Source organism: Streptomyces sp. NPDC001450, from assembly GCF_053597295.1.
In genome coordinates this window covers 1-105,886 of sequence record NZ_JBSFHY010000039.1, presented here as the reverse complement: position 1 = coordinate 105,886, position 105,886 = coordinate 1, and the positions used below count along the sequence as shown (strand labels likewise).

The following is a 105,886-nucleotide window of genomic DNA, read 5'->3' as shown; positions in this document are numbered from 1 at the left end:
CGCGCCGCACTCTACCGTACCACACTGCCCGACCCCGGCACCGACGACGAAGCGGGCGGGACGGCTCCGGCCGGTCCCGGGTGGCGCCGGACGCGTCCGGCGCCACCCGGTGTCCGGTCAGGTAGTACGCGTACCAGGCCCTTACCGTGCGCAGATAGGCCTCCGAGTGGTTGTAGCCGAGGATCGCCCGGTCCAGGTCGGCGGGGTCCGAGAGATCCCGGCCGCCGGCGCACAGATAGTGGCCGGCGGCGAGCGCCGCGTCGTAGACGTTGTCCGGGTCCGCGTGCCCGTCCCCGTTGCCGTCCGCGCCCCAGCGGGCCCAGGTCGACGGGATGAACTGCAGCGGGCCGACCGCGCGGTCGTACACCGCGTCCCCGTCGTAGGCCCCGGCGTCGGTGTCCGGGACGACGGCGAAGGCACCGCCGGTCAGCCGGGGCCCGAGGATCGGCGTCACGGTCGTGCCGTCCGAGGCCACCCGGCCGCCCCGCGCCTGCCCGGACTCCACCTGACCGATCGCGGCCAGCAGCTGCCAGCGCAGCCGGCAGCCGGGCGCGGTGCGGGCCAGCTCCGCCTCGGCGCGCCGGTACGCGGCGAACACGGTCGAGGGCAGGGCGCCGCCCGGCCCTCCCTGGGCCGAGGCTGCCTCACGGGGCCGCAGCGGGGGCAGATCGGTGCGGTAGGGGGTGTCACCGGACACGCTGGGGCCGTGCTCGGCGGGTGCCGGCTTCCGCGCGGGCTCCGCGGCCTGCGCCGACACCGCCCCCGGCGCCTGGGACGCGGTGAGAGCGGCCATCGCCGCCGCCGCGACCGCCGTACCCCTGGCGCCTCTGAACACGCCCGACCCGAATGTGCGCACTTCGTGGTCCCCTCCCTGTGTGGCTTCCGTCCCCTGCTCTACGCGGACGGGCGGCCCGTCCGTCGCGGGAAGCCGCGGCAGGTCGCAGGAAGCCGGACCTTCTGGGGAGCCCGGGTCGGCACGCATGTCCGTTAAGGTCTCCCCAAGCGGCCGGGGCGGTCCGACCCCCGTGGCCGCGGACCTGGCGGAACGCACGGGTCGGAGCAGATGCCATGGGGGCACAGTGCGACTGAAAGTGGAGTTCACGACCGAGCCCTTCGACCTGGACGAGGCACCCGCGCACGCGCTGGCGGCCCGCGAGGTGATCGAGGCGGCGGAGCTTGACGCGGTGGACGTCGGTCCGTTCGGCAACACGGCGGAGGGCGGCGCCGACGCGGTGCTGACCGCTGTGGACGCGCTGCTGCGCAAGACCCTGGAAGCCGGTGCCACCCGGATCTCGCTGCAGGTCAACGTGATCGGAGCGGGCGAATGACCGGCAACGGGGACGAGCCCTTCATCACGGCCGTGAAGCCGCTGGTCGACGCCATGGGCGGGGAGATGCTCCCGCCCGACGAGGCCGGCCCCGAGGACGTCGTCCTCGCCTGGCAGGGCGTCGACGTCGTCGCCGTACGCCTGCCCCAGCTCGCCGACTCCCTCGACCACATCCTCGCCGCCATGGAGCGCAAGCAGGGCAGGCCTTTGGCCGACCTGGACCGCAAGTCCAAGCAGGAGGTCGTGCGGATACTTGAGGCGCGGGGCGCCTTCGCCGTGCGGCACGGCGTGGAGACCGTGGCGAGTGCGCTGGGCGTCAGCCGCTTCACGGTTTACAACTACCTCAACCGGGAGAAGGGCGCCTGACGACCCCCAGGTGCCTCTCGGGCTTGTTACGCGGAATTTTCAACAAAGTGTTGACGTCGTGTTTCGGAGGGCGTTAGCTGTTCGCAGCCCGATCAGCACGAAGGCCGTTTCCGGCCACGGAGGCTCCCGTGACTACGTCTTCCACGCCCCCGGGCCTGGCCCGGTTCAACGTCCTGGAGGAGCACGCGGCCCTCGCCGCCCTCCACGAGGCGTGCGCCTCCACCGAGTGGGGCCGGCGGCTGCTCGCCGCCCGCCCGTACGCCACCGCCGACGACCTCTGCGCCGCCAGTGACGCCGCCATGACCGAGCTGAGCACCGCCGACCTGGAAGAGGCGATGGCCGGCCACCCGCCGATCGGCCGCCCCAAGCCCGGCGACCCGGCCTCCGCGCGGGAGCAACGCGGCATGGCCGGAGCGTCCGAGGAGCTCAAGACGGAGATGCTCGAACTGAACCTGGCCTACCAGGAGAAGTTCGGCCATGTCTTCCTGATCTGCGCCACCGGTCGTACCGGCGAGCAGATGCGGGACGCGGTCAAGGAGCGGATCGGCAACTCGCCGGAGCAGGAGCGGGAGATCGTCCGCACCGAGCTGGGCAAGATCAACCGCATCCGACTGGCCCGACTCGTCGAAGAGGACGCCTGAGACCATGAGCACCAGCACCACCGCCTCCGTGTCCACGCACATCCTGGACACCTCCGTCGGCCGCCCCGCCGAGGGCGTCGCCGTCCAGCTCGCCGCCCGCGCCGGGCAGCGCGCCCATTACGGGCACGGCGGGGACTGGCAGGCGCTCGGCGGCTCCGTGACCGACGCCGACGGCCGGTGCAAGGACCTTCCGGACCTGCCGGAAGGCACGACACACGTACGGCTCGACTTCGCGGTCGAGGCGTATTTCGAGAAGAAGCAAGCCGATGCGCAGCAGGACGCCCCCGCGAATCGGGACAGCGGTGCCGTGTTCTTCCCCGAGGTGGCGATCACTTTCGCCGTGAACCCCGGGGAGCACTACCACGTACCGCTGCTGCTCAACCCGTTCGGCTACTCCGTTTACCGAGGGAGCTAGCTAAATGACTGTCAATTCCCGCCCTGCCCGCCCTGTGATCCTGGGACAGAACCAGTACGGCAAGGCCGAGAACCGAGTCGTGAAGATCACGCGGGACGGCGCCACCCACCACATCAAGGACCTCAACGTCTCCGTGGCGCTGAGCGGCGACATGGACGAGGTCCACTACTCCGGCTCCAACGCCAACGTCCTGCCGACCGACACCACCAAGAACACGGTGTACGCGTTCGCCAAGGAGCACGGCATAGAGTCCGCCGAGCAGTTCGGCATCCACCTCGCCCGGCACTTCGTCACCTCGCAGGAGCCGATCAAGATCGCGCGGATCCGCATCGAGGAGTACGCCTGGGAGCGGATCGAGACCTCCGACGCCAACTCCAAGTTCATCGGCGCGGACGAGGTCAAGCACTCCTTCGTCCGCAAGGGCCAGGAGACCCGCGTCACCCAGATCACCTACGACGGTGAGAAGTGGGAGGTCATCTCCGGCCTGAAGGACCTGGTCGTGATGAACTCGACCAACTCCGAGTTCTGGGGCTACGTCAAGGACAAGTACACGACCCTGCAGGAGGCGTACGACCGCATCCTGGCCACCCAGGTCTCCGGCCGCTGGCGGTTCAACTGGACCGACGACGAGCAGAAGATGCCCAACTGGGACAAGTCCTACGAGCAGGTCAGGAAGCACATGCTCCAGGCCTTCGCCGAGACGTACTCCCTGTCCCTGCAGCAGACGCTGTACCAGATGGGCGCGCGCATCATCAACAACCGCAGCGAGATCGACGAGGTCCGCTTCTCCCTGCCGAACAAGCACCACTTCCTCGTCGACCTCGAGCCCTTCGGGCTCAAGAACGACAACGAGGTCTACTTCGCCGCCGACCGGCCCTACGGCCTGATCGAGGCCACCATCCTCCGGGACGGCTGCGAGCCGAAGATCCCGGTGGATCTCACCAACCTCTGATCTCCGCACTTTCGGCACCCGTGGCCGGGGTGACGCACCTGCTCAGGTCCCCGGCCACGGCACTCAAACTCCCTAGGGTCCTGCCGTGCCCTCCCACTTCAGTCCACTGAGCGAAAAGGACGAATCATGGCAGCAGCCCAGCGCATCGTCATCGAGAACTGTTCGATCGCGACCGTCGACGCCACCGACACCGAGTACGCCTCCGGGTACGTGGTCATCGCCGGCAACCGCATCGAGGCGGTCGGCGCGGGCAAGGCCCCCGAGGGCCTGGAGAACGTCGTACGCCGTATCGATGCCACCGGGCATCTCGTGACCCCCGGCCTGATCAACACCCACCACCACTTCTACCAGTGGATCACCCGGGGCCTGGCCACGGATCACAACCTCTTCAACTGGCTGGTCGCGCTCTACCCCACCTGGGCGCGCATCGACGAGCCGATGGCGTACGCGGCGGCCCAGGGCTCGCTCGCGATGATGGCCCGCGGCGGCGTCACCACCGCCATGGACCACCACTACGTCTACCCGCAGGGCTCCGGCGACCTGTCCGGCGCGATCATCCGCGCCGCACGCGAGATGGGCGTCCGCTTCACCCTGGCCCGCGGCTCCATGGACCGCAGCGAGAAGGACGGCGGCCTGCCCCCGGACTTCGCCGTCGAGACCCTCGAGGGCGCCCTCACCGCGACCGAGGCGACCGTCAAGGAGCACCACGACGCCTCCTTCGACGCGATGACCCAGGTGGCCGTGGCCCCCTGCTCGCCGTTCTCCGTCTCCACCGAACTCCTGCGTGAAGGTGCCGAGCTGGCCCGCCGCCTCGGCGTGCGCCTGCACACCCACGGCTCGGAGACGGTCGAGGAGGAGAAGTTCTGCCACGAGCTGTTCGGCATGGGCCCGACCGACTACTTCGAGTCCACCGGCTGGCTCGGCGAGGACGTGTGGATGGCGCACTGCGTCCACATGAACGACTCCGACATCGCCGCCTTCGCCCGGACCAGGACCGGTGTGGCACACTGCCCGTCCTCCAACGCCCGCCTCGGAGCCGGCATCGCCCGGGTCCCCGACATGCTGAAGGCGGGCGTCCCGGTAGGCCTCGGCGTCGACGGCACCGCCTCCAACGAGTCCGGTGAACTCCACACCGAACTGCGCAACGCCCTGCTGATCAACCGCCTCGGCAGCCACCGCGAGGCCGCGCTCAACGCCCGCCAGGCGCTGCGCCTCGGCACCTACGGCGGCGCCGAGGTGCTCGGCCGCGCGGCCGAGACCGGCTCGCTGGAGGCCGGCAAGCTGGCCGACCTGGTGCTGTGGAAGCTGGACACCCTCGCCCACGCCTCCATCGCCGACCCGGTGACCGCGCTGGTCTTCGGAGCGGCGGCCCCGGTCACCGCCTCCTTCGTGAACGGACGTCAGATCGTCGCGGACGGCCGCCTGCTGACCGCCGACGAGGACGCCATCGCCCGCTCCACGCGGGACGAGGCCCAGCGCCTGGCGCGGATCGCCGCCCAGAGCTGAGCCACCGCCGGACTCCGGCCGGGAGGGACGGCTCCCGGTCGGCAGCCGTGGACCCGAGCGGGGTCCATGGCGGCCGTCTCCGGGGCGCGCGTGTTCACGCGCGCCCCGGAACGGTCACCGTCCCCAGGCCCCCGAAGGGCCTCCGGTCCCGCACGACCGCGCACCACCTCCCTGAAACCCACGTCAGAGCCGACGTGTCTAACCGACCGGAGGAGCCGCCGTGTCCGCTCAGATCGTTGACCCCGTCGACGAGACCCACCCAGTCGACGAGAAACTTCCCGCACTCAAGATGGCGACGAGCGGCCTGCAGCACGTGGCCGCCATGTACGCCGGAGTCGTCGCCCCGCCCCTGATCGTCGGCGCGGCCGTAGGCCTGACCGGCACCGAACTCACCTTCCTCACCGGCGCCTGCCTGTTCACCGCGGGCCTCGCCACCTTCCTGCAGACCCTCGGCATATGGAAGATCGGCGCCCGGCTGCCCTTCGTCAACGGCGTCACCTTCGCCGGGGTGGCCCCCATGACGGCGATCGTCGCCTCCGCGCACGACAAGTCAGACGCGCTGCCGGTCATCTTCGGCGCCGTGATCGTCGCAGGCCTCCTCGGCTTTCTGGCGGCCCCCTTCTTCAGCAAGGCGGTCCGCTTCTTCCCGCCGGTCGTCACCGGTACGGTCATCACCCTGATCGGCGTCTCCCTCCTGCCGGTCGCCTTCAACTGGGCCCAGGGCCCCAACCCCGCCGCGCACGACTACGGTTCGGCCACCAACCTCACCCTGGCCGGCATCACCCTCCTGATCGTCCTGTCCCTGCGCCGCTTCACCCGCGGCTTCGTGAAGCAGATCGCGGTCCTGCTGGGCCTGATCGCCGGCACGCTGGTGGCGATACCTTTCGGGGTCACGGACTTCGGCCCGGTGGCGGACGCGGACGTGATCGGCTTCCCGACCCCGTTCCACTTCGGCGCACCGCAGTTCCAGGTCGCCGCGATCCTGTCGATGTGCGTGGTGATGGTGGTCTCGATGACCGAGTCCACGGCCGACATGCTCGCGCTCGGCGAGATCGTCGAACGCCCGGCGGACGAGCGGACCATCGCGGCGGGCCTGCGCGCCGACACCCTCGGCTCAGCCCTCAGCCCCCTCTTCAACGGCTTCATGTGCAGCGCCTTCGCGCAGAACATCGGGCTGGTCGCCATGACCCGCATCCGCAGCCGCTTCGTCGTCGCCGTCGGCGGCGGCTTCCTGGTCCTGATGGGCCTGTGCCCCATGGCCGCCTCGCTGATCGCGGTCGTCCCGCGTCCCGTCCTCGGCGGAGCCGGCGTCGTCCTCTTCGGCTCGGTGGCGGCCAGCGGCATCCAGACCCTGGTCCGGGCCGGCCTGGAGAAGGACAACAACGTCCTGATCGTCGCGGTGTCCCTGGCCGTGGGACTGATCCCCATCACCGCACCGAACTTCTACCACGCCTTCCCGGAGACGGCGAGGATCGTCCTCGACTCGGGCATCTCGACGGGCTGCGTGGCGGCGGTCCTGCTGAACCTGGTCTTCAACCACCTGGGCAAGGGCCGTGAGGCGGAGGACGTGACCCACCCGATGGAATCCGGGGAGGAACTCGCCCCGGCGCACTGACCCGGCACACTGATGGCACGGGGTACGGCGGATGCCGTACCCCCCGCCGCCGTTTGGGGCAGGCTTGGCCGCATGAACGAGTCCGGCCGTGTCGAGGCCTTCAGCGACGGTGTGTTCGCCATCGCCATCACCCTGCTCATCCTGGAGATCAAGGTCCCCGAGGTCGGCGAACACGGCGGCCTCTGGCACGCGTTGGGCGCCCAATGGCCTTCCTACGCCGCCTACGTGGTCAGCTTCCTGGTCATCGGCATCATGTGGATCAATCACCACCAGGTGTTCAGCTACGTCGCCCGCGTCGACCGCACGCTGATGTTCCTCAACCTGCTGGTGCTGATGGTGGTCGCCGCGGTCCCGTGGCCGACGGCGATGCTCGCGGAGTACCTGCGCGAGGACAAGGCCTCACACGTGGCCGCCGCCGTCTACAGCCTGGTGATGGTGGCGATGGCCCTCACCTTCCAGGCCCTGTGGTGGCACCTCACCCGCACCGGCCACCTCTTCGACTCCCGCGTGGACGTCCCCGCGGCCAGAGCCACGCGCGCCCGCTTCGCCCTGGGCTCCCTGGCCTACCCGATAACGGTGGGCCTGGCCTTCGTCTCGGCCCCCCTCACCCTCGCCGCCCACGGCCTGATCGCCCTCTACTACGGCTTCAACCAGGTCCCGGTGCCTACGCGGCAGGACCCGGCCACGCCATGAGGCTGGCGAGCAGTTCGGCCTGTTCGACGCCGTCGTCGAGGGCGTGGTGCGTGTGCCGGCGGCGGGACAGCAGATGCCTCGGCATCGTGCCCTTGGCCACCGCCCGCAACGGCAGCCCCGCCTTGGTCGCGTACAGCGTCTTCATGTCCAGGCAGCCCGAGTGGCCGAAGGGGCTCTCGCCGGTGAAGCGGATCAGGTACCAGTACAGGAACGTCCAGTCGTACGACGCCGGATACCCGCACATCACCGGCTGCGCGCCCGCGCTCACCTCGCGGACCCAGGCGCTGAACTCGGCGAGGACCACGCCCGGTTCCGCGGCCTCGGTCTGCAGTCGTGCCCGGTCCAGGCCGCTGACCGCCAGTGCTTCGGGGACGAACTCGTCGGAGATGGGCCGGAGTTCGCGGTAGAAGGTCTGCTGCTCGGGGTCGGCCGCGCGGAAGCCGTCGGCGTCCTGGGTGCCGGCGACGGCCGCGCCCAGGCTGAGCATCGAGTACGGCCCCGGGATCGGGCCGTCGGCCTCGATGTCGACGGAGATGTAGCGGCTGGGCTTGACGCGTCGTGCGGGCATGGGAACGGAGCATGGCAGGTGGGTGCCGTGTTGTGCATCCGGATTCAGGCGCGGGGCCCGCGCGGCACGGCTTCACGCGCATGGTGATGGTCTCGAGGTGGCTGCGGTGGCCATGTAACTAGCCTCTCTCTTGGATTTCGGCGGTTGGACATCCAGTCGAGCATCCAGGAACTAACCTGTAAAGAATTCTTTGAAGGTTAGGTTGCGCGGCGCTTCAGGTCGACGCCGGGCTCGAAGCCGCCTCACCACTCGTGATCGCGGAATCGCGGCGGCACCGACACAGAACTAGGCTCGGTCCGAGCGCACACATCACGGCGCCATGAGGGACTGCCCCGGCCGGCCACCCCCGCAGGAGGTCCGCAATGGCGACGCTGCTGTCCGTCAACGTGGGGACGCCCAAGGACGTGTCCTGGCAGGGAAGGACCGTCCACACCGGAGCCTGGAAGGCCCCCGTCCAGGGCTCTCGTATGGTCCGGCGGCTGAACGTCGAGGGAGACGGCCAGGGAGATCTGGCCGGGCACGGCGGCGAGATCCGCGCCGTCCTCGTCTACCAGCTGCAGTCCTACCAGTACTGGCAGAGGCAGCTCGGTCGCGACGACCTGACCTTCGGGATCTTCGGGGAGAACTTCACCGTCGACGGCCTGCCCGACGACGAAGTGTGCATCGGCGACCGGTACCGCATCGGCGAAGCCGAGTTCGAAGTCACCCAGCCGCGTGTCACCTGCTACCGCGTCGGCATGCGCCTGGGCGAACCCACCATGGCCGCCCTGCTGGTCGCCCACCACCGCCCCGGCTTCTACCTGCGCGTGATCACCGAGGGACACGTCCAAGCCGGCGACGAGATCACCCTCACCCGCAGGGGCCCGGAAGAACTCAGTGTCGCCGACACCGACGCGCTGCTCTATCTGCCCGACCGTGACCCGGCAAAGCTGCGCAGAGCACTCAACATCCCCGCCCTCAGCCCCGGATGGCAGCAGTCCTTCCGCGAACTCGCCGCCACCCAGCAGCCCGAGCAGGAACCGGGATGGCCGGGCTTCAAGACCATGCGCGTCGCCCGCATCGTCCCCGAGACCCCCACCATCTCCTCGATCTACCTCGACACCACCGACGGCACACCCCTACCCGAGGCCCGTCCGGGCCAGTACCTCTCCATCCGCCTCGCAGTCGGCGATGCCGCCCCCGCGGTGCGCAGTTACTCCCTGTCCTCCGCACCCACGGCCGATACCTACCGCATCAGTGTCAAGCACGAGCCCCACGGGCAGGTCAGCGGCTACATCCACGGCACGCTCCGGCCCGGCGAGCTGGTGGACATCGCCAGCCCACGCGGGACGTTCGTACTCGAAGAAGGCACCCGCCCGGTCGTCCTCGTCTCCGCAGGGATCGGCGCCACTCCGGTACTCGCCATGCTCCATCAGCTCGCCGCCACCCGGGACCCACGCTCTGTCTGGTGGATCCACACCGCCCACGACCGCGCTCACCACGCCTTCGCGGGCGAGAGCCACGGACTCCTGGCGCAGCTACCCGACGGCCACGAGCACATCTACTACACCGCCGAAGCCCCACTTCCGGGCGAGGCCCACATCGCCCAGGGCCGCCCGAGTGCCCTCTCGCTGGCGGCGCTGGGCATCCCCGCCGACGCGGACGCCTACCTCTGCGGACCGGCCGCCTTCATGGACGACCTCGGCGGCTTCCTGCGCGAGCACGGTCTGCGCCCCGAGCAGATCCATACGGAACAGTTCAGCGCCCTCCCCGCCGTCAACCCCGGCATGACGCCCACGGCCGCCGTCCGACCGCACCAACCACCCGGCCCCCCGGGCACCGGTCCGCTCGTCACCTTCGCCCGCAGTGGGATCACCACCCCCTGGTCGCCGGCCCGTGCCGCGCTCCTCGATCTCGCCGAAGCCTGCGACATCCCCACCCGCTGGTCCTGCCGCACCGGTGTCTGCCACACCTGTATCACCCACCTCGTGGCAGGCGAGGTCGCCTACACCACCCCGCCCCTCGAACTCCCCGAACCCGGCACCGTCCTGGTCTGCTGCAGCGAACCGACTTCCGAAGTCGTCCTCGACCTCTGACCGACCGGCAACGGCACGGCCGGCCGGTGTCCGGCCCGGCATCCGGATTCAGCCGTGCAGCCCCGCCTGGCACGGGGACGTCGCGGGCAGCCGACCCGCGAAGTACGAGCGGGGTGGGACGCCCATCAGGGCGCGGAAGTCGGACGTCATGTGGGACTGGTCGTAGTAGCCGGTGGTGGCGGCCAGTTCGGACCAGGGGGCGGTCGTGGCGCGGTCGATGACCGTGCGGACGCGGTTGATGCGGGCGTAGTGCTTGGGGGAGACGCCGACACCATCGGTGAAGAGGTTGCGCAACTGGCGTTCGCTCACGGCCAGTTCGCGGGCCACGTCGCGGACCTGTGCGGGTGCCCGGTCCGTTCCGGCCGACAGCGCGTCGACCCCTGCCCGCAGGAGGGCCGTTCGGGCGGGGTCCGTTGCGGCGGACAGCAGCTCGGGCAGCGCCTCGGCGAGGTGCGGCACCGCCTCCCGCGGATCCAGCCACCGCACCTCGCGCGCGAGCCGGCGTGCCGCCCGGCCCGGCAGCCTGTCCAGCGGTACGACCCGGCCGGCCAGCTCGGCCGCCGGGACACCCAGCAGCGGACGGGCCGTGCCGGGTGCGAGGCGCAGCTCCACACACGAGACATGGGCCTTGCCCTCGTAGTACCCGGCGCGCACTCGGGGTCCGACGGCCAGGACGTCGCGGTGGCCGTCCGGACCCACACGGAGCACCACTTTGGTGACCGCGTCGGGAAGGTGGACGAAGGCCTCGGCGGGCGGGTCGGCGACGGACACGGTCCGCACCCCCGTGATCCAGGGGCGCAGGGCCTCGGGCGTGGTCAGGGCCTGCTCGGCGGTGGCGTTCGGCACCCCTCCACCGTACGGGCGCCGCACCGCCCTGCGGGCGGGCCAACCGTGCCGGAATTTCCAAGAGACGGGCAGCCCGTTCACCCCACCGTGGACCACATGATTCTGGTGACGGGTGCCACGGGCACCATCGGAAGTGACGTGGTACGGCAGCTCGCGGCGCGCGGCGAGAAGGTGCGTGCCCTGACCCGCGACCCGGCGAAGGCCCGGGTGCCCGCCGGGGTGGAGGTGGTGCGCGGGGACTCCCTCGACCCCGGCTCCCTGGACGGCGCGATGGCGGGGGTGACGGCCGCGTTCCTCCTCCGTCCCCCGGGGCCGGAGGAGGGACACGATCTGGCGCTGGTCGCGGCCGCGCGGGCGGCGGGCGTACGCAGGCTGGTGAAGCTCTCCGCCATCGGAACCGGCGATCCCGAGGTCGGCCCGGCAGGTCTGTGGCACGTGGCGGGAGAGCGGGCGGTGCGGGAGAGCGGAACCGAGTGGACGGTCCTGCGGCCCTCGTCGTTCGCCTCCAACACGCTCAGCTGGGTCCAGGCGATCGGGCGGGGCGACCCGGTGCCGAACATGACCGGCGACGGGAAGTCGGGTGTGATCGACCCGCGGGACGTGGCCGAGGGGGCGGTGCGGGCGCTGGTCGACCACCGGCACGCGGGGCGGACCTACACGCTGACCGGGCCCGAGGCGATCAGCGTTGCCGGCCAGGCAGCCGTGCTCGCCTCCGTGCTCGGCCGCCCGGTCACCACCCGGGACCTCTCGCCGGAGGAGACACGCGAACATCTGCTGACCGCCTGGGGTTTCGGCGAGGCGCAGGCGGACGGCGTCCTGACCGGCACCGCCTTCGTCCGCGGCGGGGGCAACGCGGTCGTCACCGGGGATGTGCCGCAGATGCTGGGCAGGCCGGCCAGGACGTACCGGGAGTGGGTGGAGGACCACAGCGGGGCGTTCAGCGGGGAGTGACGGGGGAGTCGGCGCTCGGGCGCAGCACCGCGGCCGCCAGCGCCAGCGCCGCCACCGCGAATCCCGTCGCCACGCGGAACGCCAGCCGGTATCCCTCCGCCGTGGCCGGGATCAGGTCCGCGCCCTGGTCGAGCAGGGAGTCGGTGCGGCTCGCGGCCAGCGTGGTCAGGGCCGCCAGGCCCAGCGAACCCCCCACCACCTGCGTGGTGTTGAACAGCCCGGACGCCAGTCCCGCGTCCTCCTCCCGGGCCCCGGACATCGCCAGCCCGGTCAGCGCGGGCATCGCCGCCGCGAACCCGGCGGACAGCAACAGCAGAGGCGGCAGTACGTCGACGGGGTACGAACCGTCGGCGGGGGCGCGGCCGAGCAGGGCCGTCCCGGTGGTGATCAGCACCAGCCCGGTCAGCAGCACCCGGTAGCCGCCGAAGCGGGCCACGGTCCGTGCCGACAGGCCCAGCATCAGCAGACCGATGGCGATCGGGGCCGGAAGGAAGGCGGTCCCGGTCGCCAACTCGCCGTAGCCGAGCACGCGTTGCAGATACAGCGCCCCGATGAACTGGAAGCCGTACATGGTGCCGATCATCAGCACCTGGACCACGTTCGCGCCGGTCAGCAGCCGGGAGCGGAACAGGCGCAGGCGCAGGAGGGGGCGGGTCGCCCGGGCCTGGCGGAGGGTGAACGCCGTGAACAGGGCGAGTGCCAGGACCGTCAGGAGCAGGGTGACGGTCAGGGAGCGGGTTCCGGCGCCGACGATGACGTACACCGTGAGCATCAGCGCACCCGTGACCAGAGCGGCCCCCGGATAGTCGGCGCCCCTGCCGAGTCCGGCACCGCGCTCGGGGGTGAGGACGCGCACCGCCGCCAGCCAGGCGGCCGCGCCGATCGGCAGGTTGATCAGGAAGATCCAGTGCCAGTTCAGCGTCTGGGTGAGGGCGCCGCCGAGGAAGGTGCCGAGCGCCCCGCCCGCCGCCCCGACCGCGCTGAACACCGCGATGGCACGTGCCTGTTCCCGCGGCTCGGGGAAGAGGGCGACGAGCATGCCGAGGACCACGGCCGAGGCCATCGCCCCGCCGACGCCCTGCAGCGCCCGGGCCGCGATCAGCACGCCCTGCCCGGTCGCCGTCCCGCACAGCACCGAGGCCGCGGTGAACACGGCGAGCCCCGAGGTGAACATCCGCTTGCGGCCGACCAGGTCACCCATTCGGCCCACCAGCAGGAGAAGCCCACCGAAGGCGATCAGGTACGCGTTGACGACCCAGGCGAGGCCCGGACCGCTGAAACCCAGGTCGTTCTGGATGGCGGGCATCGCCACGGTGACGATGTTGCCGTCCAGGACCGTCATCAGCGTGCCCGCGCACAGGACTGCGAGGGACGTCCAGCGGGAGTACGTTCGTGAAGGTGCCACCGTTGCCGGTGACGGGCTGTTCTCGATCGCGGCTGACATGGCTCCCCGTTCTTCATGCGCACCTTGGTGCACGACTTGTAACGGGGTACATCGTGGGTGACCATGAAGGCGGGCGTAAGGAGGCAGTCCGATGTCCCAGAGGAACACTGGTGTTACCGTCCAGGCAGTGAACGCGCAGGCGTGTCCCGTCCGCGAAGTTCTTGACAGGGTGGCCGGCAAGTGGAGCGTGCAGATCCTCGTCGCAGCCGCCCAGGGGCCCATCCGTTTCACGGAGTTGGAGCGCGGTATCGAGGGCATCAGCCGCCGCATGCTCACGCTGACCCTGCGCAACCTGGAGCGGGACGGCCTGGTGACCCGTACCGTGCATCCGACGGTGCCGCCGAAGGTGGAGTACGAACTCACCCCAGTCGCACTTGAGTTGCACGAGACGCTGCAGCGGCTGACCGCCTGGGCCGAGCACAACAGGGTGTACATCGCCGAGGCGCGGGCGGCCTACGACGCCGAGCACCAGCCGGAGTTGCTCGACGCGTAGGCCCTGGGCGGCTAGAGGCCGAAGAGACTGAGGTCCGCGGCCAGCTCCTTGAACACCTCGTCGGGGTCGGCGATCAGCCTGCGCTCCTTAAGGTTCAGCAGGCCGCCCACCGCGACGATCTCGGCCGCCACCGTGCCGTCGGTCTTGCGTATCTCCTGCCGGATCCGGAAGGTCTTGCCGCCGCTCCACTCGAACTCGCAGGTCACGTCGACCTCGTCACCGGCGAGCAGCTCGCGTTTGTAGCGGATCGTCGTCTCCAGCGCCACCGGGCCGACACCCCGGCCGACAAGCCCCGCCTGGGTGATCCCGGCGGCCTGGAGCAGCGACCAGCGGGCGTGCTCCGCGTAGTTGATGTACACCGCCTGGTTGAGGTGCCCCTGCACGTCGGTCTCGTAGCCGCGGACGGTCACACGGACGGAAAACGGTTCGGTCACTGCTTGCCCTTCTCGCGTTCGAATCTCCGGTCGACCGATCTTGGCACGCCGCTCACGCCCGGCGCGGTGAGGCCAGCAGATAGCGCACCCGGGTGCGCGGCTCGGTGTACTCGCCGGCCTGCCAGCCCGCCCGCTCCAGCGTGACGGCACACGCCCGCAGCAACTCCTCGTCCGGCGCGTACACGGCGACCGCTTCCGGCTGCGGGGTCGCGCGCACCCGGTAGCCCTCCCCGTCCGGCCCCGCCGGCCGGTGCCCGGCCGCCTCCAGGGCGAGCGCGGCGGCCCGCACCAGATGCGTCCGCTCCCAGCCGCAGGGGCGGTCCGTCGCACCGCCCGGGTTGGTCATCCGGCGCAGCTCCAGCAGCCCCTGCCAGGCGCTGTGCACCTCCCGCAGCCGTGCCGCACCGGACGCGGGCACCTCCTCCTCACCGCCGACGCGCGCCGCGAAGACACCCGCGGACGGTGCGGGCTCTTCCGGGGCGGCCTCGGGCACCGCCTCGCGTATGCGGTGGCCCGCGGGGGTGAGGAAGTGATCGTGCGGCGGGCGCGGATGCCGGAAGGCGAGCCCCCGCTTGACCAGCGCGGCCAGCTGCGCCTCCGTCCCGCGCAGCCGCCCGGTGACCGCGTCGGCACCCTCGATCACCCGCCGCTGCGCAGCGGTCGGCGGTCGCGTCACGGCGTCCTCCCTCCGCCCCGTCAGCGTCCTGGAACCGCCAGGTGAACGGCCCATTCGAAGCGTACGACCGGGGTCTGACAACGGGGTCTGGCACCGGGCTGGGGTCGTCGAGGTCCGTGGGGCTGGGGCGGTGTGCGTGGCTGGGGCCGGCGATGGGCCGGCGCCGGGTGGGTCGGTGTGTGCGGATGGGCCGGGGCTGTCGGAGTCTGCTGGGCGGATCGGTGCGTACGGCCGGGAGTGACGACGGCCGGAGCCCAGGCGCGTCACTTTGGGGTGGGGCACGACCGGGAGCGACGACGGGCGGGGCCGGCCTCGGCCCTCCGGGTGGATCAGTCGTGCGGCCGCACGTTCCACCCCGCCACCACCGGACGCCCGTGCTCCGTGCCGAGGCGGCACAGTGAGCCCGTGGCCAGTTGGAAGAGGGCCCCGTGCTGGGGGCGCAGGCCGAGGCGGCGGGCGGTGAGGACGCGTAGGAAATGGCCGTGGGCGACCAGGACGACGGCCCCGTCGGTGTCGGCGAGCGCGGCGTCCACCTTGACCAGCATCCGGTCGGCGCGCTCCCCGACCTGCTCCGGACTCTCCCCGGGATGCTCGGGCGGGCCCGGCGCGACGCCGTCCGTGAACAGGGACCAGTGGGGCCGGGTGCGCTGGATCTCGACGGTGGTGGTGCCCTCGTACCCGCCGTAGTCCCATTCGTGCAGGTCGGCGTCGACCCGGGCGTCGTGGATCCCGAGCAGTGCGGCGGTCTCCCGGGCCCGCCGCAGGGGGCTGACGAAGGTGACGCCGATGCGCTGCGAGCGGATCAGCGGCACCAGCTCGCGCGCCTCCTCCCGCCCGTGCTCGGTGAGGGGTACGTCGGTCCAGCCGGTGTGCCGTCCGGATCGCGACCACTCGGTCTCACCGTGCCGGACGAGAAAGAGGTCACCCACGTCAGCGCCCTTCCCGCTCGCTTGCCAGCACCGTGTCACACGGTCATGGCGCCCCGCAGGACGGACTGGGCCAGACGGGCCGCCGCGCTCTGCTCCCCGCCTACGCGCGATGCGGCGGAGCCATGGACAGGGTCTCGCCGCAGGCGTCGATCACGGTGGTCTTCCGGTGCCGGTCCAGGACCGGGACGACGGCGCGGTCGGAGTCGTGCGGGGCCCAGACCACCGCCTCGCTCTGCCGCACGCACCAGTCGCCGGCACCCTTCGTACCGCGGGGTGTGTAGTGCAGGTCGACGGTGACCGTCGCCTTCGCGGTGAGCGGGAAGGAGGCGGGGTGCCCGGGTCCTGTGCCGTCGATGCTCTCGGCCTTCCCGTTGTGGATCTCGATGCCCGGGTAGCCGTTGAAAACACAGGTGTCCGGGCCCTTGTTGACGGCGGTCAGCCGCGCGTCGGCCCGGCTGCCGCCCTGCTCCTTGCCGAGCAGGACCAGCGTCCACTTCAGGGACGCGGTCCGGCAGTTGCCCGGTTTCGTGTTGTCGTGCGCTTCGGTGGTGGTGCCGCAGGCCGTCAGGGCCAGTCCGGCCATGAGGACGGCCAGGCCGCCGGTCAGACGAGTCGTGGCTCGCATGGTTCCCCCTGAACCTTGGGAGGGTGAGTGGTCAAGTGCCGGGGTAGACCAGCGTGTTCTCCGTGCCGAGAGCCTTGGCGCCGGTGTCGGCGTACAGGGTCGTCTCGCCGTCGGACCAGCGGACGATCAGGTCGTCACTGGTGCGGTTGGCGGTGTAGTCGCCCGCCGTCATGACCAGGTCGTGCTTCCACAGGGCGTTCGGGCCGCGCAGGCGCGATTCGGTGCCCAGTTTTGCGGGCGAGGTGCCCACATAGGTGTCGAGTTCGCCGTCCGCCCAGCGGACGAGGACGTCCCAGGTGGCCTTGCCGCTGAAGTTTCCGCTGGTGAGCAGAGTGGCGTTCTTCCAGGTGCCGTTCGGCGCCAGCAGGCGCTTCTCGGCGCCGAAGCCGCCGGCGCCGACGGAGGTGTAGAGGGTCAGTTCGCCGTCGGTCCAGCGGACCAGCAGGTCGCCTGCGCGGGTGCCGCGGTGGAACCGCCCGGCCGAGATCTGGGCGGCGTTCTTCCAGACCGAGCCGGGCTTCGCCATCCGGACCTCCCGGCCCAGGCCCGAGGCGCTGACGTCCGGGTATAGGGTGACCTCCCCGTCGGACCAGCGCACCAGCAGGTCGGACAGATCCCCACCGGTGAAGTCCCCGCCGGTGATCGTCCGGGCGTGTGTCCAGGTGGAGTTGGCCGGCCGCAGCCGCTTCTCGGGCCGGAACCCGCCTTTGCCGTCACCGGGATACAGCGTGGTCTCGCCGTCGGACCGGACCACGACCAGGTCACTGCGGTGATCGCCCGTGTAGTCACCGGAGGCGGACAACTTGGCGTGCTGCCACTGGCGCGCTCCGCCCGGAAGTCTGGCCTCGATCCCCTTGTACGGCGGCAGGTCGGACGGCGGGTCCTGCCCCGCGACGGCGTAGGCGAGGAGGTTGGCGGCGTCGGCGCCGAACGCCGGGGCGTAGCTGATGTAGTCGACGTTCGCGTCGTTGCCGCCGCCGTTGTAGCCACCGAGGTTGCCGATGACATGCCCGGTGGTGGCGCCGTCCTTGTAGTCGGTGATCCACGGGCTGCCGGAGACACCGCCGTAGTAGCCGCCGCAGGTCATGGACATCTGCCGGTACCCGGGGAGTTGCTTCGTCGGCACGGTGCACTTGAGGGCGCGTCCGGCGCCGTTGTGCGCGTGCGACGGGTACCCGACCACCGTGACGCCCCGGTGCGTGTAGCCGGACGCCCGGGTGAAGGTCAGCCCGCCGCCCACGGCGTCCTGGAGCTGCTTGCCCTGCTGGTTCGCCGAGACCCGGGCGAACGCGGTGTCCAGGTCGGACCAGGGCTTCTTGGTGGTCGTCGAGCCGTGGTCGGGGACATAGCGCGGGTCGATGAAGATGTGCTGGATGTGGAAGATGCCGTAGGGCTGCCGGTCGGGGCCCGCTCCCTTGACGAACTTCGGGACGAAGATGTAGTCGCTCTTCATGCTCAGCCCGCAGTGGGCCGCGGTGAGCACGATGTTCTTCGAGGCGGTGGCGATCACGCTGCCGGTGCAGTGCCAGGCGGTGCCGCTCGGCCCGTCGGAGCCGAAGAACGTTCCCACGAGACGGGTCCCGCCGAACGGGGTGCCCGTGGGCCGGGCTGCCGCCGCCGCACCCGGCCTGCCGGACACGGACGGCGCCGACCGGACCTCGTCCAGCGGCCGGGCGCCCGCCATGCGCCGCGCGGTCCAGAACCGGGCGGCTTCCTGGGCTTCCTTTCCTGCTTCCGCCTTCACGGGCGGGGTCGGAGACGGCGAGGGTGATGCGGCCCGTGCGGCCGGAGCCGCGAGTGCGAGTATCGCCGCGGACAGGACGGTGACGACCGTCCTGCCTCTTCGGTATGACAACAAGTACGTTCCCCCTGGTTCACGAAAGCCGGACCAGGGGGACGAGTGGTCGCCGGTGCGACGCTGGTCAGGCGCACGCACGCGGACGGCTTCGCCGCGAACTCCGGTGGATCCCCCCGGTCGTGCCGCCGCCGGATGACGACGGGAACCAGGTGATCTTCCCATACATCAGTGCGAAGCCCTCCGTTGGTGCAAAGCCCCCCCCGTCGGCGCAAAGCCCTCTGTCAGCGCAAAGCCCCCTGTCGGTGATCACATACGGTGTTCACCGACAGGAGGCAGCGGCCCGGGATCGCTGCCGCTCACCGTCTCTGTTCCGCATACTCCTTGAACTGCTCCAGATCGCTGCGCACGAGCCGTTCGATCGCGGTCGCCTGAGCGAAGCCCCTCGGCCCGCCGAACGTGGCCCGGACGGTGTCGGGGTCGTACTCCAGCCGGGCCTGGACCCGGGTGTGGCCCTGGTCGATCGGCTGCAGGGAGAAGGAACCTCTCAGCTCCGGGGCGCCCGTGGTGCGCCACTCCATCACGCGTTCCCCCTCACGGTCGGAGAGCTCGGCGTCGAGCTCCCGGGTCCCGCCGCCCGCCTCGACGTTCAGATGAGTGCGGCCTCCTCCCTCCGTATGGGCGCCGCGCACGCCGGCCACGAATCGGGCGTAGTCCTCCACCTGGTGGAGGCTGTCCCAGGCCCTGTCGATCGTCACCCCGACATCGACGTGTTCTTCCAGGGTGCTCATGGCTCACCTCCAGGGTCGGATCATGCCCCCGTCCTTCTGCTTCCAGTGTGCGCCCGCCCGGGACCGCACATCGTCACTGTCGGTAGCCGCCGAGGAACCGTCCGATGCGCCCGATCGCCGCCTCCAGGTCGTCCGCGTGGGGGAGGGTCAGGATGCGGAAGTGATCGGGGCTCGGCCAGTTGAAGCCGGTGCCCTGGACCACCTGGATCTTCTCCCGCAGCAGCAGGTCCAGGACGAACCTCTCGTCGTCGTGGATCTTGTGGACCTTCGGATCCAGGCGCGGGAAGGCGTACAGCGCACCCTTCGGCTTCACGCAGGACACGCCCGGGATCTCGTTGAGCTTCTCCCAGGCCACGTTCCGCTGCTCGTACAACCGGCCGCCCGGAGCGGCGAGTTCGTGGATGGACTGGCGGCCGCCGAGTGCGGCCTGGATGGCGTACTGGGCGGGCGCGTTGGCGCACAGGCGCATGGAGGCCAGCATGGTCAGGCCCTCCAGGTAGTCCTTCGCGTGCTGCCTGGGGCCCGTCACCACCAGCCAGCCGGAGCGGAAGCCCGCCACCCGGTAGGTCTTCGACAGGCCGCAGAAGGTGAGGACGACCAGGTCGGGGGCGAGGGTCGCGGCCGAGTGGTGGACGGCGTCGTCGTAGAGGATCTGGTCGTAGATCTCGTCGGCGAAGACCATCAGGCCGTGCCGGCGGGCCAGGTCGAGGATGCCCTCCACGACCTCCTTCGGGTACACCGCTCCCGTCGGGTTGTTCGGGTTGATGATGACCACGGCCTTGGTGCGGTCGGTGATCTTCGACGCAATGTCGGCCAGGTCCGGGTTCCAGTCGGCCTGCTCGTCGCACAGGTAGTGGACCGCCTTGCCGCCGGCCAGGGTCGTCACCGCCGTCCAGAGCGGGAAGTCCGGGGCGGGGATGAGGATCTCGTCGCCGTCCTCGACCAGCGCCTGTACGGCCATGGACACCAGCTCCGAGACGCCGTTGCCGAGGAAGACGTCGTCGACGCCGACCTCCAGGCCCAGTGTCTGGTAGCGCTGGGCGACCGCCCGGCGGGCGGAGAGGATGCCACGTGAGTCCGTGTAGCCGTGCGCCTGCGGCAGCATCCGGATCATGTCCTGGAGGATCTCCTCCGGCGCCTCGAACCCGAACAGCGCGGGGTTGCCGGTGTTCAGGCGCAGCACGCTGTGGCCCGCCTCCTCCAGTGCGTTGGCGTGCTCTATCACCGGGCCGCGGATCTCGTAACAGACCTCGCTGAGCTTGTTCGACTGCCGGAACTCCATGTGCCCCTCCGGAAACTCGTGTTGCTTGGTTTTACCAAGTAGGAGCTTGGAAAGTCCAACAACCCGTCTAGACTGCGTCGCATGTCTCCTCGCCGAAGCTACGACCAGTACTGCTCCGCAGCCCGCGCGCTCGACCTCGTCGGCGACCGCTGGACCCTGCTGATCGTCCGGGAACTGCTCGCCGGCCCTCGCCGCTACACGGACCTGCACGCGGACCTGCCCGGCGTGAGCACGGACGTACTCGCCTCACGGCTGAAGGACATGGAACGCGACGGACTCACGAGCCGGCGGCGGCTGCCTCCGCCGGGTGCGGCGTACGTGTACGAACTCACCCCGAGAGGACGTGAGCTGCTGCCCGTGATCCAGGCCCTGGGGGATTGGGGGCAGGCCGAACTGGGGGAGCGGCGGCCGACGGACGCCGTGCGCGCGCACTGGTTCGCGCTGCCGCTGCTACGCCGGCTGGAGGGGGAAGGGACCGTGGAAGTGCGGCTGGAGGAAGGGGAGTTCCATCTGTTCGTCGGCGCCGAGAGCGGGCCGGTGTACGGCGACGGGCCCGCGCCCGGTGAGGCCGACGCGCGGCTGGTGATCGACGTGGCGGCCTGCGAGGCTTTCGCTCGCGGGGAGCTGACCCTGGTCGACGCCGTCCGGGCCGGCCGGGTCACCGTGACCGGTGACGGCACGTTCGCCAAGGCGCTGCGCGAGGCGTGAGAACGGGCCGTCGCCCCGGGCCCCGACTTCTCAGCCGACCGGGGCGGATGGGCGGGAAAGCAGAAGGCCCGCCGACAGGCGGGCCTTCACCTACTTCGCCTCAGACGCTCGGCGGCACCCGGGACGGCCGTCCCGAGCCGCGCGTGAGCGCGTATCCGCCGATGCCCGCGAGCGCGGCGAGCAGACCGCCTACCGCGGTCCACACCCAGCGGTCGGACCACCAGCCGGAGGACCAGCCGTCGTCGGGCTCGAGGCTCGACAGCACCGCCGTCTTCGAGTCGTCCTCCTTCGCCTGGGACTTGACGGCCACACCCGGCACCAGCGGCTCGGCCAGCGAGCCGTCCACGGCCGCCGCGCCGCCGATGTCCTTGGAGCCGACGCGCACCTTGGCGCTCACCGGCTGACCCAGGTCGGAGACCCCGAGGTTCACCACGGTCAGCCGGACGTAGTACGTGCCCGGCAGCGGGTCGTTGGCCCACGGCTCCGACCAGGCGCGCACCGTGCGCAGTACACAGGCCAGCCCGACCGAGGACGCCCCCTGCTCGGCGGTGCGGGTCGCCGCACCGTACTGGCAGGACTGGCGCCGCCGCAGACCGTCGTACACGTCGATCTGCCAGGTCTGCGCCCCGTGCGTCTCGGGCAGCTTCACGCTCGCCTTGACCGTCGGGCGCTGCCCGGCGTCCGCGGGGAACGACCAGTACAGGTAGTCGCCCGTGGAACCGGACGCGGTGGCCTGCTGCCCCTGCTCGATCTCGGTCGCCGTACGGAAGGACGTGCCCGCCCGGGTGGGCGCCTTGCCGTCGTCCGTGGCGCTCGGCGACGGGGAGGAGTCGGCGGCCGCAGGGCCTGCGGCCAGCCCGAGCGCCAGCAGCGCTGCGCCCAGTACTCGCGTGATACGCATCAGTTCGTCCTCCAGACCGCGACCCGCCAGCGCGACAGCCAGCCCCACAGCAGACCGGCGAGGAAGCCGGCCAGCACCAGCGCGCCCAGCAGCCACCAGCCGCGCCCGAGACCGAAGGAGGCCACGTCGCTCGCCTTGCTCGGACCGTCCACGACGTCGACGGTCAGTTCCAGGGGCAGACCCGGGGAGGTCTTGACGCCCGCGGCGGCCGAGAAGGAGTTGGTGACCTGGAGACACACGGTCTCGGCGGCGGCGGTGTCGTCGTCGCTCTCCGGCCTCGGGTAGCGCAGACCGGTCGAGATCACGTCCGTACGGCCGGTGCCCGCGGCCTCACCGCGCACGATCTCCCGGTCGTGTACGGTCACGGCCCGCAGCAGCACCCCATAGTCCGGGTCGACGGCCCGGTCGTCCGCCACGCTCACCGAGGCGCGCAGCTCCTGGCCGGGATTGACGTCCACCTTGTACCAGCGCTGCTGACCGAACTCCTCACGGTCCGTGTACAGCCCGGACTTGAGCGACGGCGCCTTCGCGCACTCGGTCGCGCCCTCGGTCGCCACCGGCGTCACCACCGGATCGGCGGCCCGGTCGACCAACTGCCCGACCCGGTCGCTGAGTTCTTCCTTGTGCCGCACATCGGTGTACGTTCCGCCGGTCGCGTCCGCGATGCAGCTGAGCTGGTCGCGAGTCTTGGCGTCCGGCACCAGGCCGAGGGTGTCGATGGTCAGCCCGATGCCCTTGGCGGCGATCTCGCGGGCCACCTCGCACGGGTCGAGCGGCTGGCAGGTGTCCTCGCCGTCGCTGATCAGGACGATACGGCGGGTGCCGTCACCGCCGTCGAGGTCGGCGGCCGCCTTCTGCAGCGCGGGACCGATCGGCGTCCACCCGGTCGGCGTCAGCGTGGCCACCGCGGTCTTCGCCTCGGTCCGGTTCAGCGGGCCGACCGGGTAGAGCTGCTCGGTGTCCTTGCAGCCCGTTATGCGGTCGTTGCCACGGTAGTTCGCGCCCAGCGTGCGGATGCCGAGCTGGACCTCCTCCGGCGTCGCGTCGAGCACCTCGTTGAACGCCTGCTTCGCGGCGGCCATCCGGGAGCCGCCGTCGATGTCCCGCGCCCGCATGGAACCGCTGACGTCCAGTACGAGTTCGACCTTCGGAGCGGCCTGTTCCGTCTCGTCGGCCACAGCCGTGGACGGGACCGCGAGTCCGGCCGTCAGGGCGGCGAGCAGAGCGCAGACGCCCGCCGCCAGCCGTTGTCTTCTGATCATCGGCGGATCTTATTGATCAGAGGTGCCGGGCTCCAAAACGAGCGGGTTCGGCAGCGAGGTCCACTGGTCGCCCGGGGTGTCCGGGGACAGCCGCATCAGCGTCAACGCCTTCGTGGGCAGCGGGCCTTCGCGCAGAGCCGTCAGATCCGAGGTGCGGGGCAGGTCCGGCAGCGCGGCCGCCAGGGCCGCGCCCAGGGCGGGCCCCGAGCCGGCCGTGCCGGCGAGCGCGCCCGCCACCAGCGAGCCGAACAGCTTGCGACGCAGGGTCGTCACGTCGTCCGTGATCAGCCGGCCCGTCAGCGGCGGCGGGGCGATGCCGTGACCGGCCAGACGGGCCGGGCTGATGCGGATGTCGGCGAGGTCGCGGTAGACGAGACGGAGCGGCGAGTTGTCTGCGGCGATGACCACCAGCAGATTCTGCCCGTGGGCCTCCAGCGCCACCCCGAGGTCCAGCAGGCGCAGACCGGCCGTGAGGGCCAGGCGGGCGAACTCGGCCAGCCACGCCGGGGAGTCCGGGAGGCCGGTGGTGGGCAGCGACGCCACCGGCAGCACCCGCTCGCCCGGGCCCGCGTACACCTGCGGCGACTCCCGCAGCAGCGCGGCCAGATCGGGCGAGTGGGCCGTCGCAGCGCCCAGGGTGCGGGTCACGTGCAGCAGCCCGTCCGTGCGCGCGGCCAGATCCGTGGCGAAGGCCGACAGGGCCGCGGACGCCCCGACGGAGTACGTGGAGATGTCCCGTACCGAGGATGTCAGCCGGGCGCTCAGCGCGGTCTTCACATGCGGGCCGCCGGGCAGGGCGAGCGTGCGCAGGGACATCAGCGGATGCGCGGGACGCCATGGGTCGTACGACCGCTTGAGCACATGGGCCGCCTGCCACGGATGCACCGGCAGCAACAGGCGCTCCGAGTCCCGCAGTTCCTCCGGCCAGTCCCCGGACACCAGGCACTCGGCCGCCGGTACGGAGACCGTGCCGAGACCGACCACCGGCCGGTGCTCCGGACCGTACGCCAGCTGATCCGCCACCGAGAAACCCGGCCGGGAACGGCAGTTGGGATGGAACGGATGCCCGTCCACCACCCGCTGCTCCCACTCCCAGTCCCGCTCGGGCCACGCCTCCGGATGATCCGCACCGGCCCGGGACAGAGCCAACGAGGCCACACTGTGCCCGAGCTCCACCGCGAACCCCGCCGCGTGCGGCACCGCGAGATCGCTCATCAGGCGCGCCGGATCGTCGTAGCGCTCCCGGTCCAGCCTGACGGCGGTGACGTACCCGCCGGTCGCGTACGGGTCCGCGTGCGGGCCGTGCAGGGTCCGGCCGTCGGCCAGCCGCAGAGCGAGGCTGTGCGCCCCCCGGACCCGGCCCGTGACCCATGGCAGCGGCTCATGGGCGAGCCCCCGCCACAGCCGCGTCAGCACCGCCGCCCGGGCACCCGGCAGCTCGGCCCTGTACCGGGGCAGCAGGCCGGGCCGGACGACGGCCAGCTCCTCGGCGACGTCGGCCTCGGCGGTGGGGGAGTGGTCCACGGGGACTCCTCGGGTACGGGCAGCTCGGGGCACGATTGTCAGGGACGGCATTCATACTGATCGCTCGGGCCCCGGACGAAGGAACGGCCTCACGGACACCAGCCGTCCAGGTGTCCGGCGCCGGCGCCGGTGCGCCGGCACAAGCGACCTTCGAACGCCCGCGCCCTGGGGTGATTTGTGTGATTGGCCGGACGTCGGGCTCGCCGGTCTGGTAGTCAGAGGCCGGGGGCGCGGCCGTTGCCCCGGGCACAGGCCGCAGGCCAGGGCGGACCGTGCGACGAGTGGCGGGACCTTTCAGGGGGAGCAGTGTGGCGTGAGCCGGTCGAGGACTTAGTGGTCGTTGTCCCGGGGATCACGGGCAGCCGTCTGGCGGTGGACGGCAAGGAGGTGTGGGGCCCCTCTCCGGGAGCGCTCCGACGCGGGATCACCACGTTCCTCGGCTCCGTCAAGGCCCTTCGGCTCCCGACGGACATCGGCGACGGGCACCCCGGCGACGGGGTCGTCCCCACCGGGCTCGCCCCTTCCGTGCACGCGATTCCCGGCGTACGGCCGCTCGTCGATGGCTACGGCGACCTGCTCGGCTGGCTGGAACGCACCTTCACCCTGCGCCGCGCGCTCCCCGGCGACCGGCCGGACGCACCCGTGAACCTGGTCGAGTTCGCCTACGACTGGCGTCTGTCCTGCCGCTACAACGCGCGCCTGCTGGCAGATCGGGTCGACGAGGTGCTCGGGCGCTGGCGGGCCTCCGCCCCGCACCGGGCGGAGGCGAAGGTGCGTCTCGTCTGCCACTCCATGGGCGGGCTGGTGGGCCGCTACTGGGCGGAGTGCCTGGGCGGCGCGGAGGTCACCCGACAGCTCATCACCCTGGGCACCCCGCACCGCGGTTCGATCGGGGCGCTGGAGTCCCTGGTCAACGGGCATCGGATCGGCCTGGGCCCGCTGGCCGCGGACCTGACCGCCTTCAGCCGCAGCCTGCCCTCCCTCCACCAGCTCACACCGGCCTACGCCTGCATCGAGAGCCCCGAGGGCCTGCGCTACCCCCGGGAACTGACCACCGCACTCGAAGGGATCGACCGGAATCTGCTCACGGACGCGTGCTGCTTCCACGAGGAGATCCGGACCGCCGCCCTCGACCGCGTACGGCGGGGCGGCTCGGACCGGCTCTGCCTGCCGGTGGTCGGCGTTCGCCAGCCCACCCCCACCACGGCCGCCGTGGAGGACGGCCGGCTGCGGCTGATCGAGACCATCGAGGGCAAGGACGAGGGTGGCGACGGAAGGGTGCCGCGATTCGCCGCCTACCCCGCCGAACTCGCCCGCGACGACAACGCGACCGTCCGCTCCTCCTTCGCCAACCACGGTGCGATCAAAGGCCACGCCGGGGTCCGCGAAGACCTGTACGACTGGCTCGCCCCAGCCCCGGCCGTCTACCGGGGATCGCTGCCCGCCCACCCGCTCAGCGTCCGTGTCCCCGAATACCTGGCCGCGGGCGAGCCCCTGCGCGTGGAGGCCGCGGCCGCCACCGCCCGGGAGGGAGCGGACGCGCTCGCCGTCCGGGCCACCGTCACCGCCGAAGACGGCTCGGTTGTTGCGACCCGCACTCTGCGCAACCTCAACGGCGGCCGGTACGAAGGCTCGTTCGGCGGTCTCGGCCCGGGCGCGTACGCGGTCTCCCTGCACGCTTCACTCGACGACGCGGGCACCGCGGTGACCGCGCTGACCCTGATCCTCGAAGGCGACGTATGACCGACCGGACCGCGGCGCCGGAGCACCTTTCCGGTACCGACACGCAGGACCCCGCCCACCGCGGTGCGGACGTCGAGGGCACGTTCCTGGCGGTCGTCTTCGACACCTACCAGGACCCGGCCTTCCGCCCGCTCCCCGGCGCGGTCGAACAGGTCGACGAACTCGCCGCCACCATGGCCCGGTTCGGCTACCGCGGGACCATCCTGAAGAACCTGGGACAGGGCGGCCTGGTCGACGCACTCAACCAGTGGTCCGACACCTGGTCGGAACACGGCGGCAACGGCCCGGCCGTCGTCGCCTGGTCCGGGCACGCCGAGATCGACAACGTACGGGACCTTCAGCTCGTCACCCACGCCACCCGCAAGGGCCTCGGCAACCGGGACAGGTTCTACTCCCCGGAGAACCTCGCCGGCCAGGCTCTGGCGAGCCGCGCCGACCAGATCCTGATCCTCCTCGACACCTGCCACTCCGGCGCCGGCGCCCTCCCCGCCCTCGACCACGCACTCAGCGCCTGGGAGAACCGCAGCCTGCCCGAACCCCGCACGGCCTGGATCGGTGTGCTCGCAGCCTGCCAGGCCCACGAGAAGGCCGCCGGGGCCCGTGGGCTGCTTCTGGAAACGGTGCTACGGCTGCTGCAGGACGGCCCGTACCGTTCCACCGGCACCCCCCGGTCCCGTGCCCGCCACTACGAGGGCGCCGACACCCATGGCCAGGAGCGGCGGGGCCAGTACCGCCACGAGTGGAGCGTGCGCAACGAAGGCATAACCGGGGAGACACTCGCGCTCGCTGTCCTGGAGGACTGGCCCGACAGTGGCCAGATCCCCGTACGCGCCTCCGCCGGCCGTCCCGCCCCGATCTTCCGCAACCCCCTGTGGCGCCCCGAATCCGTCGAGCACGAGGCTCTCGTCGAACACCTCGTGCTCGCCGCCAGGGGCATCGACCCGACCGAGGAGGGCTGGTTCTTCACCGGCCGTAGACGCGCACTGCGGGAGATCACCGACTGGCTCGGCACCGGTGCGGCGGGGATGCTGCTGCTGACCGGGAGCGCCGGGGTCGGAAAGTCCGCTGTCGCGGGCCGCATCGCCGCCCTCTCCGACCCGGCCGAGCGCGCCGCCCTGAAGGCGCACGCCCCTCTCACGCAGGACGACCCGGATCCCGGCGAGCGCAGTGTGGACGCGGCCGTCCACCTGCGTGGCATGGGCGTACAGGATCTCGCCCACGCCCTGGCCTACCGACTGGGCCTGCCAGAGCCGAAGACCCCCGCCGACCTGATCGCCCAACTCGAACGCTCGGACACCCCTCCCGGGCGGTGCCACGTTCTGGTCCTCGACGGCCTCGACGAGGCGTCCCCGGGCCAGGCCGCTCCGATCGCCGAGCAACTGCTCGTCCCCCTCAGCCGCCTGTGCGCCGTACTGCTCGCCTCCCGCGACCGTCCCTTCCAACCCCACCAGGAACCGGGCGAGACCCTGGAGGCCGCCCTCACCCGCACCGTCGGCGCCGCGGTCCGCGTCCTCGACCTCGACCAGGACCACGACACGACCGGCGACATCGCCGACTACGTCCGCCGCCGCCTCCGGGCCGACGGCATCGCGGAGCGGACGGCCGACGACATCGCGCCCGTCCTGGCCGAACGGGCCGGCACCGCCGGCGGCGGGTTCCTCTTCGCCCGCATCGTCGCCTCCCGCCTCGCCCGTACCCTCGCCGACCATCCCGACCGGTCCTGGCGGGACCAGGTCCCCGCCGGCATCACCGAGGCACTCGCCCGCGACCTCGCCACCGCCCACACCAGGGTCCGCGACGGCCATGAACTCCCCCACGCCGCCACCGACCTGCTCACCGCCCTCGCCTGGGCCGCCGGCAACGGCATGCCCGCCCACGGCGTCTGGCAGACCGCAGCGCAGGCTGTCGGCAACCGCGACACCCCGTATGGGCCCGAGGACATCGACTGGCTCCTCCAGCACTACGGCCGCTACATCGTCGAGGACAGCGACGGACACCAGGCCGTCTACCGCCTCTATCACCGCGAACTCATCACCTACCTGCGTGGCGCGACAAGCGCCGGGCACGCCGACCCGGCCGCCCTTGCGATCGTGCGCGCCCTCGTCACGCTCAGCCTTGGCCAGACCGCGAACGGTGCCAGTCCGGAACAGGCCAACCCCTATCTGCGACGGCACCTGCCCGATCACGCCCTTGCCGCGGGCGGGCCCGGCGTCACCGCGTTGCGGACGCTGGCCGAGGCCAACCGCGATGCCTATCTCCCGGACCTGGCCGTGATGCTGAACAATCTGGGCGTTCGGCTGGCGGGGGTGGGGCGGCGTCAGGAGGCGCTGGCTCCGGCCGAGGAGGCCGTCGGCATCTATCGTGTGCTGGCCGAGGCCGACCGTGATGCCTATCTCCCTGATCTGGCCGGCGTGCTGAACAATCTGGGCGTTCGGCTGGCGGAGGTGGGGCGGCGTCAGGAGGCGCTGGCTCCGGCCGAGGAGGCCGTCGGCATCTATCGTGTGCTGGCCGAGGCCGACCGCGATGCCTATCTCCCTGATCTGGCCGGCGTGCTGAACAATCTGGGCGTTCGGCTGGGTGAGGTGGGGCGGCGTCAGGAGGCGCTGGCTCCGGCCGAGGAGGCCGCCGGTATCTATGGCGTGCTGGCCGAGGCCAATCCTGATGCCTATCTCCCCAACCTGGCCAGCGCGCTGAACAACCTCGCCATCCGGCTGTCGGAGGTGGGGCGGCGTCAGGAGGCGCTGGCCCCGGCCGAAGAATCCGTCCGACTGCGTCGCATGCTGGCCGAGGCCATTCCCCATGCCTATCTCCCTGATCTGGCCAGCGCGCTGAACACCCTCGCCATCCGGCTGGGTGAGGTGGGGCGGCGTCAGGAGGCGCTGGCTCCGGCCGAGGAGGCCGTCGGTATCTATCGCGTGCTGGCCGAGGCCATTCCCGATGCCTATCTCCCCAACCTGGCCAGCGCGCTGAACACCCTCGCCATCCGGCTGGGTGAGGTGGGGCGGCGTCAGGAGGCGCTGGCCCCCGCCGAGGAATGCGTCCGACTGCGTCGTGTGCTGGCCGAGGCCAATCCCGATGCCTATCTCCCCAACCTGGCCATCGCGCTGAACAACCTCGCCAACGGGCTGGCGGAGGTGGGGCGGCGTCAGGAGGCGCTGGCCCTGGCCGAAGAGTCCGTCCGACTGCGTCGTGTGCTGGCCGAGGCCATTCCCGATGCCTATCTCCCCAACCTGGCCAGCGCGCTGAACACCCTCGCCAACCGGCTGGCGGACGTGGGGCGGCGTCAGGAGGCGCTGGCCCCCGCCGAGGAATGCGTCCGACTGCGTCGTGTGCTGGCCGAGGCCAATTCCGATGCCTATCTCCCTGATCTGGCCGGCGCGCTGAACAACCTGGCCGTCCGGCTGGGTGAGGTGGGGCGGCGCCGGGAGGCTCTGGCCGCGGGCGAGGAAGCCGCCGGCATCTATCGCCTGCTCGCCGAGGCCAATTCGGATGCCTATCTCCCCAACCTGGCGATGGTGCTGAACAACCTCGCCAACGGGCTGTCGGAGATGGGGCGGCGTCAGGAGGCGCTGGCCCCCGCCGAGGAGGCCGCCGGTATCTATCGCGTGCTGGCCGAGGCCAATTCGGATGCCTATCTCCCCAACCTGGCGATGGTGCTGAACAACCTCGCCAACGGGCTGGGTGAGGTGGGGCGGCGTCAGGAGGCCTTGGCCGCGGGCGAGGAGGCCGCCGGTATCTATCGCGTGCTGGCCGAGGCCATTCCCGATGCCTATCTCCCTGATGTGGCCAGCGCGCTGAACAACCTGGCCGTCCGGCTGGGTGAGGTGGGGCGGCGTCAGGAGGCCTTGGCCGCGGGCGAGGAGGCCGCCGGTATCTATCGCGTGCTGGCCGAGGCCAATTCGGATGCCTATCTCCCCAACCTGGCGATGGTGCTGAACAACCTCGCCATCCGGCTGTCGGAGATGGGGCGGCATCGGGAGGCTCTGGCCCCGGCCGAGGAGGCCGCCGGTATCTATCGCGTGCTGGCCGAGGCCAATTCGGATGCCTATCTCCCCAACCTGGCCATCGCGCTGAACACCCTCGCCAACCGATTGTCGGGGGTGGGACGCCACCAGGAAGCCCTTCAGCACTACGAGGAGATCATCGCCGAGTGGCCCGGTCCGCCGCAGGCCGCAGCCGAACTCGCCTACCACCGCGCCCTGTTCCTCCTGAGGAACGGCGAGACGGGCGACAGTGTCGAGGCGTTGTGCGGCCTCCTCACCCCGGCCGGCCCCACGGGCGGCGAGACCGTCTTCCGAATCCACCAGAGTCTGCGGGAGGCCGCTGAATCCGATTCCGAAGTGCGTGAAGCGGTCACCCGGCTGTGCGCGGACCAGAGTGCCGCCTCTGAGGCGCCGTCCTGGCTGGAGCTCACGGACACAGCCCTTCAGCTCACCGCAGACTGGGTCAACACGAGTACCTGGGTTGAGTCACGAGACTTCGTCACCACCCACCCTGCCCTGCTCGACGCCGCCTCCCGTGCCGCCCTGCGGGAGTGGTCGCTGCTGGGCGGACCCGCTGACTTCCACATCGACATGCTGGAACAGCTGCTGTCCGGCGTTCCGGTGGACACGGTGTACCGGCCGCTCGTGTTGCCGGAGATCCTGACCGCCTGGATTCGGACGAGCACCGACGACGAGGGCTGGGCAGCCTCAGCGACGTACCTGGCCGAGCACGCGGCCGACCTGCTCGCCCCCGACGCGGACGCGGCGCTGGCCGCGATGGGCGAGAGCCCTGGGGGCGCGGACCGGGTGGTCGCCGTCCATCGGGCCATCGCGGCGATGGCCGTAGCCGACGGCATCGATGCCGCCTACAGGCTGCTGGAAGACCGACAAGCCCTGCACACCCGTGTCCAGAAGGCCTTGGAGGCCGCGGACGGACCGGCGCTCGGCTGGCTCGCGCTGATCGAGGACGGCGTGTACGACGATCCATGGGCGGCCGCGGTGCACCGGCTGGCAGCCCAGGCCCTCGACGACGCCCCCGTGACCGGTGATTCCGACAGCGACAGCGACAACGCCGGCAGCCGGCCAGGCGCCCCGGTCGCAGCGGTCCACGCGGCTACGCAGGCGGCCGAACGCGAACCGGCGCTGCTCCTGAGCGTTGTCGCACGGGAGAAGCCACCCGCCGAGGACGAACGCAACCGGGCGGTGGCCGAACTCGCGGCCCTGATGTCCGCCCGCCCCAGCCGGGCCGCCGCGCTCGGCGAACTCCTCCAGGCGGTCCTCGCCGCACCGGTTCAGGTGCCCGGGGAATGACCGGACCACAGCCGACGGGCGTCCTCATGCTGTCCGCGATCGCCGGCCGACTCGGCGGCCCGGACACCGGTGAGGAGCAGCGGCAGGTCGACCGGGTCATCCGGGAAGCCCGCTACCGGGACGGGCTGGCCCTGCGCACCGCCCAGGCAGTGCAGGGCGAGGACATCCTCGGCCACCTGCTGGAACACGAGCCGACGGTGCTGCACTTCTCCGGGCACGCGAGCGACACCGGCCTGCGCGTCCTGACCCCGGATGGCGGTGACGCGCCCCTGGTCACCCGAGGACTGGCGGACCTCCTGGCCGCCGCCGGCAAGCAGGTGCGGCTCGTGGTGCTCAACGCCTGCGGCACCGACCTCATCGCCCAGGACTTGGCTCAGGTCACGGGTTGCGCGATCGGCTACCCCGCGAAGGTGAGCGACCAGACGGCCATCACCTTCGCGACCCAGTTCTACCGCTGCGTAGGCGCCGGCATGGCCGTGGGCCCCGCCTACGAGGCCGCACGGGCGGTGATCCGGATGTACGGGGCCGACGAGAACGAACTCCCCGTCCTCCGCCACAGTGACGCGGTGAACCAGGACGCCCTTCACCTCCTGCACCCCGTCTTCCTCCCACCCCCACCCGCACAGGGGCGAGTCCCCGACCCCACCGCCTTCCTCGCGCGCGGCACCGGGACCAAGCGCTACACCGTCCTGGTCACCGGCACGACGGACTCCGAAACAGATCTGCGCGCCGAACTCGCCGGCAGAAACATGAACGTCCAGTGGATTCAGCTCGAGGAAACCACCGAGCGCGGATAAGCGCACGATCCTGCCTGGTCGTCCGGCGGCTTCTTCCCACCCTCTGGGTCATCGCCGGCGCGCTGTCCGAACTGGTGCCCCGATGGTGGGGGAGTGGTACGCGGGGGCTCCTCGGGTGCGGGCAACTCGGGGCACGATTGTCAGGGACGGCATTCATACTGATCGCTCGGGCCCAGGACGAAGAACGAATGGATCGCGTGGACCTCAAGCCTCCCGCCGACACCGTCGGACACCGCGCCGACGCATACGCGGCCGGCCCCCTGCTCAACTGCCTGCTGCGAGAGGTCGCCGAGCCGCAGTCGGCCCCCGGGCCACGGCCGGTCTTCCGGTTGCCCGGCACCGGCCGGCTGCTGCGGGTGCGGCCCGGGCGGCGGCCCGCCGATCCCGAGGTGCACGCCGCCGGGGACTGGCACCGGCTCGGCCACTCCGAGCTGGTCAAACTGGTCGCCGAGGAGCTGCGCCGGCACACCGGGCTGTCCAACGGCGACCTGCCCACCGAGATGATCGACAGCCGGGACGCGGTCGCCGCCCTGCTCACCGCCCGCGCCGGGGCGACGGCGCCCGAGGACCCGTACCTGCGCTCCGAGCAGTCCCTGATCACCGGCCACCCCTACCACCCGGCGTCCAAGGCCCGCGGCGGCGGCCCGGTGGCGGCCTGGCTGCCGTACGCCCCCGAGGCCCACGCTCAGTTCCCGCTGGTGCTGCTCGGCGTCCGCGAGGACCAGGTGGCCGAGCAGGGCGACACCCGTGCCCTGGACGCCCTCGGCACGGCCCCGCCCGGCTACCGGCTGCTGCCCGCCCACCCCTGGCAGCTCGATCTCGTCGCCCGCGACCTCGCCCCGGCCTTCGCCGACGGCCGCCTGGTCCGGCTCGGCACCACCGCCTTCGACGCCTGGCCCACGGCGGCGATCCGTACGGTGTACGAGCCCCGGCGCGACCTGTTCCTGAAGTTCAGCCTGGACGTGCGCATCACCAACGACATCCGTCGGCTGTGGCGCCACGACCTGCTGAAACTGCGCCGCACCGACTCGGCCGCCACCGCCGCCTTCACCGCCATGGGCCCGCCCGCGGCCTGGCTGAGCGACCGCGGCTACCGCACCGCCGCCTTCGCCTTCGAGGAGCTGGCCGTGCTGGTGCGGGACGGGCTGCGCGGCCACCTCCTGCCGGGTGCCACGCCCCTGCTCGCGGCCGGGCTCGCGGAGGGCTTCGAGGGCAGCCCCCTGGCCGCCACGGCCGATCCGGGCGCCTGGTGGGAGGCGTACCTGCGGCAGGTCGTCCCGCCCGCCCTCACCGCGTTCGACGTCCACGGGGTCGTCCTCGAGGCGCACCTGCAGAACACCCTCGTAGCCGTGGACGCCACGGGCACGCCCGTGCAGGCGCTGTTCCGGGACGCCGAGGGCGCCAAGATCCTGCCGGACGTCCCCCGGGCCGCCGGCTGGGAACGGCTCGTCTACTGCCTGGTCGTCAACCACCTCAGCGAGATCGCAGCCGCCCTCGCCGAACACCACCCCGGCCTCGACCCCTGGCCCGTCGCCCGCCGCGAACTCGCCCGCCACGACCTGCCCGAGATCCCGGCCCTGCTCACTTCACCGACCCTGCCAGGCAAGACCAACCTGCTGCTGCGCTGGACGGCCGCGGACGGCGCGGACGCCCGCTATCTGCCACTGCCGAACCCCCTGGCCACCGGTTGACCTGCTTTACCCTGGCCGGTGTGCTGCACGATGTGACTGCCGTTCGATATGTGACCCCCCTGAGGTCCGGCGGCTCCGTGCCCGCAGTCGTCGAGGCCGACGACCTCGGCACGTACGTCGTGAAGTTCACCGGTTCGGCGCAGGGCCACAAGGCGCTGGTCGCCGAGGTGATCGTCGGTGAACTCGCCCGCGCGCTCGGCCTGCGCTTCCCCGAACTGGTCCTCGTCCACTTCGACCCGGCCATCGCCGCTGACGAGCCGCACCAGGAGGTGCGAGAGCTGCACGGCGCCAGCGCGGGCGTCAATCTGGGGATGGACTACCTGCCGGGGGCGAGGGACTTCACCCCGGAGATCGCGAAGATCTTCCCCGTGGACCCTGTGGAGGCCGGCCGGATCGTCTGGCTCGACGCGCTGACCGTCAACGTGGACCGTACGATCCACAGCTCCAACCTCATGGTCTGGCCGACGTTCGGCACCGCGCCCCCGCGCCTGTGGCTCATCGACCACGGCGCCGCCCTCGTCTTCCATCACCGTTGGGACACCACGATCCCGGGCAAGAAGTACGACTTCCGCCACCACGCCCTCGGGCACTACGGCCCCGACGTCCGGGCCGCCGACGCCGAACTGGCCCCGCGTGTGACCGAGGAGCTGCTGCGGGCCGTCGTCGCCGAGGTGCCGGACCCCTGGCTGGCCGAGGACGCCGGGTTCGCCACGCCCGACGACGTCCGCGCCGCCTATGTCGACCACCTCCTCGCGCGTGTACGGCTGTCCCGGGAGTGGCTGCCCACCGACTTCCCGAGCCACGAGGAACTCGCGGCCGAGGAGGCCGCCCGTGTGGCGAAGACCCAGCAGGGCCGCCCGGCCTGGCTCAAGCGGGTCCCCGACCTGCACGGCAAGCCGGCGGCGGAACAGGATTGGTCGGCGCATCTCGGATGACCCACCGCGTCCAGATCGAGTACTGCACCCAGTGCCGCTGGCTGCCCCGTGCGGCCTGGCTGGCGCAGGAGCTGCTCACCACCTTCGAGACCGAGCTGACCGAGCTGTCGCTCAAGCCCGGCACCGGGGGCGTCTTCGTGGTCCGGGTGAACGACGAGGTCGTCTGGGACCGCCTCGAACAGGGCTTCCCGGAGCCCACGGCGGTCAAGCGCCTGGTCCGCGACCGCGTGGCCCCGGGGAAGCCGCTGGGCCACTCGGACAGGGCCGCCGAGTGATACCGGCCCGGCCGGCGTCCGACTTCACGCCTGTGCCGCAGGGACGGCTCGCGGAGGTACGTCACTCCTGCGAAGCCCCACCGATCAAGGCGTCGGCGTGGTCGCCCGACTGCTCCCTCCTCGCGCTGTTCTCCTGGAACGAGTTGCACGTCGCACGGCTGCCGGACGGCGACCCGGCCTGGCGGGTCGTCAGGGCGGACGACGAACTCCGCGGCACCACACAGTGGTTCGCCTGGGCCCCGGACGGCCGACGAGCCGCGGAGGCGTCCGGCCGTACCCTGCGGATCAGGGCCGCCGAGGACGGCACCGTCCTGGACGAGTGGGACACCGGGGTGGAAGCCGGCGGTGTCTTCTGGTCACCCGACGGAGAGCTGGTGGCCGTGACGGTGTCCGACGCCGGCCGGGGGAGCGAGCGCGGCGATCACCGTGTGGCGGGTCGCCGACCACACGATGCTGCGCCGCCTGCGTGCCCCCTGGGGTGCCGAGGAGATCGCCTGGCGCGCCGACAGCACCTGCTTCGCCTGGCGGTCGCGGTTCAGCGGCGTGTGGATCGGTGATCACGGCTCGTGGCGTCCCCGGCCGCTGCCAGGCGGCTTGCTGCGCAGCGTTTCGTCGGAAGCCGGGCGGGTGGCCGCCACCGTGCAGGGAGGCGATGCCGTCTACGTGACGGAGCCCGGCACCGGCGCCGGCCTGCGGAAGGCCGTCACGGCCCGCGATCCGAAGCCGGTGCTGCTCGTCTGGCGGCCGGGAGTGGACCGGCTGGCGGTCTCCTTCGCCGGCGGCCGGGTGGAGATCGTGGACCCCGCCTCAGGCCGCTGTGCCGCCGTGATGTCCACGGCGTTCGACATGGTGGACCGCGTCCTGTGGTCCCCGGACGGTTCGCTCCTCGCCACGGTCTGCCACGACTTCGTGACGGCCACCTACCGCGTCGAGGTCTGGGATCCCCTGACCGGGAGCCGTATCGCCCGGACCGAGGACATCGAGCGCGGGACCGGGGCGCTGGCCTGGAGCCCCGACGGCCGTCATCTGTTGACCGCCGAGAAAGAGGGCCCCTGGTGGTCCGGGACGCCTCCACCGGCCGTCGGCTGCTCGACATCCCCGTGGGCGAGGAGGTCACCGCCCGCGCGGCCTGCTGGTCGCCCGACGGACAGCGACTCGCCTTCCTCGACGGGGAATCGGCGGTACGGATCTGCGGTGCCGACGACGGCACGCCCCTGGTGCGCTCCGCTGCCACCTACGGGAACGCCGCCGCACTCCTGTGGTCCCCCGACGGACGCCTGCTCGCGACCGCGGGGGACGGGTGGGCCGCCTTCTGGCTGCCGGAGACGGGAGCGTGCCAGGCCGTGTCCCGGCTGGAGTGCCGGGTGCCGCTGGACGCGCGCTGGTCCGGCGACGGCCGCTCGTTCGCCGTCATCGGCGAGGATCACCGCCGCTACACCTGGTCGCTGCCCGACAGCAGGGACGCCCGGCAGTGCGAAGCGCTCCTGGAGCGGTCGGCGGACCAGCTGCGCGAGCTGACTGCCGAGGAGCGCCGACGGTACGGGCTGTCCACGTGAACGCCCCCGGCGCCACCCGGCGCCGGGGGCGTGGGCGGGGTCAGCCGCGCAGCTGCTCGTACGCCGGCAGGGTGAGGAAGTCGGCGTAGTCGGCGTCGAGCGACACCTGGAGCAGCAGGTCGTGGGCCTCCTGCCAGTGGCCGGCCGCGAAGGCCTCCTCACCGATCTCCTTGCGGATGGAGTCGAGTTCCTCGGCGGCGACCTTGCGAGCCAGCTCCGGGGTGGCCCTGTCGCCGTTCTCGAACTCGACGCCCGCGTTGATCCACTGCCAGATCTGGGAGCGGGAGATCTCGGCGGTGGCCGCGTCCTCCATCAGGTTGAAGATGGCGACCGCGCCGAGCCCGCGCAGCCAGGCCTCGATGTAACGGATGCCGACCTGGACGGCGTTGACGAGACCGTGGTAGGTCGGCTTCGCGTCCAGCGAGTCGATCGCGATGAGGTCGGCCGCCTCGACGTGGACGTCCTCGCGCAGTCGGTCCTTCTGGTTCGGCCGGTCGCCGAGGACCCGGTCGAAGGACTCCATGGCGATCGGCACCAGGTCCGGGTGGGCGACCCAGGAGCCGTCGAAGCCGTCGTTCGCCTCGCGGTCCTTGTCGGCGCGGACCTTCTCGAAGGCGACCTTGTTGACCTCGGCGTCCTTGCGGGAGGGGATGAAGGCCGCCATGCCGCCGATGGCGTGCGCGCCGCGCTTGTGGCAGGTGCGGACGAGGAGTTCGGTGTACGCCCGCATGAACGGTGCGGTCATCGTCACGGCGTTGCGGTCCGGCAGGACGAACTTCGGCCCGCCGTCGCGGAAGTTCTTCACGATGGAGAACAGGTAGTCCCAGCGGCCGGCGTTCAGCCCGGAGGCGTGGTCGCGCAGTTCGTAGAGGATCTCCTCCATCTCGTACGCCGCCGTGATCGTCTCGATCAGGACGGTGGCCCGGATGGTGCCCTGCGGGATGCCGAGGTAGTCCTGCGCGAAGACGAACACCTCGTTCCACAGGCGGGCCTCGAGGTGCGACTCGGTCTTGGGCAGGTAGAAGTACGGGCCCTTGCCGAGGTCCAGCAGGCGCTGGGCGTTGTGGAAGAAGTACAGGCCGAAGTCGACGAAGGCGCCGGGGACCGGCTTGCCGTCGGCGTCGACGAGGTGGCGCTCGTTCAGGTGCCAGCCGCGCGGGCGCATGACGACGGTCGCCAGCTCCTCGTTCGGGCGCAGGGCGTACGACTTGCCGGTCCGCTCGTCCGTGAAGTCGATGTCACGGGTGTAGGCGTCGCTCAGGTTGACCTGGCCGAGGACCACGTTCTCCCAGGTGGGCGCGGAGGCGTCCTCGAAGTCGGCGAGCCAGATCTTCGCGCCCGAGTTGAGCGCGTTGATGGTCATCTTCCGGTCGGTGGGGCCGGTGATCTCGACGCGCCGGTCGTTCAGCGCGGCCGGGGCCGGGGCGACCTTCCAGGAGTCGTCCGCGCGGACGGCGGCCGTCTCCGGGAGGAAGTCGAGCGTGGCGGTGCGGGCGATCTCGGCGCGGCGCTCGGCACGGCGGGCGAGGAGTTCGTCACGGCGCGGGGTGAACCGCTGGTGCAGCTCCGCCACGAAGGCGAGCGCCGCGTCGGTGAGGACCTCCTCCTGCCGGGGCAGGGGCTCGGCGTCGACGATGGCCAGCGGGGACGGCGCTGGTGCGGACATGAGCTGTCACTTCCTTCAGCGGTGGCACCGGGTGCCAAGTGGCACGAATAGGACAGTGAGCGCCCACTGTGCGGTCGGACGCTTCTGAGCAGTGGATAGTAGTTTCCTCATCGTGGAACTTCAATGGTTTGTTGATGTCGAGATTCTCTGAGTCGAGGCAAGGTGGCGCTCGGTGCCACCCCGTTCACTCAAGGTGGCTCAGGTCGGCCTCCGTGTCGATGTCGTACGGCTCGGCCACGTCCGCGCACTCCACGAGACGGACCGCCGAGGTGTGTTCCTTCAGGTAGGCGCGCGCACCGCGGTCGCCGGTGGCGCTCGCCGTGATACCCGCCCAGTGGGCCGCGCCGAAGAGCACCGGATGCCCGCGTACTCCGTCGTAGGCAGCCGAGACCAGCGAGGTGTCGCCCTCGTACGCGCCGAGTACCCGGGCCACCGCGTCCGGTCCGATCCCCGGCTGGTCGACCAGGCTCACCAGGGCCGCGCGCACGCCCGTACCGGCGAGCGAGCCGAGCCCGGCGCGCAGGGAGGAGCCCATGCCCTCGGCCCAGTCGGGGTTGTCGACCAGTACGCAGCCGCTCAGCTCGGCCCGCTCACGGACGTCGTCCGCCCGTGCGCCGAGGACGACGTGGATCCGGTCGCATCCGGCCGCGCGCAGCACCCCGACCGCGTGTTCGACCAGGGGGCGCCCCCGGTGCTCCAGCAGCGCCTTGGGCCGCCCGCCGAGCCGTCTGCCGCCGCCGGCCGCGAGCAGCAGCCCGGCGATCTCCGCACGATGGTCCCGCTTGTCCGTCATGCGTCCTGCATACCTGACGCGGGCCGCGGCAGCCGGTTTCCTTGGGCTGAATTTCGGTCCGTGCTGTGGCGCCGCGGGACGGCGTGGCGTTTACTGACCCGCGCACGACGGCGTACCAGGGGGGAGGGCTGCGTTGCGGAGCTTGGGACAGAGGCCAGTGACCGGCAGCGACGAGGATCCGAGAGTGGCGGAACTGCGGACCGCGGTGTCCCGGCTGCGCCGCGAACTCGCCGCGCTCCCGTCCGAGTTCCCCGACCGGGGCATAGCCGAGGACGAGCTGGCCACCCTGGCCGCGATGGCCGTCGACGGCATGCCGGAGATCCCGCGCCTGCGCAGGTCCCTGTTACTGATCGCGGGCGCGATCGGCTCGGTCAGCGCTCTGGCGCGGGGGTTGTCGGGGGTGCGGGACGCGGTGGACCTGTTCGGGGAGTCGCCGCGCGACCGGCAGGGCGGCTGAACCGGCCCGCCGTCAAGCCTCGTCGACAACTTCCGCGAAGGACTGCCGCAGCCTCCTTTGGCCCGCCACGCTGTCGATACGCCGCGTCGGTGGTCATACGAAAACGGGGGGCCGGCCATGGCGCGGGGCTGTGTCGGTATGCGGCTCGGCCGCGTGGGCGCGACGAGCCGCAACGCAGCCGAGCCCCGCGACGATCCGCAGCCCTCTCTCTCAGGCGCCCCTCAGGCGCCCGAACTCGCCAGCGCCTGAGAAAGCTCCTCGGCAATTCCCTGCAGCACCGGCACGATGTTCTCCGTCGCCGCCTCCGTCACCCGCCCCGCAGGCCCGGAGATGGAGATCGCAGCCGCCGTGGGGGAGTCCGGCACGGACACCGCGAGGCACCGAACCCCGATCTCCTGCTCGTTGTCGTCCACGGCGTACCCCAGCCGCCGCACGTCCTCCAGTGCGGCCAGGAACCCGTCCGGCGTGGTGATGGTCTTCTCCGTGGCGGCCGGCATCCCCGTACGGGAGAGAAGCGCGCGCACCTCGTCGTCCGGAACGTTCGCCAGCAGCGCCTTGCCCACACCCGTCGAGTGCGGAAGGACCCGTCGCCCCACCTCGGTGAACATCCGCATCGAGTGCTTCGACGGCACCTGCGCCACGTACACGATCTCGTCGCCGTCGAGCAGCGCCATGTTCGCCGTCTCGCCGGTCTCCTCGACCAGCCTGGCGAGGTACGGCCGCGCCCAGGTGCCGAGCAGCCGGGACGCGGACTCGCCGAGCCGGATCAGCCGCGGGCCGAGCGCGTACCGCCGGTTCGGCTGCTGGCGTACGTAGCCGCAGGCCACCAGCGTGCGCATCAGGCGGTGGATGGTGGGCAGCGGCAGTCCGCTGGTCGCGGAGAGCTCGCTGAGGCCGACCTCGCCGCCCGCGTCCGCCATCCGCTCGAGCAGATCGAAGGCACGCTCCAGGGACTGGACCCCGCCGCTGGCGGAGGACTTCGCGGAGTCGGTGGTGCTGGCGCTGGACGTCGGCACGGCGCGTTCCTTTCGGGACTGGCGGGAAGGGCAGAAGCCTACCCGGCAGTCGGTTGACTCCCTGCTTGTACGTAGCTACCTTCTGCTTGCTGAAATTCTAATTCCGCTTTGTGGAAACGTCCAGAGTGGGCGCTCGTGGGGTGGTGTCCAGAAGTGTGCCTCTTGACGGCGGGGTGGCGGGAGTGAAGACTCCTTCAACAGAACGTTGAATTCCGTTACGTGGGTGTAAATCCCGTTTCCTGGAAGTAAAACGGCGGCAGAGAGAGGGGCTCGGGTGTCCGACGCTGAACTGGTGCTGCGCTCGACGCGTGTCATCACTCCGGAAGGGACGCGGGCCGCCACGGTCACCGTGTCCGCAGGCAAGATCACGGCCGTACTGCCGTACGACGCCGCGGTCCCGGACACGGCACACCTGGAGGACTTCGGCGACCACGTCCTGCTGCCCGGCCTGGTCGACACCCACGTGCACGTCAACGACCCGGGCCGCACCGAGTGGGAGGGCTTCTGGACCGCCACGCGCGCGGCGGCGGCCGGCGGCATCACCACGCTCGTCGACATGCCCCTCAACTCCCTCCCGCCGACGACCACGGTCGAGAACCTGCGGGTGAAGCAGAAGGTGGCCGTCGACAAGGCGCACATCGACGTCGGCTTCTGGGGCGGCGCCCTGCCCGACAACGTCAAGGACCTGCGCCCGCTGCACGACGCCGGGGTCTTCGGCTTCAAGGCGTTCCTGTCTCCCTCGGGCGTGGACGAGTTCCCGCACCTCGACCAGGAGCAGCTCGCCCAGTCCCTGGCGGAGATCGCCGGCTTCGACGGCCTGCTGATCGTGCACGCGGAGGACCCGCACCACCTCGCCGCCGCCCCGCAGCAGGGCGGCCCCAAGTACGCCGACTTCCTCGCTTCCCGGCCGCGCGACGCCGAGGACACGGCCATCGCGAACCTCGTCGCGCAGGCCAGGCGGCTCAACGCCCGCGTACACATCCTGCACCTGTCCTCCAGCGACGCGCTGCCGCTGATCGCCGCCGCCCGGGCGGAGGGCGTCCGGGTCACGGTCGAGACCTGCCCGCACTACCTGACGCTCACGGCCGAGGAAGTCCCCGACGGCGCCAGCGAGTTCAAGTGCTGCCCGCCCATCCGCGAGTCCGCCAACCAGGACCTGCTCTGGCAGGCACTGGCCGACGGCACCATCGACTGCGTCGTCACCGACCACTCGCCCTCGACGGCCGACCTGAAGACCGACGACTTCGCCACCGCCTGGGGCGGCATCTCCGGCCTCCAGCTGAGCCTGTCGGCCGTGTGGACCGAGGCCCGGGGGCGCGGCCACGGCCTGGAGGACGTGGTCCGCTGGATGTCCACGCGGACGGCCGCCCTGGTCGGCCTGCACGACAAGGGCGCCATCGAGGCCGGCCGCGACGCCGACTTCGCCGTCCTCGCCCCCGACGAGACCTTCACCGTCGACCCGGCCGGCCTCCAGCATCGCAACCGGGTCACCGCGTACGCCGGAAAGACCCTGTACGGCGTCGTGAAGTCCACCTGGCTGCGCGGCGAGCGCATCGTCGCGGACGGCGAGTTCACCGAGCCGAAGGGCCGACTTCTCTCCCGCCCCCAGTGAGCCATCCTCCGCACCCGCATCCCGCCGACTCCCGAAAGGAACCCCTGATCACCGTGACGGCGCAGCAACCATCGAGTTGGGCCAGCTTCACCGGCGACGCGAACCCCTACGGAGGAGGCGACCCGTACGCGGACTACCGCACCGCCGACTTCCCCTTCACCCAGTACGCCAACCTCGCCGACCGGCAGCTCGGCGCCGGAGTCATCGCCGCCAACGACGAGTTCTTCGCCCAGCGGGAGAACCTGCTGCTGCCCGAGGCCGCCGAGTTCGACCCCGAGCACTTCGGCCACAAGGGCAAGATCATGGACGGCTGGGAGACCCGCCGCCGGCGCGGCGCCTGCGCCGAACACCCCTGGCCCACGGCCGAGGACCACGACTGGGCGCTGGTCCGCCTCGGCGCGCCGGGTGTCGTGCGCGGCATCGTCGTCGACACGGCCCACTTCCGCGGCAACTACCCGCAGGCGGTGTCGGTCGAAGGCGCCTCGGTGCCGGGCTCCCCGTCGCCCGAGGACCTGCTGTCCGACGACGTGAAGTGGACGACGCTGGTCCCGCGCACGGCGGTGGGCGGCCACGCGGCGAACGGCTTCGCGGTCTCCGTCGAACAGCGCTTCACCCACCTGCGCGTCAACCAGCACCCCGACGGCGGCATCGCGCGCCTGCGCGTGTACGGCGAGGTCGTACCCGACCCCGAGTGGCTGGCGGTCCTGGGCACGTTCGACGTGGTCGCCCTGGAGAACGGCGGCCAGGTCGAGGACGCCTCCAACCTGTTCTACTCGCCGGCCACCAACACCATCCAGCCGGGCCGGTCCCGCAAGATGGACGACGGCTGGGAGACACGCCGCCGCCGTGACCAGGGCAACGACTGGATCCGCTACCGGCTGGCCGCCCAGTCCCAGATCCGCGCGATCGAGATCGACACGGCCTACCTGAAGGGCAACAGCGCGGGCTGGGCGTCGGTCTCCGTCAAGGACGGCGAGGACGGCGACTGGACCGAGATCCTCCCGCGCACCCGCCTCCAGCCCGACACCGACCACCGCTTCGTACTCCCGCAGCCGGCCGTCGGCACGCACGCGCGCGTGGACATCTTCCCCGACGGCGGCATCTCCCGCCTGCGGCTGTACGGCACCCTGACGGAGGCGGGCGCGACGGCCCTGGCGACGCGCCACCAGGAGCTGGGCGGCTGATCCACCCGCACACGCGCGTGGGGCGCACCGGCCGGGACGGCACCGGTGCGCTCCACGGGTCCTCTCAGGACGGGCGTGGTCCGAAACGGCTCACGCCGCGTGTCCGCCGTCCACCGCGAACTCCGCGCCCGTGACGTACGCCGCCTCCGGCCCCGCCAAGTACGCCACCATGGACGCCACTTCCTGCGCCGTCCCGAACCGCCCGAGCGCCGTCATCGCCGCCTGCGCGGACGCGTAGGGTCCGGACGCCGGGTTCATGTCCGTGTCCGTCGGCCCGGGATGGACGATGTTCGCGGTGATGTCGCGTTCCCCGAGTTCCCGCGCGAGTGCCTTCGTCAGACCCACCAGAGCCGCCTTGCTCGTCGCGTACAGCGTCCCGCCCGGCCCCGGCACCCGCTGCGTCATGCACGTACCGATCGTGACGATCCGCCCGCCGGCCGGCATCCGCGCGGCCGCCGCCTGGGAGGCCAGGAACACTCCGCGCACGTTCACCGCGAGCACCAGGTCGACCTCCTCCAGCGTGAGCGTGTGCAGCGGACCCAGCAGCCCCACGCCCACGTTGTTCACCAGCACGTCGAGCCCGCCGAAGACCTCCGCCGTACGCTCCACCGCGTCCGCCGCCTCACCGGCGTCCGCCGAGTCGGCGCGCAGGGCCACCGCCCGGCGCCCCAGCGCCTCCACGGCCCGTACGACGTCCTCGGCCGCCTCCTTGCCGTTCACGTAGGTCACCGCCACATCCGCACCCGCACGCGCGAGCCGCAGGGCGGCCGCCGCCCCGATGCCCCGGCTGCCGCCGGTCACCAGGGCCACCTTGCCGTTCAGAGTTCCATGAGCCGTCATGCCTCCATCCCAGCGGCCGCGAAGGCCGTCCGCTGGCGGCGAACGGACACCGAATCCGGCCACCGCCGGAACTCTTCGCTCCCCCTCCCGCGTTCTCCCCGCGTGACCCTTCAGCAAGAGATCGTCGGCAACGCCATGCAGATGGCGGTCGTCAACCTGCACCCCGGCCAGACCGTGTACTGCGAGGCGGGGAAGTTCCTGTTCAAGACGACGAACGTGACCATGGAGACTCGCCTGTCCGGCCCGTCGGGCAACGGCAACGGCGGTCAGCAGAGCGGCTCGGGCGGCGGCATGGGCGGCATGCTGCGCCAGGCCATGGGCACCGCCATGCAGGTCGGCCAGCGCATGCTGGCCGGCGAGTCGCTGGCGTTCCAGTACTTCACCGCCCAGGGCGGCGAGGGCACGGTCGGCTTCGCGGGCGTGCTGCCCGGCGAGATGCGCGCCCTGGAACTGGACGGCACGCGCGCGTGGTTCGCCGAGAAGGACGCGTTCGTGGCCGCCGAGTCCAGCGTCCAGTTCGGCATCGCCTTCCAGGGCGGCCGTACGGGCATGAGCGGTGGCGAGGGCTTCATCCTGGAGAAGTTCACCGGGCACGGCACGGTGATCATCGCGGGCGCGGGCAACTTCATCGACCTGAACCCGGCGGACTTCGGCGGCCGGATCGAGGTGGACACGGGCTGTGTGGTCGCCTTCGAGGAGGGCATCCAGTACGGCGTCCAGCGCGTCGGCGGCCTCAACCGGCAGGGCGTCATGAACGCCGTCTTCGGCGGCGAGGGCCTGTCCCTGGCCACCCTGGAGGGCAACGGAAGGGTGATCCTGCAGTCCCTCACCATCGAGAGCCTCGCGGCCGCCCTGAAGAAGGCCCAGGGCGGTGACAAGCAGGGCCCGACCGGCGGACTGTTCTCGACGCACGCGGGCTGAACCGATGAGTTGCGGGTGTGTGCGGGGTTTGGAACCGCTGGCTCTCAACCGAGTTTCCTACGCCCTCCCCGAAGACACCCGGGCCTGAGGCAGAGCCGCAGGTTAACTTCCCGAAAACTCATCGGACTTGACGGGAAAATCTTCAACTTTGTCGTTGACATGCCAACGTCTACGCGCGTCATCATGGAGCCATGAGATTCCCCCCACGCGCAACTCGCATCGGCGCCGCAGCCGCCCTCCTGTCCGCCCTCCTCGTCGGTGGCACCGTCTCCGCCACCACGGCGGACGCCGCCGCCGTCTCCGCCGGCAGCATCTGCTACAGCGACCTGCCGTCGCAGGCGTACGACACCCTGGAGCTGATCGACCAGGGCGGTCCCTTCCCGTACTCGCAGGACGGCACCGTCTTCTCGAACCGTGAAGGCGTCCTGCCCAAGCAGTCGTCCGGCTACTACCACGAGTACACGGTGAAGACCCCCGGCTCCTCCACGCGCGGTGCCCGGCGCATCGTCACCGGCGAGGAGTACCAGGAGGACTACTACACCTCGGACCACTACGCCACGTTCGACCTGATCGACTTCGGCTGCTGAGCCGGACGGTCCGGTCCCGGGGAACGGCGCGCCCGGCCGGGGGTCCGGTCCGCGCTCAGCCGGACTTCCGGCCGTCCGCGACGGCGAACAGCGCGAACGCGAGCAGCAGGAGCGCCACGCTCGCGTAGACCTCGTAGCCGTCGAGGAATCCGATCCGCTGCACGAGACCCACGTGCCAGTGGGTGAACTCGTGCACCAGGCCCAGGACGCCCTGCACCAGGGCGATGAATCCGAGAAGTTCCAGCAGCTGTTTCATGGCACGACTCTCGCCCCGCGGCTTCCCCCCACACATCGGCCGCGGGGCGAGGCGTGTGTGCCGGAGGAACGACTTCCCGTCCGGGCGGCACCACCGAAAGTCCACAGCGGTGCGACTTTGGTCGGCGATCCGCAGCGCGGGGCGCTCGCCCGAGCCGATCCTGCGTAGATTTGTCGGCCGTGAGCAAAGTCGAGTCGGCGCGGGCGCCGCAGGAGTTCGCGGGCCGCCGGTGGCTGTTCCCGTCCGCCCTGATGCACGAGCTGGACCCGGACGCCGGGGCCGCGGACCGACGGCCACGGCGCACCGCGCGCGACTGGGTCGTCGACTTCTCGTGTTTCCTGCTGGCCGTCGTGCTCGGCCTGGCGGCCGCGCAGTCCCTGTCCGAGGAAGCCGGGCTGCCGGACTCCCTCGCCGTGCTCGACCAGGTGCTGGGCGCCCTCGCCTGCGGGGCGCTCTGGCTGCGCCGCCGGTGGCCGGTCCCACTCGCCGTCGCGATGATCCCGGTCGGGTTCCTGTCCAACACCGCGGGCGGCGCCGGGATGGTCGTCATCTTCGCCCTCGCGGTGCACCGGCCCTTCCGCTACGTCGCCTTGGTCGGCGGCATCGACCTCGCCCTGCTCCCGCTCTTCTACTGGCTGCGACCCGACCCCGAACTGCCCTATGCCGGAGTCCTCGCCTTCACCGTGCTGCTCACCCTCTCCCTCATCGGCTGGGGCATGTTCGTACGCTCCAAGCGGCAGCTCATGCTGAGCCTGCGCGACCGGGCCCGGCGTGCGGAGACAGAGGCGCGGCTGCGTGCCGAGCAGGCGCAGCGGCTCGCCCGCGAGGCCATCGCCCGCGAGATGCACGACGTGCTGGCCCACCGGCTCACCCTGCTCAGCGTGCACGCCGGAGCCCTGGAGTTCCGGCCGGACGCGCCCCGCGACGAGATAGCGCGGGCGGCCGGGGTCATCCGGGAGAGCGCCCACGAGGCGCTGCAGGACCTCAGGGAGATCATCGGCGTGCTGCGGGCCGGGGAGTCCGACGACGCGGCCGGGAGCCGCCCGCAACCGACGCTGGCCGCGCTGGACACCCTGGTCGCCGAGTGCCGTGAGGCCGGCATGAAGGTCACCCTCGACCAGCGCGTCACCGACCCGGCCGCCCTCCCCGCCTCGGTCGGCCGCACCGCCTACCGCATCGCCCAGGAGGCCCTGACCAACGCCCGCAAACACGCCCCCGGCACCGACGTCACCGTCCAGGTCACCGGCACCCCCGGGTCCGGCCTGACGATCACGGTGCGCAACCCCGCCCCCGAATCCGACGTCCCGCCGGTGCCCGGCTCCGGGCAGGGCCTGATCGGCCTGACCGAACGCGCCACGCTGACCGGCGGCAACTTGGAGCACGGGGCGACGGCGGACGGGGGGTTCGAGGTGCGGGGGTGGCTGCCGTGGGGCGGTGACTGAGCTGCGGCGGGGCGGCCTCCCTTGGCCGGGACGCGCCCACCACCCCGCGTCCCCGTGATTACGTAACTCCCATGACTGTGACTCCGATCAGACTTCTCCTCGTCGACGACGACCCCCTGGTGCGCGCCGGACTCGCGCTGATGATGGGCGGGTCCGGGGACATCGAGATCGTCGGGGAGGCCGCCGACGGCGGCGAGGTCGAGGACGCGGTGCAGCGGACCCGGCCGGACGTCGTGCTCATGGACATCCGGATGCCGTCGGTGGACGGGCTCACGGCCACCCAGCGGCTGCGGGAGCGGACGGACGCACCCGAGGTCGTGGTGCTCACCACCTTCCACGCCGACGAGCAGGTGCTGCACGCCCTGCGCGCGGGTGCCGCCGGGTTCGTGCTCAAGGACACCCCGCCCGCCGAGATCGTCGACGCGGTGCGCCGGGTCGCGGCCGGGGAACCGGTGCTGTCGCCCGCGGTCACCCGCCAGCTGATGCGGCACGCGGCCGGCACCGCCGCCGACTCCCGGCAGGCACACGCGCGGGAGCGGCTCGCCGCGCTCAACGACCGCGAGCGGGAGGTCGCCGTCGCCGTCGGCCGGGGCCTGGCCAACGCCCGGATCGCCGCCGAGCTCTTCATGAGCGTGGCCACCGTCAAGACCCACGTCTCCCGCATCCTGGCCAAGCTGGGCCTCAACAACCGGGTCCAGATCGCCCTGCTGGCCTACGACGCGGGACTTCTCGACGAGGACGGGCACTAAGCGGGCACCCCGCGCGTTGTTCCTGCACCGGGAGGTGCCCGGTAGGCCTCGGGGGAGTCCGGAAGGGGAGCGATGGACAGGCAACACGTGGTCGACCTGGGTGAGTTCGGGGACGCCTTCCGCCGGGATCCGCATCCGGTGTACGAGCGCCTGCGCGAGCAGGGCCCCGTGCACCGCGTCCGGCTGCCGGGAGCGGACGAGGGGTACGAGGCCTGGCTGTTGGTGGGGTACGAAGAGGCGCGGGCGGCCCTCGTCGACCCCCGGCTGGCCAAGGACGGATCCAAGATCGGCACGACCTTCCTGGACGAGGACATGGTCGGCAAGTACCTGCTGGCCACCGACCCGCCTCAGCACACCCGCCTGCGCGGCCTGGTCACCCGCGCGTTCACGATGCGCCGGGTGGAGCGGCTGCGTCCGCGGATCCAGCAGATCACCGACGACCTGCTGGACGAGATGGTGCCGCGCGGTCGCGCCGACCTCATCGACGCACTCGCCTTCCCGCTGCCCATCACCGTCATCTGTGAACTCCTGGGCGTCCCGGACATGGATCGCGCGGAGTTCCGGAAGCTGTCCACCGAGGTGGTCGCGCCGACCAACGGGGACACGGAGTACGAGGCGGTCATCCGCCTCGGCGAGTACCTCACCGAGCTGATCGAGGACAAGCGCTCCGCCGGACGGACCGACGACCTGCTCAGCGACCTGATCCGCACCACCGCCGAGGACGGCGACCGGCTCTCCGCGCGGGAACTGCGCGGCATGGCCTTCCTGCTGCTCATCGCCGGCCACGAGACCACGGTCAACCTCATCGGCAACGGCGTTCTCGCCCTCCTCACCCACCCCGACCAACTCGCCGCCCTGCGTGCCGACATGAGCCTCCTCGACGGCGCCGTCGAGGAGATGCTGCGCTATGAGGGCCCGGTACAGAGCGGCACGTTCCGGTACGCCGCCGAGACCCTGGAGATCGCCGGCACGACGATCGAGAAGGGCGAGCAAGTGATCGTAGGCCTCACCGCCGCCCAGCGCGACGGCGACCGCTACAGCGACCCGCACCGGTTCGACATCCGCCGCGACACCCGCGGCCACCTCGCCTTCGGCCACGGCATCCACTACTGCCTGGGCGCGCCCCTGGCCCGCCTGGAGGGCCGCACGGCCATCGGTACCCTCCTGGAGCGCGCCCCCGGACTCGCGCTCGACGGCTCGCCCGGCGAGTGGCTGCCAGGCCTGCTGATGAGAGGGATGCGCACCCTGCCGGTGCGCTGGTGAGCGCAGCGGCTTCAGCCGTACGACGGCTGCGCCCCGTCCTGGACCTCCGCCAGCCGTACCGGGCGGCGCTCCCGCCGGGACATCTCGCACGCCTCGGCGATCCGCAGCGCCTGCAGAGCCTCGTGGCCGTCGCACGGGTTGGGCCGCTGACCGTGCAGCACGTCGACGAAGGCGCACAGCTCGGCCTCGTAGGCGGGCCCGAACCGCTCCAGGAAGCCGGCCCACGGCTTGTCCGCGGGCGGCGGCCCGGTCGGCTCGGTGGACGCCACCGGCGTACGGTCGTCCAGGCCCACCACGACCGTGTCCCGCTCCCCGGCCAGCTCCATGCGGACGTCGTAGCCGGCGCCGTTGAGCCGGGTCGCCGTGGCCGTCGCCAGCGTGCCGTCGTCCAGCGTGAGCAGGGCCGCGCCGGTGTCGACGTCACCGGCCTCGCGGAACATCGCGGGGCCGGCGTCCGACCCCGTCGCGTACACGTCCACGACCTCACGGCCCGTCACCCAGCGCAGCGCGTCGAAGTCGTGGATCAGCGTGTCCCGGAACAGCCCGCCGGACAGCGGCAGCCACTCCGGCGGGGGAGGGGACTGGTCGGAGGTCATCGCCCGGACGGTGTGCAGCCGCCCGAGCCGGCCCGAGCGCACCGCCTCCCGGGCGCCCGCGTACCCCGCGTCGAAGCGCCGCTGGAAGCCCATCTGCAGCACCGTGCCGGCCGTCTCGACCTCGGCGAGCGCGGCCAGCGTGCCCGGCAGGTCGAGGGCGATCGGCTTCTCGCAGAAGACCGGCAGGCCCGAGCGGGCTGCCCGACCGATCAGTTCGGCGTGCGCCGCCGTGGCCGTGGTGATCACCACCGCGTCCACGCCCCACTTGAAGATCTCGTCCACCCCCGGCGCCGCCGTCTCGCCCAGGCGGTGCGCCAGCCCCTGCGCGCGCGCCGGATCCGCGTCCGTCAGGATCAGCGATCCGACCTCACGGTGGCGGCTCAGCGTGTTCGCATGAATGGTGCCGATGCGGCCCGTACCGATGACCCCGATGCGCATGGAAACAAAGTGAGGGCCGACCCCGTGCGCTGTCAATGCTAATGTCCGAACAACTGGACAATCTGTCTACACAACTTCCCGTCAACCGAGCACGGGGCTACGCTCGAGCCCGTGCCGAAACCAGATGTGGACCCGACCGTGTCACTCGACCTCCGTGTGGACCGTAGTTCGCCGGTACCGTTGTACTTCCAGCTCTCCCAGCAGCTGGAGGCCGCCATCGAGCACGGCAGTCTCACGCCAGGCAGCCTCCTGGGCAACGAGATCGAGCTGGCCGCCCGGCTCGGCCTGTCCCGGCCGACCGTCCGCCAGGCCATCCAGTCCCTCGTCGACAAGGGCCTGCTGGTGCGCCGCCGGGGCGTGGGCACCCAGGTCGTGCACAGCCAGGTCAAGCGCCCCCTGGAGCTGAGCAGCCTCTACGACGACCTGGAGGCGGCCGGCCAGCGGCCCGCGACCAAGGTCCTGGTGAACACCGTCGTCCCCGCCTCCGCCGAGGTCGCCGCCGCGCTCGCCGTCGCCGAGGGCAGCGACGTGCACCGCATCGAGCGCCTGCGCCTCGCCCACGGCGAACCGATGGCCTACCTGACCAACTTCCTGCCACCCGGCCTGCTCGACCTGGACACCGGCCAGCTGGAGGTCACCGGCCTCTACCGGCTGATGCGCTCCGCCGGGATCACCCTGCACAGCGCCCGCCAGTCGATCGGCGCCCGCGGCGCCACGGCCGCCGAGGCCGAGCGGCTCGCCGAGGCGGAGGGTGCCCCGCTGCTCACCATGCAGCGCACCACCTTCGACGACACCGGCCGGGCGGTCGAGTTCGGCGACCACACCTACCGCCCCACCCGTTACTCCTTCGAGTTCCAGCTGCTGGTGCGCCCCTGAGCCCCGCCGGTCATTCGTCGCAATGTCCGGACAATGCGCCGGGCGGACGCTCCCCAGTCGTGTCAGCAGTGTTCCCCGTGTTCGATACTGGAGCGTTTGGGGCCGCTGAGGTGATCACCGGCCCCTTGCGTACGGACGAACACGGCAAGAAGGGCACGGCCTCGTGGCACGGTTTCGGACCTGGGTAGGCATAACGCTGGCAGGGGCACTCTCCGTGTCCCTGGCCGGGTGCAGCAGCACCGGCGGCAAACGGGCCGAGGACGCCCGCAAGGCCGCCGCCGCCCAGGGCAGGGCGGCGGTGAACACCCCCCGCTGGACCTTCGCGATGATCACTCACTCGGGGGACGGCGACACCTTCTGGGACATCGTGCAGAGCGGTGCCGAGCAGGCCGCCGTCAAGGACAACATCAACTTCCTGTACTCGCACGACGACGAGGCCCAGCAGCAGGCCCAGCTGGTGGACGCGGCGGTCGACAAGAAGGTCGACGGCATCATCGTCACACTCGCCAAGCCCGACGCCCTCAAGGCCGCCGTGGCCCGCGCCGAGAAGGCCGGCATCCCGGTGATCACGGTGAACTCCGGCTCCGAGGAGTCCAAGGCCTTCGGCGCCCTCACCCACATCGGCCAGGACGAGACCATCGCCGGCGAGGCCGTCGGCGAGGAGCTGAACAAGCGCGGCCGCAAGAACGCCCTGTGCGTCCTGCACGAGCAGGGCAACGTCGGTCACGAGCAGCGCTGCGACGGCGTCGCGAAGACGTTCCACGGCAAGGTCGAGAAGCTCTACGTCAACGGCACCGACATGCCCGACGTGCAGTCCGCGATCGGGGCCAAGCTCCAGGCGGACAAGTCCGTCGACGCCGTCGTCACCCTCGGTGCCCCCTACGCCGACACCGCCGTGAAGGCGAAGGCCGACGCGGGCAGCAGGGCCGAGGTCGACACCTTCGACCTCAACGCCAAGGTCGCCGCCGAGCTGAAGGACGCCACCCTCGGCTTCGCCGTGGACCAGCAGCCGTACCTGCAGGGCTACCAGGCCGTCGACCTGCTGTGGCTGTACAAGTACAACGGCGACGTCCTCGGCGGCGGTCAGCCGGTCCTCACCGGCCCGCAGATCATCACCAAGGACCAGACGGCCGCCCTCGCGGAGTACACCGAGCGGGGCACCCGATGACCGTCACCATGGAACGCACGGCTGACGAGAGGACTCTGCGGACCTCGCCGCTGCGGAAGCTGCTCGCCCGCCCCGAGCTGGGCTCGATCGTCGGCGCGCTCGCCGTCTTCGCCGTCTTCGCGTTCGCGGCCGACGGCTTCCTGCGCGCCGCCAGCCTCAGCACGGTCCTGTACGCCTCCTCGACCATCGGCATCATGGCCGTACCCGTGGCCCTGCTGATGATCGCCGGCGAGTTCGACCTGTCGGCGGGCGTCCTGGTGACGTCATCCGCGCTGATCTCCTCGATGTTCAGCTACCAGATGACGGCGAACACCTGGGTCGGCGTCGGCGTCTCGCTCCTCGTCACGCTCGCCATCGGCGCCTTCAACGGTTTCGTGCTCACCCGCACCAAGCTGCCCAGCTTCATCGTCACGCTGGGCACCTTCCTGATGCTGACCGGCATGAACCTCGGCTTCACCAAGCTGATCGACGGCACGGTCTCCACCAAGACCATCGCCGACATGGAGGGCTTCCCGAGCGCCCACGCCGTCTTCGCCTCGACCCTCACCCTCGGCGGCGTCGACTTCAAGGTCACCGTCCTGTGGTGGCTCGGCCTCGTCGCCCTCGCCTCCTGGATCCTGCTGCGCACCCGCGCCGGCAACTGGATCTTCGCGGTCGGCGGCAACCAGGACGCCGCCCGCGCGGTCGGCGTGCCGGTCGCCAGGACCAAGGTCGGCCTCTACATGGGCGTGGCGTTCGGCGCCTGGATCTCCGGCCAGCACCTGCTCTTCTCCTTCGACGCCGTCCAGTCCGGCGAGGGCGTCGGCAACGAGCTGATCTACATCATCGCGGCCGTCATCGGCGGCTGCCTGATCACCGGCGGCTACGGCAGCGCGGTCGGCTCGGCCGTCGGCGCGCTCCTGTTCGGCATGACGAGCAAGGGCATCGTCTTCGCCGAGTGGAACCCCGACTGGTTCAAGTTCTTCCTCGGAGCGATGCTGCTCCTCGCGACCCTGTTGAACGCCTGGGTCCGCAAGCGCACGGAGGCCGACAAGTGACTCTCGTCCAGCTGGCCGACGTCAGCAAGCACTACGGCACCGTCCGTGCCCTCGAAGGCGTCTCGCTGGAGGTCAACCCCGGCGAGATCACCTGCGTCCTCGGTGACAACGGGGCCGGCAAGTCCACCTTGATCAAGATCATCGCGGGCCTGCACCGGCACGACGGCGGCACGCTGAGCATCGAGGGCGAGGAGACGACCCTCTCCTCCCCGCGCGAGGCCCTCGACCGCGGTATCGCCACGGTCTACCAGGATCTGGCGGTAGTCCCCCTCATGCCGGTGTGGCGCAACTTCTTCCTCGGCTCCGAGCCCCGCAGGGGCAAGGGACCCTTCAAGCGCCTGGACATCGACTTCATGCGCGAGACGACCCGGGCCGAACTCCTGCGCATGGGCATCGACCTCCGCGACGTCGACCAGCCCATCGGAACCCTCTCCGGCGGCGAACGCCAGTGCGTGGCGATCGCCAGGGCGGTCCACTTCGGCGCGAAGGTCCTGGTCCTGGACGAGCCGACGGCGGCCCTGGGCGTCAAGCAGTCCGGCGTGGTCCTGAAGTACGTGGCGGCAGCACGCGACGAGGGCCTGGGTGTTGTCTTGATCACCCACAACCCGCATCACGCGTACTTGGTGGGCGACAGGTTCGTACTGCTGCGACGCGGCACGATGGTGGGCAACCACACACGCGACGACATCACCCTGGACGAGCTGACGCAGCAGATGGCGGGTGGAGCCGACCTGGACGCTCTACGCCACGAACTGCAGCGTAGTTAAGGGGCGCGGGGCTGTGTGGATCTGCGGCTCCGCCGCGGGGCGCGAGCAACCAAAACGGACCCGCACCCGGCAAGGATCGCGTACCCCCTCCCCCTGCCCCGCGCAGCACTCAGCGTGAGCGTGCGGCAGAATCGAGCCCGATGAGCACCTACCGCGACCTCACCGCCCCCATCGGCTCCCGCCGAGCCCCCGTGCTCCGAACGGTCGGCACCAGGGAACGCCGGTCACATCTGACCGCCCCCCGTGTCCCCACCGTCGGCATCGACATCGGCGGCACCAAGGTCATGGCGGGCGTGGTGGACGCGGACGGAAACATCCTGGAGAAGCTCCGCGCGGAGACCCCGGACAAGTCCAAGAGCCCCAAGGTCGTCGAGGACACCATCGTCGAACTGGTCCTGGACCTGTCCGACCGCCACGACGTGCACGCGGTCGGCATCGGCGCCGCCGGCTGGGTCGACGCCGACCGCAACCGCGTCCTGTTCGCGCCCCACCTGTCCTGGCGCAACGAGCCGCTGCGGGACCGCCTCGCCAGCCGCCTCTCCGTGCCGGTCCTCGTGGACAACGACGCGAACACCGCCGCCTGGGCGGAGTGGCGCTTCGGCGCCGGCCGTGGCGAGGACCATCTGGTCATGATCACGCTGGGCACCGGAATCGGCGGCGCCATCCTGGAGGACGGCCAGGTCAAGCGCGGCAAGTACGGCGTCGCGGGTGAGTTCGGCCATATGCAGGTCGTCCCCGGCGGCCACCGCTGCCCGTGCGGCAACCGCGGCTGCTGGGAGCAGTACAGCTCAGGCAACGCCCTCGTCCGCGAGGCCAAGGAGCTGGCCGCCGCGGACTCCCCGGTGGCCTACGGGATCATCGAGCACGTCAAGGGCAACATCGACGACATCACCGGCCCGATGATCACCGAGCTGGCCCGCGAGGGCGACGCCATGTGCATCGAGCTGCTCCAGGACATCGGCCAGTGGCTCGGCGTCGGCATCGCCAACCTCGCCGCCGCCCTCGACCCGTCCTGCTTCGTGATCGGCGGAGGCGTCAGCGCCGCCGACGACCTGCTCATCGGCCCGGCCCGGGACGCCTTCAAGCGCCACCTCACCGGCCGCGGATACCGCCCCGAGGCCCGCATCACCCGCGCCCAGCTCGGCCCCGAGGCCGGCATGGTCGGCGCCGCCGACCTGGCCCGGCTGGTCGCCCGGCGGTTCCGGCGGGCCAAGCGGCGCCGGGTGGAGCGGTACGAGCGCTACGAGCGGTACGCCCAGGCCCGCCGCGACCGGGACACCGCATGATCGCCTCGCTGCCCCATCAGGCCGCGCCCCCGGACGAACCGCGAAGGCCCGCGGAGGACCCGCGGCACAAGGCCAGACGCAGGGCGCTCACCCTGCTGATCATCGTGCTGCTCATCGGCGTCCCGGCGGGCTATCTGGTGATCTCCGCCAACCAGAGCCGCAACAGCGGCAAGGACAAGGAGGCGAAGTACTCGGCGACCGGCCTCACCCCGGGCTGGCCGTCGAAGGTGCAGCGCCGCCTCTACCAGGTGGCGGTCCCGCACCCCGCCGACTACATCGCCTACTACGAGACCAACAACTGGAAGACCAGCCGCCTGTACGTGCAGTTCCGCACCAACAGCGCCGGCCTGGACAGCTTCCTGGGGGCCATGGGCGTACGCCGGGACGAGCTGAAGAAGGACGACATCACCATCGGCTCCCGCGACCAGAAGGTCTCCGGCTGGAACTTCACCGGCCCCGGCCCCTGGTCGGGTCTCACCCGCAAGCAGAAGAACCCGGCGCCCACCCAGGACGTGGTCGTCAACATGTCCGACCCGAACTACCCGATGGTGTACGTCGTCTCCCGCACGGTCCCGTAACAGGGGCCCCGGCCGGCCGCCGGAGCCGATTGTCAGACCCCGCCCGTAGAGTCGAGGACGTCTGATCCGACGTGCGGACGGGAGGTGGCAGGACGTATGAGCGGTGGCACGGCTGCGGTGGCCGAGCGCATGGGAGGTTCCCGGGAATCCGGGGACCTCGTTCCGGTGCGCCTCGCGTCCGTCTACCTGCCCGCGCCCCTCCCGCGCGAGGGCCGCGTCGCCTTCTGGGACCCCGACGGCGGCCCGCTGCCCGCCGGCGGCGACACCGGCGAGCTGACCGTCGTACGACGCCATGGAGCGAGCGTGCGCCGCCGGCAGGTGCCCGCGCTGACCCTGCCGCTCGCCGAGGCCCTGCCGCTGCTGGTCCGGGCCCGCCGCGACCCGGCCGCCCACCCGGCCACGGCCTGCTGGGGAGCCGCCGCCCTGCACGCGCTGCGGCTGGTCGCCCGCGGCCGCCTGCTGCCCGGCCTGACCCCGAGCGGCCACGACGCCTGGCGCGCCGGCCCGCTGGAACCCGACGACATCGCCCACCTGCGCGCGGTGGCCGCGGCCCTGCCCCCAGAGGGCCACGCCGTGCCGCTGCCGGACCCCGGGCCGCTCCGGCTGCCCGAGCCCGAGGCCCTGATCCGCTCCTTCGTGGACGCGGTCGCCGACACCCTGCCCCGCACCCCGGCCGCCCCCCACACCGCCGGCCGCCCCTTCGCCGCCCGCGAGCCCCAGGCACTGCCCGCCGCCGAAGACTGGGCGGCGGAGGTCGCCGCCGGCATGGACGCGGGCGTACGGATCTCGCTGCGCCTGGACCTGTCCGCGTACGACGTCTTCGACGCGGGTTCCGTCGAGGGCGCCCGCGCCGCGGGCGCGGCGATCCTCCAGGTGCACAGCCTCGCCGACCCGACCCTGGTGACCGACGCGGCGGCCCTGTGGGCGGGGGAGGCCGACGCGGCCTTCGGGCCACGCGCGCGCGTGGACGCCGCCCTCGCCGTGCGGCGCGCGGCCCGAGTGTGGCCGCCCCTGGACCGGCTCGCCGAGCAGGAGACCCCCGACGTGCTCGCGTTGTCCGAGGAGGAGCTGGGCGAGCTGCTCGGCGTGGCGGCCTCCCGGCTCGCCGCCGCCGGAATCGCCGTGCACTGGCCCCGGGACCTCGCCCGCGACCTCACCGCCGCCGCCGTGGTCCGGCCCGCGCCCGGCTCGGCGACCGACGGCACCGGGTTCTTCGAGAGCGAGGACCTGCTCCAGTTCCGCTGGCAGCTGGCGCTCGGCGGGGATCCGCTCAGCGAGGCCGAGATGGACGCGCTCGCCGAGGCCCACCGGCCGGTCGTACGGCTCCGGGACCGCTGGGTGCTGGTCGACCCGGCACTGGTCCGCAAGGCCCGCAAACGCGAACTGGGCCTGCTCGACCCGGTGGACGCGCTCTCCGTCGCGCTCACCGGCACCGCCGACGTCGACGGCGAGACGGTCGAGGCCGTCCCCGTCGGCGCACTGGCCGCCCTGCGTGACCGCCTCACCGCGGGCCTCGGCCCGGCCGAGCCGCCCGCCGGGCTCGCCGCCACCCTCCGCGACTACCAGCTCCGCGGCCTGGCCTGGCTCGACCTCATGACCTCCCTCGGGCTCGGCGGCTGCCTCGCCGACGACATGGGCCTCGGCAAGACCATCACGCTCATCGCCCTGCACCTGAAGCGGGCCCGCACCGAGCCGACCCTCGTGGTCTGTCCCGCGTCCCTGCTGGGCAACTGGCAGCGGGAGATCACCCGGTTCGCGCCCGGCGTCCCCGTCCGCCGCTTCCACGGCCCGGACCGCACCCTGGACGGTCTCGGCGGCGGTTTCGTTCTCACCACCTACGGCACGATGCGCTCCACGGCGGCCCAACTCGCCGGGCAGCCCTGGGGGATGGTCGTCGCCGACGAGGCCCAGCACGTGAAGAACCCGTACTCCGCGACCGCCAAGGCGCTGCGCACCATCCCGGCCCCCGCGCGCGTGGCCCTCACCGGCACCCCGGTGGAGAACAACCTCTCCGAACTGTGGGCCCTGCTCGACTGGACGACCCCCGGCCTCCTCGGCCCCCTGAAGTCCTTCCGCGCCAGGCACGCGCGCGCGGTGGAGAACGGTGGGGCCGATGAGAACGGGGCGGCGGTGGACCGCCTGGCCCGCCTGGTGCGTCCCTTCCTCCTGCGCCGCAAGAAGTCCGACCCCGGCATCGTCCCCGAGCTGCCGCCCAAGACCGAGACGGACCACCCCGTACCGCTCACCCGGGAACAGGCCTCGCTGTACGAGGCGGTGGTGCGCGAGTCGATGCTGGCCATCGAGACCGCGGAGGGAATCGCCCGCCGGGGCCTGGTCCTGAAGCTGCTCGGCGCCCTGAAGCAGATCTGCGACCACCCGGCGCTGTACCTGAAGGAGGACACACACGCCGACCGGCTGTCGGCCCGCTCCGGCAAACTCGCCCTCCTGGACGAGCTGTTGGACACCGTGCTCGCCGAGGACGGCTCCATACTGGTCTTCACCCAGTACGTCGGCATGGCCCGCCTCATCACCGCCCACCTGTCCGCCCGCGCGGTCCCCGTGGACCTCCTGCACGGCGGCACCCCGGTGGCCGAGCGCGAGCGCATGGTCGACCGCTTCCAGGGCGGTGCGACCCCCGTCCTCGTCCTCTCCCTCAAGGCCGCCGGTACGGGCCTGAACCTCACCCGCGCCGGCCATGTCGTCCACTTCGACCGCTGGTGGAACCCGGCCGTCGAGGAACAGGCCACCGACCGCGCCTACCGCATCGGCCAGACCCAGCCGGTCCAGGTCCACCGTCTGGTCACCGAGGGCACGGTCGAGGACCGCATCGCCGAGATGCTGGAGGCCAAGCGCGCCCTGGCCGACGCCATCCTCGGCTCCGGCGAGTCGGCCCTGACCGAACTGACGGACCGCGAGCTGTCCGACCTGGTCTCCCTGCGGAGGTCCTCATGACGACCGGGGAACAGCGCCCCGGCGACGCGGCCCGGCGGGCCCTGCGGGCGGCACGGGAGCGGGCGGAGGCCGAGCGCGAGGAGGCCGCGCAGGCGAAGCGGCCCGAGCGCCCGACCGAGCGCGCCGCCACGTCGGGCGGCCGGAGTGAGGCCGGTGCCTCTGTCGAGTCGGGCAGCCGGGACGGGTTCGGGGCCTTGGTGAGGTCTGGTCCCCGAGCTGAGTCCGGTGACGCGGCGGTGCCTGGTGAATGGGACGAGTCGGGTGCCACCGCGGAGTCAGGTGACCGCGATGAGCCCGTTGCGTCTGCGGAGTCCGTTGCCACGGCGCAGTCCGGTCACGCGGGCGACCGAAACGCGCCGCAGGCCGCCACCTCCACCCCCACCCCACGACCCGCCGACGCGGCCAGGGAAGCGCTCCGGGCCGCCCGCCGGGAAGCGCTGCGTGCCGAGGCGGAGGCGGCAGGGTCTCGGCGTGGGAGGCGTACGCCGGTGCGGACAACCGGCTCCCCACCCGCCTTTGCACGCCCCGGTACCGACTCCCGGACCACCGCCCGCGTCCAAGCCGCCCACGACATGCGCCAGTTCCTGGCGAACGCCTTCCGTATGCCGTCCGTTGCCGACACGGCCGACACGGCCGAGGTGATGGACGACACCGGTATGGACACCTCCGTCGGCGAAGCCGACCGCGGCGAACCCCGCCCTCCGGCGCCGGCATCCCCGCAGATCCCCGCCACCATGGCCACCCCCCACCGCGACACCGAACTCCGCCGCACCTTCCCCGCGTTCCCGCCCCGGGAGGGCTCCTCGGAGGACCCGGCGTTCGCCGAGACCTGGTGGGGGAACGCCTGGGCCGACGCGCTCGAACAGGGTGCGCTGGACGTCAAGCGGCTGGGCCGCGGCCGGGTCTACGCGGACCAGGGCCATGTGGACGCGATCACCGTGACGCCGGGGCTGGTGCTGGCGTACGTCCGCGGAAGCCGTCCCCGTCCGTACCGGGTGCAGGTGCGGCTGCGCACGCTGGAGGACGCGGACTGGGAGCGGTTCCTGGACGCGGCCGCCGACCGCCCCGGGCACATCGCGGCGCTGCTCGACAAGGAGTTGCCCCAGTCCCTCGCCGACTGCGGTGTGCCCCTGCTGCCCGGCCCCCGCGACCTCGCCCCGCAGTGCAGCTGCCCCGACTCCGGCCACCCCTGCAAGCACGCGGCCGCCCTCTGCTACCAGACGGCACGCCTGCTCGACGCCGACCCCTTCGTGCTGCTCCTGCTGCGCGGCCGGGGCGAGAAGGGCCTCCTGGACGCGCTGTCCCGCCGCAGCGCCGCCCGCGCGGCCCGTGCCGCCCAGGAGGGATCGCCGCGGTCCCTGCCCGGCGTTCGTGCGGCCGAGGCCCTCGCCCCGCGTCGGCTTCCGCAGCTGCCGCCGCCCTTGCCCGTTCCGCCGCACCCCGAGCAGCCGCCGGTGTACCCGGCGGGGCCCGGCGGACCGGACCCCTTCGCGCTGGACCAGCTGGCGACAGACGCCGCCGCCCGCGCGCACGCGCTGCTCGCCACCGGCCGTGATCCGGTCGGCGAACTGACCCTGTGGCAGGACGCCGTACGCCTCGCCGCCGCCCGTCCCGGCTCCGGCCTGACCGCCACCACCCGCAGCCTGTACGCCACGCTGGCCGCGGCCACCGACCGCACTCCGGCCGACCTGGCCCGCGCGGTCGCCGCCTGGCGGCAGGGCGGGCCGGAGGGGCTGGCCGTCCTGGAGGACCCGTGGGATCCGCCCGCCGGCCGCTTCGACCGGGCCCGCCCGCTGCTGCTCGCCGCCGACCTCCCGGCGTTCCGCCCCTGGCGCAACCGCCTCACCCACCCCCGCGGCCATGTCCAGCTCCGCCTGGGCCGCGACGGCCTCTGGTACGCCTACGAGTCGGAGCCGGGCCAGGACGACTGGTGGCCCCGCGGCACACCCGACCTGGACCCGGTCGGCGCCCTCACGGGCCTGGGCACACCGGACGACCTCTGAGCGCGCCGGCATCCGTACACCTCGCAGCCCGCGCCCCGAGCGTGTCACCGGACTCACCCGTCGGGTGGCTCGATATGAGGGAGCGCCTCACGGGCGAGCCTCGCAGGGCACACCCGACCAATGCGTCACTGTTCCGAGTGCCCGGCGAATTGGACCTCACGCGGCATAGCGGACACTTCGATGATCATCCGGGCGCCGCAGCTGCACACCGACAGGGCGCGGAGTGACCCGATGTCCGATCTCTTGAAGCGGGAGCCAGGTACCGTGACCGATCTTGATCCCTTCACCGACCTGCTCGACTATCCGATGTACGTCGTGACCGCGGTGGCCGATGGGGAAAGAGCCGGCTGCCTGGTCGGATTCGCCTCGCAGTGCTCGATCCGGCCCGCCCGGTTCATGGTCTGGCTGTCCAAAGCCAACCGGACGTACGAGGTCGCCGAGCGTGCCCAACGTCTCGCGGTCCATCTCCTCCGCCGCGACCAGAACCGGCTGGCCCGGCTCTTCGGCGGCGAGACCGGCGACCGCACCGACAAGTTCACTCACGTCCCGTGGCATCCAGGACCGGGCGGATCGCTGATCCTCGACGAGGCCCCCGCCTGGTTCGTCGGTCGCGTGGAGAACCGGATCGACGGCGGCGACCACGTCGGTTTCCTGCTCGCTCCGGAGGCGGCGGACAACCCCACGGGCACCAGGAGCCCGCTGCTGACGCTGAACGACACCCATGACATCACCCCAGGCCACCCGGCGGACTGAGCCAGCCGAGCGTAACTGGGCGGCACCGAACGAGATCATCCGAGGGTGAGCTGCAGGTCCTCGAAGTCACGCGAGAGGCTGCCCGAGGACCAGAGGATCTCCGTCCCTCCTGGTGCGTTGCCCGCGCTGACCGTAATCCCGTCCACAGCGAGCAGCTCAGCCACATCCGCCGCCACGTCCGGCCACTCCTCGGTTCGAAGCAGCCGCAGGATCTCCGCCATCCGATCGCTGATCATGCGACTTCGCTGGACGGCTGAGCTGCTGTCTCGGCTGGAGGCTGTTCAACGCCCGAGTCCTCCTCTGCCAGGAGGAATCCCGTGCCCGTAAGATCCAGGAGCCGACTCACGACCGGGGCTGGACGGTGCAGCCGCAGCTCGCCCTCCGAGGCCGCCAGGTGCTGGGAGACTTCGAGGAAGACGTTCAGACCGCCGGCGTCGCAGAACCCGACGCAGGGAAGCCGGTCCGCTTGCCGAAGGACGACGCCGTCTGTCGACGCGTCGAGGTCGGCGCACGGCAGTTCGCTTTCATTTCGCAACCCGCGGCGTACCAGCAGCCGGGACATGGTGCGGACGTGCATCTTGACCGGCCGTGATTACAGCCAGTACACCCACGGCACCCACGATGTGACCGAACGCCGCAAAAGGCGCGCTTCTGATGAGTCGGACGCACTGCCCGGGGTAACCGGAGCGTGGGAGCCGATCGGCTTTCGGTATTTCCACCGGCGAAAACACCCCGCTCTCTTGCGGGACGTGCCGGACAACGCAAAGGCGGGCCCATGGACGCGATTGTGCTGCTCAAGGACGACCACCAGACGGTCGAGAAGCTGTTCAAGGAGTTCGAGCAGGCCGGGGACCATGCCTACAAGACCAAGCGAAAGATCGCCGACAAGGTGATCGAGGAGCTGACGGTCCACGCCTGGATCGAGGAGGAGATCTTCTACCCCGCCGCGCGTGCCGCCGTGCCGGACACCACCGACCACGTACTGGAGAGCGTCGAGGAACACCACGTCGTCCTGTGGATGCTCTCCGAACTGGCGGGCCTAGACCCCGAAGACGAACGGTTCGACGCCAAGATGACCGTTCTCATCGAGAACGTGCGGCACCACGTCGAGGAGGAAGAGAAGGAGTGGTTCCCCAAGGTCCGCTCCGCTCTCGGCCACAGCCGGCTGGGCGAACTGGGCGAGCAACTCGCCGCCGCCAAGCCCGACGCTCCTCACGACCCGCTCCGGGTGCCCAGCGCGCACGAATGACCTCCACGCGGCGGCCCGGCGGCCCGGGCTCCGTGCGCCCCCATGGACGGCAGCCAGTGGCCGGGCCGCGACCGGTTCGTGCAGCGGCGGCACCGGCGACCGCCCCTGGCAGCTCGGCGCCGGCTCCGTACCCGTGGGCGCACATGGGAGGCCCGAGGCGAGGGAGCGTGCCCCATGGGTCTCTGCGTGATTGCGATTGGTCCGGTTCTCGCGTGACGTGACGTCATGTCCCTTGGCGAACCCGCGAAGCAGCGCAGGCACAGCCTCGATGATCATGTGGGGGTCGAGTTCGTTGATCACCAAGCGAGCCCGTGCCTACCCCTGTTCCTCATACCCGCCGCGCTGGAGTAGCTGGCCCACGCCGATGCCCCGGAGCCCCTCGCCGACGCCGTCTGGCGGTGACGAGAGGGAAGGGCTGGTGATCATTCGTGCTGTACGACTCGGATGAACGCTGCCGCCGCACAGTGGCACAGCGTGCAGGGTCGCTGCTGGTCGAAGGACCGATGGAGATCACCCTGGAGGACGGCACCATCGTGAGGTCGGACCGGTTCTGTGTCGCCCTGTGCACCTGCAGACGCAGCCAGATCTACCCGTGGTGCGAGACCAGCCGTCGTAAGTCCGAGCGGCCGAGGCACCCGGACGGCGGGATCCGATCCGAGGCGTGAACTTCACGACCGAACTCGTCTCAGGTCCGCTCGCGCGCGCCGCTCTTCGAAGCGCGGAGTCGCTTCCAGTCGGCCTCGGCCCGTGAGGTGGGCTGGGCATCGTTCCAGGCTGCAGGCTGGCGATCTGAATCGGTGCGGCTGCCGCCGTGACTGCGCCGCCAATGCCGATGCAGACAGGGGAGCTGTCCGTTGGGGGCGGCGTCAGGTGCGCAGCCGTGCTTCCACCCGGCCGTCGGTGATGCGGGTGTCGAAAGCGGGCTGGGGTGCGGTGGCCGGACCACTGACGTTCCAGCCGTCGGTCAGCCGGAAGGTGCTGCCGTGCCAGGGGCAGCGCAGGCAGCTGTCTTCCAGCGAGCCTTCCGACAAGGGGCCCGCCAGGTGGCTGCAGTGTTCGGCCAGCACATACACCTTGTCATCCGGCTGGCGGACGGCGACCACAGCGACGCCGTCGAGGTCACGGTGTGTCGGTCGGCCTTGCGGAAGGTCCGAGAGGTCGGCAACGTATTGCCAGCCCGGCTCCACCATCTGCGGGACGGTTGCGGCGTGGTTGGCGCCGGCTGCCTGGCGGTAGGCGAGGTGGCCGCCGAGCGCGCCGCCGATGCCGACGACGCTGAGTCCTGCCCAGCCGTACATCCTGCCTGAGACTTCATGCCCGCGCAGGCGAGCGGTCAGGGACGTGGCGTACAGGGCGACCCCGGTGATGTTCGTTGCGGCATGGACGATGCCGACGCGCATCTGCCGGCGGTTCAGTTCCGCCCAGTCCACCCAGCCTGACGCCGCGGCTGGGGCTGCAGCCAGCAGGCCCGTGGCGATCAATGTGCGTGCCGCGGTTCGCTGGCCCGGCATTGCGTCGAGCACCGCGGCGGACAGCCAGCTGCCAAGGGGGATCTGTATCAGCAGCGGGTGTACAGGGTGACCCAGCCAACGCCCGTGCAGGCCGTCTCTGGCCCGGCCGAGTGGAGCCGCCCGCACCATCCGTTGCACGACCCCGAGCAACGTGTCTGCGCTGGAGAAGCGTTCCAATCGGTCGACGGTTTTCAGGACATGACCAGGGCCCGCTGCATCGGGCAGGAGCCGCCCGGCCGCCGTGGGATTTCGCTGTTGGAGGGTGCTGAGTCTCATGTCCTCCGAGTAGCCGCTTCCTCATGCCGTAATCAGCCGACCTCCGCCGAGCCACATACGCCACGTGACCTGGCCTTCGACGCGATGTTCGAGCGGCTGGGGGAAGGTATGTGGTGCCCGCGACCGCCCGGTCGCCAGCAGCCATGCGGGCTCGCGAAGGGCCGCCGCACGGCTGAGGCGGTCCACCAGGGCGGTGCGGCGCCGTCGTTGCCGTTCGCCGGACATTGCTCTCCGTGGCGAACAGCCGGCCTTGCGGGTCCAGAACCGCATCGATCCCGCAGCTCCCGGCATAACCGTGCCGGGCCAGATGGAGGCCCAGCGCCCATGCCCACCGTGTCAGCTCCTTCGTCGTGGCATCCGTACCCTCCTCCACAGGCGAGAAGTAGCCGTCGTATGCGCCGCCCGCCGTATGCATCTCGCCGCTGAACACCACGCGCGGGCCGGCCTTCCCCACATCCATCTGGACGCTCAGGGAACGGGCCACGTCGAGATGCTCCTCCACCACCCACTCGCCAGTCAGTGGGCCCGGTGCCGACCAGGGCTCGGTGCGGGTGACAAAGCGCAGCTGGTACCCCCCGGCGAGACCTGTTCGGCTTCACCACAACGCGCTCGTGGCGGGTCAGCATCGCAGTCACGGCACCTTCGAGTTCGCTACCGGTCGTAACAGCGGCCGGCCAGCATACGTATGCCGAGGTCGGCGGCGAGCGCCCGGAATGCTGCTTTCGTATTCAGGCGATACGCGATGCTCAGGGCGCCCGGGGAGATGCCCCTAGGCCCATATGGAGCCATGGGCACGCCCAGTTGAGAGCAGCGAGGTCGGCTGTAGAGACGTCCAGCGCGATAGGAAGCAACTGGATGCCCGGCCGGGCCGCGGCGAGGGAACGAAGCGTGCCCATGAGCCCGGCACGATGCACGGCTTCCGCAAAGGGGGCTCCGGCCACCGGGGCACGGTGAGGACGGTGACGGATTCATGTGGCATCCCCGTGAGTTCGCCCCCAACCCTACCCGTGAAGCGCGGCAAGCCACCTGCCCGGAGTTGTCTCGGGTGTCGGGGCGACGGGAGACCAATGATCGGTGTCCCCACCGACGAAAGTGCAGGTGCAGGCGTTGACGAGTCGGCGAGAGCGAGCGAGTGAGCATCGGGCAGCCTGGACGTGTCGTTGGCTTGGCGCCTGCCGCCGGTGCGGTTAGCGCCGCGGGCCGTCGCCGTCATGATGCCGGACGAGGGTGCCCTCCTGGAACGGTGCCCTCTGCCTCAGCGGTCGACCGGGGCATGTCAGTGGCCGCAGACGCGGACTGGTTGACGACCTGGACCCGGGCGATGGCGATCGGGTCGGACGGACTGCGGTGGCTGGACGTTCGCCGGCGTGGTCGGGGTCGTGAGTTGTGCGACGGCGTCGCCTTGTTGCCCGGGCTTCAGGAAGGGGTCTCACGTGGTGAGCAGTCGGTTGAAGAAGGAGCGGTAACGCCGTAGGGCCCTGCGTAGTTCCTCTGTGTCCACCTGCTCGCCCTGCCCCCATTGGTCCTCCAGGTCCTTCTTGTGCTGAGCGAAGGTGGTGGCCAGGGTCTGCATGACGTTTGCGACGAGGGCGTCGGCGTCGTGTACGGCCTCGCGGGGGTCGTCCACGAACTTGTTCTGGATCTCCTGCCAGCGGTCGCGGAAGCCCTGGTCCTCGTCCTCCGTGAGCAGCTGTGGAGCCTCGTCGTCCGAGGTGTCCGAGGTGTCCGGGGTGCGCGCGGCGTCCGGGGCGGCGGCTCGGGCGTCGGATCCGGCGGCGGACCGGTCCCCGTCCCTCTCCTCGGCCGGACTTTGCGTCGCGGTCGTCGCGGTGCTCTCGCCGGGGTACATCGGGACCCTCGCGGAGGCTTCCTCCGTGTCTCCGGGCGTCCCTGTGGTGGCGCCGGAGGGCTGTGCAAGATCCTCGGTGGTCAGGCCGCCGGTGGTGCGGTCCGTGTCGTCGTTGCTGTGCATGGGCTTCCTCCATGCCGGGTCGGGCCGGGGGTCGGCGTCAGGACCGGGCGGGCTGGGCCCGGCCGCCGTCGGAGAGCAACTCGTCGAACAGCGCGCGGTAGTGCACCATGGCGCCCCGCAGTTGCTCGGTCGTCGCCCGGCTGTGGGTGCTGAGGGACTCGACCTTGTGCGCGGCGCGGTAGTGCTCGAGGGTGCGCCCGTGCTCCACCGAGAGGTCCTTCATCTGCTGCTCGAACCCCTCGGTGGGGTAGCCGCGGTCGTGCATCAGGGAGGTCACCAGCCGGTCGGCGTCGTGCACCGCGTCTTGGGGCCGGTCAACGAACTCCGACTGGACGCTGCTCCACTCCCGCGTGTACCGGTCACGCGAGGCCGGGGAGAGCGGTTTGATGTCCAGCGCGTCGTGCCGCTTCTCGCGCTCCTTGAGTTCGCGCTCGGCGGTGCGCCGGCTGTCGGAGTCTTCGACGGTCCGTTCGTACTCCGGGCCGAAGCGTTCACGGAGGTGACGGCGTCGCATCATGAGTGAGACCGCTACAGCGGTCAGGGCGAGCACCACCACGATCGCAATGATGATCGCCAGAAGCGTTCCCGTGGACATGAGTTGCACGCTCCTCGTAGGAGTAGTGATCTACCCTTCCGGGTACCCGCTGGCCCGCTGTTCATCCCTTTTGCGGTGATCGGCTCTGTGGCGATCTCCACATGGCGCGCACGCTGAGTGACGGCCGGTCCTCGGAGCGGCCCAGGTCGTTGCCTGAAAATCATCGGTGTCGATCCCGGCGTGGCAGACGGTTCGGTGACGTGGTCGACGAGACCGGACGGCGTTCGTCAGGGCCCGCGCACGGCGAGTACGACGACGTCGTCCCCGGGGTGTGGGTCCGCCAGTCGTTTGCTGATCCGGCGTACCAGGTCGGGTAGTGGTCAGTCTCCATGGCGGGCCAGCAGGCCAGCGAGTCGTGCGATGACGGCGTCGATGTCGTGGCCGGGGCGCTCGATGAGCCCGTCGGTGTAGAGCAGCAGGGGCGAGCCCGGAGAGGGTGTGCGCCGGTGGTCGGTGCGGTGGAACGGTCCGAGGCTTTGGTGGGGGAGGATGTCGTGCTCTGCGAGGAGAACGACGTGGGCATCGGGGGGCGCAGGAGTAGCGGTGGGTGTCCAGCGTTGCACCAGGGCAGGTCCCAGCCAGGACCGTCGTGGACGGGGGCGAGGCGGGCATGGACCAGCGTGCCGCCGGCCTCGATGGGCAGGATGGAGCACGCCACTTCGAGGGCGGACACAGCTCTGGCGGGGCTGTACGGGGGATGGTCGAGGCTGGCGGTCGCGGAGGCCGGAGGTATGCACGCCCGGGGGTGAGGTCCGCCGTCTGCTGGGGCTCAGGGGTGACTGGAGCCGCGGACGGCTCGGCACAGATCTTTATCCCCCGTACGACATGCTCGGACAGCTGGGCCGGACGTTCCGCGAACTGATGAACTCCTCCCCTCGATTTGACACGCCCGGAGAGTCGGTTCGTGCTCCCGGACTCTCAGGTGTCGTCCTCCATTCGGATCACGGACTTGAGGTCTTCGTGCGCCTTCCCCGGCTTGCCTTCCTGCTCTTCGAGCAGGGCGGCGGCGAGGGCGTCAAGCTTGCGCTGGATTGCTCGCTCGGCCCGTAGTTCAGAGTTCTTCAGCAGTGCAACGACCAGCCCGAGGCAGAATAAGAAGAACGCCGGTGAGCTGGTCAATTTCGACAGGTACTCCGCAAGACGCTCGAACTTGCCCGCGCTTGTCTCCGCCGCGGTCGGCGGGATGCTGAAGAGACAAGTGCTCCCGCTTTCCCGATCACGTCCAACAGGCGTGACGTCCGTGCGGAGTTCGCCATGTAATGGTGGGCCGCACCCCTTCCGTCTCCGTCCCCAGGGACGGAGACCGCCGCCTGATCCGGGCGGAGATGCCCGCGCGCGAGTCGCACGCTGCCCTCACGGCCGCCGGGCCAAGCGTGGCGGTGGCCGCGCCGCCCACCTCACTCCGATGGGACAGACGTAGGAAAAGCTGTCCGGCAGATGACCGTCGTCGCGGCCTTGAAACTGCTTCGCGATCAGCTGCGTCGGCCGCAATGGCCACACGGATCACGGCGACGGTAGCCGGAGGCACGCGAGGTCGGCCGTGCGCTCGCGGTCAATGCCCGATCCGCTTGCGGACCTGGTCGGCGGCCCTTGCGGTCATCTCCAGCGCCTTGCCGCGCACCTGCTCTCTGCGGCCGGACCTCCGCATGGCATTGTTCCCCAGGGCCTTGCCGAGTGTCTCCTTCATCTTGCCCCTGACCTGCTTCACCTTGGGGTGTTCTCTGTGCATTGCAATCGCCGTCCTCTCGGTGGCACCGGGGAACGCGGCCCAACCAGGACCGACACGTCCTCATTCACCCTGCTGCCGCCCGCAGGCCGCCGCAACCGTGATCGGCGAGCACCAGTGGGCAGTGGCGAGGTGTGCCCCGAGCACCGGCTCCGGCTTCCCGATCCGCTGGTGAAGGGTCTTTGCATGTCCTCCCAGGTGATCACCCAGGTAGACGGCGTCGACGGCGCGCCCGTGGGGCAAGGCGGGAGCCACGGACGCCGAGGGGAGTGCGTCGTTGCCGGGCCGTGTGGGGATCCCACGGCGCCATCGACCGGGTCGAAGCCGGCACGGGGCGATGGACCCTGACCGGGAAACGCACAAGGGCATTTCTCAGGACCGGGGGTGTCCCCGGCTGCGCGGCTTCGGTGCTTCGCGGCTCACCGTCGCCAGTCCTCCGCAGCCGGGATGGATGACTCACTGTCCCGCAGCTCCCCACGGGCGCCGTCACACTCTCCTGCGGCGTGGGTGAGATGCGAGGGCATTCGAGTTCGCGCACCATGGCCGTGACATCACATGGCGGGTGAAGGCTTCCGCCGTGCCCGAGAGTTCCAGCCCTGTGCGAGCGCCGGTACGTACACAGGCAGGTGTTCCGAGTGCCGCACAGTGCGGCTGTGCCACCCCCATCCGTTGAGAGGCTCCCTCCATGGCCGTCCGTCATCAGCTGATCCGGCGTCCTCCGCACGCGGTATGGGCGGTGCTGGCCGACCCGACTCGTTACGGAGAGTGGGTGGTAGGGCCCACCAGGTCCATCCCGCTCGACCAGACCTGGCCCGCTGTCGGATCCAGGCTCCGCTACACCCTGCGGCTGGGTCCCTGGTCGGCCGACGGGGTGACGACGGTCCGTCACCAGGAATCCGGAAGCGAGCTGGAACTGGAAGCTTCGTTCAAGCCGCTGGGCACTGCGAGGATCTTCCTCCAGCTCCGGCCGTGGGGCGAGCAGGAAACCCTCGTCATCTGTGACGAGCACCCCCTGCGCGGTCTGGGAGGCACCCTCCACAGCGCCGCGAGTGAAGCGGTGTTCCAGCTACGGCACCGGGGGATGCTGACCCGCCTGGCCAGACTCGTGGAACAGGATCCCGTCGGACAGGATCACGCCGGGGCTCGCCATGCCTGACGCGGTGGTGATCGGTGCCGGGCCCAATGGGCTGGTGGCTGCCAACCTGCTGGCGGACGCCGGGTGGGACGTGGAAGTCCTGGAGGCTCAGCAGGAGCCCGGCGGCGCCGTGCGCAGTGACCGCGGTGTCCATCCCGACTACGTATCCGATCTCTTCAGCGCCTTCTACCCGCTGGCTGCCGTGTCGCCGGTCCTCGCCCGTCTCGATCTTGCGGCGGAGGGACTGCGATGGAGCCACGCCCCGCGCGTGCTGGCCCACCCGCTGAGGGACGGGAGGTGCGCCGTGCTGGAGCGTCGCGTGCAGGAGACCGCATCCGGGCTGGAGGAGTTCGCGTCGGGTGACGGTGATACCTGGCGGGACATGTACGAAGTGTGGAGCCGTATCGGGCGGGACCTGGTGCAGACCATGTTCACGCCGTTCCCGCCGGTCCGCTCCGGGCTCCGTCTGGCGGCGAAGCTCCGGGCCGCGGGCGGACTGCGGCTGGCCCGGAAGCTGGCCCTGCCGGTGCGCCGGCTGGGCGACGAGGAGTTCCGGGGCGAGGGCGGACGGCTTCTGCTGGCCGGGAACGCCCTGCATGCCGACCTGGCTCCCGAGGCGGTGGGCAGCGGCGGATTCGGCTGGCTGATGTCGATGGTCGGACAGAGCCACGGCTTCCCGGTCCCCGTCGGCGGGGCCGGTGCCCTGACCGCGGCGCTCGTGAGCCGCCTTCGGCGCCGTGGCGGTGTCCTGCGCTGTGGGGAGCGCGCCGTGTCCGTCGTCGTACGGGGTGGTAGGGCGGTGGGCGTCAGGACGGCCGGCGGCGAGACCGTCAGCGCGCGGCGCGCCGTGCTCGCGGACACGTCGGCGCCTGCGCTGTACCGGGAGCTTGTGGGCGAGGAACACCTTCCGTTCCGCCTCCTACGGGACCTGGAACGCTTCCAGTGGGATTTCGCGACCTTCAAGGTCGATTGGTCGCTGACCGGCCCGGTGCCGTGGACGGCCCCGCAAGCCGCCCGCGCGGGCACGGTCCACGTGGCCGACGGCATGGACAGCCTGACCCGGTTCGCCTCGCAGATCGCCATGGGACATGTCCCCGACGAGCCGTTCGCCCTGTTCGGACAGATGACCACGGCGGATCCCAGCCGCTCACCCGTCGGCACGGAATCGGCGTGGGCCTACACCCACGTCCCACAGCACATCACCTCCGACGCCGGCCCCGACTGCATCACCGGCCGCTGGGACGCCCGCGAACAGGAAGCGATGGCGGACCGCATCGAGGCCCAGGTGGAGCGGTTCGCGCCCGGCTTCCGTACCCGGATCCTCGCCCGCCGGATCCTGGCCCCCACCACCCTCCAGGCCATGAACGAGAACCTCCACAACGGCGCCATCAACAACGGCACCGCCGCCCTGCACCAACAGGCCGTCTTCCGCCCCGTCCCCGGCACAGGCCGACCCGAGACCCCCCTCAAGGGCCTCTACCTCGCCTCAGCGGCCGCCCACCCCGGCGGAGGAGTCCACGGCGCTCCCGGAGCGAACGCGGCCCGAGCCGCCCTGCGGACCCACGGACTGCACACCCTCCTCCACCGCGCCCAACGGATCTGAACCGACTGGCGCAAGGTGCTCGACTGAAGCTTTCCCTTGATCGTGGACACCTGGAGACTGGGACGTGAGGTTCCAGAGGACGTAGCACCAGGTGGGAAGCAAGTACACGAAGCGGTATACGGCTGAGTTCAAACGGGACGCGATCGAGCTCGTCCGCTCCACAGGCCGGACGGTCACCGAAGTCGCCCGGGAACTCCTGGCTCTGGTGCGCCTGGAGTGCCCCGTCCGAAACGTGGGCGGGCCCCGCCGCTCCTGGGCGGGAGTGACGGGGCCCGAGGCGCATTGCGCGGTCAGTGCAGGGTGCTGACCTCGGTCGCCGACAGCGTCCGCGGGTAGACGTGGACGTCTGCCACGGAGCCGGGGAACGCCAGGTACGGGATCGTGGCGGAGGCGCTGTTGACGCAGCCGCCGATGGTCAGGGGGAGGGAGGAGTCGTACTGGGGGCTGAGGTTGGTGGCCGTGCCCATCAGGGTGCCGTTCTGATAGAGGGTCATGGTGCCGGTGCTGGAGTCCCCGGCGACCGGTGCCCGGTAGGTGGCGACCAGGTGGGTCCAGGTGCCGACCGGACCGCTGTTGTTGTCTCCCTCCGCCGTGGGGAAGTCGGCGTTGCTGTCGTTGGTGGTCGTGGTCTGGAACATCCATGCGCCACTGGGTTTGTCGTAGGAGAGGTAGAAGGCTTGGTGCTGGGTGGTGCCCTGGCAGACGGCGGTGGTGCCGAGGGCTGAGTTGATCTTCACCCAGGCGGAGACGGTGTAGTCGCCGAGGGTGTTCACCGCGCTCTGCTTGCTCTTGAGGAAGCCGGTGCTGCCGTCGAAGGCGACACTGCCGGACAGCCCGCTCGGCGCGTCGGTGCCGAAGGAGAAGGTGCCGGACGGGGTCACCGGGTTGAGGGAGGCGATGTCGGTGCCGTCCCCGGAGAGCTTCCACTCATCCTCGGGCATGCCCTTGTCCCAGCCGGTCGGCACGATCACGCTGCCGGCGTCGGCCTCGCTCGCCGACATGGCGTACGGGTAGACCTGCACGTCCGAGACGGAACCGGGGAACGCGTTGTACGGCGTGGTCGTGTCGGGGCTGTTGACGCAGCCGCCGATGGTCAGGGGCATGGACGAGTCGTACTGCGGGGTGAGGTTGGTGGCGGTCCCCATCAGGGTGCCGTTCTGGTAGATCGACATCGTGCCGGTGTTGGAGTCGCCGTCCACGGGAGCGGTGTAGGTGACCAGGAGGTGGGTCCAGGTGCCCAGGGCCCCGGTGCCGGTGTCTCCTTCCGCGGTGGGGAAGTCGGCGCTGTCGTCGTTGGTGGTCGTGGTCTGGAACATCCAGCCCTTGTTGCTGCTGTCGTATCCGATGTAGAACGCCTGGTGCTGACTGGTCCCCTCACAGATCGCGGTGGCGGGACCGGTCGACGAGTCGAGCTTCACCCATGCGGAGACGGTGTAGTCGGCGAGGGTGTTGACGGCGGTGTGGTCGCTCTCCAGGAACCCGGTGCTGCCGTCGAAGGACGTGGCACCGGCAGGGGCGTTGAGCGCGTCCGGCCCGCCCGCGTTGAAGGTCGCCGCCCCGACCGCGGTGAACGGGTTGTCCCCGCGCTGGTCGGTGCCGTCGGCGGACAGCTCCCACTCGTCGTCGGGGGTGTCGCTGCCGGTGGCCAGCGGGACGATCAGGTTCGGCGCGATGCTGACGACCTGCGTGTTGGTGTCGTTCAGGTACCGGCCGGCGAGGTCGGCGTAGTACGCGTTGGAGGGATTGCCGCTGGACAGGTCGGCCGCCTTCACGGTCGACGAGGTGGCCGTGCCGTCCGTGGAGACGGCTGAGGCGAAGTCGATGACCTGGGTGGGGAAGGTGTCGAGCAGGTACTGGTTCACCTGCTCGCGTGCGGTCTCCTGCGTCGCCGTGCCCGGGTGGGCGGCGGTGAACGGCGGGATCGTGGTCAGGTAGACGGTGATGTTGGAGTTCTGCGTGACAGGCTGCCCGTTGACGTAGGTCTGCCCGTCGTCGGTGTAGTACGAGCTGAGCTGGCTGTTGAGCGAGGCCAGCCCGTTTTCGACCTTCGTCGCGCAGGTGTTGGCGTCACTGGTGCAGTTGAGCAGGTCGGTGGCGCCGGTGGAGACCAGAACGGTGCGCACGTTGCCCTGGGCCAGCACGTTGCGGTCCAGCGGGTTGAGCGCGTTGGTCGGGGTGTCGCTGTTGGTGATCTGCGGCAGCAGGTTGTTGCTCAGGCTGTTGCTGTTGGTGCCGGCGTTGAGTACGCCGTAGTCCACCGAGTCGTCCCCGTTGGGGTCGTCGACCATGGCGCTGGTGATGGCGTCGCTGAGGTGGTGCTGGCCGTCGCCGCTCGCGGTGTCCCCGTTCACGCTCTGGTCGCCGTACAGGACCAGCGAGCCGGTGGGGGCGGAGGTGGGCGTGGTGACGTCGATACCGGCCAGGTACGGCAGACCGGTGTACGTCGTCTGCGTGAACTTGGTGGCCGTGGTGTCACCGGTGCGGTTGGCCGCGTCGCTCACCCACACGGGTGTCTGAGCCGCAGCATGACCGGGCATGGCGGACACTGAGCCGTGTACCTGCAGGCTGACCAGCACGGTGGCCTGCTGCGTGACAGCCAGGGACACCGGGTCGCTGGTGATGTCGCCGCCGGCGGGGATGGCGACGGATGCGGAGCCGCCGAAGGTCAGCGCCGTCGGTGCCGCGGTGGTCGTGGCGCCGCCCGCGATGGTGTCCTGCAGGGCGACGGAGGCCGCGTCGAAGGTCACAGGGCTGGTGCCCATGGCGTTGGACAGGTGGATGCGCACGCCGTTGCCGTCATCGGTGCCGATGCTGACGTGCGCCGGTATGCGCAGGGTCTGCCCGTTCACGGTGGCGCTGCTGCCGCCGGACTGCTGCACCTTGGCGGTGTCCTGGGCGGAGGACCAGGTGCCGACCCAGTGCTGGGCGCTGGATCCGCTGCCGGTGACGGTCAGCGGCCGAACGCCCAGCCCGAGGATGTGCAGGGTGGGCTGGCCGGACTGGACGCCGTTGGTGAACAGCGGCAGGGAGATGCTGCTGATGACCGAGCCGGGGCATTGCAGCGGGACGCTGATGGCGTAGATCTTCGGTCCGGGGCTGGGGCTGGTCTGGGTGTTGTTGCTGTGGTTCTGGTGGACGAGGGTCAGCGTGGCCGCGGAGGCGGGGCCGCTGAGCCAGTCCGGCACGGTGTCCAGCGTGTACGACTGGTCCGCGGGGTTGCCGTCCGGGTCCAGGCAGTTGTTCTTGGCGTAGGTGATGGTGCCGGTGGCGCCCTTCGCCGCGCCGCCGGTGGCGAAGCCGAGGAAGACCACGGCGTCACCGGTGTTCACGACCCCGCTGCCCGGCACGGTGACGGTCTGGCCGGAGGCCAGCATGTTGTCGTAGGTGCCGGTGCCGAACTTCGGCAGCGTGATGCCGGCGCCGTTGACGGTCACCGCCTTTCCGCTCTGCCAGCCCGCCGTGCTGGTGAGGTCGGCGGAGTTGATGCTGTTGCCTGAGCCGTCGGCGTCGGCCGGGCTGGTCGCGGTGGTGAAGGTGCTGGTGGCGGTGTTGTTCAGGCAGCTGCCGGTGCTGTTGATCGCGCAGGTAAGTGCCGGCGCGAGGCGCAGGACGTCGATGCCGGCCTGGTAGCCGGTGGAAGCGGTGTTCTTGCCGGTCAGGGTGAGGGTCAGGGTGTGCACGCCCTGCTTGAGGGTGAGCAGCTGGCCGTTCGCGTCCTTGGGCATGCCGAGGTTCACGAACCGGGTGGTGACGTAGGAGTTGTAGGCGTCGAAGTTGCTGAGCAGCGTGGACTCGGTGGGCTTGCCGGCGTCCAGGACCAGCTTGTAGATGCCGTAGTCCTTGGCCTTGGTCAGGTTGACCCCGAAGCTCCAGGGGCCGTCCTTGGGGATGTCGAAGCCGAGCGTCGCGTTGTCACCGGAGACAACCTTTGACGTGCTGCTCTTGTTGGCGAGCATGGCCTGGTAGCCGTCGGCGAACTCGTAACCGCTTCCGGCTGCCTGGCTGATCAGCTGACCGCCCTTGGTGGTGGTGGTCGCCTTGGGCACAGCGGTGGTCGTATTGTCCGCGTTGGTCGCCGTCCAACCGCTGATCATCTTGTCGCCATAGGCGTACGTCGGTGTGCTGGTGCCGGCGTAGAAGGCGTAGGCCGTCTGTGAGATGGACGTCGAGCCGGCCTGGTCCACGGCCTTGGCGTACAGGGTGTGTGGTCCCGCCTTGCCGGGGGCGAAGGCGGGGGAGGCGCTGCCGTTGACGGCCGAGGTGCCGGTGCCGGGGCCGTTGTCCGAGGTGGCGTAGTACACATGGCCCGGCACGATCGTCGTGCTCGTGGTCCAGTGGGTGACGCTGGTGCTGTAGACCGTGTTGCCGAGCGTGGCGTCCAGCGCGAACAGGTAGCCGGTGATGTTGTTGGTGTGGTTGTTGCTGAGAGTGAAGGTGCCCTTGTCGCCGAAGGCGGCGCCGATCTGCTTGGCCGGGAACTGACTGGAGGTCACCGTGGGCGCGGGCGGCGCGCTGGTGTCCACCGTGAAGGTCTGGGTCTTGGTCCAGATGCCGGAGCCGGTGCCGGCCCAGTAACCGGCCGCGTTCTGCGCGGTGGCCTTCCAGGTGTACGTGCCGTTCGGCAGGCTCGGGGTCGTCCAGTCACTGCCGTTGGTGTTGTACCGGGCGCGCTTCTTCGAGTCGGTGCTCGGTCCGAAGCCCTGATGCACCAGGGTGCCCGAGGAGTTGTAGACGTTGTATTCGATGCGCACCAGCTCGCTGCCGCCGGCCAGGTCGGGGTCGACCGCGCGTGCGGACAGCGTCGGGGTGTGGGTGGTGGTCATCGTCTTGCCCATGCTCACCGTGGACGGCTTGATGGCAGGAGTGCCGGTACCGTTCTTGAGCTTGGGCCGGTAGCTGTAGGTGACCGACATGGTTGCGCCGCCGCCGTAGGCGAGCTGCTTCCACTGCTGGGCGTCGTTCATGTCGGGCGACTGGACCATCAGCGTCATGCTCTTCCAGCCGCCGGCCGCCGCGCTCTGCGTGCGGGAGGTCACGTCGAACTCGAGCGACGGCGGGCTGACCCAGGAGTGGGCACCGTCGGTCACTGGGCAGGTGCCGGCCTCGTGGCTCTTGGGGTTGGTGCCCAGTGAGCCGGTGCGTCCCCCGGGCTCATGGCCCCAGTACAGCGAGGAGGAACCCCAGCCGGCGGGGCGGTCGGTGCCGTAGACGGCCGCCGGGGTGTCGGAGCAGGAGGCGGCGGAGAGCTGCTTCACGTACAGCGAGGCGTGACTGACCACGGCACCTTTGATGCCGCTGGTGTTCATCTGGTAGTAGGTGCGGGCCCGTTCACCGTTGCCGGGGGAGTTGTTGTCCCACCCCTCGCGGGCATTGGTGGATCCCGAGGTGGACGTCGAGTTGTAGACGTTCCATCCGTTGTCGGAGATCCGCGCCCAGTCCAGCTGGGAGGGCCGGCCGCTCCACTCCGGATCCACGTAGACCGGGTAGGCGGTGCTCTCGGCGGAAAGCAACTTCTGGTCCAGGCCCAGCAGTTGCTTCCCCGGCTTGAGGCTCACCCGGACCTGGGCGCGGTGCCTGCCGACCTTCGCCGCCGCCTTGTGCTCTGCCCGGGCGGAGGAGACGGTCGCGGTGTGGGCGAGGCTCGTGCCCTTCCGGCCGGCGCTGTCCCACATCAGCGCGGTGTCACTGTGGAACACCGTCTCGCCGGTGTGCTCGTCCGTGGCCTGCGCGCCACCGTCACGCGTGGGAACGAGCTTGAGATTGCTCGCCGTCGTCCTGAGCGCGAGGTTTCGCAGGCGTGGATCGGCAGCGGCCTTGGGGGACTTGACCACGAGGATCGAGGAGTAGCCAGAGGCGTCCGCGGTCAACTGGAGGTCCACCTGGGGCAGCACCTCGGGGTAGGTAGCAGTGTCACCGGAGATCACAGGCTTGGGCAGTGCACTCGGCCAGGAGAACCCCAGCTTGTCGCTGCCGCTGCGCAGCGTGACCAGCGCACCGGAGCCGCCGCCGGAGAAGGCCACGTCCGTGACGGCGGCCTTGGGCGCCCAGGTCCCGTCCGCCCGCCGCACCAGTGCGGTGTCGATCGGCACCCACTTCCCACGCTGCAGTGTGCGCTGCGGCATCGAGGAGTCGGTGCGGGTGAACGTGCCGTCCGGGTTGGCCACCACCACCGTTCCCGTGTCGGTGAGTTGGTCGATGGTCACCGGCTTGCCGGTCGCCTTCGCCCGGGCGGACGCCGCCTCTGTGGGGTTGAGACGCGTTTCAGCGGACCGAGGACCGCTGCCGCGTGCGGTGTGAGGGCGTGAGGAAGCTGGAGCGGTGGGTGTCGCATGTGCTGGTGCCATGGCGGCCAGCGACCCGGCTGCCAGGGTCGCGGCGAGGACGGTGGCGAGCGGCCTCGCCGTGGGGCGTCTGGAACCGCGTCTGGGTGTGCGAGAGGCGGACATCGAAGTTGGTGTCCTTCGAACTCATGCGGTTCCCCCCGTGGGCCCCGAGCGGTGTGCAATTCTCAGGGCCGCCAAGGTCGAGGTCCATTGCTAACTGTTCGTCAAGTGCCTCGGCACAGTCACTTTTTGACGGATAGACATCGACTTGCGTGTCGGCTCAAGTGATTCTTTTGCTCCTCCCGTGGAGAAGCTTTGCGTATTGCGTCGAAGTCAGGCCCTAGCGTGAAGCTTCGCGGGGGGCCTGATCGACTTGCCACCCCTTTGACATGCACCCGCTCGACCGGCGGGCTGCTTGTGGGTGCTGGGATCGAGGAGGGGAACGCACCGCATGGAGCGGACATCGGGGTGGAGACGCGTTCGGGCGGCCTGGGCCGCCCGGCGGGCTCATCGCATGGCATTCGTAGCGACAGGCGCCTTGGTGGCGGGCTTGCTGCCCGCCGGCCTCGCCCCTGCTGTCGCTTCGGAGACTCGGCACGTGTCTGCTCCAGCCGTTCCGCACGACAAGCGGATTCCCTTCACCCGCAAGACGCCCAAGCACGTTCCCGCGCGCAAGGCGTTCAAGCACTTCGATCCCACCGCGCACACGAAGCTCCCCGCGCCGGGCAGCGCGACGGTCACCCTGCCCGTCGTGGCAGCCTCCACGCGGCTGACCGCCAAGGTGACTCAGGTGCGGGCCGGTAACACGCCCGTCCTGCTCGGCGCCGCCGCGGGTGCACAGCCCCCGGCGACCGCTGTCACAGGATCTCAGCGGGTGCGGGTGACTGTGCTGGACCAGAAGGCCGCGCGGGCGGCCGGTATTCACGGTGTGCTCTTCACCCTCCAGCGCACCAGTCCGGGTGGCGGAAAGGTCGCCCTGCGGGTCGACGACTCCTCCTTCCGCTACGCCTTCGGCGGTGACTTCGCCTCGCGACTGCACCTGGTCCGGCTGCCGGCCTGCGCGCTGACCACACCGAAGCTGGCCAAGTGCCAGGCTCAGACCGCAGTGCGCACCGCCCCCAGCACGCCGCTGTCCGCGCAGGTCACCATTCCGGGCCCGAGCGCGGCGGTGTCGCGTGCCGTCGGCTCTGCTCACTCGGCGACGGCGTCGCCCGGGGTGGCGACTGTCATGGCGGCAACCTCGGGTACGTCGGGTCCGTCCGGTGACTACTCGGCGACCAGTCTGTCGCCGGGCGGCTCCTGGTCGATGGCCGGCAACACGGGCGCGTTCACCTACAGCTATCCGATCTCGGTGCCACCGGCGATCGGTGGAGCGGTACCGAACGTCGATCTCTCCTACAGCTCCTCCACCCAGGACGCGCGCACCGAGGGGACCAACAACCAGTCCTCGTGGCTGGGCGACGGCTGGAACTCGACGGAGAACTACGTCGAGCGCACGTACAAGTCCTGCCGGGACGACTCGTCGTCCGGCGCACCGGACAATGATGGCGACCAATGCTGGGCGGGTCAGATCCTCACCCTGTCGCTGAACGGCAAGTCCACCGACATCGTCTACGACGATGCCACCAAGACCTTCCGCCCTTCTGACGACAACGCCACCACCAAGATCGAGGACCTTACCGACGCCACGAACGGAACGGCGAACGGGGAGTACTTCAAGGTCACCAGTGACGGTGTGCAGTACTTCTTCGGCCGCAACCGGCTGCCGGGCTGGTCCAGCGGCAAGGACGAGACGAAGTCCGTGTGGACCGAACCGGTCTACCACGCCCACAGTGGCGTGTCCGACTGCCCGGACAGCACGGACTTCGCCTCCACCTCCTGCACGCTGGGCTACCGGTTCAACCTGGACTACGCAGTCGACACCCATGGCAACGCCACCGCCTGGTACTACTCGCCGGAAACGGGCTACTACGGCGCAGACATGAAGAACACCGCGGTGTCCTACACCCGCGGCGGCACCCTGTCCCGCATCGACTACGGCATGACCGCCTCGACGATCTACTCGGGCACCGCGCCGGAGCAGATCCTCTTCGACACCGACGAGCGCTGCATCCCGGGCACTCCGTCGGGCAACACATGTGCGGACAGCCAGTTCACCCCCGCCAACGCCGCGTACTGGCCCGACGTTCCGGTGGACCTGAACTGCACCTCGGGCTCGTCGAGCTGCACCAACCACGGCCCGAGCTTCTGGACACGCAAGCGCCTGACGTCGATCACCACCCAGATCCAGGTGGGCGGTGCGACCAAGCAGGTCGACAAGTACAGCTTCACCCAGTCCTTCCCCGACGGCGGCGACCACGCCCCCACCTTGTGGCTGGACTCCATTCAGCGCACCGGCCTGGACACCCAGGGCGGAGCCACGGGCAGTACCTCCACACCGGCCGTGAGCTTCGACCCGCCGCTGCAACTGCCCAACCGGGTCGGCACCATTCCGCAGATGCCGCTGATGTACCACGACCGGATCCAGACGGTCACCAGCGAGACGGGCGCCGAGACGACGGTCACCTACGACCGGCCGGACTGCTCCAGCGCACCGGCGAGCGATCCGAACGATCCCACCGACGCGGCCGCCAAGACCTTCGCCTCCACCAACACCCTGTCCTGCTTCCCGGTGTACTGGACACCCGACGGCCAGCCTGCGCCGTGGATGGACTGGTTCTACAAGTACAAGGTCTCCTCGGTCGTCACGATCGATCCGCACAACTCCTACCAGGACGGCACCCAGCCCGAGTTGGAGACGGACTACACCTACAAGGGCAAGCCGGGCTGGCACCACGATGACAACGAGCTCGTCAAAGCCAAGAACCGTACCTGGGGTCAGTTCCGCGGCTACCCGGAGGTGGACGTCACCACCGGCGACCCGAACGTCTTCCACTACACCAATGGCGCCAAGGTCCACGACCAGAAGACTCTGACGAAGACCTATTACTTCCTGGGCATGAACGGCGACACCCTGCCCGGCGGCAAGACCCGTTCCGTACCCGACCTGACCAGCCAGGACGGCGCCACCTCGGTCGCGGACGACGACACCCTGGCCGGTCAGACGTTCGAGACCGACACCTACACCAGTGCCACGGGCAGCCTGGACAAGGCCGTCGTCAACGTGCCCACGGTCATCGGCCCCACGGCCAGCCGCAACCGCAGCGGTCTGCCCGACCTGACGGCACAGATGGTCCGCCCCGCCAAGACACTGACCCGACAGGGTGTGTCCTACGGCTGGCGCAAGACCGAGACCGACACCTTCTACAACACGACCCTGGGCAAGTCGACGACCGGCATGCCGGTGCAGGTCGACGACCGAGGCGAAACCGCCGACAGCCACAACGTCGCCAAGTGCACCTACACCCACTACCTCACCGGCAGCGGAAACACCCTGGTCGTCCCCGCCGAGGTCATCACAACCGCACAGGACTGTTCCAGTGCCGGAGCCACTCCCAGCGGGACACTGATCGCCGACACCCGCAGCTCCTACGACACCAACGCCTTCGCCTACGACGGTGACGGCCAGCAGAACCCGGCTCTGCCCAAGACCGGCGACGTCACCCTGGTCCAGCAGGCATCAGCCGCCAACGGCGCCACCGCGACCGCGTTCGTGGACCAGGCCGCCACCAGCTACGACTCCTACGGCCGCGCCACCAAGGCGACCCGCACCCCCAAATCCACCTCCCCGGACGGCAAGAGCCTCGCCCAAACGGTCTTCACCCACTACACCCCGTCCAGCGGCGAACTCCCCACCAGCAGCACGACCATCACCCAGGTCACGCCCGGCGTGGACTGCTCCACGGCCACCACGTCATCCAAGGACTGCCAGCTCACCAGCAGCACCGTAGACCCGGCCCGCACCCTGCCCACCGCCAAGACGGACGCGGCCGGCCTGCTCACCTCGCTCACGTACGACGCGCTCGGCCGCATGACCGGGGTGTGGCTGCCCAATGAGATCAAGGCCAACGGCGCGCCGGCGAACATGACCTACACCTACAGCATGTCCCAGTCGGCCCCGTCGATCGTCGCGTCCAACACGCTTCTCGACAACGGCAGTTACCGGACCAGCGAGACACTGTTCGACGCGATGCTGCGGCCACTGCAGGTACAGGCGACGGCGGAGAACTCAAGCACCGCGGTCTCGGACACCCAGTACGACTCGCACGGCTGGACGGTGGCCACCAACAACGCCTACGCCGTGGGCGGCAGCCCCGGCAACAGCCTGATATCGGTCTCCCAGGTCTCCATCCCCGACACCACCGTCACCGACTACGACGGGCAGGGACGGGCCGACCTGGTCACCGAGGAACACGACGGGGTCAAGACCTGGACCACGACCACCGCCTACTCCGGAGACCGGACCACCGTCCTGCCTCCCAAGGGCGGGGTGGCGTCCGCCAAGGTCGTCGACGCACGTGGCCAGACCACCGAACTGGACCAGTACACCGCCCCGCCCACCGTGTCCGGCACTGCGGCCAACGGCTTCACCGCCACCGGCGGCACCACCTCGGCCACCACCTACGGCTACACGGCCGCGGGCCAGCAGCACCAGGTCACGGGTCCCGACAAGACGGTGTGGACGTCCGACTACGACCTGCTCGGCCGCGAGAAGTCCCAGACCGACCCGGACGCGGGCGCAAGCAGCTACGGCTACGACGACGCCGGCAACCAGGTCTCCACCACCGACGCCAAGAAGGTCGAACTCGACTACACCTACGACCTCCTGGGACGCAAGCTCACTGCCACCGACAAGGCCAAGTCCAACTTCCAGTTCGCCTCCTGGACCTACGACACCCTGCGCATCGGCCTGCCGACCTCCTCCACCCGCTACGTACAGGGCACCACCGGCGGCTACACGGTCGCCGCCACCGGCTATACCACCCTCGGCAAGCCGACAGGAACAAAGATCACCCTGCCGGCATCCGAGGCGCCACTGCCCTCGACATACACGACGACCTACACCTACACGGTCAAGGACCAGCTGCTCGCCACCCAGAGCGACCCGCGCACCCAGGGGCTGAACAACGAGGTCATCACCTACGGGCACGACTCGCTGGGCAACCCGACCACCACCAGCAGCAGTGCCAACATCTATGTCGGGGCAACCGTCTACACCAACTACGGTGAACCGTCGAGGCTGACGTTCGGCGCCTCCACCAACCCGGCCTGGGCTACCTACAGCTACGACGACCAGACCCGCCGCCCCACCGACCGCCTCGTGGAGCGGACCCAGGCCCCCGGCCCCACGGTCGACGACACCAAGTACACCTACGACGCCTCCGGCAACCCCACCTCCACCACCGACCAGCAGTCGGAGACCGGCAACACCGTCACCGACCAGCAGTGCTACAGCTACGACACCCTCGACCGGCTCACCGACGCCTGGACCGCCAAAGACAACTGCGCCGCCAACCCGCCCACCGGCAGCACCCTCACCACCACCCCCGGCTCCTACTGGCAGTCCTTCAGCTACGACGCCATCGGCAACCGCCACCAGAGCGTCGACCACGCCATCGGCGGCTCCGGCACCACCGCCACCACCACCTACACCGACGGCTGCACCACCAACTGCACCCCCACCGGCGCCCAGCCTCACACCCTCACCGCCACCACCGGAGGAACCAACCCCACCAGCTTCGTCTACGACGAAGACGGCAACCTGCACACCCGCACCCCCACCACCGGCCCCAGCCAAACCCTGACGTGGGACGACGAAAGCCACCTGACCCAGGTGGACGCGGGCGGCACCATCCCCACAACCACCAAATACCTGTACGACGCCGACGGCAACCAGCTCATCCGACGCGACCCCGGCAAGACCACCCTCTTCGCCGGCGACACCGAAATCGTCGTCAACACCGCCGTCACCCCCAACGCCCTACTCGGCGCCGTCCGCACCTACACCCACGGTGGCGCCGGAACCCCCGTAGCAGTCCGCTCCAGCCTCTCCGGCGGCGGACTGAAGTACCTGTTCAACGACCCGCACGGCACCGCGACCCTGTCGATGGACACCACCACTCAGCAGGTCGCCCGTCAGCAGTACACCCCCTACGGACAGCCACGCGCCAGCGCCAACAGCACCACCTGGCCCGACCCCACCCACGCCTACCTCGGCGCACCCCAGGACAGCTCCACCGGCTACACCGACGTCGGCGCCCGCAAATACGACCCGAGCCTGGGCCGCTTCATCAGCGTCGACCCCGTTCTGGAAGCCACCAGCCCCCAGCAACTCGGCGGCTACACCTACGCCGCTGACAATCCCGTCACCTCCGCCGACCCCAGCGGCCTCGAATCGTGCTACCCGCACTACTGCTCCGGAGACAACGGAACCGACGCGCCCTACAAGCCGTACAACGATCCTGCGTCGCCCCACTACGAGCCACCGCAGAGCAGGACACTGCCGCCGCTGAAGCACATGAAGGACTTCGGCGACCACCCGCCCACGATCACACAGATGATCGGCTACGGAACCTACCGAGCGGACCTCTCGCCGGCGCGGAACGTCGAGCTGTACTACCGGGAGCGGTGCACCAGTGAAGAGCTGCTCTGGACCTCTTCCTGCCAGGGATTCCAGAAGTTCTACAACTACTGGGCCGACATCAAGGACATACCGAGCAACCCCTGCACGCTTGTGAGCCTGTGCGAATCCCTCGGCGATCTGGCGGTCGGCATCTCCGCCGCGGCAGCTCTCGAAGAAGAAGCCATGCTGGAGGGCGTTTCCTTCTGCAGCTTCGACCCCCAGACGCCGGTCTTGATGGCGGACCGGAAGACCAAACCCATCGCCAAGATCAAACCGGGTGACCGCGTGGAGAGCGGCGACCCGAAAAGCGGTAAGCACCGCGGGCCCCGCAAGGTCACCGCTCGCCTGGTCCACCACGACAACGACCTCGTCGATATCACCATCCGCGGCACCGACGGTCACGACGTGACCCTGCACACCACCTCGCGTCACCCCTTCTGGGATGACACCGTCCACACCTGGATGCCCGCAGGCAAACTCAAGTCCGGTCACGTCCTCAACACCGCGACCAACCACCACGTTCGCATCGACGCCGTCATCGCCCGCCCTGGCGCCGCGGACATGTACAACCTCACCGTCCAGCAACTCCACACGTACTATGTGCTGGCGGGCGAGACTCCGGTGCTCGTTCATAACTGCAATCTGCCGCGCCCGTACATAAACCCGAAGGGGAATTGGACCAACGACCTCTATACGGTCCGACAGAAAGCTATGGAACCGCATATGAACGGGAAGACAGATACGGGTAAGAGTCAGTTCCTGTTCAATGTTGAAGCGGAGAAGGTTACGCTTGACGCTGCTGCATATGCGGACGCTCATGGCCTGTGGCAGGGAAACAAGGCTCGCGTCTACATCGAGAACGGCCCCGTTGGCGTCGTCGGCAGGAGTGGTGAGCTGACCAACTGGATCAGGGTTACCCGAGAGGGAAGAATGATTCATGCTTGGCCGGTCGGCCCGCCGAGCGGGGGATAGACAGGTGAACCAGGTGGAACAGCTCGAAGGATGGCTGAGGCGGGACAACCTGAAAGGGTTCCTGCTTATGATCTCAGAAGTGATCGAATACCGCTTCGGTGACTCGGATTGGGGTGCTTTTCAAGTCGGCCTGGAATCATCAGATCAAGATGAGGGCTGGTTCGATTACCCTCTGGTCGGGCGAGTCTCGATTCGCGTCGAGGTTTCGCGCTTGGACGAAGAGGGGGACGTTGACGTCAAAGTCTCTCTTCCTGGAGACGAATCTTGCCTTCGGGAGCGGATTCGAGCGGTGTGGATGGTTTTTAATCGCTTGGATGTGTCCCCTGATGTCCAGTTGATCGACTGAGGAAAATGCTCAGGTGTTTCCCTCGAGGGAACTCCGTTTGGCTCCGTAAAGGCCTTCCGCGGGGCGTTTGACGCTGAGGTTGAAAGGTCGGAGTGACAGCGGGTGTTGGCGGTGCTACGTCGTCGTCATGAGGTACGCGGATGGCGGCGGTCTGACCGCTGCGGGGCGGGCGAAGTGCGAGGCGGTGCGCTTCGAAGCCGCGGGAATGTTCGGACAGGGGGTGCGGCCGCCGGAGGTGGCCCGCAGATTACGGGTGTCGCGAAAGACGGTGTATGCCTGGCACGCTGCCTGGCGGCCGACGGCAGAGCGGCCCTGATGTCCAAGGGGGCCGGTGGCCTGCCGTGCGGCTCGGCGATGTCCAGGTCGAGCGGCTTCAAGCTGAGCTGGAGGCTGGCCCGGCCGCACACGGCTGGAGCGAGGACCAGCGGTGGACCCTGGTCAGGATGGCGGAGCTGATCAACAGGCACTTCGGGTACCGGTACACCCCGCGCGGGGTGTCCTACCTGCTGCACCGGCTGGGCTGGTCACCACAGGTCCCCGCACACCGGGCTGCCGAGCGGGATGAGCAGGCCGTTGCCGCGTGGCGGACGGAGCAGTGGTCACGGGTAAGAGGACAGCGAAGTTCTTGGGCGCTTGGATCGTCTTCGAGAACGAGGCCGGTCAGGACCTGAAACCAGGCAAGGGCCGCACGTGGTCGAGACGCGGACGGACTCCGGTGGTCAAGGTGACAGGCAAGGGCTCGGGCCGGGGCCTGATGGCCGGCATGATCTGCGTCAGGCCGGGCCACGAAACGATGATGATCTACCGGACGCAGACATACCGGGGCCGCACGGGCGAGAAGAAGGGCTTCCGGGCCCGCGAGTTCGCCGAACTGATCACCGCCGCAGCCGTCAGCTCGACGGCGCCCCGCTGATCCTGGTGTGGGACAACGCGAGCACCCACCACTCCAAGCCCTTGCGGGAGTTCTGCGATCGCAACAGCGACTGGCTCACCATCGTCAAGCTCCCGCCTACGCGCCAGACCTCAACCCCGTCGAAGGCGTATGGGCCCACCTGAAGAAGTCCCTGGCCAACCTCGCACCCCACAAGGTCGAAGACCTCACTCCGCTCGTGAAGAACCGCTTACGCGGCATCCAACGCCGACCCGAGGTCCTCAACGGCTTCAGAGCCGAGACGGGACTGACACTGGAGCCCCCGTAACCCAGTCACCCCGACCTTTCAACCTCAGCGTCAGCGTTGCCGTCAGAGGTCCTGACATACAGAGGTTGCTTGTACTTCTTCTACAACACGCCTCGGGAAGGGGAGTGGCGCAGTCGTTGGTCGGGCAGGCTGTGCACCCGGCGGGGTTCCGTCGTAGTCCTTCGGATGCCCAATCGGCGGCGGCGCCGGGCCGGGGTCGGGGGCCGTGCGTGTGGGGAGAATTGGCGGGTGCTGTCCTTGGGCGGGGTCTGACTCTTGAGATCTCTGACCGGGTGTCTTGCTCACGCTGTGTCGACTGGTGGCCGGGGATGGTGCGTTGCTGGTATAGGGCCGGCCGGGGTGTCTCGATAGGGGCTTGCCGAGCAGGCGTCGTCACGGTTCTGACCGTCCGTGCGGTCGGGTGCCGGCTACGCGATGCGTCATCGGGTCGGAAGGTGAATGAGCATGACCGGTACGTCCCCTGCATCGCGTGCCCGCCGACGTCGTCCGGCGGGGGAGGTGGTCCTTGGAGTGGACACGCACCGGGACGCTCATGTGGCTGCTGTGCTCTCCCCGGTGGGGGCGGTGATCGGTACGGAGGTGTTCCCGGCCACCGCGGCCGGGTACCGCGAACTGCTGCAGTGGGCCAGGGGGCTGGGCACGGTACGGCGGGCCGGAGCGGAGGGGACCAGCTCCTTTGGGGCGGCTCTGTCCCGCTACCTGCTGGCCCAGGGCGTTGAAGTGTTCGATGTGAACCGGCCCGACCGCACCGACCGCCGCCGGCGCGGCAAGTCGGACCCGCTCGATGCCCAGAACGCGGCCCGGGCGGTGCTGAGCGGCCGGGCGCGCGCCCGGGCCAAGTCAGGCGATGGACCGGTGGAGATCGCCCGGATGTACAAACTCGCCAAGGTCTCGGCAGTCAAGGCGCGCACTCAGGCGATCAACCAGCTCAAGGCTGTCCTCGTCAGTGCCGACCCGAACCTGCGGGAAGAACTGGCCCTGCTGCACAACGCAGCACTCTTCCGTAGCTGCGCAGGGCTCGCCGACGACAGAAAGAACGACGAGGACGGTGAAGAGACGGTGCTGCGGGCCACCCGCACCACCCTGTGTGCCTGCTTGCCCAGCCAATCGGACAGCTCACCGAACAGATCCGGGGCGCACGGGCTTCTCGTCGGCGGGCTGCTCATGATCGCGCAAGCCTGTCAACATCTCGGAAGCACCTTCACCGGCAGCCGTCAGAGCCCCGGCGGCCCAGGGCCAGATCACACTGGCCATCCTGCGTTCCCTGGCGCGCTGCTGGTGCGGCAGGCGTCCAGCTGACAGGTGCCTCCGGCTCGACCGAGGTGCTGGTGGACGGAAAGGTCGTCGCCCGGGGCGCCTCCCGGGCAGGCACAACCGTCCTCTGCACGGAGATCCGTCGGGGATCCGCCCCGCCCCCCTTGAGCGTCACATTGGCGGAGATGGGCGACGTGTCTCTGTGCGGGTGCGGCGTGCGGTAGACCGCGTTACGGGCGCCGGTCACATCCGCATGCGTCACCGAACTTGCTCACCATTGTCAGGTCCGGGGCAGCGATGGCAGGGGCCGAGTGGCGATCTCCAGGGCTTCGGCGCGCGTCATGCCGAACATGCGCAGCAGGCGGAAGGCCAGCTGGTCGGAAACGTGCGCGGCGTCGAGGTCCGGGCGGGTCTCCAGGAGGTGGAGCACTCCGAGCAGGGCGCCGCCGACCATGGCCACAGAAGTGCGCGGGTCGTCGATGTCCAGCCGTCCGGTGTCGGCGGCGGCCCGCAGATCCTGCATCGCCTGAGGTGCCAAGCCGCTGTCGGAGGTCAGATAGGGCATGCCCGTACGGACGAGGATCCTGGCTATCTGTGTGTGGGTGCGCTGCAGCCGGCCGGTCAGGCGGACGCTGGCGGCGAAGGTCTCCGCGGGGTCCTTCAGGTCTCCCACGACTGATTCCAGGAGTGTGCCGTGTTCCTCCAGGGTGAGGGCGACGGCGGCGTCGAACAGCTCGTCCTTGCTGGTGAAGTGGTTGTAGAAGGAGCCGAAGCCGACGTCCGCCGCCTCGGTGATCTCCTGGATGCTCACGTCGGTCCGCCCCTGATCCGCGAGGAACCGCTGTGCGGCGGCGATCAGCGCGGCACGGGTGCGCGCCTTGCGTCGGTCCACGCGGTTGGGCGTGTGGCTGGGTGTGTTGGCCCTGCCCTGTCGATCGATACTCATCTCTCCACCACGATCAGGCGCATCAGCTTTGATTGTTTCATCACGACTGACTGCTGTTGACGGGGTCGTCATCTGGACTGATTCTCTCATCACTGCTGACTGGAGCTGCTCGCGGGCGCGTTCCGGTCGGTGCCTTTCCAGGACTCAGGAGAGCCGATGAGTATCCAGGTCGTCCGCACCAGAGACGGCTGGTGGGTGGAGAGCGGCACAGGACGGCTGCACCGCGTCGACACCGAAGCGGACACCACCGCCGGCCTGCTCGCCGACCGTTCCGCCGTGCAGCAGGCGGCTGCCCGCGCCACGGGTGACCCCGACGCCGGGGTTTCGGTTGGAGAGGCCGAGCTGCTGTCGCCCGTCACCACGCCCTGCCGGGTGGTGGCGCAGATGGTCAACTACCGTTCCCACGCGGTGGACTCCGGATTCGACCCGGACACCGTTCCGCCGGCGTTCTTCCGTAAGGCGTCCGGGTCCGTCAGCGGGCCCTACCAGGACATCAAGCGTCCACAGCACGTGCGTTTCCTGGACTACGAGGTGGAGCTCGGGCTGGTGATGGGTGCCGATCTGCCGGTCGGTACCGAGGTCACCGACTCCACCCTGCCGACGTTCGTCGCCGCGCTCGTCGTCGCCGACGACGTCAGCGCCCGCGATCTGCAACTGCCCAAGACCCAATTCTACGAGTCCAAGTCGTACCCGACCTTCACACCGCTTGGGCCCCGGCTGCTCCTGGTCGACGCCGACGACCTGGCCCGCCTGCCGGACCTGCGGCTCACCCTCAAGGTCAACGGGGCCACCCGGCAGGACCGCACCACCACGGACATGATCGTCCGGCCCGCCCACGCCCTCAGTCTGCTCGCCCGCTTCCAGCACCTGCAGCCCGGTGACGTCCTGCTCACCGGAACCCCAGGCGGCACCGCCCTGAAGTCGCCGGGCAGGCTCCTGGCCACGCTTGCCGCCCTGCTGCCCCCGCACAAGCGCTGGCAGAAGTTCTTCGCCCGCCAGCAGGCGAACCCCGACTACCTCAAGGACGGCGACGTCGTCACGGCCCGTATCGCGACCGACGACGGCGCACTCGATCTCGGCGAGCAGCGCACGGTGGTGCGCGCCCGCTGACGGCTCCCGGGACCCCCGCCCGGGACCGGCCGGCCCGGCATCCCCGTACCGGGCCGGCCACCTGAACCCATCCCTCACCCTGCAAAGGCGCACCGGTGACACTCACACCCACCGACCTGCTGTGGCCCGCCCCCGACAGCAGCGCGGACCTGTCCGCGATCGAGGCCGTACCGCTGCACGAGCGCGGCCTGCCCGCCACCACCTACGATGCCCTGCTGCGCGCCGCCCGCCTGTGGCCCGACCGGCCGGCCCTGAGGGTGCTACCCGATGCCGCCCGCTTCCTGCGCCCCGCCACAGCCACCTTCGCGCAACTGCGTGGCCAGGTGCATCGCACAGCCAATCTGCTGGGGTCTCTAGGCGTGACCCGCCGGGACGCCGTGGGCCTGCTCGCGCCGAACACCGCGGAGCTTCCCGGCGCGCTGCTGGCCGCGCAGGCAGCGGGCATCGCCGCCCCGGTCAACCCGGGCCTGGCGTCCGAGCACGTCGAGCAGTTGCTGCGGCGCAGCGGCGCGCGGGTGCTCATCGCCGCCGGTCCGCAGCTGGATGCACAGGTATGGGCCACAGCCCGGCAGGTCGCCGCGGCCTTGCGGCTGGACGCGCTGCTGGCACTGACCCCCACCCTGGCTGACGGGACCGCCCCCGCTCTGGACCCCATCAAGGGCGTACGCGTCGGCTACCTCGCGGAGCTTGCCGCGTCCCATCCCGCCGACCGGCTGGTGGACATCGAGTCGCCGGCCGCCGACGACCTGGCCGCCTACTTCCACACCGGCGGCACCACCGGCATCCCCAAGCTTGCCGCCCATACGCACGCCAACGAGGTCGTCGACGCCTGGATGGTGGCCGCGAGCATTCCTCTCGACGAGGACTCGGTGATGTTCGCGGCGCTGCCGTTGTTCCACGTCAACGCCCTGATCGTCACCCTGCTCGGCCCGCTGCTGCGCGGCCGGGAAGTGGTGTGGGCCGGGCCGCTGGGCTACCGCGATCCCGAGCTGTATCCAGTGTTCTGGAAGCTGGTGGAGCACTACCGCATCGCCGCCATGTCGGCGGTGCCCACCGTGTACTCCGTCCTCGCCCGTGTCCCCGTCGACGCGGACGTCTCAAGAATGCGGTTCGCCGCCGTCGGCGCCTCCCCGCTGCCGCCCGCCGTACGGGAGTCCTTCGAGAAGCACACCGGGATCCCCCTGTGCGAGGGCTACGGGCTGACCGAGGCGACCTGCGCCTCCGCCCTCGGCCTGCCCGGCCACACTCGCCCCGGCAGTGTCGGCCGGCGCCTGCCCTACCAGCAGGTCAAGACGGTGCGGATCGACCCGGACACCGGTGAGTGGCACGACCTGCCGCCGGGCGCCACCGGGGTGCTCGCCGTCAGGGGCTCGGTCGTCTTCGCCGGGTACGTCGCCGAGCACACCGCCCACGGGCCTCGCCTGGAGACCGCCGGGAAGATCCGCGACGGCTGGCTGGACACGGGCGACCTGGCCCGCATCGACGCCGACGGCTTCATCCATCTCGCCGGCCGAGCCAAGGACCTGATCATCCGCGGGGGCCACAACATCGATCCCGCCGCGATCGAGGACGCCCTCCTCGCCCACCCCGAAGTCACCGCCGCCGCGGCGGTGGGCCGCCCCGACCCGCACGCCGGTGAGGTGCCCGTCGCCTACGTCACCCTCGCCCCTGGCGCCCGGACCGAGCCCGCCGAACTGCTCACCTGGGCCACCGAACGGGTCCCCGAACGCGCCGCCACCCCGCGCGAGGTGCTCGTGATCGACGCCATCCCGCTCACCGCCGTCGGCAAGCCTTACAAGCTCGGCCTCCGCCTGGACGTCACCCGCCGCGCGGTCCACGCCGAGCTGGCCGCCCAGGGCGCGGACTGCGACCCGGAACGCATCCTGTGCCGGCCGCACGACGGCGGTGTCCGCGTCACGGTGCCCGCCCCTGCCGACGAGGCGGTACAACGCAGGGTCACCGCAGCCCTCGACCGGTACGTCCTGCACTGGCAGTACGCCCCCAGCAAGCCACTTGAGAGAGAAACCCCATGAGCACCACCGCCATCGTTCTCGCCGTCCTCCTCGCCGGGATCTTCCTCCTGCTCGGGTCGGCCAAGCTCGCGGCAGTACCCGCTATGCGCCAGGCCGCGGCCCACGTCGGCATGACCACCACCCACTACCGTCTCCTGGGTGCCCTGGAGGTGGCGGCAGCGGCCGGACTGCTGCTCGGCCTGCGGATCACCGCGCTCGGTGCTGCCGCATGCATCGGCCTGATCCTGCTCATGGCCGGAGCCGTCGTCGTCCACCTGCGCAGCGGCGATCCGGCGGCCCGCTGCCTGCCGGCCGTCATCGCGGGTGCCTTGGCCGGAGCCCATCTCGTCGCGCTGGTCGGCGGCTAGCATCGCCGCCGCCTGGGCTCCGAGGAGCATCACGATGAGCCGCATCGACGTCCGCCAGCGCCTCCACGCGGTGGCTGGCCTAGCACAGCGTTCATACCCAGTCCGCCTCCGCAGGCCGCCTTTCGCACGGCGCGGACGGCACCCACCGCATCTCACCGCCTCGGCCGCCGAGGCCGGGTGCGGCCTCTGAATCGACACCACTGTTTCCGGCATCCCCTCCGTGCCGTCCGGGCTGCCGACGCCCGCCCGCAGCGAGCGGGCGCCTCTCGGAACGACCAGCCTTTCGCATCCGTGCGCCGCCGCCCGCTCAATTCGCGGACACCCCGCCTCGATCAATCGACCGGGGAAACGCCCTTGGCGCCCTTACCCCGCCGCTCCTGAGCCGTCCCCACCCCATGGCCCCGAGCCGTGACACCCCATGGAGTACCCATGAACGACATCGACGTCCCCGTCCTCATCGTCGGTGGAGGCGGTGCGGGGCTCACCGCCTCCATGCTGCTCAGCCGCATGGGCATCGAGTCCCTGCTGGTCACCGCCTGGCCCAGCACCTCCGTCCTGCCCAAGGCCCACGTCCTCAACCAGCGCGCCATGGAGATCATGCGCGACGCCGGCGTGGCCGACACCATCTACGCCGCCTCCGCCCCGGCCGAGCAGATGTCCCACACCGCCTGGTACGTAGGCCTGGCAGGCGACCACGAGGACTACGGCCGCAGGGTCGCCAGGATGGAGGCTTGGGGAGCCGGCGGGCACTCTCCGGAGTGGCTCGCGGCCAGCCCCGAGCGGCAGGCCAACCTGCCCCAGATCCGACTGGAGCCGGTCCTGCGCACCCGCGCCGAGGAACTCGCCACGGGCCGGGTCCGCTTCCACCACGAGCTGACCGCACTCGCCCAGGACGACGAGGGCGTCACCGCCGCCGTCACCGACCGCGAGACCGGCGAGACCTACCGGGTGCGGGCCCGCTACCTGCTGGGCTGCGACGGCGGCCGCACCGTCGGCCCCGCCGTGGGCATCGTCCAGGAGGGCGTGCGCAACCTCGCGCGTGTGGTCTCCTTCCACATCTCCGCCGACCTGTCCCAGGCGGCGACCGACCCTGACGTGCTGATCCGCTGGCTGTGGCTGCCCGACCTCGGCATCCCGGGCGTGCTCGTGCCCATGGGCCCCGACCACTGGGGCCCGGAGTCCGAGGAGTGGGTCTTCCACCTCAACTACGGGCCCGATGACGGTCGCGCGCTGGACGACGAGTCGGTACTGGCCGACCTGCGCACGGGGCTGGGCCTGAGCGAGGAGGACCTGACGGTCCACATGATCTCCCGCTGGACCCTCGAGGGCGTGGTCGCCGACCGCTACCGCGTCGGCCGCGTTCTGATCGCCGGGGACGCCGCCCACCGGCATCCGCCCACCGGCGGCCTCGGCCTGACCTCCGCCATGCACGACGTCCAGAACCTCGCCTGGAAGCTCGCCGCCGTGCTGAACGGCCATGCCGACGACGCCCTGCTGGACAGCTACGAGGCCGAGCGGCGCCCCGTGGACGCCACCAACGTCCAGCGCTCGCTCGAGAACGCCATGAACCACATCGCCATCAACGCCCTCTTCGGCGGCGGGCCCGAGGCCGACGAGGAGGAGAACTGGCGGCAGGCCCGCCGCCTGTGGAGCGAGGACCCCGCCGACGGCGACCTCCGCCGCACCTTCCTGTCCGCCGTGGCCGCCCAGTCCATGGAGTTCAACGAACTGGGCGTCGAGTTCGGCTACACGTACGAGTCCGCGGCCGTCGTCCCCGACGGCAGTCCCGCACCCGACAACCCCGACCCGGTCCGCATCTACCAGCCCGCCGCCCGCCCCGGACACCCGCTGCCCCACTCCTGGCTGGAGGACCTTGACGGCCATCGCGTGGCCCTGGCCCGCCTGGTGCGCCCCGGCCGGTTCCTGCTGATCGCCGGGGAGGACGGCCAGGCTTGGTGCGAGGCCGCCGAAAAGATAGCCGCAAAGAGCGGGCTGCCGCTGGACGCCATCCGGATCGGCCACGTCGACGGCGACTACCGCGACCTGCGCTCCACCTGGACCGCCGCCCGCGGCCACACACCGCAAGGCGCCGTCCTCGTGCGCCCGGACCGCTTCATCGGCTGGCGCGTCCATGGCGCGGCCACCGACCCGGTCGCCGAACTCACCGCCGCACTGGACTCCCTCCTCGCACGGTAGGAACCGGTCGCCTGCCGTGCCACCCGGCCTGCCGATCATCGCCGCAGTCGGCGGGCCGGGCCCCACCCTCACCCCCGCCTGGCCTCCGGGACACCCGCGGCACCGCGGCACCGCGGCACCCTCCCCCACCCTCGCCACAGGTCGTGGAGGCCACAAGAAGGAACCCCGTGAACGACCCGACACCCACCCCCGCCGCCCCCACTGCCGACGCCCATCAGGGTCTGCACAGCGAGCAGGGCGCCCTGCGCGGGGAGCACCCCGGCCGCGCCGCCCAGCCCGTAATCAAGGTGGTCGACCTGGCCTGGTTGGAGTTCACCAAGCCCGACCTGGACCGCGCCGAGACCTTCGCCCACGACTTCGGCTTCACCACCGCCGCCCGCACCGGGGACACCCTCTTTCTGCGCGGCGCCTTGGCCGGAGCGCACTGCCTGGTGATCCGCCGTGGTCCCGCCTCCCGGTTCATCGGCCCCGCCTTCCAGTCTGATCGCAGCAGGAGCGGTGCTCGGCCGGCGGGTGCTGCGTCAGCGGCTGGTACCGGCGTCGCCGTCGTCATGGGAAGAACGCCGCGGTCTCCTGCCGCCCGGCGCGGAGTCGTCCCCTTGCTCTTGCAACAACTCAAGGAGTGCGGCATCCGCTCTTCTCTGATCCTCCTTCGTCAGCTCGACCGGTGCGTTGTTGTAGACGGTGTAGCGATCCGGATCGATGATGTTGGCGGCCCGCAGAGTGAACGACAGCAGGCGGCGCCACCCCTTGCGGTGGCCGACTCTTGCTTGCAGCTGGACCTTGTAGTCACGGGCTTCCGGCACGAACCCGGAAAAGGGTGCCTCGAACTCGATGAAGAGTTGTTGCGCTTCTCTGCCGGGCACGACGAAGCCGGCCGGCAGTTTCGCATCCTCGTCCGGCCCCGGCTGAAGGCGGGACGGTGTAGACACCCACAGCAGCGGCAGGTGAGAAGCGGGCTCGTCGGGGAAGGTCAGGATGAGGTCCTGTACGACGATCGGCTTGGGGCCGGTGTTGTGAAGGACGAGCGGGAGCCGCAGGCGGGCCGTGGACGAGTGAATGATCGCTGCGAAGGCGTGAGGCTCCCAGGTCTTCAGCCGCCCTTGTCTGGCGTTGAGCCACCAGAACGACGCCACGGTGAAGAGCAACGCACAGACCGACACCACGCCGGCGCCCGTGAGTGATGAGGACGCGGCCTGATCGGTCGCGGTCATCAGTGGAACCACGGATTCAGTGTGTCAGCCCCGGCGTGGGCTCGCTAACGGCACTCAGGGTCCTCTGCCCCTTGCGCGCGGCAGCCGACGAGCACGGCGGTCCCGCCTGTCAGAGGTGGCAGCTACGGCGCGCAGCCGATGTCACGACCCGCCACCGGCAAGGACCACGAGATACCAGGCGACCAGCGCGGCGCACATGACCGCGGGGACGAGTTTGGGCGGCCCGTCTCCTTTGCGCACGTGCGTGGTCACGGCACCGGCGAGGAGCGCAAGGAGGCCGAGGCCGGCCAGCTCTCCGAACCAGGGCAGGGCCGGGCCGATCGCCACGCCGATGGCGCCTGCCAGCTCCAGCGCACCGATCAGCCGGTAGGCCGAGGTGGTGAAGCCGGCGTGGGCGGCCAGCTCGGGCATCGGGCCGAGAGCCAGGATCTTGGCCACGCCCAGCAGGGCGAAGATCAACACGATCGGACAGGCCAGGGCGGCGTAGAGGCTCATGAGGCGTCCTTGACGGTGTGCCGGTGACGAGCCTGGCGGCGTTCGGCCCCCAGGTCGGCGAAGTAGGCGACGAGGTCCGGGTTGTCGACCGCCGAGGGATTGAGGACCTGCTCGGCGGGTGCGCCCTGGAGGAGGCGCTTGACCGGGACCTCGAGTTTCTTGCCGGTCCTGGTGTGCGGGATGGCCGGCACGGCGAGGATCTCGTCGGGTACGTGGCGGGGCGAGGCGCCGGTGCGGATGGCGTCGCGGATCTTCTCGCGCAGGGTGTCGTCCAGCCTGACACCGGGCGCGGGGACGACGAACAGCGGCATCCAGTAGCCGCCGCCGGGTTCCTCCGCACCGATGACGAGGGCCTCGGTGATCTCGGGGAGTCGTTCGACGATGTCGTGGATGTCGGCGCTGCCCAGGCGCACGCCGTTGCGGTTGAGGGTGGCGTCGGAACGGCCGTGGACGATCACCGAGCCGTGGGAGGTGAGGGTGACCCAGTCGCCGTGCCGCCACACGCCCGGGTAGGCGGTGAAGTAGGCGTCGCGGTAGCGGCTGCCGTCCGGGTCGTTCCAGAAGTACAGCGGCATCGACGGCATCGGGCGGGTGACGACCAGTTCGCCGACCTGGTCGACGACCGGCCGTCCCGCGTCGTCGTACGCCGCGAGCGCCACGCCGAGGTTGGGAGCCGACAGCTCACCCGCCCACACCGGGGTGGTGGGGGCGCTGCCCGCGAAGCCGGAGACGACGTCGGTGCCGCCGCTGGTGGACGCCAGCTGGATGCCCGCGCCCACGTGGTCGCGGACCCAGGGGTAGGCGGAGGCGGGCAGGGTGGAGCCGGTGCTGCCGATGGCCCGGATGGCCGACAGGTCGTGCACGCCGGGTTCGATGCCCAGCTTGGCCATGGCCAGCAGGTACTGGGGGCTGGTGCCGAACACGGTGACCTTGTGGCGGGCCGCCAGCTCCCACAGGATGTCCGGGCGTGCGACCGGCGCGGGGCTGCCGTCGTAGGTGCAGGTGGTGGCGCCGGTCAGCAGGGTGGAGACGACCAGGTTCCACATCATCCAGTGGGTGGTGGTGTACCACAGCAGGCGGTCCCCGACGCCCAGGTCGCAGTGCAGGCCGAGGGTCTTGAGGTGCTCGAGCAGGACGCCTCCGTGGCCGTGCACGATGCCCTTGGGCAGGCCGGTGGTGCCGGAGGAGAAGACGATCCACAGCGGATGGTCGAACGGCACCGGAGTGATCCCGAGGTACTCGGTGCGGCCGGCCGCGTCCTCCCAGGGAACCGTCAGTCCCTCGGCCCGGGTCTCGGACCACGCAAGGCCCAGGTGATCCACGACAACCGTGGCCTTGAGCGTGGGAAGGGCGTCGGCCAGTTCGAGGGAAGCGGTGCGGCGGTCGTGGCGGGTGCCGTTGAAGAGGTAGCCGTCGGCCGTGACGAGCACCGTCGGTTCCAGCTGGGTGAAACGGTCGGCCGCAGCCCTGGGCGCGTAGTCCTGGCCGCACACCGACCACACCGCGCCCAGGCTGGCGGTGGCGAGGAAGGCGATGACGGCGTGGGGGGTGTTGGGCAGGTAGCCGACCACCCTGTCGCCCTGTCCGACGCCCAGATCGCGCAGGGTGGCGGCGACCGAGGCGACTTGGGCACGCAGCTGCCGACCCGTGATCTCGTAGGCGGCTCCGGTCTCGTCCAGCGCGGTGATCGCGGGTGCGTCCGGGTGCAGGTTGCGCAGGGCGAGGTGGGCGTAGTTGAGGGTGGCGCCGGGGAACCAGCGGGCGCCGGGCATGGTCTCCTCAGCCAGCACCCGCTCGTACGGTGTGGCGGCGTCGATGTCGAAGTACTCCCACACCGCGGCCCAGAAGCCTTCCAGGTCGGTGACGGACCAGTGGTGCAGGGCCTGGTAGTCGGTGGGGTCCTGGATGCCGTCGGCGCCCTGGTGCCGGGCGGCCCAGCGGGCGAAGTCCGCGATGCGGCTGCCGACGGCCACTTGGGGGTCGGGCGGAAGGAAGGGCTCCGGACAAGGCGTGGCGTGCGGGGTGGTCATGGTCTGGTGTTCCTCGTCAGGGTGCGGGCCGGGCTTCGGCGGAGCGGCGGGCCGTGTGCAGCAGCGGAGCCCAGGCGGCGGCGTCGGTGAAGTCGCCGGTGCCGGTGGGGACGGTGTCCAGTACGACGCGGTCGGGGCGCAGCAGGGCGGCGTCCGCCCGGCCGCGTGCCAGCCAGGCGGCCAGGGTGCCGTCGTCGTCCAGGTCGTCGACATGGATCACGGATGCGCCCAGGGCCGTGGCCACGCCCGTCATCCGTGCCGTGGGCGGCACAGCGGTCAGGAGGGCGAAGGAGTCCCCGAGGATGTCGTCCAGGCGCTCTCGCCTGCCGTCGTGCAGCACCCAGGGTTGCGGGCAGAAGGTGCCGGCCAGAGAACGGCCGGTCAGCCGGGGGCGGCGCCGTACCAGCGGATTGGCCGTCAGTGCGGGGCTGAGGTCGCGGCTCACCGCCGCGGTCACGCCGGGGATGCGGCATGCCGCGCCCACCACGGCCCGGCGGAGGGCCGCACCGCGGTCCTGCCCCCCGGTCATGGCCCAGCCGACGGCGACCGCTACACGGATCACGTGGCGGGCGTGCGGCTTGCGCTCCTGCTGGTAGGTGTCCAGCAGTCGGTCGTCCGCGCCCTGCTGAAGGACGCGGGCGAGTTTCCAGGTGAGGTTTCGGGCGTCGCGCAGGCCCGCGCACAGGCCCTGTCCGATGAAGGGCGGGGTGAGGTGGGCCGCGTCGCCCAGCAGGAAGACGCGGTCCCGGCGCCACCGGTCGGCGAGGCGGGCTCGGAAGGTGTACTGCGCCTGCCGGATCACCTCGAAGTCGTCGCCCCCGTGGGCAGCGGACGGCAGGTCGACCCAGGGGGCGACCAGCTCGTGCAGCTGCTCCAGCCCTTCCGGGCCGTCCAAGGGCTCACCCTCGGCCAGCCGGAACTCCCAGCGGTAGCGGTCCTCGCCGACTCGCATGAAGGTGGCCGGCCGGGTGGGGCAGCAGATCTGCTCGGCGCCTTCCCAGGTGCGCACCGGGAGGCTGGTGCGTACGTCGATGACCCGCCAGCTCTCTTCGAAGTGCAGGTCCTCCCACACGGCGCCGATGGCGTCGCGGGTGAGGCTGCCGGCGCCGTCGCAGCCGAGGACGGCATCGGCCCACACGTGCTCGTCCTCGTCGCTGCCGTCGCGGCGGAAGGTCACCCGCACCGGACCCGCGGCAGCGGGCGATCCGTCGCTGTCCTGGGTGACGGACACGACCTCCACCCCGCCCCACAGCTCGCACTCGGGGCGACGGGCCAGGGCGTCGCGCAGCAGCCGTTCCAGCTCCGGCTGGTCGAACATGCTGGTCTGCGGGAAGCCGTGGTGTCCGCGCAGGGACCGCGGGAACTCGGCGATCACGCGGCGCCGGGCGTCCAGCAGCCGCAACCCGGGCGCCGGCCGGGCGAGGGTGGCGAACTCCTCGTGGACGCCGACGCTCTGCAGGATCCGGCGAACCTCGTCGTCCACGACGACGGCGCGCGGCAAGGGGTAGACGTCCCGGTGGCGTTCGAGGAGCAGGCTGGGCACTCCGTGCCGGGCGAGCAGGAGCGCGGCCGTGACTCCCACAGGCCCCGCGCCGATGATCACTACCGGTCTCCGGGCTGCGGCGCTCACGTCACGTCCGCCACGGCGGTCCGCTGCTCACCCAGGTCGATCCGCCCGTCAGGGGTGGCGATGGTGGCGGTGACCAGGTCACCGTTCTGCAGGTATAGGGGGTTCTTGGCCTGACCGTTGAAGAACGCCTTCCACTTCAGCGCCGGCGGCAGCAGGGCTGCCATCTTCTCGACCGGCTTGGGCGGGGCCTTCAGGGCGGTGCCGCCGGGTGTGCCGGTCAGCAGCAGGTCGCCCGGGTCGAGGGTCTGGAAGCGGGCGAGCAGGGTGAGCGCCTGCGCCGGTCGTACGATCATGTCGGCAAGGGTGCGGTCCTGGCGCGGTACGCCGTTGACCGACAGCCGCAGCCGCAGGTCGATCAGACGTGCGAAGTCCTCGGGCTCCAGCAGGGCCAGGTACGGCCCCGTCGGTGTGAAGGTCGGGTAGGACTTGCTCTCGTAGAACTGGGTCTTGGTCAGCTGGACGTCGCGGGCGCTGACGTCGTTGGTGAGGACGAGGCCGGCGACGTAGCGGGGGAGGTCCTGCTCTTCGACGACGGTGCCCACGGGCAGCGGCGCGCCCATGACGAGGCCGAGTTCCACCTCGTAGTCGAGGAACCTCACGTGCGCGGGGCGGACGATCGGCTCGTGCGGACCGCTGACCGAGCCGGACGCCTTGCGGAAGAAGGTGGGCGGGATGTCGCCGGTGAAGCCCGAATCCTTCGCGTGGCTGCGGTAGTTGACCATCTGGGCCACCACCCGGCAGGGGGTGGTGACCGGGGGCAGTGCCACCAGACCGGCGACGGGCGTGCCGCTGTCGTCGGAGGCGGCGGCCTCGCGGACCGCGTCCCGGTCGGCGATCAGCTCGGCGGTGGTGACCGCCTTGGTCTCGATACGGACGGCGCGCTCGCCCCGGACGGCCCACCAGCCGTCGGGGGTGCGCAGAACGTTGGTGCTCATGAGCTCATTGCTTTCATCAGGCCCAGCAGGCGTGCGGGGTCGAGTTCGTTGTCGCCGCGCAGGGCCGTCATGACCTCGCGGAGCTTGGCGGGGGAGGGGTTGGCGCCCAGGAAGTCGCGGGTGACCGGCGGCCCCCACTGCGCGAGGCCGCTCGCCGACATCGGCGCCCATCCGGGTTCAAGGTCGCAGGAGAACAGGTCGCCGTCGGCGAAGTGCTCCAGCATGAAGCGGTCGGGGTCGCGCCAGTAGTCGAAGAGCTGGCTGCCCTGGATGTGCCGGCCGATGCCCCAGCTGCGCCGGTAGCCGCGCTCGGCCAGGTACTCACCGCCGGCGGCGATCGCGTCGAGGTCGGTGACCTGGTAGGCGGAGTGGACGTAGCCGGTGCCGGGCCCCAGATGCAGGGCGAGGGTGTGGTGGTCCACGGGCGTGCTGCCCTGGTCGCAGCGGATGAACGCCATGGTCGGCCCGCGCTGGCGCTGTCCGTCCAGGAACAGGAAGTCGCTGACGATCATTCCGAGCGTGTCCAGATACCAGTTCAGGGCCCGCACGAACACCCGTGTCTCCAGCACCACGTGCCCGAGCCGCTGAATACGCGACGGCTCGCGGGGCGGCCGCTGGGTGGCGTTCGTACGACGGCCTTCGACTCCGCTGTTGATGATCAGGGGCTGCTGCCCGGGCAGAGCGGGCAGCTGCTCGTCGCAGTGCACGACCCGGACCGGGAAGCCGGAGGGATCGAGCAGCGTGACCGACTGTCCGCCGCCGGGTACGTCGATGTCCCGGACCTCACTACCGGTCGCGCGGGCGAGCCGGTCCAGATCGCCCCGCTCGGCGGCGCGGAACGCCGGCCCGATGAAGCGGGATGACCCGCGGCGGATGACCATGCAGGGGGAGCCCGCGAAGGTGCCGCGCAGCCACAGTTCCCGCTCGGTGCGGGCGGCGACGGCGAATCCGAAGTCACGGGCGAACACCTCGGCCCGGTCCAGGTCCGGCTTCTCGAACTCAAGCCAGGCCAGATCCGCCACTTTGATCACCGGATTCCGGGCTCGTCCGGGGTGCTCACCGCGTATGGCGCCCTGCTCACTGTGGAGGTCTTGGTGGGGCGTCAGAGGACCGCCCTTGTTAACGGGGATGTGGGACATGGTGTCCTCCAAGCAACACTGCCGTAATGAGGAAATCATCAACTCTGCCGTTTCTCGTCGTCAATAGGTGCAGCCCAAATAATTGAGGATCTCATCAGTAATGGCAGCATCATCGTCGCGCCGGTTACACTGGGCCCTATGCCGACGTCAGCCCCGCCCAAGAACCGCTTCGAGCGACGCCGTGCCGAGACCCGCCAGGCGCTCGTTCGCGCGGGCCGGCAGATCCTCGCGGAGACCGGGGACACGAGCGCGAGCATCCAGGCCATCGCCGAGCGCGCCGATGTCGGCTTCGGGTCCTTCTACAACCACTTCGAGTCGAAGACGGAGCTGTTCGACGCGGCGGTGACGGACGCCCTGGAGGAGTTCGGGCAGGTCATCGACGCATGCGTGCAAGGCATCGACGACCCGGCCGAGCTGGTCGCGGTCGGCTTCCGGCTCACCGCCCGGATGGCCGACTCCCACCCGGAACTCCTGCGAATCCTGCGCGACCGCGGCTTGGCCCACATCCACTCCGACCGCGGCCTCTCCCCACGCGCCCTGCGCGACCTGGAGATCGGCATCGCCTCAGGCCGTTTCACCTGCGGCAACGCGACCACCGCCCTGTCCGCCCTGGGCGGCACCCTGCTCTCCCTGGTGGCTCTCCGGCTGGACCGCCCGGACCTCGACGGCGACGAAGCCGCCTCCGACCTGGCCGAGATGGTCCTGCGCATGCTCGGCCTCGCTGCGGACGACGCACACGAGGTCACCCGTCGCCCGCTGCCCGGTCTCGCCCGATGACCTCCTGCACCTGAAGCGCGGCCCTCTGCGGTGCTACGCCGGCGGCGACGAGGAACGCGGTTGCCGCGGCCGCACCAGTGGGGTCTGCCCACGGGTATGCGGCGTTCTCCTCGGCGAGGGCCAGCATCAGTGCCTCCAGTGCTTGGGCGAGCACGGGTGCTGGAAGGTGGTCCGCGAAGACGCCTTCGCGCTGACCGCGCCGTAGGGTTGCGACGGCTTCTGTGCGGGCCGGTGTCAGGGTGGTGCGGATCTCGTCCTCTCCCAGATGGCGCCGTCCCAAGGCGATGAGCACGCGGTAGTGGTCGCCCACCGTCCATGCCGCCAGCACCATCCGTGTCATCGCCTCGACCGGGTCGGCATCCGCGGTATGGGCTCCGGCGAACGCCTGCCGTAGTTCATTGCCTGCTTCCTGTGTCAGGTCGGCGATCAGCGCATGCCGGCTGGGGAAGTGTCCGTAGAGGGTGCGCCGGGCGACGCCGGCCGCCTGCGAGATGCTGTCGAGACTCGCGTCCGGGTCCTCCCGCAGTTTCTGCCGGGCGGTCGCGAGGATGCGTCGGCGGTTGGAGTGGGCATCCCTGCGCTGCGAAGTACGGCCCGGGGTGTCGGTCGTCTGCATGGTTCTTTCTCTCCACGGTTGCCGGAAAGCCGTGGGCGCCGGTGCTCCCTCACGCACCGGCGCCCACTCACCCCTGCCCAGGGTGGCTTGTCGTCCTGCTGACGGGCGTCAGGGGACGAGGATGAGGCGGATCGGGTCGCCGATCTTGTTCTCCAGCCGGTGGACGGCGTCGGCGGCCTCGACGAGCGGGATGTGGTCGGTGATGGAGGGGGCCAGGTCGAGGCGGCCGGCCGCGGTCAGCTGCACCAGCTCGGAGACGGACTCGGGGAAGCCGCCGTAGTGGCCGCGCACCTGCTTCTGCAGGTAGTTGAAGGTCAGGCCCTCGGTGATGGTGAGCGGCCTGGGCGTGATGCCCACCAGGATCAGGGAGCCGCCCAGGCCGAGCACGGAGGCGGCCTGGTCGCGGACGGCGGGCACGCCGGCGCAGTCGAAGGCGAAGTCGAGGCCGCGTCCACCGGTGGCCGCGCGGACCTGGTCGGCGAAGTCGGGAGCTGCCGGGTCGAGCGCGAGGTCCGCGCCGAACGCCAGGGCACGCTCGCGGGCGCTGGGCAGCGGGTCGACGGCGATGATGGGGGCGGCGCCGACCAGACGGGCGAGGCGTACGTTGTGCGCGCCGACTCCGCCCACGCCCCAGACGCCGACGGACTGGGCGGCACGGACGCCCGCGGTGGCGACGACGGCGGCGTAGGGGGTGGAGACCGCGTCGGGGATGATCGCGGCCTGGTCGAAGGGGAGGCTGTCGGGGATGGGGATGAGGGTGTCCTCGCGGGCGATGACGTACTCGGCCCAGCCGCCGTCGTAGTCGATGCCGGCGGTGAGCATCTGGGTGCAGGGGCGGTGGCGCACGCAGCCGGCGCACGTGCCGCAGGTCTTGCCGGCCTCCAGGGTGACGCGGGTGCCGACGGGCAGGCCGCGCTTGAGGTCGGGGCCGTGCGTGTGGATGACGCCGGAGACCTCGTGGCCGACGGTGACCGTGTCGGAGGTGGCGAACAGCGGGACGAGGGAGCCGTCGAGCAGGTGGACGTCGGAGAGGCAGACGCCTGCGGCCTTGACCTCGATGAGGACCTCGCCCGGGCCCGGCACGGGGATCGGGACCTCTTCCACGGCGAACTTCTTGCTGTCCAGGTGGAAGCGTCCGGCGAGCATGGTGTCCATGAGGATCTGCTTTCTGTGAGCGGCACGGCCCGGTGGTCCGGGCCATGGGTGTCATGGGGTGTCTGAGTGGCTGGTGGGGCCGGGAGGCGTGCGGGCCTTCCAGGTCGACCTGTGGCTCCCGGAGGGCTCCGACTTCCTCCACGTCGGCGTCCGGATCCGCAATCCGCACGAGCGCCCGGTGCCCACGTAC

Annotated in this window: 89 protein-coding genes and 2 pseudogenes; 52 read left to right on the top strand and 39 right to left on the bottom strand. The window is 70.7% G+C overall.

The window, feature by feature from the left end; translation table 11 throughout:
* The coding region (locus ACWC5O_RS34420) for a lytic transglycosylase domain-containing protein (protein WP_450781143.1) at window positions 1-793 on the bottom strand (793 nt) is incomplete at its 3' end.
* Between the two features lie 286 nt (window positions 794-1,079).
* Here ACWC5O_RS34420 and ACWC5O_RS34415 point away from each other — a divergent pair.
* The 8 genes from ACWC5O_RS34415 (at window position 1,080) to ACWC5O_RS34380 (ending at window position 7,515) form a co-directional block, all read left to right on the top strand.
* Window positions 1,080-1,328, top strand: coding sequence for a hypothetical protein (locus ACWC5O_RS34415; RefSeq protein ID WP_450591963.1), 249 nt, complete (start codon window positions 1,080-1,082; stop codon window positions 1,326-1,328).
* Window positions 1,325-1,693: a helix-turn-helix domain-containing protein gene (locus tag ACWC5O_RS34410; protein ID WP_450591961.1), complete on the top strand. Its 369-nt coding sequence runs from the start codon at window positions 1,325-1,327 to the stop codon at window positions 1,691-1,693. Before ACWC5O_RS34415 ends, ACWC5O_RS34410 begins: the two co-directional genes overlap by 4 nt.
* Window positions 1,694-1,821: 128 nt before the next feature.
* A complete protein-coding gene (gene uraD, locus ACWC5O_RS34405; RefSeq protein WP_450591960.1) occupies window positions 1,822-2,334 on the top strand; it encodes a 2-oxo-4-hydroxy-4-carboxy-5-ureidoimidazoline decarboxylase in 513 nt (170 codons plus the stop codon).
* 4 nt (window positions 2,335-2,338) lie between these two features.
* Window positions 2,339-2,749, top strand: coding sequence for a hydroxyisourate hydrolase (uraH, locus tag ACWC5O_RS34400; RefSeq protein WP_450591959.1), 411 nt, complete (start codon window positions 2,339-2,341; stop codon window positions 2,747-2,749).
* Between the two features lie 4 nt (window positions 2,750-2,753).
* Entirely contained in the window at window positions 2,754-3,701 is a 948-nt protein-coding gene (pucL, locus tag ACWC5O_RS34395) for a factor-independent urate hydroxylase (RefSeq protein ID WP_450591958.1), read from the top strand.
* 126 nt (window positions 3,702-3,827) lie between these two features.
* Window positions 3,828-5,207 (top strand): 8-oxoguanine deaminase, encoded by a 1,380-nt coding sequence (locus ACWC5O_RS34390; RefSeq protein ID WP_450591956.1) that lies wholly within the window; start codon window positions 3,828-3,830, stop codon window positions 5,205-5,207.
* A gap of 220 nt (window positions 5,208-5,427) precedes the next feature.
* Window positions 5,428-6,822, top strand: a complete 1,395-nt coding sequence (locus ACWC5O_RS34385; RefSeq protein ID WP_450591955.1) for a nucleobase:cation symporter-2 family protein — start codon at window positions 5,428-5,430, stop codon at window positions 6,820-6,822.
* A gap of 72 nt (window positions 6,823-6,894) precedes the next feature.
* The gene (locus ACWC5O_RS34380; RefSeq protein ID WP_450591954.1) at window positions 6,895-7,515 is read left to right on the top strand and encodes a TMEM175 family protein; all 621 of its coding nucleotides are present in this window, start codon (window positions 6,895-6,897) and stop codon (window positions 7,513-7,515) included.
* Here ACWC5O_RS34380 and ACWC5O_RS34375 read toward each other — a convergent pair.
* Window positions 7,487-8,083 carry a 3'-5' exonuclease gene (locus ACWC5O_RS34375; RefSeq protein WP_450591953.1) on the bottom strand — a complete coding sequence of 199 codons (597 nt, stop codon included), beginning with the start codon at window positions 8,081-8,083 and terminating at the stop codon, window positions 7,487-7,489. The two genes, ACWC5O_RS34380 and ACWC5O_RS34375, sit on opposite strands and share 29 nt — an antisense overlap.
* Before the next feature lie 362 nt (window positions 8,084-8,445).
* On the opposite strand from ACWC5O_RS34375, the gene ACWC5O_RS34370 reads away from it, so the two are divergent.
* Window positions 8,446-10,158, top strand: coding sequence for an MOSC domain-containing protein (locus ACWC5O_RS34370; protein ID WP_450591951.1), 1,713 nt, complete (start codon window positions 8,446-8,448; stop codon window positions 10,156-10,158).
* Between the two features lie 48 nt (window positions 10,159-10,206).
* Here ACWC5O_RS34370 and ACWC5O_RS34365 read toward each other — a convergent pair whose 3' ends face one another.
* Entirely contained in the window at window positions 10,207-11,004 is a 798-nt protein-coding gene (locus tag ACWC5O_RS34365; RefSeq protein WP_450591950.1) for a helix-turn-helix domain-containing protein, read from the bottom strand.
* 96 nt (window positions 11,005-11,100) lie between these two features.
* On the opposite strand from ACWC5O_RS34365, the gene ACWC5O_RS34360 reads away from it, so the two are divergent.
* The gene (locus ACWC5O_RS34360) at window positions 11,101-11,955 is read left to right on the top strand and encodes an NAD(P)H-binding protein (protein ID WP_450591949.1); all 855 of its coding nucleotides are present in this window, start codon (window positions 11,101-11,103) and stop codon (window positions 11,953-11,955) included.
* On the opposite strand, the gene ACWC5O_RS34355 is transcribed toward ACWC5O_RS34360, so the two are convergent.
* Entirely contained in the window at window positions 11,942-13,399 is a 1,458-nt protein-coding gene (locus ACWC5O_RS34355) for an MFS transporter (RefSeq protein WP_450591948.1), read from the bottom strand. The genes ACWC5O_RS34360 and ACWC5O_RS34355 overlap by 14 nt on opposite strands.
* Before the next feature lie 91 nt (window positions 13,400-13,490).
* Here ACWC5O_RS34355 and ACWC5O_RS34350 point away from each other — a divergent pair, with 91 nt between their 5' ends.
* Complete coding sequence (locus tag ACWC5O_RS34350; RefSeq protein ID WP_450591947.1) at window positions 13,491-13,892, top strand: winged helix-turn-helix transcriptional regulator; 402 nt, start codon at window positions 13,491-13,493, stop codon at window positions 13,890-13,892.
* An 11-nt stretch (window positions 13,893-13,903) separates the two neighbouring features.
* On the opposite strand, the gene ACWC5O_RS34345 is transcribed toward ACWC5O_RS34350, so the two are convergent.
* From ACWC5O_RS34345 to ACWC5O_RS34315, 7 genes are all read right to left on the bottom strand, one after another.
* Entirely contained in the window at window positions 13,904-14,326 is a 423-nt protein-coding gene (locus ACWC5O_RS34345; protein ID WP_450591945.1) for an acyl-CoA thioesterase, read from the bottom strand.
* 52 nt (window positions 14,327-14,378) lie between these two features.
* Window positions 14,379-15,002, bottom strand: a complete 624-nt coding sequence (locus tag ACWC5O_RS34340; RefSeq protein WP_450591944.1) for a hypothetical protein — start codon at window positions 15,000-15,002, stop codon at window positions 14,379-14,381.
* A gap of 329 nt (window positions 15,003-15,331) precedes the next feature.
* Window positions 15,332-15,931, bottom strand: a complete 600-nt coding sequence (locus tag ACWC5O_RS34335; RefSeq protein ID WP_450591943.1) for a histidine phosphatase family protein — start codon at window positions 15,929-15,931, stop codon at window positions 15,332-15,334.
* A gap of 100 nt (window positions 15,932-16,031) precedes the next feature.
* Window positions 16,032-16,556, bottom strand: a complete 525-nt coding sequence (locus ACWC5O_RS34330; protein WP_450591941.1) for a DUF4232 domain-containing protein — start codon at window positions 16,554-16,556, stop codon at window positions 16,032-16,034.
* Between the two features lie 31 nt (window positions 16,557-16,587).
* Window positions 16,588-18,300 (bottom strand): trypsin-like serine peptidase, encoded by a 1,713-nt coding sequence (locus ACWC5O_RS34325; RefSeq protein WP_450591940.1) that lies wholly within the window; start codon window positions 18,298-18,300, stop codon window positions 16,588-16,590.
* A 410-nt stretch (window positions 18,301-18,710) separates the two neighbouring features.
* Window positions 18,711-19,142 carry an SRPBCC family protein gene (locus tag ACWC5O_RS34320; RefSeq protein WP_450591939.1) on the bottom strand — a complete coding sequence of 144 codons (432 nt, stop codon included), beginning with the start codon at window positions 19,140-19,142 and terminating at the stop codon, window positions 18,711-18,713.
* 73 nt (window positions 19,143-19,215) lie between these two features.
* Window positions 19,216-20,424 carry a pyridoxal phosphate-dependent aminotransferase gene (locus ACWC5O_RS34315; protein ID WP_450591937.1) on the bottom strand — a complete coding sequence of 403 codons (1,209 nt, stop codon included), beginning with the start codon at window positions 20,422-20,424 and terminating at the stop codon, window positions 19,216-19,218.
* Between the two features lie 81 nt (window positions 20,425-20,505).
* Here ACWC5O_RS34315 and ACWC5O_RS34310 point away from each other — a divergent pair, with 81 nt between their 5' ends.
* On the top strand, window positions 20,506-21,132 hold the full coding sequence (locus tag ACWC5O_RS34310) for a winged helix-turn-helix transcriptional regulator (RefSeq protein WP_450591935.1): 627 nt from the start codon (window positions 20,506-20,508) through the stop codon (window positions 21,130-21,132).
* A gap of 100 nt (window positions 21,133-21,232) precedes the next feature.
* Here ACWC5O_RS34310 and ACWC5O_RS34305 read toward each other — a convergent pair whose 3' ends face one another.
* The 3 genes from ACWC5O_RS34305 to ACWC5O_RS34295 are packed head-to-tail and all read right to left on the bottom strand — an operon-like array spanning window position 21,233 to window position 24,819.
* On the bottom strand, window positions 21,233-22,033 hold the full coding sequence (locus ACWC5O_RS34305; RefSeq protein WP_450591933.1) for a hypothetical protein: 801 nt from the start codon (window positions 22,031-22,033) through the stop codon (window positions 21,233-21,235).
* Complete coding sequence (locus ACWC5O_RS34300) at window positions 22,033-23,295, bottom strand: VWA domain-containing protein (RefSeq protein ID WP_450591932.1); 1,263 nt, start codon at window positions 23,293-23,295, stop codon at window positions 22,033-22,035. The genes ACWC5O_RS34305 and ACWC5O_RS34300 overlap by 1 nt, the downstream gene beginning before the upstream one ends.
* Before the next feature lie 9 nt (window positions 23,296-23,304).
* Window positions 23,305-24,819 (bottom strand): IucA/IucC family protein, encoded by a 1,515-nt coding sequence (locus ACWC5O_RS34295; RefSeq protein WP_450591930.1) that lies wholly within the window; start codon window positions 24,817-24,819, stop codon window positions 23,305-23,307.
* A 333-nt stretch (window positions 24,820-25,152) separates the two neighbouring features.
* Here ACWC5O_RS34295 and ACWC5O_RS34290 point away from each other — a divergent pair, with 333 nt between their 5' ends.
* The 7 genes from ACWC5O_RS34290 (at window position 25,153) to ACWC5O_RS34260 (ending at window position 36,111) form a co-directional block, all read left to right on the top strand.
* Entirely contained in the window at window positions 25,153-26,562 is a 1,410-nt protein-coding gene (locus ACWC5O_RS34290; RefSeq protein ID WP_450591929.1) for a lipase/acyltransferase domain-containing protein, read from the top strand.
* Complete coding sequence (locus ACWC5O_RS34285) at window positions 26,559-31,856, top strand: tetratricopeptide repeat protein (protein WP_450781141.1); 5,298 nt, start codon at window positions 26,559-26,561, stop codon at window positions 31,854-31,856. The genes ACWC5O_RS34290 and ACWC5O_RS34285 overlap by 4 nt, the downstream gene beginning before the upstream one ends.
* Window positions 31,853-32,653: a CHAT domain-containing protein gene (locus ACWC5O_RS34280; protein ID WP_450582777.1), complete on the top strand. Its 801-nt coding sequence runs from the start codon at window positions 31,853-31,855 to the stop codon at window positions 32,651-32,653. Before ACWC5O_RS34285 ends, ACWC5O_RS34280 begins: the two co-directional genes overlap by 4 nt.
* 188 nt (window positions 32,654-32,841) lie before the next feature.
* Complete coding sequence (locus ACWC5O_RS34275; protein ID WP_450582779.1) at window positions 32,842-34,344, top strand: IucA/IucC family protein; 1,503 nt, start codon at window positions 32,842-32,844, stop codon at window positions 34,342-34,344.
* A gap of 20 nt (window positions 34,345-34,364) precedes the next feature.
* Window positions 34,365-35,279: a HipA family kinase gene (locus tag ACWC5O_RS34270; protein WP_450582781.1), complete on the top strand. Its 915-nt coding sequence runs from the start codon at window positions 34,365-34,367 to the stop codon at window positions 35,277-35,279.
* Window positions 35,276-35,554: a SelT/SelW/SelH family protein gene (locus tag ACWC5O_RS34265; protein WP_450582783.1), complete on the top strand. Its 279-nt coding sequence runs from the start codon at window positions 35,276-35,278 to the stop codon at window positions 35,552-35,554. Before ACWC5O_RS34270 ends, ACWC5O_RS34265 begins: the two co-directional genes overlap by 4 nt.
* A 32-nt stretch (window positions 35,555-35,586) precedes the next feature.
* The gene (locus ACWC5O_RS34260; RefSeq protein WP_450582785.1) at window positions 35,587-36,111 is read left to right on the top strand and encodes a hypothetical protein; all 525 of its coding nucleotides are present in this window, start codon (window positions 35,587-35,589) and stop codon (window positions 36,109-36,111) included.
* A gap of 102 nt (window positions 36,112-36,213) precedes the next feature.
* Here ACWC5O_RS34260 and ACWC5O_RS34255 read toward each other — a convergent pair whose 3' ends face one another.
* Window positions 36,214-36,402: a hypothetical protein gene (locus ACWC5O_RS34255; protein WP_450582787.1), complete on the bottom strand. Its 189-nt coding sequence runs from the start codon at window positions 36,400-36,402 to the stop codon at window positions 36,214-36,216.
* A 207-nt stretch (window positions 36,403-36,609) separates the two neighbouring features.
* On the opposite strand from ACWC5O_RS34255, the gene ACWC5O_RS34250 reads away from it, so the two are divergent.
* Complete coding sequence (locus tag ACWC5O_RS34250) at window positions 36,610-37,110, top strand: WD40 repeat domain-containing protein (protein WP_450582789.1); 501 nt, start codon at window positions 36,610-36,612, stop codon at window positions 37,108-37,110.
* A 40-nt stretch (window positions 37,111-37,150) separates the two neighbouring features.
* Here ACWC5O_RS34250 and aceB read toward each other — a convergent pair whose 3' ends face one another.
* Window positions 37,151-38,776: a malate synthase A gene (gene aceB, locus ACWC5O_RS34245; protein ID WP_450582791.1), complete on the bottom strand. Its 1,626-nt coding sequence runs from the start codon at window positions 38,774-38,776 to the stop codon at window positions 37,151-37,153.
* A gap of 184 nt (window positions 38,777-38,960) precedes the next feature.
* Complete coding sequence (locus tag ACWC5O_RS34240; protein WP_450582793.1) at window positions 38,961-39,569, bottom strand: nucleotidyltransferase family protein; 609 nt, start codon at window positions 39,567-39,569, stop codon at window positions 38,961-38,963.
* A 157-nt stretch (window positions 39,570-39,726) separates the two neighbouring features.
* Between ACWC5O_RS34240 and ACWC5O_RS34235 the strand changes: the two genes are divergently transcribed.
* A complete protein-coding gene (locus tag ACWC5O_RS34235) occupies window positions 39,727-40,026 on the top strand; it encodes a DUF5955 family protein (RefSeq protein ID WP_450582795.1) in 300 nt (99 codons plus the stop codon).
* Window positions 40,027-40,247: 221 nt separating this feature from the next.
* Here ACWC5O_RS34235 and ACWC5O_RS34230 read toward each other — a convergent pair whose 3' ends face one another.
* Entirely contained in the window at window positions 40,248-41,042 is a 795-nt protein-coding gene (locus ACWC5O_RS34230) for an IclR family transcriptional regulator (RefSeq protein ID WP_450582797.1), read from the bottom strand.
* A gap of 274 nt (window positions 41,043-41,316) precedes the next feature.
* On the opposite strand from ACWC5O_RS34230, the gene allB reads away from it, so the two are divergent.
* Both allB and alc read left to right on the top strand, forming a co-directional pair.
* On the top strand, window positions 41,317-42,654 hold the full coding sequence (gene allB, locus ACWC5O_RS34225) for an allantoinase AllB (RefSeq protein ID WP_450582799.1): 1,338 nt from the start codon (window positions 41,317-41,319) through the stop codon (window positions 42,652-42,654).
* A gap of 53 nt (window positions 42,655-42,707) precedes the next feature.
* Window positions 42,708-43,838, top strand: a complete 1,131-nt coding sequence (gene alc / locus ACWC5O_RS34220) for an allantoicase (RefSeq protein WP_450582800.1) — start codon at window positions 42,708-42,710, stop codon at window positions 43,836-43,838.
* A 90-nt stretch (window positions 43,839-43,928) separates the two neighbouring features.
* Here alc and ACWC5O_RS34215 read toward each other — a convergent pair whose 3' ends face one another.
* A complete protein-coding gene (locus ACWC5O_RS34215; RefSeq protein WP_450582802.1) occupies window positions 43,929-44,678 on the bottom strand; it encodes an SDR family oxidoreductase in 750 nt (249 codons plus the stop codon).
* 102 nt (window positions 44,679-44,780) lie between these two features.
* On the opposite strand from ACWC5O_RS34215, the gene ACWC5O_RS34210 reads away from it, so the two are divergent.
* Together ACWC5O_RS34210 and ACWC5O_RS34205 are read left to right on the top strand one after the other, a co-directional pair.
* Complete coding sequence (locus ACWC5O_RS34210; RefSeq protein WP_450582804.1) at window positions 44,781-45,599, top strand: AIM24 family protein; 819 nt, start codon at window positions 44,781-44,783, stop codon at window positions 45,597-45,599.
* A gap of 191 nt (window positions 45,600-45,790) precedes the next feature.
* Window positions 45,791-46,186, top strand: coding sequence for a ribonuclease domain-containing protein (locus ACWC5O_RS34205; RefSeq protein ID WP_450582806.1), 396 nt, complete (start codon window positions 45,791-45,793; stop codon window positions 46,184-46,186).
* A gap of 55 nt (window positions 46,187-46,241) precedes the next feature.
* On the opposite strand, the gene ACWC5O_RS34200 is transcribed toward ACWC5O_RS34205, so the two are convergent.
* Window positions 46,242-46,442 carry a hypothetical protein gene (locus tag ACWC5O_RS34200; protein WP_450582808.1) on the bottom strand — a complete coding sequence of 67 codons (201 nt, stop codon included), beginning with the start codon at window positions 46,440-46,442 and terminating at the stop codon, window positions 46,242-46,244.
* Between the two features lie 251 nt (window positions 46,443-46,693).
* Here ACWC5O_RS34200 and ACWC5O_RS34195 point away from each other — a divergent pair, with 251 nt between their 5' ends.
* From ACWC5O_RS34195 to ACWC5O_RS34185, 3 genes are all read left to right on the top strand, one after another.
* Window positions 46,694-47,884 (top strand): sensor histidine kinase, encoded by a 1,191-nt coding sequence (locus ACWC5O_RS34195; protein ID WP_450583194.1) that lies wholly within the window; start codon window positions 46,694-46,696, stop codon window positions 47,882-47,884.
* A 77-nt stretch (window positions 47,885-47,961) separates the two neighbouring features.
* Window positions 47,962-48,633 carry a response regulator transcription factor gene (locus tag ACWC5O_RS34190; RefSeq protein WP_450583195.1) on the top strand — a complete coding sequence of 224 codons (672 nt, stop codon included), beginning with the start codon at window positions 47,962-47,964 and terminating at the stop codon, window positions 48,631-48,633.
* 72 nt (window positions 48,634-48,705) lie between these two features.
* A complete protein-coding gene (locus ACWC5O_RS34185) occupies window positions 48,706-49,896 on the top strand; it encodes a cytochrome P450 family protein (protein WP_450582810.1) in 1,191 nt (396 codons plus the stop codon).
* Window positions 49,897-49,907: 11 nt separating this feature from the next.
* On the opposite strand, the gene ACWC5O_RS34180 is transcribed toward ACWC5O_RS34185, so the two are convergent.
* Entirely contained in the window at window positions 49,908-50,930 is a 1,023-nt protein-coding gene (locus ACWC5O_RS34180; protein WP_450582811.1) for a Gfo/Idh/MocA family protein, read from the bottom strand.
* Between the two features lie 138 nt (window positions 50,931-51,068).
* Here ACWC5O_RS34180 and ACWC5O_RS34175 point away from each other — a divergent pair, with 138 nt between their 5' ends.
* The 9 genes from ACWC5O_RS34175 (at window position 51,069) to ACWC5O_RS34135 (ending at window position 62,350) form a co-directional block, all read left to right on the top strand.
* Window positions 51,069-51,806: a GntR family transcriptional regulator gene (locus ACWC5O_RS34175; protein WP_450583197.1), complete on the top strand. Its 738-nt coding sequence runs from the start codon at window positions 51,069-51,071 to the stop codon at window positions 51,804-51,806.
* A 163-nt stretch (window positions 51,807-51,969) separates the two neighbouring features.
* Window positions 51,970-52,974: a sugar ABC transporter substrate-binding protein gene (locus ACWC5O_RS34170; RefSeq protein ID WP_450582813.1), complete on the top strand. Its 1,005-nt coding sequence runs from the start codon at window positions 51,970-51,972 to the stop codon at window positions 52,972-52,974.
* Window positions 52,975-52,982: 8 nt separating this feature from the next.
* Complete coding sequence (locus ACWC5O_RS34165; RefSeq protein ID WP_450582815.1) at window positions 52,983-54,011, top strand: ABC transporter permease; 1,029 nt, start codon at window positions 52,983-52,985, stop codon at window positions 54,009-54,011.
* A complete protein-coding gene (locus tag ACWC5O_RS34160; RefSeq protein WP_450582817.1) occupies window positions 54,008-54,778 on the top strand; it encodes an ATP-binding cassette domain-containing protein in 771 nt (256 codons plus the stop codon). Before ACWC5O_RS34165 ends, ACWC5O_RS34160 begins: the two co-directional genes overlap by 4 nt.
* Window positions 54,779-54,918: 140 nt before the next feature.
* Complete coding sequence (locus tag ACWC5O_RS34155) at window positions 54,919-56,064, top strand: ROK family glucokinase (protein WP_450582819.1); 1,146 nt, start codon at window positions 54,919-54,921, stop codon at window positions 56,062-56,064.
* On the top strand, window positions 56,061-56,642 hold the full coding sequence (locus ACWC5O_RS34150) for a sugar kinase (protein ID WP_450582820.1): 582 nt from the start codon (window positions 56,061-56,063) through the stop codon (window positions 56,640-56,642). Before ACWC5O_RS34155 ends, ACWC5O_RS34150 begins: the two co-directional genes overlap by 4 nt.
* Before the next feature lie 96 nt (window positions 56,643-56,738).
* Window positions 56,739-59,594 (top strand): DEAD/DEAH box helicase, encoded by a 2,856-nt coding sequence (locus ACWC5O_RS34145; RefSeq protein WP_450582822.1) that lies wholly within the window; start codon window positions 56,739-56,741, stop codon window positions 59,592-59,594.
* Complete coding sequence (locus ACWC5O_RS34140) at window positions 59,591-61,597, top strand: SWIM zinc finger family protein (RefSeq protein WP_450582824.1); 2,007 nt, start codon at window positions 59,591-59,593, stop codon at window positions 61,595-61,597. Before ACWC5O_RS34145 ends, ACWC5O_RS34140 begins: the two co-directional genes overlap by 4 nt.
* Window positions 61,598-61,861: 264 nt before the next feature.
* Window positions 61,862-62,350: a flavin reductase family protein gene (locus tag ACWC5O_RS34135; RefSeq protein ID WP_450582825.1), complete on the top strand. Its 489-nt coding sequence runs from the start codon at window positions 61,862-61,864 to the stop codon at window positions 62,348-62,350.
* 35 nt (window positions 62,351-62,385) lie between these two features.
* Here the strand turns inward: ACWC5O_RS34135 and ACWC5O_RS34130 are convergent, their stop codons facing one another.
* Window positions 62,386-62,586 (bottom strand): hypothetical protein, encoded by a 201-nt coding sequence (locus ACWC5O_RS34130; RefSeq protein ID WP_450582827.1) that lies wholly within the window; start codon window positions 62,584-62,586, stop codon window positions 62,386-62,388.
* On the bottom strand, window positions 62,583-62,912 hold the full coding sequence (locus ACWC5O_RS34125; RefSeq protein WP_450582829.1) for a hypothetical protein: 330 nt from the start codon (window positions 62,910-62,912) through the stop codon (window positions 62,583-62,585). Before ACWC5O_RS34125 ends, ACWC5O_RS34130 begins: the two co-directional genes overlap by 4 nt.
* Before the next feature lie 213 nt (window positions 62,913-63,125).
* On the opposite strand from ACWC5O_RS34125, the gene ACWC5O_RS34120 reads away from it, so the two are divergent.
* Together ACWC5O_RS34120 and ACWC5O_RS34115 are read left to right on the top strand one after the other, a co-directional pair.
* Entirely contained in the window at window positions 63,126-63,599 is a 474-nt protein-coding gene (locus tag ACWC5O_RS34120; RefSeq protein WP_450582831.1) for a hemerythrin domain-containing protein, read from the top strand.
* A gap of 431 nt (window positions 63,600-64,030) precedes the next feature.
* Window positions 64,031-64,264 carry a CDGSH iron-sulfur domain-containing protein gene (locus tag ACWC5O_RS34115; RefSeq protein ID WP_450583199.1) on the top strand — a complete coding sequence of 78 codons (234 nt, stop codon included), beginning with the start codon at window positions 64,031-64,033 and terminating at the stop codon, window positions 64,262-64,264.
* Between the two features lie 201 nt (window positions 64,265-64,465).
* Here ACWC5O_RS34115 and ACWC5O_RS34110 read toward each other — a convergent pair whose 3' ends face one another.
* The 6 genes from ACWC5O_RS34110 to ACWC5O_RS34085 form a co-directional block, all read right to left on the bottom strand.
* Window positions 64,466-65,386 carry a Rieske 2Fe-2S domain-containing protein gene (locus ACWC5O_RS34110; protein WP_450582832.1) on the bottom strand — a complete coding sequence of 307 codons (921 nt, stop codon included), beginning with the start codon at window positions 65,384-65,386 and terminating at the stop codon, window positions 64,466-64,468.
* Between the two features lie 1,429 nt (window positions 65,387-66,815).
* Window positions 66,816-67,358, bottom strand: coding sequence for a hypothetical protein (locus tag ACWC5O_RS34105; RefSeq protein ID WP_450582834.1), 543 nt, complete (start codon window positions 67,356-67,358; stop codon window positions 66,816-66,818).
* A gap of 37 nt (window positions 67,359-67,395) precedes the next feature.
* Window positions 67,396-67,953, bottom strand: a complete 558-nt coding sequence (locus ACWC5O_RS34100; protein ID WP_450582836.1) for a hypothetical protein — start codon at window positions 67,951-67,953, stop codon at window positions 67,396-67,398.
* A gap of 320 nt (window positions 67,954-68,273) precedes the next feature.
* On the bottom strand, window positions 68,274-68,516 hold the full coding sequence (locus ACWC5O_RS34095) for a hypothetical protein (protein ID WP_450582838.1): 243 nt from the start codon (window positions 68,514-68,516) through the stop codon (window positions 68,274-68,276).
* A 355-nt stretch (window positions 68,517-68,871) separates the two neighbouring features.
* Entirely contained in the window at window positions 68,872-69,072 is a 201-nt protein-coding gene (locus ACWC5O_RS34090; protein WP_450582840.1) for a hypothetical protein, read from the bottom strand.
* 433 nt (window positions 69,073-69,505) lie between these two features.
* Entirely contained in the window at window positions 69,506-69,682 is a 177-nt protein-coding gene (locus ACWC5O_RS34085) for a CsbD family protein (RefSeq protein WP_450582842.1), read from the bottom strand.
* A gap of 682 nt (window positions 69,683-70,364) precedes the next feature.
* Here ACWC5O_RS34085 and ACWC5O_RS34080 point away from each other — a divergent pair.
* The 3 genes from ACWC5O_RS34080 to ACWC5O_RS34070 all read left to right on the top strand — a co-directional run bounded on the left by ACWC5O_RS34080 (window position 70,365) and on the right by ACWC5O_RS34070 (window position 72,724).
* Window positions 70,365-70,835 carry an SRPBCC family protein gene (locus ACWC5O_RS34080; protein WP_450582844.1) on the top strand — a complete coding sequence of 157 codons (471 nt, stop codon included), beginning with the start codon at window positions 70,365-70,367 and terminating at the stop codon, window positions 70,833-70,835.
* Window positions 70,828-72,417 (top strand): phytoene desaturase family protein, encoded by a 1,590-nt coding sequence (locus ACWC5O_RS34075; RefSeq protein WP_450582846.1) that lies wholly within the window; start codon window positions 70,828-70,830, stop codon window positions 72,415-72,417. The genes ACWC5O_RS34080 and ACWC5O_RS34075 overlap by 8 nt, the downstream gene beginning before the upstream one ends.
* A gap of 91 nt (window positions 72,418-72,508) precedes the next feature.
* Complete coding sequence (locus ACWC5O_RS34070; RefSeq protein ID WP_450582847.1) at window positions 72,509-72,724, top strand: transposase; 216 nt, start codon at window positions 72,509-72,511, stop codon at window positions 72,722-72,724.
* Here ACWC5O_RS34070 and ACWC5O_RS34065 read toward each other — a convergent pair.
* Window positions 72,708-78,620 (bottom strand): LamG-like jellyroll fold domain-containing protein, encoded by a 5,913-nt coding sequence (locus ACWC5O_RS34065; RefSeq protein WP_450582849.1) that lies wholly within the window; start codon window positions 78,618-78,620, stop codon window positions 72,708-72,710. The two genes, ACWC5O_RS34070 and ACWC5O_RS34065, sit on opposite strands and share 17 nt — an antisense overlap.
* 718 nt (window positions 78,621-79,338) lie before the next feature.
* On the opposite strand from ACWC5O_RS34065, the gene ACWC5O_RS34060 reads away from it, so the two are divergent.
* From ACWC5O_RS34060 to ACWC5O_RS34045, 4 genes and pseudogenes are all read left to right on the top strand, one after another.
* Entirely contained in the window at window positions 79,339-86,274 is a 6,936-nt protein-coding gene (locus ACWC5O_RS34060; RefSeq protein WP_450582851.1) for a polymorphic toxin-type HINT domain-containing protein, read from the top strand.
* A 13-nt stretch (window positions 86,275-86,287) separates the two neighbouring features.
* Window positions 86,288-86,620: a hypothetical protein gene (locus ACWC5O_RS34055; RefSeq protein ID WP_450582852.1), complete on the top strand. Its 333-nt coding sequence runs from the start codon at window positions 86,288-86,290 to the stop codon at window positions 86,618-86,620.
* Window positions 86,621-86,747: 127 nt separating this feature from the next.
* Window positions 86,748-87,819 (top strand): annotated as a pseudogene (locus ACWC5O_RS34050) (IS630 family transposase).
* A gap of 534 nt (window positions 87,820-88,353) precedes the next feature.
* Window positions 88,354-89,118, top strand: a complete 765-nt coding sequence (locus ACWC5O_RS34045; RefSeq protein WP_450582854.1) for an IS110 family transposase — start codon at window positions 88,354-88,356, stop codon at window positions 89,116-89,118.
* 235 nt (window positions 89,119-89,353) lie between these two features.
* Here the strand turns inward: ACWC5O_RS34045 and ACWC5O_RS34040 are convergent, their stop codons facing one another.
* Complete coding sequence (locus ACWC5O_RS34040; RefSeq protein WP_450582855.1) at window positions 89,354-90,019, bottom strand: TetR/AcrR family transcriptional regulator; 666 nt, start codon at window positions 90,017-90,019, stop codon at window positions 89,354-89,356.
* Between the two features lie 156 nt (window positions 90,020-90,175).
* Between ACWC5O_RS34040 and ACWC5O_RS34035 the strand changes: the two genes are divergently transcribed.
* From ACWC5O_RS34035 to ACWC5O_RS34015, 5 genes and pseudogenes are all read left to right on the top strand, one after another.
* Window positions 90,176-91,129, top strand: coding sequence for a fumarylacetoacetate hydrolase family protein (locus ACWC5O_RS34035; RefSeq protein ID WP_450582857.1), 954 nt, complete (start codon window positions 90,176-90,178; stop codon window positions 91,127-91,129).
* 95 nt (window positions 91,130-91,224) lie between these two features.
* Window positions 91,225-93,162: an acyl-CoA synthetase gene (locus ACWC5O_RS34030; RefSeq protein WP_450582859.1), complete on the top strand. Its 1,938-nt coding sequence runs from the start codon at window positions 91,225-91,227 to the stop codon at window positions 93,160-93,162.
* A complete protein-coding gene (locus ACWC5O_RS34025; protein ID WP_450582861.1) occupies window positions 93,159-93,509 on the top strand; it encodes a DoxX family protein in 351 nt (116 codons plus the stop codon). The genes ACWC5O_RS34030 and ACWC5O_RS34025 overlap by 4 nt, the downstream gene beginning before the upstream one ends.
* A 429-nt stretch (window positions 93,510-93,938) precedes the next feature.
* A complete protein-coding gene (locus ACWC5O_RS34020; RefSeq protein ID WP_450582863.1) occupies window positions 93,939-95,705 on the top strand; it encodes an FAD-dependent monooxygenase in 1,767 nt (588 codons plus the stop codon).
* A 167-nt stretch (window positions 95,706-95,872) separates the two neighbouring features.
* Window positions 95,873-96,187, top strand: a pseudogene (locus tag ACWC5O_RS34015) (VOC family protein); the annotation flags it as partial.
* A 39-nt stretch (window positions 96,188-96,226) separates the two neighbouring features.
* Here ACWC5O_RS34015 and ACWC5O_RS34010 read toward each other — a convergent pair.
* From ACWC5O_RS34010 to ACWC5O_RS33985, 6 genes are all read right to left on the bottom strand, one after another.
* Entirely contained in the window at window positions 96,227-96,919 is a 693-nt protein-coding gene (locus ACWC5O_RS34010) for a hypothetical protein (RefSeq protein WP_450583212.1), read from the bottom strand.
* A gap of 141 nt (window positions 96,920-97,060) precedes the next feature.
* Window positions 97,061-97,414 carry a DoxX family protein gene (locus tag ACWC5O_RS34005; protein ID WP_450582865.1) on the bottom strand — a complete coding sequence of 118 codons (354 nt, stop codon included), beginning with the start codon at window positions 97,412-97,414 and terminating at the stop codon, window positions 97,061-97,063.
* Complete coding sequence (locus ACWC5O_RS34000) at window positions 97,411-99,444, bottom strand: acetoacetate--CoA ligase (protein WP_450582867.1); 2,034 nt, start codon at window positions 99,442-99,444, stop codon at window positions 97,411-97,413. The genes ACWC5O_RS34005 and ACWC5O_RS34000 overlap by 4 nt, the downstream gene beginning before the upstream one ends.
* 16 nt (window positions 99,445-99,460) lie before the next feature.
* Complete coding sequence (gene mhpA, locus ACWC5O_RS33995; RefSeq protein WP_450582868.1) at window positions 99,461-101,074, bottom strand: bifunctional 3-(3-hydroxy-phenyl)propionate/3-hydroxycinnamic acid hydroxylase MhpA; 1,614 nt, start codon at window positions 101,072-101,074, stop codon at window positions 99,461-99,463.
* Window positions 101,071-102,009: a fumarylacetoacetate hydrolase family protein gene (locus tag ACWC5O_RS33990; protein ID WP_450582870.1), complete on the bottom strand. Its 939-nt coding sequence runs from the start codon at window positions 102,007-102,009 to the stop codon at window positions 101,071-101,073. The genes mhpA and ACWC5O_RS33990 overlap by 4 nt, the downstream gene beginning before the upstream one ends.
* A complete protein-coding gene (locus ACWC5O_RS33985) occupies window positions 102,006-103,148 on the bottom strand; it encodes a VOC family protein (RefSeq protein ID WP_450582872.1) in 1,143 nt (380 codons plus the stop codon). Before ACWC5O_RS33985 ends, ACWC5O_RS33990 begins: the two co-directional genes overlap by 4 nt.
* Window positions 103,149-103,286: 138 nt before the next feature.
* Here ACWC5O_RS33985 and ACWC5O_RS33980 point away from each other — a divergent pair, with 138 nt between their 5' ends.
* A complete protein-coding gene (locus tag ACWC5O_RS33980; RefSeq protein ID WP_450582874.1) occupies window positions 103,287-103,925 on the top strand; it encodes a TetR/AcrR family transcriptional regulator in 639 nt (212 codons plus the stop codon).
* On the opposite strand, the gene ACWC5O_RS33975 is transcribed toward ACWC5O_RS33980, so the two are convergent.
* Together ACWC5O_RS33975 and ACWC5O_RS33970 are read right to left on the bottom strand one after the other, a co-directional pair.
* Complete coding sequence (locus ACWC5O_RS33975; RefSeq protein WP_450582875.1) at window positions 103,891-104,541, bottom strand: TetR/AcrR family transcriptional regulator; 651 nt, start codon at window positions 104,539-104,541, stop codon at window positions 103,891-103,893. The two genes, ACWC5O_RS33980 and ACWC5O_RS33975, sit on opposite strands and share 35 nt — an antisense overlap.
* A 108-nt stretch (window positions 104,542-104,649) precedes the next feature.
* Complete coding sequence (locus tag ACWC5O_RS33970; RefSeq protein WP_189899813.1) at window positions 104,650-105,696, bottom strand: zinc-binding dehydrogenase; 1,047 nt, start codon at window positions 105,694-105,696, stop codon at window positions 104,650-104,652.
* Window positions 105,697-105,886: the final 190 nt, after the last annotated feature.

Bases quoted from the DNA above. Each gene is read 5' to 3' on its own strand.
- ACWC5O_RS34300 (WP_450591932.1), bottom strand. From the start codon at position 23,295: ATGATCAGAAGACAACGGCTGGCGGCGGGCGTCTGCGCTCTGCTCGCC.
- ACWC5O_RS34125 (WP_450582829.1), bottom strand. From the start codon at position 62,912: ATGTCCCGGCTGCTGGTACGCCGCGGGTTGCGAAATGAAAGCGAACTG.
- ACWC5O_RS34040 (WP_450582855.1), bottom strand. From the start codon at position 90,019: ATGAGTATCGATCGACAGGGCAGGGCCAACACACCCAGCCACACGCCC.
- ACWC5O_RS33980 (WP_450582874.1), top strand. From the start codon at position 103,287: ATGCCGACGTCAGCCCCGCCCAAGAACCGCTTCGAGCGACGCCGTGCC.
- ACWC5O_RS34150 (WP_450582820.1), top strand. From the start codon at position 56,061: ATGATCGCCTCGCTGCCCCATCAGGCCGCGCCCCCGGACGAACCGCGA.
- ACWC5O_RS34035 (WP_450582857.1), top strand. From the start codon at position 90,176: ATGAGTATCCAGGTCGTCCGCACCAGAGACGGCTGGTGGGTGGAGAGC.
- ACWC5O_RS34285 (WP_450781141.1), top strand. From the start codon at position 26,559: ATGACCGACCGGACCGCGGCGCCGGAGCACCTTTCCGGTACCGACACG.
- ACWC5O_RS34165 (WP_450582815.1), top strand. From the start codon at position 52,983: ATGGAACGCACGGCTGACGAGAGGACTCTGCGGACCTCGCCGCTGCGG.
- ACWC5O_RS34130 (WP_450582827.1), bottom strand. From the start codon at position 62,586: ATGATCAGCGATCGGATGGCGGAGATCCTGCGGCTGCTTCGAACCGAG.
- ACWC5O_RS34275 (WP_450582779.1), top strand. From the start codon at position 32,842: ATGGATCGCGTGGACCTCAAGCCTCCCGCCGACACCGTCGGACACCGC.
- ACWC5O_RS34390 (WP_450591956.1), top strand. From the start codon at position 3,828: ATGGCAGCAGCCCAGCGCATCGTCATCGAGAACTGTTCGATCGCGACC.
- ACWC5O_RS34195 (WP_450583194.1), top strand. From the start codon at position 46,694: ATGCACGAGCTGGACCCGGACGCCGGGGCCGCGGACCGACGGCCACGG.
- ACWC5O_RS34080 (WP_450582844.1), top strand. From the start codon at position 70,365: ATGGCCGTCCGTCATCAGCTGATCCGGCGTCCTCCGCACGCGGTATGG.
- ACWC5O_RS34120 (WP_450582831.1), top strand. From the start codon at position 63,126: ATGGACGCGATTGTGCTGCTCAAGGACGACCACCAGACGGTCGAGAAG.
- ACWC5O_RS34075 (WP_450582846.1), top strand. From the start codon at position 70,828: ATGCCTGACGCGGTGGTGATCGGTGCCGGGCCCAATGGGCTGGTGGCT.
- ACWC5O_RS34330 (WP_450591941.1), bottom strand. From the start codon at position 16,556: ATGCGAGCCACGACTCGTCTGACCGGCGGCCTGGCCGTCCTCATGGCC.
- ACWC5O_RS34180 (WP_450582811.1), bottom strand. From the start codon at position 50,930: ATGCGCATCGGGGTCATCGGTACGGGCCGCATCGGCACCATTCATGCG.
- ACWC5O_RS34105 (WP_450582834.1), bottom strand. From the start codon at position 67,358: ATGCACAGCAACGACGACACGGACCGCACCACCGGCGGCCTGACCACC.
- ACWC5O_RS33975 (WP_450582875.1), bottom strand. From the start codon at position 104,541: ATGCAGACGACCGACACCCCGGGCCGTACTTCGCAGCGCAGGGATGCC.
- ACWC5O_RS34155 (WP_450582819.1), top strand. From the start codon at position 54,919: ATGAGCACCTACCGCGACCTCACCGCCCCCATCGGCTCCCGCCGAGCC.
- ACWC5O_RS34185 (WP_450582810.1), top strand. From the start codon at position 48,706: ATGGACAGGCAACACGTGGTCGACCTGGGTGAGTTCGGGGACGCCTTC.
- ACWC5O_RS34380 (WP_450591954.1), top strand. From the start codon at position 6,895: ATGAACGAGTCCGGCCGTGTCGAGGCCTTCAGCGACGGTGTGTTCGCC.
- ACWC5O_RS34355 (WP_450591948.1), bottom strand. From the start codon at position 13,399: ATGTCAGCCGCGATCGAGAACAGCCCGTCACCGGCAACGGTGGCACCT.
- ACWC5O_RS34255 (WP_450582787.1), bottom strand. From the start codon at position 36,402: ATGTCGAACGCCGTGGACATCACGGCGGCACAGCGGCCTGAGGCGGGG.
- ACWC5O_RS34025 (WP_450582861.1), top strand. From the start codon at position 93,159: ATGAGCACCACCGCCATCGTTCTCGCCGTCCTCCTCGCCGGGATCTTC.
- ACWC5O_RS34315 (WP_450591937.1), bottom strand. From the start codon at position 20,424: ATGGAGTTCCGGCAGTCGAACAAGCTCAGCGAGGTCTGTTACGAGATC.
- ACWC5O_RS34370 (WP_450591951.1), top strand. From the start codon at position 8,446: ATGGCGACGCTGCTGTCCGTCAACGTGGGGACGCCCAAGGACGTGTCC.
- ACWC5O_RS34020 (WP_450582863.1), top strand. From the start codon at position 93,939: ATGAACGACATCGACGTCCCCGTCCTCATCGTCGGTGGAGGCGGTGCG.
- ACWC5O_RS34375 (WP_450591953.1), bottom strand. From the start codon at position 8,083: ATGCCCGCACGACGCGTCAAGCCCAGCCGCTACATCTCCGTCGACATC.
- ACWC5O_RS34010 (WP_450583212.1), bottom strand. From the start codon at position 96,919: ATGACCGCGACCGATCAGGCCGCGTCCTCATCACTCACGGGCGCCGGC.
- ACWC5O_RS34320 (WP_450591939.1), bottom strand. From the start codon at position 19,142: ATGAGCACCCTGGAAGAACACGTCGATGTCGGGGTGACGATCGACAGG.
- ACWC5O_RS34200 (WP_450582808.1), bottom strand. From the start codon at position 46,442: ATGAAACAGCTGCTGGAACTTCTCGGATTCATCGCCCTGGTGCAGGGC.
- ACWC5O_RS33970 (WP_189899813.1), bottom strand. From the start codon at position 105,696: ATGGACACCATGCTCGCCGGACGCTTCCACCTGGACAGCAAGAAGTTC.
- ACWC5O_RS34265 (WP_450582783.1), top strand. From the start codon at position 35,276: ATGACCCACCGCGTCCAGATCGAGTACTGCACCCAGTGCCGCTGGCTG.
- pucL (WP_450591958.1), top strand. From the start codon at position 2,754: ATGACTGTCAATTCCCGCCCTGCCCGCCCTGTGATCCTGGGACAGAAC.
- ACWC5O_RS34215 (WP_450582802.1), bottom strand. From the start codon at position 44,678: ATGACGGCTCATGGAACTCTGAACGGCAAGGTGGCCCTGGTGACCGGC.
- uraH (WP_450591959.1), top strand. From the start codon at position 2,339: ATGAGCACCAGCACCACCGCCTCCGTGTCCACGCACATCCTGGACACC.
- aceB (WP_450582791.1), bottom strand. From the start codon at position 38,776: ATGTCCGCACCAGCGCCGTCCCCGCTGGCCATCGTCGACGCCGAGCCC.
- ACWC5O_RS34350 (WP_450591947.1), top strand. From the start codon at position 13,491: ATGTCCCAGAGGAACACTGGTGTTACCGTCCAGGCAGTGAACGCGCAG.
- ACWC5O_RS34100 (WP_450582836.1), bottom strand. From the start codon at position 67,953: ATGTCCACGGGAACGCTTCTGGCGATCATCATTGCGATCGTGGTGGTG.
- ACWC5O_RS34140 (WP_450582824.1), top strand. From the start codon at position 59,591: ATGACGACCGGGGAACAGCGCCCCGGCGACGCGGCCCGGCGGGCCCTG.
- ACWC5O_RS34110 (WP_450582832.1), bottom strand. From the start codon at position 65,386: ATGAGACTCAGCACCCTCCAACAGCGAAATCCCACGGCGGCCGGGCGG.
- ACWC5O_RS34005 (WP_450582865.1), bottom strand. From the start codon at position 97,414: ATGAGCCTCTACGCCGCCCTGGCCTGTCCGATCGTGTTGATCTTCGCC.
- ACWC5O_RS34205 (WP_450582806.1), top strand. From the start codon at position 45,791: ATGAGATTCCCCCCACGCGCAACTCGCATCGGCGCCGCAGCCGCCCTC.
- ACWC5O_RS34085 (WP_450582842.1), bottom strand. From the start codon at position 69,682: ATGCACAGAGAACACCCCAAGGTGAAGCAGGTCAGGGGCAAGATGAAG.
- ACWC5O_RS34145 (WP_450582822.1), top strand. From the start codon at position 56,739: ATGAGCGGTGGCACGGCTGCGGTGGCCGAGCGCATGGGAGGTTCCCGG.
- ACWC5O_RS33985 (WP_450582872.1), bottom strand. From the start codon at position 103,148: ATGTCCCACATCCCCGTTAACAAGGGCGGTCCTCTGACGCCCCACCAA.
- ACWC5O_RS34280 (WP_450582777.1), top strand. From the start codon at position 31,853: ATGACCGGACCACAGCCGACGGGCGTCCTCATGCTGTCCGCGATCGCC.
- ACWC5O_RS34310 (WP_450591935.1), top strand. From the start codon at position 20,506: ATGTCTCCTCGCCGAAGCTACGACCAGTACTGCTCCGCAGCCCGCGCG.
- ACWC5O_RS34240 (WP_450582793.1), bottom strand. From the start codon at position 39,569: ATGACGGACAAGCGGGACCATCGTGCGGAGATCGCCGGGCTGCTGCTC.
- ACWC5O_RS34360 (WP_450591949.1), top strand. From the start codon at position 11,101: ATGATTCTGGTGACGGGTGCCACGGGCACCATCGGAAGTGACGTGGTA.
- ACWC5O_RS34410 (WP_450591961.1), top strand. From the start codon at position 1,325: ATGACCGGCAACGGGGACGAGCCCTTCATCACGGCCGTGAAGCCGCTG.
- ACWC5O_RS34000 (WP_450582867.1), bottom strand. From the start codon at position 99,444: ATGACCACCCCGCACGCCACGCCTTGTCCGGAGCCCTTCCTTCCGCCC.
- ACWC5O_RS33990 (WP_450582870.1), bottom strand. From the start codon at position 102,009: ATGAGCACCAACGTTCTGCGCACCCCCGACGGCTGGTGGGCCGTCCGG.
- ACWC5O_RS34305 (WP_450591933.1), bottom strand. From the start codon at position 22,033: ATGCGTATCACGCGAGTACTGGGCGCAGCGCTGCTGGCGCTCGGGCTG.